Here is a 115,343-nt window from a genome sequence, read left to right as displayed (position 1 = left end):
AAACGATTTGTTTTCCTGCTGATTACATACATTGTCGTGATTGTTTTAGCGGGATCACTACTGGTAAAGGGGTGATTGGGTGTTTCGTCTATTGGTGCTGATGGGATTTACGTTTTTCTTTTATCATCTGCATGCCTCAGGAAATCTAACAAAATATATCAATATGAAATATTCCTATCTGTCCTTTATTGCGATCTTCCTGCTGGCTATTCTGACCGCCGTCCAAGCGTATCTATTTATCAAGTCGCCTGAAAAAAGCGGGCATCACCATGACCATGATTGCGGATGCGGCCATGATCACGAGCATGACCATGAACAAAACAAGCCATTTTATCAGCGTTATTTGATTTATGTTGTTTTTCTTTTTCCTTTGGTGTCAGGCATCTTCTTCCCGATTGCAACGCTTGACTCATCCATTGTCAAAACAAAAGGGTTCTCGTTTAAGGCGATGGAGAGCGGAGATCACTACTCCCAAACACAGTATTTGCGGCCTGATGCCAGCCTTTATTACGCGCAAGACAGCTATGACAAACAAATGAAACAGCTGTTTAATAAGTATTCCAGCAAAAAAGAGATTTCTCTGACCGATGACGATTTCCTAAAAGGAATGGAAACCATCTATAACTATCCGGGTGAATTTCTCGGACGGACGATAGAATTTCATGGATTTGCTTACAAAGGAAACGCAATTAACAAAAATCAGCTGTTCGTATTAAGGTTTGGCATCATTCACTGTATCGCTGATTCCGGCGTGTACGGGATGCTTGTGGAATTTCCGAAGGACATGGACATCAAGGATGATGAATGGATTCACATTAAGGGCACTCTGGCCTCAGAATATTACCAGCCATTCAAGTCAACTCTCCCTGTCGTCAAAGTAACTGACTGGAATACCATTAAAAAACCTGATGATCCGTATGTTTACAGAGGATTTTAAGTGAAGACGAAACCAGTACAAGTACTGGTTTCTTTTTTATTTCTTTTTCATCAGCATCAAATCGAGATAGAGCTGGCACCGCGTTCTGAAATCGCTTAAATCGATCGACGTCATCTCAGTAATCTGTTTGATGCGGTAATTCAATGTATTTTGGTGAATAAACAGCTGTTCTGCCGCTGGTTTTGTTTTGCAGTTGTTGAGGAGATAGATTTCCAAGGTTTTGAGCAGCTCAGTGCTGCTTTCTTCGTCTTTTGCTTTTAATAAAGCTAAATCTTTATTCTCGTATTCTAAAAATTCATTTTTCTGTTCGATGCTTTCTAAATAGCGGTAAATGCCGAGTTTGGCATATTCATATGGAATGTTTTCCTGATTGCCGGTGATTTCTGCGGCTTTGATGACTTCAAGTGCTTCTGTGTAGCTCTTGCCAAGTTTTAATAGGTGATTATATTCGTTTCCGATACCGATATAAATAGGGGTAGGTATTTTTTGAAAGTGAAAATGTGTTAACAGCTTGTTAATAAACTCAGAAGCTGCTGAGGAGACGGAGCTTTTTTGGGAAAAACTCGCTACGACGATGACAATGTTTGATTCGATCGTTAAGACATGACTGACCTTATCCCGTAAATTCAGGTACGACCTGATATTTTCCTTTAAATCCTCAACCGCTTCCCCATCCCCATTTGCGGCGTGCAGGATAACAACTGAAAACATGGAAGGCAGCACGGTGTTGATCCTTTCAGCTTCCCGTCTGAGTTCCTTCTCAGAGGTAAATTGCTGATAGATCGCCCGTTTGATGAGATCCTCTGCTTTTTCTTCCTTTTCCTGTTTCAATTTATTCGTTTTATAAATGATTTTCCCGACATGGAAGGAGGTCTCGTACAAAAAGTCGAGCTCTTCATCCGTCAGATTTTGGTCCAGCTCCTGAATCCAGATGTAGCCCATGACTTCCCCTTTGTGCTTTGCACTCACGACCACCCTCTGGTTTAACCCAATGCTTTCAATTTTATTGACGCGAAAAGGCTCAGGCTCTGTTTTCAATTTTTCAATAATTCCGTCCTTCAGAAACCTCTCAAAAATCTGGACCGGACACTTTTTCGAAAAAATAGTCTGCTGGTTGGCAGAATCAAAATGGTTAATATAGTAAGAATTATAGGCTAACAAAAAGAAATCCGCGCTTTCCAGTATCACTGGCTTTTGCAGTTCATAGCTAATAAAATCAATTAGCTTATCAACATCTGAAAATGAAAAAACTCTCTCTAAAAGCTCTTCCATACCTTTTTCTCCTATACTTTTTTTACTTTAATCATATCCATACGGGGTCTTTTTGTATAGAAAAAAATACGTTTGTTTCCAAAAGAAAAAAATGGCCGCTTAAAAGGAGAAAAGAGGAAAAAGGGACAGCCCCTTCCTCCTCCTTTCGATCTTTATTGCGACATTGTATCTTGGTAGTCGTTGAACTGGTCTGTGACAGCTTGTGACGGAGCCTGCGTCAATATGCTGACAAAAAAGACAGATAATAGACTCGCAGCAAAACCAGGTATCATTTCATACAGAAAGTCCGAAAGACCGGCATTCGCCCAAATGATTACAGTCGCTGCTCCCACAATCATGCCGGCGAGTGCCCCCCATTTGGTCATTCGTTTCCAAAACAGACTGAGCAGTACAACCGGCCCGAATGATGCACCGAAGCCCGCCCACGCGTAGCTGACCAATCCAAGGATGGTGTTATTTTTCTCCCAAGCCAGAACCAACGCGACAATTGAAACAGCCAGAACAGCCAGTCGGCCTAAAAACACCAGTTCTTTATCTGAAGCTGAGCGTCTGAACATCGACTTATACAAATCTTCTACCAGTGAGCTTGATGTCACAAGCAGCTGGGAAGAAATTGTACTCATAATCGCGGCCAAAATCGCTGAAATCAGAAAACCCGTGATAATCGGATGGAACAAGATATTCCCTAATTGAATAAAAATCGTCTCTGGGTCCTTCAGTGTCATGCCGCGCTGATGGTAATAAGCGATTCCGCCCAAACCGGTCAGCACTGCGCCTACTGCAGACAAAATCATCCAGCCCATCCCAATTCTGCGCGCTCTTTTGATCTCTTTTACGGACGTTATCGCCATAAAACGCACAATAATATGCGGCTGGCCAAAGTATCCCAGCCCCCAGGCAAACAAAGAAATAATGCCAAGGACGCTCGTTCCTTTGAAAATATTAAACATATCAGGATCTACAGAGCGGATTTCAGCAACTGTATCACCTGCTCCTCCCGTGTGGAAAAACGTAACGATCGGCACAAGAATGAGTGCGGCAAACATAATGATCCCCTGAACAAAATCTGTCCAGCTGACTGCCAAAAAGCCGCCAAACAGGGTATATGCCACAACAACACCCGTCACAATCCACAGGCCGGTGTGATAATCCATCCCCAAGATGCTGTTGAATAAGACGCCGCCGGACACCATTCCGGACGATACATAAAACGTGAAAAAGACTAAAATGACAATTCCCGAAAACAGTCTGAGAAGCTTTGTTTGATCTCCGAAGCGATTTTCCAGGAATCCGGGAATTGTAATAGAATTCCCCGCTTTTTCAGTATAGGTTCTCAGCCGCGGTGCGACGTAAAGCCAGTTCGCCCACGCTCCAAGGCAAAGTCCGATGACGATCCAAGCGCCGCTCAGACCAGTAGAAAACATGGCGCCCGGAAGCCCCATTAGCAGCCAGCCGCTCATATCGGCAGCGCCGGCACTGAGAGCGGTTACTGCCGGACCCAAAGAGCGTCCTCCCAGCATATAATCCGTCAGATTCGACGTACGCTTGTAAGCAAAGTAGCCGATTAGCAGCATTCCCGCCATATAAATACAAATCGAAATAATCAGCTGTGTGTTTTCTATGGCACTTCCTCCTCTTTTTTATAGTATATGGATGAAATGGACACCCCCGCAGGGAGGATGCCCATTTAGTCCCGCTTAGAACATTTCACTGATTGTTTTTGCTTGCATATGCAGAGCCAAGTAATCCGGCCCGCCTGCTTTTGAATCCGTTCCCGACATTTTGAAGCCGCCAAACGGATGGTAGCCGACGATAGCACCTGTACAGTTGCGGTTGAAGTATAGGTTTCCGACATGGAATTCCTGTTTCGCACGCTCGATGTGCTTGCGGTTGTTTGTGATAACCGCGCCTGTCAAACCATATTCAGTATTGTTTGCCACTTCTAAAGCTTCATCAAAGTCTGACACTTTACAAAATGCAACGACAGGTCCGAAAATTTCTTCCTGCATGAGTCTTGCTTTCGGATCAAGGTCAGCGAAGATCGTCGGTTTGATGAAGTATCCTTTCGAATCATCACCAGTACCGCCGCTTACTAAACGCCCTTCCTGTTTTCCGATCTCAATATAGCTCATAATTTTATCATAAGAACCTTGGTCAATGACAGGTCCCATATAAACATCTGCACTGTCAGGTTTAGCTGTTACTTTTGATTCCGTAATTTCAATGACACGCTCTAATACTTGATCATACACTTTTTCATGAACTACTGCACGTGAACCTGCAGAGCATTTTTGACCCGCAAAGCCGAATGCTGAAGTAAAGATCGATTGAGCCGCTAATTCAATGTCCGCATCCTCATCAACAACAACCGTATCTTTACCGCCCATTTCAGCGATGACACGCTTTAAATGCTGCTGGCCCGGCTGAACCTTCGCCGCGCGTTCGAAAATTCTCGTACCAACTTCTCTTGATCCCGTAAATGTGATAAGGCTTGTTTTCGGATGGTCAACAAGATAGTCGCCTACTTCCGCTCCGCTTCCCGGAACAAAGTTGACTACGCCTTTTGGCAATCCGGACTCTTCAAGCACCTCAACAAATTTTGCTGCAATAACAGGTGTAGCACTCGCAGGTTTCAGAACCACTGTGTTTCCAGTAACGATCGGCGCCACTGTTGTGCCTGCCATGATCGCAAACAAGAAGTTCCAAGGCGGGATAACGACTGTCACTCCAGTCGGCGTGTATACATATTGGTTTTTCTCGCCTTCACGGCTGTTGACCGGTTTGCCTTTTGCCAGTTCGATCATTTGGCGTGCATAATACTCCATGAAGTCAATCGCTTCAGCCGTATCGGCATCCGCCTCGTTCCAAGGCTTTCCTGCTTCTTTCACAAGCAAAGCTGAGAATTCATGTTTTCTTCTGCGGACTTTGGCAGCAGCGCGGAACAGGACAGCCGCTCTCTCTTCAGGAGACGTATATCTCCACTCTTCAAATGCTTTTGCAGCCGCTTGAATCGCTTGCTCAGCGTGCTCTTGAGACGCTTTTGACACTCGGCCGACGACTTCTTCTTTATCAGCCGGGTTGATTGAAACGATTTTCGCTTCCGTTTCCACTCTCTCGCCGTTAATGACAAGCGGATAGTCTTTTCCTAAATATTCGCTTACTGTCGCAAGCGCTTTTTTAAACGCTTCCACGTTGTTTTGATCTTGGAAATTTGTGAATGGCTCGTGTTTGTAAGGTGTTGTCATGATAATCTCTCCTTTTTTACTTCTTTGTCATTCCTTTGAAAGCAAATGCAATGTTTGACGGACGTTCTGCAAGGCGTCTCATAAAATAGCCGTACCAATCCTCGCCGTATGGCAGGTAGACTCTCATGTTATAACCTTCTTTTACGAGGCTGAGCTGGGTTTGCGACCGCATGCCGTACAGCATCTGAAATTCAAACTTGTCATTGGCAATGCCATGTTCCTTGGCAAGCTGCTTTGTAAAGTCGATCATTTTGTCGTCATGTGTGGCAATCGCTGTATAGTGACCGTTTAAGAGCTGCTTTCGGATGATTTTTTTGTAATTTTCATCGACATCGCTTTTCTCAGGGAAAGCTACTTTTTCTGATTCTTTATAAGCTCCTTTTACAAGGCGAAGGAACGGGTTTAAAGAATCCAAATCGTCAATGTCTTTTTCCGTCCGGTACAGATAGGCTTGCAGCACTGTGCTCACATGCTCGTATTTCTTTCTGAAATCTTTGAAAATATCAAGCGTTTTCTGGCATCTGACTTCGTCCTCCATGTCAATGGTGACCATGATTTTATGTTTCTCGGCCGTCTGAAGGATTTTTGTCATATTTTCATACACCAAATCCATATCTATATCCAAACCTAAAGACGTCATTTTTAAAGAAACGTGTGAGTTCAGCTCCTGATCCGCGATGGTCGCAATGGTTTGAATGCACTCTTCCGTACGCTCCCGTGCGACCTCGGCGCTGTTCACAAACTCGCCTAAATGATCGACAGTAACTGACAAGCCTTGGCTGTTAAGCTGTCGAATGGTCGGGATTGAACTGTTAAAGTCATTCCCGCCGATAATTTTACCCGCTGCTACCCGGCTTCCCCAGTTTCTTGCCATTTTATTGAGAAAGCCGCTTTTGGATAAAAATAAGAAAAAATCTCTTGTGATCACTTCCAACCTCAACACCCCGCAATCTAAGAAGTATTTGTATGAGTTTATTGTAAATGGACAAAACCGACGTTCACAATATTCTCAAAATACAAAGATTCTGATTATTTTTGTGGGTTTGCCACAATCAGATAGTTAGAAAGTCGGGGGGGATTCTGTCGAATAAAGGAGAAAAGGAAGCGACAAAAAACATCAGCTTCCTCCATCCTTCCACACTTCTTCAACCGTATTCAAAAGCAAACGGTTCAATTCAGATGTCATATCTTTTTTCTCTGCCTTCAGTTCTTTTGCCGCTTCCATGATTCTTTCAATTTCCGTTTCAATGAATTGGTGAATAACATCGATTCTTGCTTCGAGGTCAAGCTCTTCCCCTCTTCTTTTCCGTTCAAGCAAGGTTTCCATTTCAGCCTTCAGCTCGGGTTCAGCAACAAGTTCATTCATCAAAACAGTAAAGTCCATTGGCGGTATGGTTCCGTGCTTTTCAATCCATTGGCAGGCCAAAATAGGCCGAAGAACGTAGAAGTACTTTTTAATTTTGACCTCTTGTCCTTGTAGATAATCCTTGACGTTCCTTCTCGCCATATTGATATAGTGATACACGCTTGCTTCAGGCTTAAATGCCTCCGTGCGCAGTTTTCTTAACTGCTCTGCGGTCGTAAATGCTTCATAATACACAATGTCTGAGGACAGCCATTCGAGGAGCGGAGGGTTTGATTTTTTGAAAAGCCGAAGCGTTTTTCTCAGCTCCCAGCCGCTGATATCCAGCAAATCGTGAATCGGTTCCTCAATGACATCACGCTCCTGCTCAATTGAAAAATACCACTCCTTTTTCGGCACATAAATAAAGCGGACGTCGTAATCACTATCCTGCGAGGGAAATCCCCATGCGCGGCTTCCTGACTCGACGGCATACACGATTTTGACTCCGTATGACTGCTCGATCCGTTTTAATTCATCAATGATTCTTTGTTTCATATCTATTCGTCTCCAGTCTGTTCTCATTCCGGCAGTTTGCAGAAAAAAACCGCCTGATGATATGCGGCGGCTTTTCACATTTATCAGCCTTTAAGATGCTGCTTAAAAAAAGCAAGTTTTTCCGTTTGAAAAGCAGGGATATACTCATGTCCGAAGTAGCGGTACACCTTCAGCTCTTTCTCTGTTTCCAAATGATTGTAGGCGGCAAACACGGTGGACGGCGGCGTGACCTTGTCTATCAGGCCGATTGACATCAGGACAGGCACCTTCACTCGGTCAGCGAGATTCATAATATCGAAATATGAAAGTGTCTTCATCGCCTGCACTTCTGTTTCCGGACTGCCATTTCTTCTGAAGAAGGAATTGATTTCAAGATACGGCTGTTCAAGCGCCACATCAATGGCCCGTTCGAAGTTGCTTAAATAAGGATAATCGGCAACCGCGGCTTTTGGAATGTCTGACAGCGCCGCTGCGGCAATGGTTAAACCTCCGCCTTGGCTTCCTCCTGTCACACCGATCCTTGTTTCGTCAACCTCGTCAAAGCTGCTGATAACCTCAAGCGCGCGGACGGCGTCCAAATAAACACCGCGGTAATAGTATGTATCTTTATCAAGAATTCCTTTCGTCATCCAGCCCAAAGCGTGACCGTGCGGTGAAATACTCGTATCCTCGCTGCTCTGCTGGCCGCGGACAAGCATGCCGAATGCGGCGTAGCCATGGAGTGCCCAGTTTACCATTTCATGAATCTCACCATCATAGCTTGCATTGTAGCCATGATATTTCACGATCGCCGGATGCGGGCCTTCCTTGTCAGGCACCGCGTACCATCCGGTAATGCGGGCGTTTTCGAAGCTTTTATATGTGAGACGGTACACTTTTACTCCGTCAGCAGGATAGTCAACCGGCTGTAAATCAGGTTCTGCTTGGACTTTTGCAAGTTCCTCCAAAGATAATTTCCAAAACTCAGAAAAATCTTTCGGTGCTGTTTTTTCAGGCTTATATGTTTGCAATTGGTCGAGCGGCAGATCGAATAGTTGCATTTCCGATTATTCCCCTTTGTTTTATAAGATTTAGTTTGTATTCCTATACTACCACGTTTCGTCTTTGTTTTCTAAATATTTTCATCTTTGTTTCCCAGACAGCCTTCATCAAACGTTTGTTTAAGACTTTCCCGGCTTAGTTCCATAAAGGCCTGGGCCGTCAGACTGACATAGCGGTTCTTTAAAAAGACAAAGACGAGGGTTCGTGATGGCGCGGATTGAATCGATAAATAGATCACACCTGGATCTTTATCCCTTCTGACCATATTCGGTGCCATAGTCACACCTAATCCATTAGCCACAAGAGATTGGGCGGTTTCAATATGGCTCGTCTTAAAGGCAGCATTCGGCTTAAAGCCGCTTTCCGCGCAGAGATCGAGAACTGTCCTGCGAAAGCCGAAGCCTTCTTTTAACAGAATAAAGGGCACGTTCCTTACCATGTCAATCGGCACACACGGCTGGTGTCCCTCCTTACCTTCCAGCGCTTTCTCAATCAGCGCGACCATTTCCGGCGGCATCCACCTTTGTTTTTCCTTCGGCATCGCGAGAACAACCGGTTCCGTGAGCAAGGGTGTAATGGAGAGCCGTTCATCCTCGATGGGCAAGGATAAAACAGAAAGGTCAACTTCTCCCTTTGCCGTCATCTCCTCTAATGAAACCGGATCTTTTTCAACAAGCTGAACCTCCACATGAGGATAGCGCGCCAAAAACTGCTTCAGCAGCGGGGGAAAGAGATATCTCCCTGTTACAGCAGGAATCCCGATGGATAATTTATGACCGATTCCCTGTGATCGCTCCTGCATTTCCCGAAGCAAATCATCTCTGGAACGAATGATGTCCTCGGCTTTTTCAATGAAACGCCTGCCGTGAGGTGTCAGTGTAACAGAGCCATGGGATCTGTGAAAAAGGGTAAGCCCCAGCTCAGCCTCAAGCTTTTTGATTTGCTGGCTGAGAGACGGCTGTGCGATATGAAGATGTTCCGCCGCCTTTGTAAAGCTTTGGCGCCGGGCAATTTCCGCTGCATATTCCATCACTTTAATATCCATTTCAGCCTCCATAGGTTGAACCTATCATTTTCATCATTTTTATATCTTGGACGAATCATAACAAAAATTGCTAACATAATCCATATCATCATTTACGAAAAGAAGGAGCTGGTTCAAATGACAAATGAAACACCGTTTTCTAAAAACGCCGAGATGTATCGGGATGAAAAGGTATTTGCCGAGGGGGAAGATTTGGGGTTGATGATCAAAACAGCGGAATGCCGGGCAGAGCATCGGGTGCTGGATATCGGAGCGGGCGCCGGCCATACGGCCCTGGCATTTTCTCCTTATGTACAGGAGTGCATCGGTGTTGATGCGACGAAAGAGATGGTTGAGGTTGCGTCCTCCTTCGCGCAAGAAAAAGGAGTTGAAAACGTACGCTTTCAGCAAGGAACGGCAGAGTCACTCCCCTTCCCCGACGATTCATTTGACATCATCACCTGCCGATACGCAGCCCACCATTTTTCAGATGTCCGCAAAGCTGTCAGCGAGGTTGCACGCGTACTAAAACAGGACGGACGTTTTCTCTTAGTTGATCATTACGCGCCTGAAGATCCCATTCTTGATGAGTTTGTCAATCATTTGAACCGGCTTCGAGACCCTTCCCATGTTCGAGAAAGCTCATTATCAGAATGGCAGTCGATGTTCAGCGCCAATCAACTGGCCTATCAAGACATCCAAAAGTGGAACTTGCCGATTCAATACGATAGCTGGATCAAACGAGGCGGAACCCCCGCTGACCGAGAAAAACAAATCATTGCCCACTTGAACCACGCATCAGACGAAGCACGCGACACGTTCTGTATTACATTGAACCAAAACGGACAGCCCATCTCCTTTTGTTTAAAAGCGATTTTGATACAAGGGATAAAACGATAAAAAAAGCCGTGCGCTGCGCACGGCTTTTTACATCGGCTGATAAAGATCCCAGCCAATTTTTAATGTCTCAACAATGTAATCGGCAACCTCTTCCGGGGAAAGGTTGTCTGTTGCCACTTTTGAATTGTGCTTGTCATAAATGACTTTTCTTTCGTTAAACAGCTGTTCCATTTCATCCATTGAACGGTTATGCAGTACAGGGCGGCTTTCGATCAATAAATCCGCGCGCTGCTTCCAGTTCTCCCATGACAGGTCCAGATGAAGCACGAGACAGTTTTCCAGACAGCAATTCCTGATTTCTTCTTGTTTAAAAGATCCCCCGCCCAGAGATACGATTTTGAATCGTTTATGATGGCAGATGTCTAAAATATATTCCTTCTCCGTTTTCCGGAAAAAGTCTTCTCCCTTTTTCTCAAATATCTCAGGAATTGTCATATTGAAATCCTTTTCGATCTCTTGGTCAATATCAATAAAATCTCTATATAATTTTTTAGCGACCAATTGGCCGATTGTTGTTTTTCCTACACCCATGAATCCGATCAGGACGATATTTCTTTCTCTTACTGGGATGGCTCGTTTAGCGTTCATCTTCGGCGAAATCCTCCTAAGGAATGAAATTTTATATTCATTATATGATTATTTAGCGAATATTTATATAGATACCGGCTTTACCGGTCAAGCTTATAGTGCGCTTTGTTGTTTAGCCATTTTTGCCTGAATGACATTCATTGTACAACATTTCTGCAGGTATTTTAATACTTCGACGCAAAAAAGCATTAAAACCTTCTGCCTTTATTGTTTTTCCAGCTGACTCTTCGATGGAAGGGTCTTTTTCTGTATGATAAATAGGAAGGGAGAAATGGCGATGATCATTTGGATAAACGGGGCATTCGGTTCGGGAAAAACACAAACAGCCTTCGAACTGCACAGAAGGCTGAACCCATCTTACGTGTATGATCCCGAGAAAATGGGTTTTGCGCTGCGCTCCATGGTGCCGCAGGAGATCGCAAAGGACGATTTTCAAAGCTATCCTTTATGGCGGGCGTTCAATTACAGTTTGCTAGCTTCTCTGACAGATACATACCGCGGCATCATTATTGTGCCTATGACGATTGTACACCCTGAATACTTCAATGAGATCATCGGCAGGCTCAGACAGGAAGGCAGGATCGTTCACCACTTTACACTAATGGCTTCAAAGGAAACCTTGTTAAAAAGGCTGCGCACCAGAGCAGAAGGAAAAAACTCATGGGCCGCCAAACAAATCAACCGCTGTGTTGAAGGATTATCATCACCCATTTTTGAGGACCACATTCAAACAGACAACCTGTCGATTCAGGATGTGGCAGAGAACATTGCCGCGAGAGCCGAACTCCCATTAGATCCTGATACGAGAGGCAGCCTCCGAAGGTTCACCGACAGATTAATGGTCAAGCTGAATCATATCCGCATCAAATAAAGCTCCTGTACACGACAAAAGCCCGCTCCGAGAGCGGGCTTTCTTCAACTTATTTCCACCAGTCATCAAACATAGACGCCGGAACCTGGCGTTTATGTTCAGTCATGCTGTAGCGTTTTTCCAGCGCTTCTGATACTTTCGCTGATACTTCTTTTCCTTCGAGATAATCGTCAATCTCGTCGTAGGAAATGCCAAGCTCTGTTTCATCCGACTGCTGCGGTTTTTCGTCCAGCAGATCGGCAGTCGGCTCTTTTAAGTATAAGCGTTCCGGTGCACCCAGCTCTTTCAGCAGGGTTCTTCCCTGGCGCTTCGTCAAGCCTGTCAGCGGCAGGAGGTCTGCTCCGCCGTCACCGTACTTCGTAAAGAAACCAGTCACTGCTTCAGCAGCATGGTCTGTTCCTAACACAAGCAGGCCTTCCTGGCCGCCGATCGCGTATTGCGCGATCATTCTTGTTCTTGCTTTTACGTTTCCTTTATTAAAGTCCGTCAGCTGATCGCCTGTTTCCTGCTGATACTGTTCAGAAAAAGCGCTGACTGTCGATTTAATATCAAACTTCCATGATTTATCCGGCTTAATAAACTTCAAAGCAAGCTGGGCATCGTCTTCATCCTGCTGTGTGCCATGCGGAAGACGGACAGCGATAAATTGAGCGTCTCCGCCCTCCTCGCGAATGCTCTCCACCGCAAGCTGAGCGAGTCTTCCCGCAAGTGTTGAATCCTGGCCGCCGCTGATTCCCAATACAAAGCCTTTAGCACCGGTTTTCTTTACATATTGTTTTAAAAAATTGACTCGGTCCTCAATTTCTTGCTTTGGATCAATTGAGGGCTTCACATGTAACTCACGCATAATCTTTTCCTGCATGCTCATCCCAATCATTCCTCCTGTACATTTTCCCTTGTTACTGATCATTTCCCCAAATCAATGAAAATGAATCATGACTGTTATGTATCCCTATTAAATATAGCACAGGTCTTCATTCACAGTGAACAAGAGAGATCAGCTGACTTCAACCCGTATGGATGTCACACTGTCGCCATTGCATTTCCCTTTTTCAATCGGGCAGGAAGAAAACGCGACAATTAAATCCATCTCCGCCCTGAGCCTTACATAATCTCCGGCATTCGAAAGCGGCGTTTCCACAGACAGATTCCCTTTCTCATCAAGGACAGTATTCATAAAAATCGCAAATGGGTAATGCATGTGGGGCTTCGGTACGCCAAACTGCTCAAGCGCACGGTTCATATTGTCATAGCACGTATCCTGAAACTCATCCTTTTGCTTCCCATATAAGAGCCTGTTCATATCAGGACGGCAGGCGGGCAACAGCAGATCATGCTTGCCGACCGTATCTTCAATCAGGGTTAACATCGGCTTATACAGGTTGGAGTAGAGATGGTCGTTGACCTTCACATGAATGGAGTGATTGGCGTCTATCGTCGCTCCCTGATCAAGGTGTTCATAAAAATCCTTGGCATGGTATGCGACAAAATCAGCCACCTGCTGCCCTTCTACATCAACCACCTTTAAAATCTGCCCCTTTTTCAGCTTCAGCCCAAGCCCTTTTTTCGGCTCCACAATATATTGCTGTGTCATTGGTTTGCTCCTTTTTTCATTAGTATGAGCGTCTGCTTCCTTCTCCATGTAAAAAGAGGCAAAAATCCGATGTATATAAGCTTTGGACAGATCACAATCTAACCTTAGATAAAAGGGGTTGAATAAATAATGAGCCAAACAAAAAAAGACCAGCCAAAAGGGAATCTGGCTTGGTGGCAGCTGTCACTGATCGGAGTCGGCTGCACGATTGGAACAGGCTTCTTTCTCGGTTCCAGCATCGCAATTGTAAAAAGCGGTTTTTCCGTTCTCCTTTCATTTCTGATCGCAGGGATCGGTACGTATTTTGTCTTTGAACAGCTCGCCAAGCTATCGGCGAAGCAGCCGGAAAAGGGCTCGTTTTGTGCGTATGCCCGAAAAGCATTCGGCAAATGGGCAGGCTTCAGCAACGGCTGGGTGTACTGGACATCAGAAATGCTGATTACCGGAAGCCAGCTGACAGCCATTTCGCTCTTTACGAAGCATTGGTTTCCTCAAGTGCCGCTATGGGTGTTTGCCTCAATCTACGCAGTACTTGGGCTCCTTATTATTTTCACCGGCCTGTCCGTCTTTGAAAAAACAGAAAACGTGCTGGCAGTGATTAAAACAGCTGCTATTTTTATGTTTATTGTCATTGCCATCCTGGCTTTATGCGGTATCCTGTCCGGCGGAAATCATGGCATACATGTTCCAAATAAGACGATTGAGTTTTTCCCATACGGCGCCATGGGGCTGTGGACAGGTTTAATCTACGCGTTTTACGCTTTTGGCGGAATTGAGGTCATGGGGCTGATGGCGGTTCACTTAAAAAAACCTGAGGAAGCGTCTAAATCAGGGAAACTGATGCTGGCAACGCTGGCGATTATTTATATTATTTCAATCGGGCTGGCTCTGCTTTTGGTTCCGTTACACGCGTTTACTGAACAGGACAGTCCGTTCATTACATCATTAAAAGGATATAACCTTGAGATCATCCTTGATATATTTAACGGGATTTTCATCATCGCCGGGTTCTCGACCCTTGTCGCTTCGCTTTTTGCCGTTACGACATTGCTTTGTACAATGGCTGATGACGGCGACGCGCCGAAATGCTTTACTCTAAAGGAAGGCAAAAAAATATGCTGGCCGGCACTTGGGCTGACGTTTGCGGGGCTTGTTCTCTCCATTATTCTGTCGTTAGTGCTGCCTAAAAACATTTATGAGCATATGACAACAGCTGCGGGGCTTATGCTTTTATACACTTGGCTGTTTATCCTGTTCTCCAGCAAAAAGCTGACTGATCCCGAGGGCATGGGAAAAACGCAAATTTATTTAGCGATGGTTCTGATTGCTGCGGCTGTGTCCGGTACATTGTTTGAAAAATCAAGCCGGCCCGGTTTTTTCGTCAGCATAGGTTTTCTCGTGATCATCGCCATCGTGACCATGATCTATCAAAAAAAGCAGGGTCATAAAGATCGCCCTGCCAGTCCTTGATTTATTTCATTTTGTTGAACATGTTCTTTAAATAAGAAAACGGGCACTTCGATACCTGTTTTTCGTCATCACGGAGGAAATACTGCTTCCATTCACGATTATCCTTTCCTCCGTACCAGCCTAATTGCGGGTGAATCGGAGCCTGATCATAGGCCTCTAAACGAGATCGGATCAGCCTGCTCATGTTACGGCCAAATGCAGTTGATCCATTTAGGTCATCAAACACCCACCTTGGCTGAAACGTGACCATAAAAAAAGGAAAGCTCCGGCTTCTTCTTGCCTCGTGCCCCGGTGTAGCGCACAGAATGAAATACGGCTCGCCGTCAAAACAAAACTCCCATTTATAATGCTCGGGATCGGCCGGAATGTCTTCCGGCCATTCTTTTTCGTCTTGATGACTCAGTCTATTTAAAAAGCGCCAAAACAGCTCTTCATACGCTTCAATCGAATAATGCTCCGCCAAATCTTCCGGTGTATCAAACAACACAACGAGGGATGCATATTTTCCCGTGTCCCGCGATATCTTGCCGTACTCCGCAAGCAACGGAGCCAGTTCCTCCGCTGTACGGTTTTCCCGCGGATCTCCGGCAAAAGCAATCCGAAGTTGATCAGTCAGAAACGCCTGGCGTCCGGGAATGCACGGAAACGTATCCGCGTCGTCCCCCAGAGTTTCTGCCAGCAGCTCAAAAGCGATTCTTTGCCATTCAGGAAGCTCTTCCTGAATACGTTCCAGAAAACTTTTGGTGTAAATCCCATTCACCATTGATCCACCTCCAGTATCATCTGGATACTATATTAAAACTGGAAGCGGCAGGTGACTGTCCTTCATGAATCAGCCCAATAACTGTTTGATGCCCTGATAACCAAAGTAAAAGCCAAACACAAGGAGGGATACACCGGCGATTCCGGTCAATCCTCTCAATAGCTTTTCATGAAGCAGGTTTCTGAACGTACTGGCTGTGATAGCCATGCAGAAATCCCAGATTAAAATGCCGATCATGATGCCGGAGCTATAGATTAGAAGCTGATTCATATTGTAGGCCTCTGCTGTTTTCGCAAGAATGCTTCCGTAAATTCCAAGCCAAAAAAGGATGCTCAATGGGTTTGACAATGAAATGAGAAAACCCGATGCGAATGTTTTCCTGTATGACGGTTTCCCCCGCGAGCTTCGCACATCCATCGGTTCTCTGACGTTTTTAAGCGTTTCAATTCCGGTATAGGTCAGGACAAAAAAGCCGAAGAGCCACAAAAACGTTTTCACAAATGGAGCGGTCAAAAACTGTGACAGCCCGAAATAGATAAAAAGCATGTACAGCCCATCCGCTGTCATGGCGCCTAAACCGAAAATCCATGCATGCCAAAAACCGTTTTTAATTCCTTTGTCTATTTGCGCCGCATTCACTGGCCCCACAGGCGCAGACAAGGACAGTCCCAGCACAATATAGCTCAAAAAAATGTTCACCGGCCCGTACTCCCTTCTCTTATGTAACTTGTACAATTTATTCGGGAACGGGCCAAGCTATGCACAAATTCACTTACTGTTTCAGACGTTCAAGCTCTTCCTCCATAATATCGGCGGCTTTGCCTACAAAACTGAAAATGAGTTCCAGCTCCTCTTCCGTATATTCGCGGCACAAATCCATCGTCGACTCAGACAGAGGACGGAACAAATCCTTTATATGTTTTTTCGAAGCAGTCAAAGGGACGATTACGACTCTCCTGCGATCGTTCGGGTCCTTTTCACGAGCCACATACCCCGCTTTTTCCAGCCGGTCAACAAGCGCCGTGACGGAACCCGTGCTGAGGCCGGTTTTTTTCCCCAACTCTCCGGCCGTCATCGGCCCTGCTTCATTTAAAATGTCAGCTGATTTCAAATCGGTGGGAAACAGACCGAGAGCTTGAGCGGCTGCCTGATGAAACAGAACCGTTCTTGTGCCCAGTTTTCGAAAAAGCTGAACAGCAGTCTTTTCCAACTCACTTCTAGAATTTCTTGTTGACAACTGACAGTCCTCCCTATAAAATCGAGTTTATCTTGATAATCGAGATATTCAACAATCAAACTATTATCATGATATCAGAACTTACATAGAAAAGTAAGAGGAGGTAGAACAAATGGACACAACAACAGCAAAACAGGCTTCCACCAAATTTGTGGTCCTCGGTCTCCTGCTGGGCATCTTGATGTCTGCAATGGACAATACGATTGTTGCCACCGCGATGGGCAATATCGTAGCCGATCTTGGAAGCTTCGATAAATTTGCCTGGGTGACGGCATCCTATATGGTGGCGGTTATGGCTGGCATGCCGATTTACGGCAAGCTTTCCGATATGTACGGCCGAAAACGTTTTTTCCTGTTTGGACTTATTTTTTTCTTAATCGGTTCTGCTTTATGCGGGATTGCCCAGACGATGAATCAGCTGATCATCTTCCGGGCCATTCAAGGGATCGGAGGCGGCGCGCTCCTGCCGATTGCCTTTACCATTATCTTCGATTTGTTTCCGCCGGAAAAACGCGGAAAAATGTCCGGCATGTTCGGTGCTGTATTTGGATTATCCAGTGTTCTTGGTCCGCTCTTAGGCGCGATCATTACAGATTCGATCAGCTGGCACTGGGTGTTTTACATCAATGTGCCGATCGGCGCATTGTCATTGTTTTTCATTATTCGCTACTACAAAGAATCTCTGGAGCACAGAAAGCAGAAAATAGACTGGGGCGGCGCGATTACCTTAGTCGTATCCATTGTATGCCTGATGTTCGCCCTTGAGCTTGGCGGCAAAACATACGATTGGAATTCCATTCAGATCATCGGGCTGTTTATTGTATTCGCCGTTTTCTTCATTGCCTTTTTTATTGTGGAGAGAAAAGCAGAAGAGCCGATTATTTCTTTCTGGATGTTTAAGAACCGCTTGTTTGCCACAGCGCAGATTCTCGCTTTCCTGTATGGCGGAACATTTATTATTTTAGCGGTATTTATTCCGATTTTCGTTCAGGCGGTCTACGGCAGCTCGGCGACAAGCGCGGGCTTCATTCTGACGCCGATGATGATTGGATCAGTCATCGGAAGCATGATCGGCGGGATCTTCCAAACGAAGGCAAGCTTCCGCAATTTGATGCTGATATCTGTTATAGCTTTCTTTATCGGCATGCTGCTTCTTTCCAATATGACGCCTGACACAGCACGGGTATGGCTGACAGTCTTTATGATGATTTCAGGCTTTGGTGTAGGCTTTAACTTCTCCCTGCTGCCGGCGGCATCGATGAATGATCTTGAACCTCGCTTTCGGGGAACGGCAAACTCTACAAATTCATTTTTGCGATCATTTGGCATGACCTTAGGCGTCACCATTTTCGGAACGGTGCAAACAAACGTATTCACGAACAAGCTGAGCGACGCCTTCAGCGGGATGAAAGGCTCAGCGGGATCAGGTGCTGCGCAAAATATTGGCGACCCGCAGGAGATATTCCAAGCGGGAACACGTTCCCAGATTCCTGATGCGATCCTGAATCGCATTATTGACGCGATGTCATCAAGTATTACGTATGTGTTTTTGCTCGCTTTGATTCCAATTGTCCTCGCGGCGGTTACCATTTTATTTATGGGGAAAGCCAGAGTGAAAACAACAGCCGAAATGACAAAGAAAGCAAATTAACATAAAAAAGCAGTACATGCTGGGCATGTACTGCTTTTTTCTATTACACTCCTAATCTTGCAAGAATAAACGTCCATATACAAATGATCAATAACAGAATCAGGCTGTACGCCACTGTCCTTTTAAACAGTTTAGATTCCTTGCCTGTTTGGCCGACCGCTGCGGCAGCGATGGCGATAGATTGAGGAGAAACAAGTTTCGCCATGACACCGCCCGCCGTATTTGCGGCTAACAGCAAATCTGAACCCGCACCGATCTGCGCTCCCGTGACAACCTGCAAATGGCCGAACAAAGCATTATTGCTGACAACAGAACCGGTGATGAACACGCCAATCCAGCCGAGAACAGGACTGACAAACGGGAACAGGTCTCCTGTTTTCGCCAATGCTAACCCAATTGAAGAGCTGAGCCCTGCGAAGTTGGCCAGATTGGCAAACCCCATCACGAAGCAGATCGTGATAATCGGCACCCACAGCTCTTTTCCCGTCTCCTTCAAGGAAGCAAAGGCATCCCGATAAGAGAAATTTTTGCTGAACAGCCCTGTCACGATGACCGCCGCTAAAATCGCTGTTCCAGTCGCTGACAGCAGATCAACTTTAAAGACTGCATCTAACGGCATGGCAGATGGCGCAATCGGCGGCATTTTCATAATTTGCTGATGCAGAAAAGGCATTTTGAACAGGAGCGTTGATTGATATAACAGCCCGCCTTCTTGGAAAAGCGCTTTGAAGGCAGGAAGGCTCCAAATGGTGATCGCCGCAGTTAAAATGTAGAAAGGAGACCACGCTTTCGCAATGTCAGCGGCACGGTATGCCTTTTTCTCACCAGCATCGCCGGCCCCTTCCTCGCGGTAAATCTCTTTCGGCTGCCATTTGCGGAGGAAGAGGGCAAGCCCGCCCATGCTGAATAAGGCCGCCAAAATGTTTGCTAATTCCGGCCCGAGCACCGCCATTGTCAGTGTCTGAACCGCTGTATACCCACCGCTCACAACCAGAAGAGCGGGCCATGTCTGTCTGATTCCTTTCATTCGGTCTAATAAGAATACAAGCAGGAATGGTATTAAAAATGAGATCATCGGCAGTGTCCACATTAATGTCCGAGATAGCTCAAGAGCAGACAAATCACCAATCTGCGCCCCTGTGATGACAGGAATCCCAATCGCCCCAAAGGCTCCGGAGGCGGCGTTTGCAATCAAGCAGAGCGCCGCCGCTTTTAACGGTTTAAAACCAAGTTCGACGAGCAGCGCCGCACTAATCGCAATCGGAACACCAAAACCGGCCGCGCCTTCTAAAAACGCGTTAAAACAAAAACCAATTAATAATAGCTGTAATCGTTGGTCAGGCGAAATGCCGGCAATGCTGGACCGAATAATGGTAAATTTCCCGGTTTTCACTGCAATTTTATACAGCCACACCGCCATCAGGACGATGTAGCCAATAGGCCACAGCCCGCTCCCGATTCCTAACAAAACAGAAGAAATCGCTTTTTCAACCGGCATATGAAATGCCAAAACGGAGACGAAGAAACTGACGGCTAGGGTAAGAAATGCCGCAAGAATGCCTTTCATTTTCAAAACAGTTAAAGCCAAAAGAAAAAAGAGAATCGGAGTGAGCGCCACAAGTGCGCTCACATACTCGTTTCCAAACGGATCATACAACTGCTCCCACATTGACAATCAGCCCTTTACTCTAAAGTTGCGGTTAGTTGACTTTTTGTTCTGCAAAATGAGGTTTTAAAATGTTTTTAAGGACGCCGGCGCTGTGAAGGAACTGTTCTTTTTCTTTCTCATTTAAGTTCAGCTCAGTGATACCTGCGATCCCTCCGCGGTTCACGACAGCCGGCACACCGATGTACACGTCATCTGCACCGTATTGCCCGTCCAAATATGTGCTGACAGTTAATATGCTGTTTTCATTATGAAGAATGGCTTTTGTAATGCGAGCAAGACTCATCGCAACCCCATAATAAGTCGCGCCTTTTTTCTCAATGATATGGTAAGCTGCGTTTTTCACATCATCTACAATTTGGTCCAGCTCCTCTTGTTTGTACGCATCGTTTTTCTCAACGAGTTCACTGACCGGCACACCGCCGACATTCGCGTGGCTCCAAACAGGAAGCTCTGTGTCGCCGTGCTCTCCGATAATATGCGCGTGCACGTTTTGAGGCGCTGCGCCAAAGTATTCGCTCAGCATGAAACGGAATCTCGCAGAATCTAGTGTTGTGCCGCTTCCGATCACCCGCTCTTTTGGCAGGCCGCTGAATTTCCATGTTGCGTAAGTCAGGATATCAACCGGATTTGTCGCGATTAAGAAAATGCCGTCAAATCCGCTCGCCATGACTTCACTAACGATGCCTTTGAAAATCTTCAAGTTCTTTTCTACTAATTCAAGGCGTGTCTCACCAGGTTTTTGGTTTGCTCCGGCGCAAATGCAGACAATATCAGCATCCTTGCAGTCTTCATATGTTCCGTAAGATGTTTTGACCGGTTGTGGCGCAAACGCCTTTCCGTGGTTTAAATCCATCACATCGCCCATTGCTTTTTCTTTATTTACATCAATGACCACAAGCTCATCTGTGATCCCTTGGTTAATTAACGCAAATGCATAACTGCTTCCAACAAAACCCGCTCCGATTAAAGCTACTTTATTTACATGTTTGTTCATCATTAATCATCCTTCCAGGGTATGTTTCTCTTTGATGTCTTTTTGTTTGTGAAGTATTTCACATTTATATTGTGCAACACTTCACAAACTTTTGCAAGGGAAAAGTTTTGTCTGATTTATGAACAAAAAAGAAACCATCTATGATGGTTTCTTTCGGTAAGTCCAGTCTAGCCTTGTCTTCAATAAGGAAGAGAACCGCTTAAGCCCGAGTCATTATATAAACCATTTTGCACGTAATCAAAGCCAGGCTGATTCTGGCCGGGCACTTGGGCGCTGCCATTATTAAAAATCACTTTGGCGTTGGTTGTATCCGTGTCCGCAGGCAGCGTCAGCGTGTAAATTCCATCTGCATTTTTAGTCATTGGTTTTCCAGGCCAAGATCCGGTCAATTCAATTGCCTGGCCCCCATCATGTTTATAGATATAAGCATTTACCTGGCTCCAATGATTCGGATTTTGATAGCCGATGGTTTTAGCCGAAGCTGGATCTCTTTTAACAAAACTGTATTCCTCGGTCCTCGTTACACCATCACTGTTCGTTCCTTTTAACATGATGGTGTATGTTTTGCCAAATGGATCTCCTTTTCCGATTGTGAATTGATCTCCATCCTTAAACGCCGTCTCTGGTCCATTATTGATTTGATAAACGGCTTTTGTTGTATTCGCATTTGCACGCAAGGTAATCGTCAGTTGATCATTGAAAGAATGTGTTACACCTGTTTTGTAATTCTCAAGGAAAACATGAGGCGCTTTTGCAATATCATCAGGATAAAGCACAGCCACAGACCTGGCATTGATCGTGCCTGTCAGTTTACCATCATTCACTTGAAATGAACCTGCCCCAGCTTTATTGTCATACCTGCCATCAGGCAATTTTGTTGGCGTATTGATAGAAACAGAGGATGAACCTGCATTTGCCAGCACAACGCCATGTGAGCCGCGCTGATTCATAAATATCTGGTTGTTTCCATTTGGGTTCGAGAGTTCCTCAGGCTGTCCTGCCATCACATTGTGAAATCTATTGACCGCAGTGATAGCCTGATCTTCAAATAAAGCACTCCCGCGATCGCCTATTTGGCTTTTCCCCGGGAATCTCACACCATTTCCGCCTCCCTCAGGTCTGGAAAAGAAAAGAGGCGTACTGCCTGAACGAGAAGCTATCACCGCCCAGCCTAAACGGATATCATCATCGCTCATCCATGTCGACTCTTCATCATCATTGGCATACGTATCATGCGACTCCACCCATGTCACTAGCTTGTCCGCAGACACATCAGATGCATAGTGGGAGATATTCGACACGCCCAGATTGCGATTCTTTAAAGCGGACCTTATGGAATGCCCATAGTTAGACGCTGTCACATTCATATAATTCGCATATGAAGCATCTCTGGAAGCACTATCCTGCAGGATTTCTCCGTATTGAAACTCTGCAGATGTGTTTGTGATATTCGGCCAAAACTGGCTGCCGTAACTCCCATCATCCGGAAGCTCTATATGTTTGGCGGCATCAAAGCGAAAACCGTCTGCCCCGTCATTCAACGCTCTTTCTAAGAACCGTTTCAAATAGGACTGTACTTGTGTATTTTGTGTATTCCAGTCATACAGCCCGAGCAATGAATTCTGCGTGACATCCCATCGATCAGACCAGTTTTTAATTTGTGTGTTTCCATGTGTCCAGTTTGGAATACTCTTAATTTCATTGGAAATCGCGGCATAGTCACTGGTGGTATGATTGATGACCGCGTCAACAATGACCTTTATGCCATATTCTTCAGCGGCTGCACACATTTCTTTAAATTCTTGTTCAGTACCTAAGTAACGGTTGCCAATTTGGTACGATGTCGGCTGATAGAGCCAGTACCAGTTCGACATGCTTTTATTTCCTTGGTTCCCTTCCTTTACTTGGTTAATCGGAGATGTCTGAATGGCTGTATATCCTGCATCATGAATATCCTTCATATTATGTTTTAACGTATTGAACGACCAATTCCATGCATGAAGAATGGTTCCGCTTTTGATCGACGGTGCTGTAAGCTCATTCGATTTGTTCGCCGTTTCAGCACTCGCAGCCGCCGGTCCTGCCAGAACCAAATGAAACAGCAATAAAAATCCAGCGAATAACGGCAGTAAAGAGGTTTTGAATCGTTTTGCAAACATTCTTGACACTCCTTATTTGATTTTTTGAAGACTTACTTCGGAGTCAAAAATCGCTCTTACTTCAATCTTCCGCTTCCTCCTTTCAACCTGATGTGAAGACTGGATAATTTTGTTAACGCTTACATTTTAAATTATCACAATCACTCTATCAAAACAACTTGGCAGAGTGAATACAAATCAATGTTCCTATAAAAAAAGCTGCCCGAAACTGTGAACGCTTCCCTCGCTTTCCAAACAAAAAAAGAAACCATCTATTTTTCAAGATGATTTCTTTTTTATTTCTTCTTTTACCGCTCTTCTGTAAGCCAGCTTCACAATCACATACCGAAGCTGAAACAGAACACCGCCGCAGACGATAAAAAGAAGAATCATTTTCAGCCAAGCGAAGAATGTATGGGGAATCCCCCTGTCGTACATCGTAAGCACCACTACCGCAAAGGCGACCGCAATTGATTCTATTCGCTGCTGCTTCACCCGTTTTTGCAGTTCTTCTTTGGTGTCTATTCTCGGCATGAGCATTCCGGATGCCGCAGCCCTGATGCAGTAATATAAGATAATGATGAACAAAAACACAAGGCTTGCAGCCCATTCTTTAAACGGAAATTCAAACATAATGCCGCGGATGATCACATCAAGCAGCGCAAATGCTCCCGCTATCATCCCAATCTCCGACCAGATTTTTTGTTCTTTTTCTTTTACTCTCTTATTTTTCCCATTCACGCCTGAAAGTCTATTACGCAGATTATTCATGACCTTCCTCCCGCACTTTTACGAATGGCTTATGGCTTACATGTTACAATAACAGCCTGCGCTTCTGCAATGAATAACTCAAAAGCCCGCCGTACAAGCCGGCGGGCAGCAATCGTTAAAACGGCCCCCAATTGATCATGACGCCGATCACGATAAAGACAAGCCCGATCAAGAACCAAATCAGAGCAAGCGGCACCATAAACCGCAGCCACTTGACATACGGAATACCGCTGGCGGCAAGCACCGCCATGAGAACGCCGGATGTCGGGTTCACACAGTTGACGACCCCTTCTCCAAGCATAACTGCCTCCACCGCAACCTGTCTCGTGATTCCCATCAAATCAGCGAGCGGCGCCAGGATTGGAATAAATACAACGGCTTCGCCAGACCCTGAAGAGATGAGAAAATGAAGCAGCGCACTGGCGATATACATGCCGATTGCACCAGCAATCGGGCTGAATCCATCCAAAAGTGAAGCCAAAGCATTGACGACAGTATCGAGAAGCTTTCCATTTTCAAGGATAACCGAAATGCTTCGTGCCATCCCGACAATCAGCGCCCCGTATACAAGACTTTGGCAGCCCGTAATGAAGGTTTTGGCAATATCGTTCGCCGCAAGCCCGCCTATTAAACCGGCAAGGACAGAAATAAAAATAAATGTCGCAGCCATTTGGGAATCTGACCAGCCAAGCTTCAAAGCGCCGTATAAAAATCCGACAAGTGAGAGTCCCGCCACAGCCAAAATCAGCTTATGGCGAACGGTAAACGGCACTGACTGATCTTCTTCTTTACCGGCTTCGGCCATTCCTGCCGCAGGGAACCAATCTGTTCCTAACACACTGGCATCTTTTGATTTTTTTAATTTTCTCGTATACAAATAGATATAAATAATAGAAGACAGCAAAAAGCATATGTATATCACAACTCGCAGGCCGATTCCAGAAAAAAGAGGGAGCTCCGCGATTGATTGTGATAAACCGAGCGGTGACGGTGATAATATGGTGGAGTTAAATCCAGCGTAGCAGCCGATGTAAATAACAGCGGCTCCCGCGACTGCGTCCCATTTTAAGGATCGTGCCACAATGAGGCCGATGGGGATAAAACCGATAACTGAATTCACGACAATCCCGGTTGTTCCGAGAATGGAGAACAATGCGCCGACAATACAAATAAATAATAATTGCTTTGTGCGGAATTTGCTGATGACATTGTAAATCAGGCCATTGATGGCACCCGTTTTTTCTAGAATAGCAATGGTGCCGCCTGTGAATAGAATCAGAAAGATGATGGGTGCTGATCCAACCATTCCATCCTGTAGAGAAGTAAAAAAGCTGATCAAGCTGACCGGAGACTGTTCAATTGAATGATAGCTTCCCGGAACAGCGGTCGTGACATCCCCCTTTGTCACGCGGTCAAATTCACCTGCCGGCACAATATATGAAGCGATTGCGCAAATGAAAGCAATCATAAATAAGAGGACATAGGCGTCAGGCATTTTAAATGTCATTCGTTTTTTCTTAGGCTGTGTTTCGGCTGCTGGCATACTCATATTTCGATCCATCCCCTCTGTTTGAAAATATTAATTATTCTGAATAGTAGCAATATGTGCTATATTATATACAGCCTATCTTCCTGTTTCAATATAAATAAAGTAAAGAAGGTAAAAATTCATTCTGATAGAAGGAGGTATTTCTTACCATGCAAAAGCTTTCAGAAGACATGAAACAAACCATTATGGACATCTTCGAGCATCTGCACGCGAACCCTGAAGTCAGCTGGAAGGAATATGAGACAACTTCATTTTTGAAACAAAAGCTTGAGGATTTAGGGTGCCGGACGCGCACGTTTTCAGACTGCACCGGGGTTGTCGGCGAAATCGGCTCAGGCTCACCTGTTGTAGCGGTACGCGCTGATATTGACGCGCTGTGGCAGGAGGTTAACGGCACATTTCGCGCCAACCATTCCTGCGGACACGATTCACATATGACAATGGCATTGGGCACGTTAATGCTGCTAAAAAAACAACCTGAGCTTCCGAAGGGCACAATCCGTTTTATCTTTCAGCCGGCAGAAGAAAAAGGCGGCGGCGCCTTGAAAATGATAGAAGAAGGCGTGCTTGATGACATCGACTATTTGTATGGCGTTCACGTCCGTCCGATCCAGGAAACACAGAACGGCCGCTGCGCTCCGTCTATTCTGCACGGATCAAGCCAGCACATTGAGGGAACAATTACCGGAGAGGAAGCCCATGGCGCCCGCCCGCACCTCGGGAAAAACAGCATTGAAATTGCGGCATTTCTTGTACATAAGCTCGGACTCATTCATATTGACCCGCAAATCCCGCATACCGTCAAAATGACAAAACTTCAAGCCGGCGGTGAAAGCTCTAACATCATTCCAGGAAAAGCATCGTTCAGCCTTGATTTGCGCGCACAGACCAATGAAGCCATGGAGGCGTTAATCGCCGAGACAGAAAGAGCCTGTGAAGCGGCCGCCGCTGCATTCGGCGCAAAAATCGAGCTGCAAAAAGAACACAGCCTTCCTGCGGCAACACAAAACAAAGAAGCTGAAGCGATCATGGCAGAAGCCATTACAGATATCATCGGGGCTGAGCGGCTTGATGACCCGCTTGTCACCACCGGCGGAGAGGATTTCCATTTTTACGCCGTGAAGGTGCCGAATCTGAAAACAACAATGCTCGGACTAGGCTGCGGGCTCCAGCCGGGGCTCCATCATCCGCACATGACCTTTGACAGAAATGCGATGTTCAACGGCATTCACATTTTAGCGAATGCCGTGCTCAAAACATTTCAGAAGGCGGAATCACTTGCTGCCGCTAACGCTTCTTAACGCAAAAAAAGCAGCCTGGGTACAGGCTGCTTTCTTCATTACTTCTTCAAATCTTCAATTGAGTTGACGTTTTTCATATATTGAGGAACAACAAGCCCCATCTTCACACCAGTCATACTGGTGCCAATATCGTCATATTTGCCTTTATATTTAGCGGCGTATGCTTTATGGGTATTCGGCAGCCATGCGGAAAGGGATGCATCCGCACTTCCCGTCGCAATTGCAGTCCACATCGGCCCAGCCTCTACCTGAGTAAGTGTTACCTCATAGCCCAAGTCTTCTAAGACTTTGCCTATGACGTTTGTACTTGCAATCTCACTGTCCCACGCCACATAGGCAAGGTTGATTTTGTCTCCCTTCACCTTTTGAACGCCTTTTGTCCATTCGGCAATCTGATCCTTGTGTTTATTGACGTACTCAGCAGCAACTTTGGCTGGTTTCTCGCCTTCTTCCACCTTGATCATGATTTCGCCCATTTCGTCTTGCGTCCATTTAAACTGGCTCAGAAGCTTTGCGGCATTCGGCTGCTCTTTGCTGAAGCCTTTGCGTGTGATCGTATGGATTTCCTCTGCGCTGCCATAAGATTGTTTCGGATCATCGAGATATTTCAGCTTATATCTGGAGAACATCCAGTGCGGTGTCCATCCTGTAATGATAATCGGTTTCTTACGGTCGTATGACTTTTTAAGCGTAGCAGTCATCGCAGCACTTGACGCTGAAATCAATGTCCAGTCATTCAGGTCATAATCCTTCATCGCTTTGTCAGTCAGGGACATAATCCCTGAACCGGGGTCAATCCCGATGATGGTCTTATTCACCTGTTCTGCTGCGGATGCATTTTCATCGTTTTCTGAACCGCAAGCCGCAAGTGAGAGCGCCAGCATGGCGGAAACGCCGATGCCGATGATTTTTTTAAGCATCAGGCATTCCCCCTGCTTTTCTTCTTCACTTTAATATTTTGAGTAATACGGTCCAGGGTAATGGCAACGATAACGATGGCGATACCAGCCTCTACTCCGACCCCGGTTTTCAGCTGTGTAACGGCACTGTATACTTCAGAACCAAGTCCCGGTGCACCGACCATTGCGGCGATAACAACCATTGATAACGCAAGCATGATGCTCTGGTTAATTCCGGCCAAAATCGTTTTTGTCGCAAGCGGAAGCTGAACTTTAAACAAACGCTGAGCTGTTGTAGAACCGAATGCCTCAGTCGCTTCAATCAGATCCGCCGGCACTTGTTTAATACCGAGAACAGTCATGCGGATTGTCGGCGGCATCGCGAAGATAACAGACGCAACAACACCCGGCACAACACCGATGTTAAAGAAGAAAATCGCCGGCAATAGATATACGAAAGCAGGCATTGTCTGCATTAAATCAAGAATTGGCGTTACAATACGGCGAACCGTTTCTTTCTGAGACGCCCAAATTCCGATCGGAACCCCGACCACAATCGAAATAATCACAGATGTCAACACAAGCGCCAATGTTTGCAGCATTGGGTCCCAATATCCTAAATAATCGATCAGGAGGAATCCAATCAACGTAAATAACGCAATTCCCCTTGTACTGATCCACCACGCAAGTGCGGCGAAAATAATCGTTAACAAAATAGATGGAATAAATCCAAGACCGGTGACAATTCCATTTACAAAAGCAGCCAAACCGTTAGCGATTCCGTCGAAGAATCCGCCAAACGTCATCGTAATCCAGTCAACAAAACGGTCAATGATATCTGCTAAAGGTATTCTAGGCAGTCTATCCATCTTATTTCACCTCCTGTGCAGAAGGATCTTGTGTTTGTTCGCCAGTGCCTTCAGCATTGATATACTCGTTATTGCCGGCAAGTGCGCCAATCAGCGCGCCTCTTACGACAATTCCTTTCATTCTTTGCTTCTCATCCACAACCGCAATTGGAATATTCGCATCGGACACAACGTCAAAAATCTCAGTCAGATACGTATTCTCTGGTACAGTCGTAAATTCTGTATTCAAGATGTCTTGAAGTGACAAATCAGACTCAGCCGCTTTTTTCGCATCAGACGCATAGATAACACCTAACAATTTCTTTTGTTTATCCACTGCATAAATTGAAGAAATTCCAAGGTTTTTCATCAGTGTCAATGCTACGCGAGGCCCTTTATCAATCCGCACTGTTTCAGCGCGTTTCATAATGTGGCCTGCTGTGAGGACTTTAGACAAATCAACATCTTCGACGAATTTCTCAACATATTCGTTAGATGGATTCATCAGGATTTCTTCAGGCGTGCCGATTTGAACGATGTTGCCGTCCTTCATTAGGACAATTCTGTCGCCGATCCGCAACGCTTCGTCCAAGTCATGCGTAATAAAGATAATTGTTTTTCCGACATTATCGTGAAGATCAAGAAGTTCATCCTGCATATCTTTACGAATCAGTGGATCGAGCGCACTGAACGCTTCGTCCATCAGAAGGATGTCCGGATCATTTGTCAACGCGCGGGCAAGGCCGACACGCTGCTGCATCCCGCCGGAAAGCTGGTCGGGATATTGGTGTTCAAATCCTTCCAGTCCAACGAGCTTAAGAGACTCAAGCGCTTTTTGCTGCCGCTCTTGTTTGTCTACACCTTGAAGCTCCAGTCCGTATTCTGTGTTTTCAAGTATCGTTCTGTGCGGAAACAGAGCGAACTTTTGGAAGACCATGCTGATTTTTTTCCGGCGGACTTCCCGGAGCTGGTCTTTTGACATATTTGTTATCATGTCACCATCAATGTAAATATTTCCGGCAGTCGGTTCAATAAGCCGGTTTAACATCCGTACTAAAGTTGATTTACCGCTCCCTGATAGACCCATGATGACAAATATCTCACCATCATATACTTCAAAATCTGCCTGATTAACCCCAACGGTTGATCCGGTTGCTTTCAGGATCTCTTTTTTTGTCTTTCCGTTGGCAAGCATTTGAACTGCCTTCTTTGTTTGTTTCCCAAAAATCTTAGAGACTTTCTCGACTTTTATCTTAATTGGTTTCTCATCTACACTCATATTTTCCCTCCATATTAAGCAATCTTTATTACCGTAACATTTATGTAACTTCCCACACAAACAGCATATTCTCTTTTATTCTGTACCATTTCTTTATAAACATCCATGTGACCACATGATCTTATTTATGCTTCTAAATGCTCTGTAATCCTCCTATATGATTGTATTTTACGGGTGATTTTTCTCCTCTCTTTAGTTGAAAACGCTTTTATTGGAATTGAATTCCTCCTTCCTCTTATGACTTCCTGCTCCTTTACTGGAAAAATAAGTTGCTTTTTCAACACCCATTATGTATTATAGTTTCATGACTATGAAACAATCAGATGATCAAATCAGAGCGCAAATTTTTAAAGCACTGTCTGATGAATCAAGGCTTGCCATTATTCGTACGCTTTATGTCAGCGGAAAAGAACTCAGCTGCGGTGAAGTAGGTGAAAAGTGCAATATTGTCAAAACCACGGCATCTTATCATTTTAAAACGCTGCGTGAAGCGGGATTGACGGCAACCCGGAAAGATTCGCGGACAAAATACGTCAGTCTGCGTGAAGACACATTTCACACATACCTGCCTGGCTTTTTGGAAACCCTCTAACAAAGGGTTTTCTCTATACATATCTGTTTCATAGTTTCAAAGTTATAAAACAATAGGAGTGATAAAATTTGAATCGCATTTGGCTTTTCTTCAGTGTCATGTTTGTCATTGGCACGGATACCTTTTTGCTTTCGCCGCTTCTCCCCCTTTTACAGAATCAGTTTCATGTCTCTACTGATTTGTCAGGCTGGATGGTCAGTGCTTATGCACTCGGTTATGCGCTCTTCGCTTTCATTGCAGGCCCAATCTCAGACCGGCTGAACAGGAAAACAGTCATGCTGTGGGGACTTGCAGGCTTTATCGTATCCACGTTTTTATGCGGCATCGCTCCCTCTTTTGCCGCCATGTGCCTGTTCCGTTTTGCCGCAGGCGTTAGCGCTGCGTTTGTGACGCCTCAAATTTGGGCGTCCATCCCAGTCATTGTCCGGCCTTCTCAGATCATAAAAGGCATGGGGATTGCGACAGCAGGTTTGGCCGCTTCACAAATGCTCGGACTTCCTATTGGAGGGTTTCTCGCTTCCTTTACATGGCATACGCCATTTTTCGTTTTGTCAGCGTGCTCGCTTATTCTTCTATTGATCCTGGCGACGGTCATGCCTGGCATCCGGCCTTCTGAACCATTGGCGCGCCCATCAATTTTCAACCCCTATCGGGAGCTTTTTTCATTGCCGAAAACATCGGTTATTCTGCTTGCCTATTTTCTGTTTCAAACCGGAAACTTCGCATCGTTCAGCTTTCTGGGTACTTGGCTTTCCACGGATTATCATTTAACCGTGTCACAAATTGGCGCAGCTATGCTTGTACTCGGACTGGGAAATATGCTCGGGAGCCTTATCGGCAGCCGGGTTTCAGAAAAGCTGGGCATGTTTAAAACACTGATCAGCGGGATGCTGCTAATGGGCGCTCTCTATTTCGCTCTTCCGTTCTTTCCAAACTTGTTTTTAGTAGAAGCCAGCTTTTTTCTCACGTTCTTTACAGCTGGCATCATCTTTCCGTTAATGATGGGTGTCTTTCAATCCATTGCACCAAATGCGCGAGGAACCATCGCTTCCCTTTCCAATGCCGCTATGTATGCCGGAACTACTGTCGGTACAAGTATTGCAGGTTTTTTATATCAAAGCACACAGCATTTCGGAGCTGTCACAGGATTTACTGCCATTCTGTTCATACTTTCTATGACGCTCTACCAGACAATTAGTAAAACCGGGAAACGCCAATCCGCAGCCCGGGCGCAAATGTAAAAATAGCACCTCATTCAAGAGGTGCCTCAGATTGTTGACAAAATCTTTTCAGCGTGATTGAAAACCCTTGAAGTCTAGGAAGGACGAGCATAGGAGCGGACATTCACAGGATGTGATGACGACGGCGTTTAGACAGGACGCCTGAGAATTTAGCCGTTGATCCACTTCGCATTGAGCACCGAAGCGCAGTCCTAACAACGAATGCGAGGGTTTGTCGACACGCGAAAGCACCTCATTCAAGAGGTGCTTTTCCTATTCTAGCTCAGTTTGTTTCGTTTCTTTCCCCATAATCAAAATACAAGCAACCGCGAGTAAGATTGCAATGCAAAAGATTGAAAAGATGACCGAAAACGAAATATGACGGGCTGCGAGCGTTCCGACGAGCAAAGGCCCGAAGATGCCGCCGATTCTTCCAAACGCTGCTGTCGTTCCTGAACCTGTTGCTCGAATCGCAGTCGGGTATTGCTCCGGGGTATAAGCATACAGCACGCCCCACGCACCGAGATTGAAAAACGATAACAGCATTCCAGCCGTAAGGAGAAGACTTAAGGAATCCGCCGTTCCGAAGAAATAGGCGCTTCCTGCTGTGCCAATCAAGTAAATGACGAGTATCCACTTCCGGCCCGCTTTTTCAATCAGCCATGCGGCAGAGAAATAGCCAGGTAGCTGAGCAAGCGTCATCAGCAGGACATATTCAAAGCTTTGAATCATGCTGAAGCCTTTCAGCAGCATAACACTCGGGAGCCATAGGAACATGCCGTAATAAGAAAACACCACACAGAACCAAACGATCGACAGCATCACGGTCGGCCGTATATACTGTCTTGCCCAGACGCTTTTTACATTCTCCCACACCGACCTCTTTTTGGCAGAAAGCGATTCATATTTCGGCGAATCAGGCAAACTCGTCCGCAGGTACAGCGCATAAAAAGCAGTCAGCGCAGTTAACAGCAGGGCAGCCTGCCAGCCAAAGCTTGGTATCACAAAGTAAGAAATCAAGGCCGCTGCGAGCCAGCCCACGGCCCAAAAGCTTTCCAAAAGCACAATCACTCTGCCTCGCTTTTCAGGCACAACCGCTTCCGAAACGAGTGTTGAAGCGACTGGAAGCTCTCCGCCAAGTCCCATACCAATCACGAAACGAAGGATTAGAAATGCCGATAAGCTCGTCACAAAAGCGGAAATGCCGCTTCCGATGGAAAAGCATAAAAGGGTGATGATAAACACTTGTTTGCGGCCGATTCGATCAGCCAGCAAACCAAACAAAAACGCACCCGCAGCCATGCCGATGGAATTGACGCTTCCGATCCATTTCATTTCCTCGGGCGACAGATTCCACTCTACATGGAGCGCGGCGATAATAAACGATAATATTCCGACATCCATTGCATCAAACAGCCACCCCAAACCGGCGACGCCCAGCAGTTTACGCTGGGATATAGGCTGTTGTTTTCCCATTGCCAACACCTCTGATATGCAAAATGATTACCGTTTAAGTTTACACCTGTCTTTACACATTGTCATTAACTAAATGATGTAATTGAAAAACCCCGCTTATGTTCCACAAGCGGGGTTTTTATTATTGCTGCAATGCTGCTTTTTTAATATTATCCTGAAGCTGTGCAATTCGTCTCGCGCCGTCTTCGCGGAGGCGCTTGTTTTCTTCTTCGATTTGTTTTGTTTCCTGCATGCCGCTGACAATCGTGTTCCAAGACGATTCGATCGTTTCAATATCTATGCTCGGTCTGCCGGCCATTCTGGCAATTTCAACACTTTGGCTCGAGATGTTTTCAGCATTTCGTTTCAGCATCTCGTTTGTCCGGCGGTCAAGCTCGCTCATGGAATCAGCCACAAGCTTTTGCCGCTTTACCGTAACAGCCTGAATAATGCCGTTTTTGAAAATCGGAATGGTAATGATAAACGCCGAGTTGATTTTCCCGATCAGCTTTGCATTTCCTCGCTGCAGGAGACGGATTTGAGGAGCAGTTTGAAGCGCCACCATCCGTGCCATATCCAGATCATACACCCGTTCCTCAAGCGCCTGAATGCCGTTGCGCAACGTATCGAGCTGCATTTGCGCCAGCTGGTTCCCGCTTGCCGCTTTTTCCTCATATGAAGGAAGGATCGACTGCATCTCTTCCAGTTTCATCTGCCCGGCAACGACGTATTTTTCAAGCTCCATATAGTATTTGATATTGTTTTCATACATTTCATCGAGCGTGTAGTTCGTCTTCGTCATCTCATCTTTGTATTTTGAAATCTCAACGTGGATTTTTTCAATCTCTCCGCCAAGCGTCTGATACTTTTTAAAGATTTTTTCAATCATGCTGCCGCCGCGTTTGAAAATTTTCGCCATTAATCCCTTTGGCTCATCAAAATCATTTTTGTCGAAGCGGTCCATGATTTTCCCAAGCTGAGTCAGCATTGTGCCGGAGTCTGTCACGCTTGTTGTTTTCATCATCCCTAAGATGCGGTCAGAGAACTTGGATATTTCAACGGCCGGCTCCTTGCCGTACTCAAGCAGCTCCATTTGGTTTTTGACGTCAATTTGTTGAGCAAGCCGCTTCACTTCTGGTTCCTGACGAAGCTGAAGACGGATATCGTCAGCTTTTTGCTGGGAAATCTCTTCATTTTTATCGAGAACAAGCGGATTTTGATTTTCTGTTGTCATGCTTTTCTTCTCTCCTTATTTTTGGGTAATGGTTCTGAAGAGCCTTTTCACAAGCGAAGGCTCTTTGTAGTCCTGCTGAAACACCATGTCATCCAGCCAGTGGATATCATACTGGTCATCTTCAATAAACTGCTCAATATCTTGGTGTCCGGGCGGATTATAAATGATGATATCGATTCCAATTTCATTCAGGAACAGCAGGGCAGCAGCATCCGAACGCGTGAGTCCGCCGCTCATTTCCGTATGATATAAAACGAGTTTCGGAACGGTTTGCGCATAGTCGAACATTTGAATCAATTTCAGCAGATTAGCAGGCAGATTTGTTGTTTGTTTAAACAAATAGATTTGAACATCCTTGACTTGTTCCTGATGCAAGGCTTTAAGCCGCGGGTGCCTGCACATTCTCGAAATCGTTTTGGCAATGGCAGTCTGAACGCCCGCCGGCAGCTGTTTGTACTGCCACACATTGCTTGCCATCAGCTTGTCCGGATCAATGTTCCCTTCTTGATCAAGTGCGTGGCTGTAGTGAAATTGATAGTTCGACTTTATTTCTTCTGTAAATGGAAAGCTTCTGACCATTTCTGTTTCCTGATAATCCGCTAGAGTATGAAGCCTGTTCCAATATTCCTTATTGTCTTTCGACACGCCCATAATTTTGGCGAATACATTCGGAATCTCAATGGAATGTTTATCAGCTTTGAAATTCGGCCGAATAAAGGCGCGTTCTTTCGTGATTAAAAACAATTCATCATAGGTCGTTTTCAGCGTAACGGACACCGGTGTGTGATCTCTGAACTGCCACGGCTTATACAGCATGGATTCCTCGTGATTCAGCACATGTTCAATTTCCTTTGTTGAGCGGTAAGCCACTGTTGATTTCCGGTCTGGTTTTTCTTTCGGAAACGGCTGAAGCTCCGAAACATCCGGGAGCTTTTCCGTAAAACCGAGCTCCTGCTTCGGGTCGACAAGCGCCAGCTGATCCGTTCCCGCCGGATGGAACAGCAGTACATCACAGCCGACCAGCATCAGATAATATAAGAAATAGAGCTGGCTTTTCGTCGCATCTCCATACCAAACAACCTTCGGCATCTCCCGCTCTATATCGGTTTTTTCCAGCCAAGGGTTCAGATGGTTTAAGGAAAACTTCGAGACATCAAGCAGCACTCTGCGAAAATCAGGATGATTCAGCCCCTTTTCATGACTGTCCGCAAAGGTATGTAAAAGCGTCATCAGCGCTTTTCTTAAATGGCGGTGCATCAGGGGATTTGAGTGCTTCGCAATCAGCTTTTCCCCGTCCAGAAAGGCAACAAAGCGGCTGACTGACAGCCCTTTTTCTTTCTGATTGATGGAATGAATATGCTGAAGCTTTTGAAATGTTTCCGGTTCGATTGTTTTATCAAGCGTTTCACTCAAAATCGTTATGCGGTCGTTTACAGACAGCTCATACAGCTCGTTATAGTAATCCGTCTCATCAATAGGCGTGCCCAATATCTGACCGGCAAGACGAGAAAAAGAAAGGCCTTGTGCAGTTTCATAGTGATCCCGCTCCGGCAATGGCTGAAACAGCAGGCTTTTCCAATCGCCATCAGCCGGAAGTGCTTTATGAATGGTTAGTTCTTCTTGTCTCATCATATCCTCCTTTCCGGTTTGTCATTGAACGATATTTCGGTAACAAAAAAGGAAGGACATTGAACCTCCCTCCTTGTTTTGTTTTATTCTTCTTTTGAAGCGGCTGTTTGTTCGCGCACCTGCTTTTGTTTATTGATGTAGTGAATGATCAATGTTACCGCAAATGCAGCGATAATGATAATGAAGAATACAGAGTGCGGCATTTCGTAATGGAAAGCGCTCCCCGCCATTTTCAGCGCGATAATGCCGATTAAGACGAATGCTGTGTTTTCCAGCTCAGGAATTTTATCAATCAGCACAAGGAATACTTTTGCCACTGTACGCATCATTAAAATACCAAGCATACCGCCAATCAGAAGCACCCATACTTTTTCAGATACTGCAAACGCGGCCAGGATGCTGTCCACAGAGAAGGCAAGATCCATTAATTCTACTGAAATGACAGTCGCCCAGAAGATCCCAAACGTGCGGACCATCCAAGAGTTTTTCTTGATGCCGTCCGCTTCCTCTTCTTTTTCGCCAATCCAGAAGTGCTTAATGACGAGCCAAGCCAGGTAAAGCGCGCCAAGCACCTTGATCCACCAGAATTTAATGAGAAGCATACCGAGCCCGATGAAAATAAACCTGAAAATATAAGCTCCAAACAAACCATACGTTAACGCTTTTTTCCGCTGTTTTTCCGGCAGGTGTTTAACCATGACCGCAAGAACAAGCGCGTTATCGGCCGATAAAAGGCCTTCCAGAACAACAAGGGAACCGATCAAACCCCAGGAAACAGGATCAGTCAGAACTTCCCCCCACATTTTCCAATCGAAAAATGAAGCATACGTAGACAAAATATGATGTAAAAAGTCCAAGTTTTTTCCTCCTATTAATTTGAAACGGTGACTTCTCTATTTGTCACTCGCTTACACTTGCAAACCGTAATTCCGGCACAATGCAGCCAGCCCGCCGGAAAATCCGCTGCCGATTGCATTGAATTTCCACTCGCCGCCGTGTCTGTAAAGCTCACAAACGACAACAGCTGTTTCAATGGAGAAGTCTTCTCCCAAATCGAAGCGAAGAAGCTCATTCTGCGTTTCTTCATCCACAACGCGGACAAATGCATTGGAAACTTGTCCAAAGTTTTGGCTGCGTGCTTCAGCGTCGTGAATGGTCACTGTGATGCCGATTTTCTCAATGTGAGCAGGGATTTTTGAGAAATCAACGATAATCTGCTCATCATCTCCGTCGCCCTCACCCGTGCGGTTGTCACCCGTATGGATGACACCGCCGCTCGGATGTTCAAGGTTATTATAGAAGACGAAATCGAGATCATTTACGCAGTTATCATGCGCATCAACTAAAAAGGCCGAAGCATCCAGGTCAAAATCGTGTCCGCCGGAGTACCTGTTTGTATCCCAGCCTAAGCCGATCACCGCTTTAGTCAGTCCCGGATTTGTTTTTGTTAAATCAATGCGCTGTCCTTTTGATAATTGAATGGCCATACTGCCTCTCTCCTTTCTGCTCTTCGTATTTGTCTTAACCGACTTGCAAACCGTAGTCTGTTGCAATGCGGGCAAGGCCGCCTTGGTAGCCTGAGCCGATTGCTGAGAATTTCCACTCGCCGTTATGTCTGTAAAGCTCCCCTGCAATGATTGCCGTTTCAATAGAGAAATCTTCTGCAAGATCGTAACGGATGAGCTCTTCATTTGTTTCTTCATTTACGATGCGGACAAACGCGTTTGATACTTGTCCAAAGTTTTGGCTGCGCGCTTCTGCATCGTGAATGGTAATAACAAATGAGATTTTATCAATGTTTGCCGGTACAGCGCTGAGATTTACTTTTACATTCTCATCGTCGCCTTCGCCAGCACCAGTCAGGTTGTCGCCTGAATGAACGACTGAACCGTTGCCGCCTTCAAGCTGGTTGTAGAAAATAAAGTCGTTTGGTGACGCGCATTTGCCTGCGGCGTCTAACAGAAACACACTTGAGTCAAGATCAAAGTCGTGTCCGCCGTCATACTTGTTCGTATCCCAGCCTAAACCGACAACAACCTTTGAAAGACCAGGATTTGTTTTTGTTAAATCTACTTTTTGTCCTTTTGCCAATGAGATTGTCATGTTTCATCCACTCCTTTTCTTTTATACGTATCGGCTGATAATATCTTCTAATCTCGTATCGTTTGTGCCTTCACCGATCGCCGCAAACTTCCACTCACTGCCGCTGCGGTAGATTTCTGCTGTAATCAGGCTTGTTCTGCCGGCGTAATTGTCTCTCAAATTGTACTTGAGCATTTCCTCGTGATTAGATTGATCAACTACGCGGATAAACGCATTTTGAATCATGCCAAAATCTTGTTTTCTTCTGACACAATCGTAAATGTTTACTACAAATACAAGCTTATCGATGTTTCCAGGCACTTTATCTAAATCTATCATAATTTGCTCGTCATCGCCTGCACCGTCACCCGTCAGGTTGTCGCCTGTATGCTGTACACCGCCGCAGCGGCTTTTCAGGTTGCCGAAATAAATCAGGTTTTTCTTATCGGTGAATTTTCCGTTTTCCAGCATCAGCACTGAAGCGTCACAGTCGATATTCGGACCGCCTCCGCCAAGCAGTTTGCTGAAGAATCCTCCGCCTGAGGACACTGGGTCCCAGCCGAGACCGACCATCAATTTTGACAGACCGGCTTTTCCTTTTGTTAAATCAATTCGTTGACCTTTTTCTAAAGAAATTGCCACACGATTCACTCCTACTCATCGAAATGTGAAGATAGTCACATTTATTTTTACGCTCACAAGGAAAATAAGCCGTAAATTACTAATATATACGTTTGTTATTATATCAAAGTTTCGTAAAAGTTAAGAATAATTGACGAAAAACCTCGAAAAAAAACTTCCATATTTGATATATGATTTGCAAATGCTATAAAGTGCGCTTCTTAAACAAACCATTTGACGCGGGCAAGTCATTTTGCCTATTCTGGTGTCACCATCTAAAAACAGACAGAAAGGAAGCGGCCTTTTGATTCATTTAAGCATACTTGATCAGGCACCTGTTTCTAAAGGAGAAAGCCCTGTGACAACTCTCCAGCATTCGGTTGAGCTTGCCCAATTAAGCGAAGAGTGGGGCTATAAGCGTTATTGGTTTGCCGAGCATCACAGCACGAAAGGACTGGCAAGCACAGCGCCTGAAATCTTGATCGCCCGCATCGCAGCACAGACAAACACCATTCGTGTCGGATCAGGCGGCGTGCTTCTGCCCCAATACAGCCCATTTAAAGTGGCTGAAACCTTTCGCCAGCTTGAGGCCCTGTATCCAAACCGGATTGACCTCGGCGTCGGCCGTTCCCCCGGCGGCACGACAAAAACCAGGCTTGCATTAACGGACGGGGTGAAAAAAAGCTTAACCGAATTTAACAGACAGCTGCAGGATGTCTCTTATTTTCTAACAGATTCCCTTCCTCCCGACCATCCGTATGCCGGAATCAAAGCGGCGCCCCTTATTGACACGGCACCCGAGCTATGGGTGCTCGGTCTTGGTGAAAACAGCGCAAGACGCGCGGCGCAACAGGGGATTGGATATGTATTTGGGCATTTCATTAATCCCGAGCGAGGAGAAAATGCATTCCGCATCTACCGGGAAAGCTTTCGGCCCTCAGCCCATTTTTCGAATCCATCCGCACTGTTTACGATTTTTGTCATTTGCGCAAAAACAGATGAAGAGGCAGAAGAACTCGCATTAAGCCAGGATTTGTGGCTTCTTCGCGTCGGAAAAGGCTTGGACAGCCGCGTGCCAAGCATCGAGGAAGCGAAAGCTCATCCCTATACAGCGTCCGATAAAAAACTCATAGAAGAAAACAGAAAGCGGATGGTGATCGGTTCTCCCACCACTGTCAAACAACAGCTGTTAGACCTCACAGGCTGCTACGAAACAAATGAAATCATGGTTCTGTGCAATGTGTTTGATTTTGAGGCGAAAAAAGAATCTTATGAGCGCCTTGCCGGATTGTTTCTATAAAAAAAGCAGTTTTCCCTAGGGAAAACTGCTTTTCATGTTATCGGCTTCTTTTTTTGCGCTGAGCTTCTTTTTTGATAAACGTCCAAACTCCCTGAACTGCAAATCCGATTAATAGCAAAACGATCAATAGCAGGGTAATAGACGGACCTGGCGGCGTCCCGAGCTGATAGGATGATGTCAGTCCCGTAAATACGCTGAATAATGAAATGAGTATGGCTGTAATGAAAACCATGTTAAAGCCTTTTGCAATTCTGATGGCGAAGGCTGCCGGCAATACGAGCAGGGCCGATACAAGAAGAACCCCGATGATCGGAATAATGACTGAAATCGCAAGGCCTGTGACAATACTGAATGACAACGAGAGAACGTTTGTATTGATTCCCGATGTTTTGGCTGTTGCTTCATCAAACGTCAGCAGGTAGAGCGGCCTTCTCAGTACGATAAAATAAAGCAGGATCAGCAGTGTGATAATACTGATAATATAGACCTGCTGCTGGTTAACTGTCACAAGCGATCCAAATAGGTATTGATCGATGCTCATATTGGCTGTGCCTTTGGAAAGGCTGATTAAAAACATCGCGAAGGACAAACCAGCTGCCATTAAGATGGCAATGGACACTTCTGAATAAGTCCGATACGCCCGCCGCATGTATTCAATTCCGATCGCGCCGATGGTCACGACGACTATGCTTGCTGCGGTTATATTGGTGCTGAGAAAAAAGCCGATGGCAACACCTGACAATGAGATATGTGAAAGTGTGTCAGCCATTAAGGCCTGTCTTCTGAGAACGAGATACACTCCTAGTATCGGAGCCATGACGGCGATCATGCCGCCTGCTAGAAAAGCTCGTCGCATGAATTCCAAGTCAAACATTTCCATCCGCCTTTTTCTCCTCTCTCTAATCGAATCACTTTATCTAAAAATTGCTGTACTTCGTTTTGTTCGTGAGTAACCATCACAACTGTGCGGTTGTGATTTTTCACAAGGTGATGCATAAATTCGTAAAATCCTTTTCTGCTGTCGTAATCAACAGCTGTCGTCGGTTCGTCCAGCATCAGCAGATCCGGGTTGCTGGCGAGCATTCTGGCGATACAGATTTTCTGTTTCTGTCCGCCTGATAAATCACCGATTTTACGATGGCGGAGGTCCCACATTTCCACCATTTTCAATGCTTTTTCTACTTCAAGATGATCTTCTTCATTTAAACGTTTAAACCATTTCCCTTTTGTATAGCGGCCTGACTGAACAAGCTCCAGCACCGTGCTCGGAAATCCGGCATTAAATGAAGAAATTTGCTGCGGGACGTACCCTATGGTCAGGCGTTTCCCTTCTGTATTCCTTTTACTGATCGTCACTGTGCCTTCCCACGGTTTCAGCATGCCGAGCATTACCTTTATGAGCGTCGATTTAGAGGCGCCGTTTGGTCCAGTGATGCCGACGAACTCACCGCTTTCAATATCAAGTGATACTTTATCTAAAACAGGCGTATGGGAATAGCCGAAAACGATATCTTTCAATGAGACGAGATTCATGTTAATCTTCCTTTCTCACAAAGAAATAGTGTGCACCCCTCCGGCGCACACTATCTTATGATTTAACCAATAGTGAATCTTTCAGGGCATCGAGGTTTTGTTTCATAATGTCGATATACCCTAAACCTTTATCCTGTTCTTCTTTGCTCAAGCCTTCCAGTGTATTCAGCACTTCTGTCTTCGCGCCGATTTCACTGGCGAGCGTATCTGCGACCTTTGAGGATGCAATTTCTTCAAAGTAAATAACTTTTACATTATGTTCTTTGGCATATGTTTTCAGCTTTGCCAAGCTGGCTGCGCTCGGTTCTTGGTCAGGTGAAAGCCCTGCAATCGGAACCTGCTTCAAGCCGTATTCTTTTGCCAGATAGCCAAAAGCTGTATGCTGCGTGATAAATTCTTTTTTCTCCGCTTTTTTTGCGGTTGTACGATATAGTTTATCAAGATCCTGCAGTTTTGCAATATATTCTTTACTATTTTTCTCATAGTATTCTTTGTTATCCGGGTCCTGCTTCACGATTTGAGCCGTAATATTTTTAACTTCCTTCTGTGCCAGAACAGGGCTAAGCCATACGTGAGGGTCCATTGCATGACTGTGCTCATGCTCCCCATGATCATGCTCTTCGTGTTCTTCTTCAGAGCCTTCCATTAAATCAATGCCTTTGCTTGCATTAACGAAAACGGCATGGCCTTGGCCCATGCTTTTTTCAGCTGACGGAACCCATGTCTCCATGTATTCACTATTATAAACGAACAAATCAGCATCCTGAATGTTGGCAATGTCTTTCGGCGTCGGTTCCCAATCATGCGGTTCAACGGAAGATGGGATTAACAGATCCACATCGCCTTTGTCTTTTACAATTTGTTTTGTGAATTCATACATCGGGTAGAACGTTGTGACAACGTGCAGTTTATCACCCTTTGAATCCGCCGACCCTTTTGTTGATGAGTTGCCGCATGCTGCAACTAATAAAAAGCACGCTGCAATCACAAACAAACCGCTCCATTTTTTAAACATATCGTATATCCCCTCTTTTTCAGTAACTTTAAATCAAAATGATAACGATTTTGTAATCCTATATCATAATAAACCGAAGTCATTACGTTTTGCAAGAATAAATTTCATTTTCATTTATTCTTCCCGCCTGCAGAGCGAATATATGTACTAAAAAAACCCGGCTAAAAATGCCGGGCTACTTCAATCATTAGTTTGTTTTGTCCAGAAGATAGACCCTGCTCTCATAAGGCCGGAACACCATTTCGTCATCAAGATCATCGTTGTTATAATTGCTGAGAAGCAGTGAGGCCTGAGCTTTGCCGCAGTTCTTAGGCCACTGAAAAACAGCCTGCTCTTTTGAAAAATTATTGACCGACAAAAGCTGTTGTTTACTGTTTTCTCTCATGTATACAAACAACTGCGGATCGTCCGGAAGCAAAAGATCAAAGCTCCCTTTCATGAGGTCAGCGTACTGCTTTCTCAGGCTGATCAGCTTTTTGTAATAGTTTAAGACAGAATCAGGATCTCCCTGCGCTTCCTCCACATTGATTGCGGTGAAGTTCGGATTGACCTTCAGCCAAGGCGTGCCGTCAGTAAATCCGGCATTTTTGCCGCTGTTCCACTGCATCGGGGTCCGGGCGTGATCCCGGCTTTTGGCTAAGATCGATCTCATCACATCATTTGGATCATAGCCTTTTTCAAACACCCGTTTATGATACATATTGATCGTTTGGATATCTTTGTAGTCTTCAATCCGGGTGAACGGCGCGTTTGTCATCCCGATTTCTTCTCCCTGATAAATATACGGCGTGCCCTTCATAAAATAAATTACGGCTGCCAGCATTTTCGCTGATGCTTTGCGGTATTCCCCATCGTCTCCGAATCTGGACACAATCCGGGGCTGGTCGTGGTTGCACCAAAACAATGTATTCCAGCCTTGATGTTCAAGCTTCTTTTGCCATTTTGTCAAAACCGATTTTAAATCAGAAAGCTCAAGGGGCTTCAAATCCCAATGTTCTTTTCCGGGCTGCTGATCAAGCTCCATATGCTGAAAGTGAAAAATCATATTCAGCTCATGCTTATCTGTTCCCGTATATTTCAGGCCTTCTTCCGGTGTGACACTGCCGACCTCTCCGACAGACATGACATCATAATGAGAAAACACTTCATCTGTGATTTCTTTTAAATAGTCATGGATTCGTTCGCCATTTGGCTGAAAGGGCTTCGGCTCTGCCTGCTGATTGATATAGTCCTCATACGAAGGAAGATATTCTTTCTTAGAAATGAGATGGAGCTGATCAATTCGCAAACCGTCGACCCCTTTATCGAGCCAAAATTTCATCATGTCATACACCGCCTGGCGAACTTCGGGATTTTCCCAGTTTAAATCAGCTTGTTTGACGGCATTCATATGGAGATAGTATTCTCCGGTGTGCTCTTCGTATTGCCAGACCGGGCATCCATAGTTTGAGAGCCAGTCCGTCGGCGGGCCGTTCTTTGTGCCGGGACGCCAATAATAATAGCTACGGTATTTGCTGTTTTTGTCCAGCTCCGCTTCTTTAAACCACGGATGCTCGACCGAGGTGTGATTTAACACAAAGTCCATCACCAGCTTTAATCCCCGCTGATGCACCTGGTCCAGCAGCTCGTGAAAATCGTCCATTGTTCCGTAAGAATCCATAATCGCCTTATGGTTTGTCACATCATAGCCGTAATCAACATTCGGAGAAGGATAGATCGGGCAAATCCAAATCACATCTGCCCCGAGCTCCTTTATGTAGTCAAGACGGGAAATAATCCCCCGCAAGTCCCCAATTCCGTCTCCATTGCTGTCCTGAAAGCTTCTCGGGTAAATTTGGTACACCACTGCATCCTTCCACCAGTCTGTTTTCATCCCGCAATCCCCCTGTTTTGTCTTCTATTCAAGCTGAGATGGATAAAGTGTCATTCCGCCGTCGACGAAAAGTGTTGCGCCGGTCACATAGCTTGCTTCCTCAGATACGAGCCAAGCTGCTGCTGCCGCCACTTCTTCAGGCTTTCCGAAGGCTTTCATCGGGATTTTTTTCAATTGTTTTTGCCTGCTCTCTTCCTTTTTCGTATCAACATTTGATTCTGTGGCAATGGTGCCGGGCGCTATCGCATTGACGCGGATTCCCTTATCCGCATAATTGAGCGCCAGCGTTTCCGTCATCATCTTGATGCCGCCTTTGGATGTGGAATACTGAACGTTTACAGGGCGCGGAATCTGCTGATGAACACTTGAGATATTCAGCACATTGCCCTTGATATTGTTTTTCATCATGTGGTTAAGTGCTGCTTTCGCTCCCAGAAAGGTTCCGGTAACATTGACATCAATCACTCTCTGCCAATCTTCAAGACTCATCTCATGCGGCATCGCCTCAACGCCGTTAAAACCGGAGTTGTTTACCATCACATCGAGCGTGCCGAAATGCTCTAAAGCTGTGTCCAAGAGCGCCTGAATCCCCTCTTCTTTTGACACGTCCGCCTCAACTGAGACGGCTTTCCCTCCGTTCTGCTTAATGATTTCCAGAGTTTCATCTGCTCCAGACGGGTCGCTGTGGTAATTTACAACAACATTCATTTTCTCCTGTCCGAACCGTTCCGCAATGGCTTTCCCGATTCCTTTTGAAGACCCTGTCACAATCGCTGTTTTTCCGGTTAAATCTTTGTACATACTTGATATCCTCCTCTGTTTCTCACTATGCAGTGGAAAATACCCTGTTTTTCCGAGTTGAAAACAGCACAAAAAAAGCAGAGAACCTGTAGTTCTCTGCCATTTCCTATTGAAAACGCTGCTCGGCAAGCTTCTTTTTAATATTCATCAGCCTGCGGTAAAAGAAAGCGGCGGACTCGTAATGTTCCAACTGATTGAAACGTTCCGCTGTATCATGCAGCAGATCTTCGGCGTCAGCAAGAAGCTGCCTGGATTCCAGCAGGTCAAAGCATTCTGTAAGCACGTTCAGGTCGCCGCTTCCAAGATACAGCTCATGAATGAGGCGGAATTTCGTCAAGTACATGTCATCCTCCCATTCAGCCGCGCTCTTTATCCCGCGGTCATAAGCCTCTACTGCCTTGTCGTATTTTCCCTCTTTACAGTAGATATGGGTCAGTGAAAATACAGCTTGAACAGCTTGCTGAAAGTTGTGCTCCTCAAAAATGGCGGCGGCTGTTTTGAAATAGCCCTCCGCTTCTTTGTAATCACCCAGACTGTACTTACAGTGTCCGACATTATAATAGGCAGCAGCGATCATGTACGCTTCTTCAAGCTGCCTGGCATGTTCTAAAGCGCTGCACAAGTGGGTCAGTGCTTTTTCATGATGATACACATCGGTCAAATTTCCGGCGATGATAAATTCACACTGAACCCGGCGGCGACCGTACAGTTCATATTTCGTATAGATATCAAGCGCCTGGCTCGCATAATTCATGGAAAAATACGTTTGTTTGATGTGATAATACACTTCTGCGACTTTAAAAAGAAACTCAGCTTTTTCGATCTCATCCTCGACATACTCGAGCTTTTCCTCGGCATGTTTATAATGGTCAATCGCTAATATGAAATTTTTCTGCTTGAATTCGTACATTCCTCTGAAATAATAAAAGTAGTATTCCAGTAAGCCCGTGAGTTTTTGCTGATTGCTTTCAATTTCGTTCAGCATATCAGAGAACGGAGGCTTGGTGTCGCTGTCTTTCACCGGCATCAGCTTATCAAGCATGATTCGATGCCGGAATTCCATCAAAGAAAAATATAAAAGCAAGTCCTGATTCTCTTCCATATCTTCTAAATCATATTCAATCTCCTGCTTTAACGCTTCTGCTTGATCTGCTTCAAATGCGCGAATGAGCTTGTACCATTCATTCAGCTTTACTGCTACTTCTTCTGATGGAATCTTTGCTCTCATCGGTCTGCCTCCTTCCTCCTGCTACTATTTATGTTATATTTTATCATAGCTGTTCGCTTTTAGAGAGAGTCAATCACTTAAAAGCGTTAACATTCAGCACATCTTGAGAAAGTGAGACCGATATGAACTTACCCGCAAAAACATTTGTTATCTTATGTATTCTATTTCTTCTAGATCTTTGTTTTAGTTATATTCGGCATGAATGGCATTCTCAAAACGCCTTGCAGGACATGCCTGTCCCCTCGGATCTTCATCCGATTGTGAAGCAGAATGCCGATGCACTCAAAGCCGCTGCAGCGAATAAAGGCATTGACGTCGTCATTACTGAAGGATTCAGGTCCTTTAAGGAACAAGATGAATTATATAAACAGGGACGTACAAAAAAAGGGAATATTGTCACCTATGCAAGAGGAGGGGAATCGTATCATAACTATGGTTTAGCGATTGATTTCGCCCTTCAAAAAAAGGATGGCAGCATCATATGGGATATGGAATATGACGGCAATCAAAACGGAAAATCAGATTGGCTGGAGGTTGTCGAGATCGCTAAGACACTCGGTTTCGAATGGGGCGGGGATTGGAAACGATTCAAGGACTACCCCCACTTGGAGATGATTCCTAACTAGACACCCCTCACAGCCTTTTCTTTTTCCTTATGTGCGCATCAATATAGGAAGGGTAAACCGGCTTATAGACAAGTTTGCAGTGCTGGTCACTGCCTGCTGTAAAATCAGGCTGCCATTCCAGTTTCACATCAAAAGCGGCTAAAAATGCTTCTTTCGCTTCTTCAGCGGAAACATCCGGCCTGTGATTTATCGCTTCCAATTGTTCAGGTTCAATATCAGGCGCCATAAAAGCGTCAATCAACCCAGTTTCCGGATTGACAATGATGCGGGCAGCGCCGAACCGCAGCGGCACTCCTTTATACCAGACAGAAAAATGGTTGCGGACTCTCCCTCTTTCATCAATTCGGACGGGATTCACCCTGAAAAACTCAGCCGCTCTCGGATAGAGGGCATACAAAAATTGAAGCGCTATCTCTTGGCATTCTTCCGTGGAGCATTGGAGGTTGTTCCGCCAGTCCATAAAAGAAAGCGCTGCTTTTAATTTTCCGGTTCTTTTATCCGTCTTCATTTTGATTGTATTTTTATTTCTCGTTTCAAAATAGCTTCCTATGCTTAAATCCTTACGCTCCGGCGCAGCGCCCCTGCGCCACGTGCTTCCAATTTGTTCTCCAAAGTCTCTTTCACTGACTTTCTGCATATCAGAGGTAAAACCCAGCAAGGCAAATATATCAACTTCTTCCTTGTTCTGAAGCGGCGGCAGTGGCGCCGTGTTTTCTATTCTTTCATCTGCGATATGCTGGTCGGGCACAATTTCGTCTACATCTGCGGGATAGCTGTATCCCGGTAGAATCGGTTCATATACAAGCCTTGGTTCCTGTTCGCCATCAATGACATCGTACATCAGCTCAAAAGACATTGTGTTTAAGTAATGGGATACAACCTTCTCTTTTGCTACAAATTCCGTCGGAACTTCGGCTTTATGCCCTTCCCCGTAATATAGAAAGTGGACAATCTGACCGCTTCGTGTCATATCAATTAAAAAGCCTGAATTGGGAATCGGAAGCCCCAGCTCCATTTTGGTATAGACAAACCGGATGTGCTGCCCCCTTTCTTCCTTGCCTTGAAAATGAAAATTCATAAATGTGCCGGGATGATTGGCAGCGGCAAACTGAAGAGCCGTCAGCTTCAGCTCGGCATCTGGAAGTTTTTTGTCTGTCTCGGAGTGGACAGTTGTTGAAAAGGTGAGCAAGGCGCCGTCATTTCTAAGTTCAACTGTAATGTGCTTTTCCGGATCTTTAGGGTCCTTCCAGATAAAATATGCCTGCCCGTACTTCTTTTGCTTTTGGTCGTAATCTTCTATCTCAAGCTCATAATGCGTCGGTACATTTCCGATCTCCTGCGCCTTCTTTTTCAGCTGTTTATTAACCAATGAAGTCATCCCTTTCAAAGAGTCTACGACAAAGAGAATCCTGTTTATTATATAAAAAGACCTTTCTTCATTTAAAGTGAAGAAAGGTCCTTTTCTATTATTGTCATTGTTTTTTGAGATTCTTTCTGTTACTTTCATCACATACTCTCTTCTATATCTGAGGCAATTGCGTGACTTTTGGCTGTTTCACCATATGCTGAAGACAGGCTCCCCTGTATGTGCATCGATAAAATGCGGATACACCGGCTTATAGACGAGCCGGTAGCTGTGTTCTTCATCATCCCCGTACTCTCTTTCCCAGCCAAGCTCAACTTTAAAATGCTGCCAAAAGATAGACTTGGCTTGTTCAACTGAAATAGCCGGCACAGGATCAATGGTTGCCAGCTTATTTGGGTCAATATCCGGTCCCATATAAACGGTGATATACCCTGTCTGGCGGCTGACACAAATTCTGATCTGCCCAAATCGGAGCGGAACTCCGTGACAATGCGCTTCAAACGTAAAACCAGCGACTGCGTTTTCTTCTTCATCTTTTTCGTCGTATCTGATCCTAAAATATTGATCGGCATTCGGAAATAAAGCAAATAGAAAGCGAAGCGCGATTTTTTCACACTCTGCCAAGGTTACTGTCAGCGGCCCTTTTTTCTCCATAAATGACATGACGCCTTCGAGTTTTCCGGTTTCTTTGTTATAGATGGTTTTCAGCACTTGATGAGTCCGTCCCTTAAACCAGCTGTCCATGCTTTTATCCGCCGGCTGATACACAGGGTCATCCGGATTCCGCCAAACGATTCCAATTCTCCCATCTCCCAAATCCGCTTCCCGCTCTTTGACAAACCCATTTTCAATACCAATCATGCTGTCAGGATCGGCCTTTTCGCGGATGCCCTCGAATAAAGGGAGAGGAAAGCTCTCCGGCTCCCTGTAATCATCGTCATCATCAACTGCTTGTTCTTCTTGAACCAAATCCGCAGGTACGGTAATCGCCCTACCTTCAGGCTCGTACACCAAATGCGGCTGATCATCTCCGTTTTTGTAAACAGAACGATGGAGAACCTCAAACAAAAGGTCGAACTCCACGTCCTTCTTGATAAAGGCAAGTGCCTCTTCAACATCCGCGACCCGCTTTGGCTTGATGATGCTGCCCGCTTCGCCGTAATAACGGAAGTAAACAATCTCACCTGATAAGGAAACATCAGCCATAAATCCGCTCATGGGGAGAGGAAGCCCAGCCTCCATTTGAACATATGAAAATCTCACTTTATCGCCGTATGCACGGTCATTTTCTTCACGAACAAAGGCAGAGAGTGCCCCCGGATGATGAGTCTCGACAAATTGGCGCATGATATCCTCTAGTTTCTCCTCAGACAGCCTTTCTCCGCTTTCAGGCTCAATATCACGGGAAAGGGATTCCAGCTCTCCGTCCGGTCCAAGCTCCACGATAATGCCGGTATTCTCATCCTGAGGATCTGCCCAACAAAAATGAGCTCTTTTATCATCACCGCCATAATCTTCAATTTCCAGTTTTAAGTGTGTCGGCACCCGGCCGATTTCCAGTGCTTTTTGTTTCAGTCCCTCTTTCTTCACAAAGGCGGCCCCTTTCATCCTTCTTAAGTTCCCTCCAACTAATCAAAAAGTAATAGTCTAAAATACACAGTTTTCTGAGTTTACCAGTTTTACCAGAACATTTTTCACCAAAAATAGGATGATGAACCTATTCAATATAAAAGCTAATAATCTTAAAATTAATTCCGTTGTAACTTTTTATAGGTCCATTCATGACAAAGGAGGGCGGAGTTTCCAGAAAATCCGGTGAAAACCGTGAGAAAAGAACTGATTTTTTTGGTTATATGAGTCTAATCCATTCAAAAAGATCCATTTCTCAAAGACAAAAGACTCCCCTTTCCTAAACCATTTGAGGAGGAAAAATGAATGTTTCAGAAAAAAACGTACGCTGTTTTCCTAATTCTTCTGCTGATGATGTTTACAGCTGCTTGTTCCGGCAGCAAAACAAGCGCGGAGAAGAAAGAATCAGAAACAGAAAAAAGCTCAGATATAGCTCAAGTCAAAATCAAGGATGTCTCTTATACGCTTCCGTCTAAATATGATAAGTCCACTTCAGATGACCAGCTTGTGTTAAAAGTCAATGTCGCGGTGAAAAACACAGGAAAAGACCCGCTGAATGTAGACAGTATGGATTTCACATTGTATCAAGGTGATACCAAAATGTCTGACACAGACCCTGAAGACTATAGCGAAAAGCTTCAGGGCAGCACGATTAACGCTGACAAATCCGTTGAAGGAAATCTTTTCTTCGTTGTAGATAAAGGCAAGCAATACGAGCTTAACTATACGCCGGAATCTTACGGTGATAAAAAGCCAAAATCAGTTACTTTTAAAATTGACGGAAAAGACAAAAAAATCCTGGCGACGGCAGATAAGCTCCAAGATTCTGCAAAAGCGTTATCAGCTTATGTTGATGTCCTTCTTTTCGGCAAAGATAACGCCGATTTCGAAAAAATCACCGGCGCTAACAAAAATGAAATTGTAAATGATTTTAATGAATCAGCCAAAGACGGTTATCTCTCAGCTTCCGGCCTTTCCAGCACATATGCGGACAGCAAAGCGCTTGATAATATCGTGAACGGCATTAAAGAGGGATTAAGCAAAAACTCTTCCATTCAAGCAAAAACGACTTCAATCTCTAAAGACGAAGCAATTGTTGAAGCCACAGTTAAACCTGTAGATGCATCTTCTCTTTCAGACCGCATCGAAGACAAAGTGAAAGACTACTACAGTAAAAACTCTAGTGCCAGCTATGAAGAGGCAGTGAAATACGCGCTTCAAGTCTATCCTGAGGAATTCAAAAAGCTTGGACCTGCTTCATCTGAAAAAACAGTTGAAGTGAAAATGAAGAAAAATGACATCGACCAATGGCAGCTTGATATGGATGATTACAGAGCAGCAGAATTAGTCGAAGCATTCATCAAAGAATAAAACACCAAAAGGAAATAGCCATGACGGCTATTTCCTTTTTTATTTGAAAATGTCGCTGATGAAATTCACTTCATCTTCGGTCAGTTCAATGTTCAAGGTTTTCAGGTTATCCTGTAATTGCTCAGGTCGTTTAGCTCCTGGAATAATGGCATCAATCGCCGGTCTCGTTAACAGCCACGCCAAGGCGACATGTGCCGTATCCGCTTGTTTTTCCTCCGCTACTGCTTTCAGCTTATCTACTTTTTTGAGATTGTGGATAAACGTTTCACCCTGAAATTGAGGTTTATCCTTTCTGAAATCATCAAAGACTGTGTCTTGCGTGAATTTTCCTGTCAGCAGTCCGGACGCAAGCGGAAAGTAAGGAATAAAGGAGATGCCTTGTTTTTCACAGTATGGAAGAAGCTCTTTCTCGGCATCACGCTGTATGAGAGAATATTCGGCCTGGAAGACCTCCAAATAGCCATCAGCATTAAAATCCTGCAATTGCTGATAATCGAGGTTCGAAGCGCCGATTGCTTTGATTTTCCCCTCATCCTTCAGCTCTTTCAAAGTGCCCGCCACTTCAGCGAGAGGTGTATTTCCATCCGGAAAGTGAACATAATACAAATCAATGTAATCTGTTTTCAGCCGCTTCAGGCTCTTCTCGACCTCGCTGCGAAGAAACTCCCGGCTATTGTCTAATTCAATGCTGCCGTCCACTTCTTTATGAGCTCCTTTGGTGGCGATGATGAGCTCATTCCGCACGCCGCGTTCCTGTACGACTTCGCCGATTAATTCTTCAGATCTCCCCAATCCATATATAAAGGCGGTATCGATAAAATTGACGCCGCCATCCAATGCCGTGCGCACTAAATCCTTCCCTGTTTCATCATTTAGATTTGGAAATAGATTATGCCCGCCGACCGCATTCGCGCCGAATCCGATCCGCTTCACCTTCAGCTTCGTTTTGCCGAGTGTACGTGTTTGATCCATTGTTCCTTCTCCTTTGAAACCAATTTTGATGAAAAATAGTGCAGGGTCACTTTTTGTATTAGATATCCTTTTTCTATTTTCCTTCTTTTTTCAGGATATACAAAAAGGAGAAAGTGTATTTCTCCTTTCGCAAGTTTATTTTGGAAGAACCCATTTGTCTTTCAGGAAGCAGGCTCTGGCTAGTAAAAAGAAGATGGCGATGAGCACGGCGATGGTTCCTGACGTAGACAAAATGGTAGCCGGGTCAACCATCCCGAATAAAAGCTGTTTAAATAACGCATGCAGGTTCAGAAACGGGATGAGAAAGTATGATAAGTCAAATTGGTTCGGTGCCTTGCTGAAGATGAAAAACATCGGGAACACAGGCAGAAAGACGACGAGAGACATATAACTTTGCGCTTCTTTTACCGAGCTGGACATGATGCTGATGAAAAGCTCCATCGCAGATATCAGCAATGCAGAGAGCACAATGATTAAGGCTGAAGCGCCGATTACACTCCACATATGATCTCCCAGCTGGAAGGCCGTTTTTAAATTTTCGGTAAATAACACGGTGGACAAAATCAAAAACACCAAAGCAAATACACCTGAAGCCACGCCAAAAGTGGAAACCGCAAGCCACTTGCCGACCAGCACTTTGTTTCTGCTGACTGGCGTTAATAGCAGCGCCTCGATTGACTTTCGGTCCTTTTCACCGGCCATGATATCAAGAGCGATCGGCATTGCGCCGGAAACAATGGAAGTCAGAATCAGCATGGGCAGAATGGCGGAAAGCATAATAGCGGAAGTCCCTTTCTCCTCATCCGCTTCCTTTTGCTGAATTGTAAACGGCTGGATCACCGATTGATCAATATGCTTATTTGTTAAACGTTGCTGCACAATTTCATTTTTGTACTGATCTAAGGCAGACTGCACAAGCTGCATGGCATTTGACGACCCTTGATCGATTGAATTGCCGTAAACATCAACCTTAAAAGGTGTCATGCTGTTGACATATGAGTCGAACTCTTTCGGGACGTTCAGATAGGCATCTGCTTTTCCTTCATCAACTGCCTCTTCAGGCTTTGCAAATGTTTTTACGCTGATTTCGTCAATCTCATTAAGCTTGCTTTCCAGTGCGGGCGGAAGCGAATGGCCGACAGCCAGCGTGTACTGCTCCCCTTTGTCGGACAGCATGCTTTCATAAAAAAAGACAAGTCCAAGCATCATAATCATCGGCACTAAGATTGTGAGTAATATCGTTTTTCTGTCGCGTAAAGCGTCGATCATTTCTTTTTTATAAATATGGCTCAGCATTTAAGAAATCCCCCTGACAAGCTTAGACATAAAGATGTAATTCAAATCCTCACTGCGCTCGCTCTCGTATAGTGATTCAAGCGCCCCTCGGTAAATCACCTCTCCGCTGTGAATCATGATGACACTGTCACAGAGCGCCTGCACTTCCTCCATAATGTGGCTGGAGAAAAGAATCGTTTTTTGTTCTCTTTTCAGCTGCTGTATAAATTCGCGGAAGATGTTGCTTGACGTAATATCAAGCCCAGTTGTCGGCTCATCAAATAAAATGATGTCCGGATCGTGAATCAGCGCTCTGGCAATGGCGACTTTCTGCCTCATGCCTTTCGAAAACCCGCCCACTCTCCGGTTCATATAATCGCGCATGCCGAACCGTTTCGATAAATCTTCTATTCTTGCTTTGATCTCGTGGCGGTTCAGCCCATACAGCCTGCCGAAGTATTGGAGATTTTCTTTAGCGGTCATCCTGTCGTAAAGCCCGGTTTCTCCTCCGAATAAGACACCGATTCTTTGTTTGACCTCAGCCGGCTGCTTGACCGTGTCAAAGCCGTCTACTGTGATTACACCCTGTGATGGTTCAAGCAAGGAAGCAATCATTCTCAGCATCGTCGTTTTGCCGGCACCGTTTTCTCCGAGAATGCCGACGACTTCTCCTTTTTCAATTGTTAAGCTTACATCTCGCACCGCTTTGACTACTTTTTTCTTATCCTGAAACCTGCGGCTGCAATCGGTCAGTGTAATCATGTCACAATCTCCCTTATCTTTATTTCTAGTAATGACTATATACGAAAAGCTGGATTAGTTGGATAAAGTTGTCGCGAAGAGTTCTTTTTATGTCGTGAAATGGGATAGAATAAAGATGATTCTATGTAACTAGGGGAATGATAATGGTAAAAGTCGGACTTGTAGATGATTATCGAGTAGATTTAGAGAAGTTAGAAGCGATCGTGTCCAGAATGCAGGACGTCGAAATTGTCTTTTCCACCGATTCAGCGAAGGAAGCCTACAGGCGGGTAAAGAACGGAGACATTGATCTGCTGCTTGCCGATATCGAGATGCCCCATATGTCTGGCTACGAGCTTGCTGATTTGATCAAATCCCATTCACTTGATGTGGATGTGATTTTTGTTACCGGCCACGGCGGTTATGCGGTTCACGCCTTTGACCTGAACGTCCATGATTATATTATGAAGCCGTACTATGCCGACCGTCTGGCCGCTTCCTTCGACCGGTACTTGAAAAAGAAAACGGAAACGAGTTTGAATGGGCGTATATTGATAAAGCAAAAGTCTGAAATGCACGTCCTGCAAAAGAAGGATATTATTTTCGCAGAACGGACGGGACGTTCGACGACGATTGTGACAACCGCCGAAGAGGTGCAAACGTATCAAACATTAAATGATATTAAAGGCGACCTGCCCGAAAAAGATTTTCTTCGTTCGCATCGTTCCTTTATTATCAACATTCATTACATAAAGCATTTTTCCGCTTATACCAAGCATTCATTCACAGTTTCCTTTGAGGGAACGTCTAAAAAAGCGATGATCACTAAGCAGCAGCTTGATTATTTTCAAAACTACTATTTTTGAGGAGTTTAGTACGTGATTACCCTTTTTCAATGTCTTTATCTGATTTTATTTAGTTTCATATGTTATCAGGGAGCTGCTGCTTTTTCACACAGCACAGCCGCCTCTTGGCTCGCCGCTGCTTTAGGCGCAGCTGCTGCAGGATTGTACATTTGGAATACGAAGCGGGTGTGGAAACACTGTTCCTCAGGGCTTTGTGCGTGGATTGCGGTGATTCAAGTGATGTCGGTGGGAGTGGTGTTGATTGGCACAGACATCATGCCGGTATTATGTGTAATCGCGATATTTGCAGGGTGTGAAGGGCTCCGTATCGGACAGTCTGCTTTGCAGGCAAGGCTTTCTGATCAAATTGATAAGCTGACTCAAGCTGAACAGCACGCCAATCAAATGCTGATTGATGTCAGAAGCCGGAATCATGACACAATGAAACATATCACTGCAATCAAATCAGCTCAGCCCAAGGCAGATACACAAGCATATATTCAAAACTGGGCGGATCAATACAGCCAATATGACCGTTTTTTGAAAGGAGAGAACGCGTACGTTGCAGGGGTGCTTTATGATTTTTTAGAAAAAGCCCGCGCCTCGAATGTGAGTGTTTCGCTGCATATGCATACACCGCTTTCTTCCCTTCCGTTTTCGCCTGCTGATCAGGTCAGCTTGGTCGGCAACATATTAGAAAATGCGCTCGACAGCGCGGCGGAGGCCCGAGAAAAAGCAGAGATTAAACTGGAGACTTCACTGCGCAGCGGGCTTTATGTACTGACTTGTGAAAACAGCACTCCCGGGATGGACCCAAAAGTGCTCGATACAATTTATCAATCGTTTGGCCGCTCAACGAAAAACGGCGCTCATGAAGGCATGGGCACATATATCATTCAAAAACTGGTGAAGGGCGCTTTTGGCAGGCTGGATTTTACCTACCGCCACCCCATCTTCCGGTTAGAAATCAAAATTCCGTTTCAGAAATAAAAAAACCTTGAAAAGCCTGGCTTTTCAAGGTTTTTTCCATTATGAGGATAACGCTTGTGCAAAACGATCTGCTTCATCTTGCAGCGTGCTTTCAATTTCTTTGTAACGGCTGGAAATCGTTGATGCGCTAACGCCGTATTTTTTCGCCAGTTTAGCCTGGGAAACGGACGCGCCGTTAAGAGAAATTGCGTTTACATAATATTCAACTGCCGCCGCAAAAGCTTCCGGCTTTCTGATGACAGGTGATTTTTTCTCGCAGAATGTTTTCCAGATGTCAATAACAGCTGGGATCAATTCAGTCGGATACTCTTCCCCGCTCATGCCTTCTTCAATAGCCGCAGCGGTTTCTTTCTCCAAGTCGTTTGCCCACTCAACAGTGCTTACTTCCGCTTTCTCTGCTTGTGGCTCTTCATCTTTCTCAGCTAACAACGCGAACAGAACGTTGTTGAATTCCTGCTTCATGAAGTCCTCCGGCGTTTTGCCGTCCTTCACAGCGGCATCCGCATATTTCTTCACCTTGCTGATCAGCGCTTCTGTTCTCTTCACCGGGAAGATCGTGAACTGCATGAAGAATTCTGCTTTTTCCGCTTCGTGGATTGGGTATCCAAGAATCAGGCTTCCCACTGGAGGAAGGTCTTGATTGCTGGCGTCCATTTCCACTTCGAATTGTTTTGCCGTAATGACATCTTCAAAGTGAATGATGCCTTCCTTCAGGTCCTTCAGCAGCAATAAAGCAGGCGTCATGCTCTGCCATGATTCTACGATCTCACGCGTTTTCGGACGAGTGATCGAATCGCCTTTTTTCTGAAGGTACTCTTCGAAGATTGTCTTCTCACCAGCAAGCGGGTGGAAGAAGATTCCCCAGATTCCTAAGTTAAATACGCTGATGTCTTTCGTCTGTCTGTCCATAGCAGAAAGAAAATCATGCTGGTTGATAAAGCCTGAAATGCTTTCTCTATGTACTGTGAAGGCATACTCCACTAAGTCTTCCTGAATTTGTTTCGCTTCTTTTGCCGCTAGTTCCGCCGGGAAGTCGACAACTTTACTTCCGCAGCATTTTTTATATTTCTTGCCGCTGCCGCATGGGCAAGGGGCATTTCGTTTCACTTTTCCCACAATAAACCCTCCGAATTCTGTTGTAACTTTTCTATTTTAACAAAAATAACTTCTGAGGGCTTGGTTTCGGGCTAAAAAAGAATTTGGTAATGTGATAAGCTGGCTGATTATGCCAATTTACCTATGACATTTTCACCAACTTTTGTGATTTAAGGCTTATCACCTATTCCCACTTTAGGCCCTTCTTTTTTACAATCATTAGGTGTTTATTTAACATTTTAAGGAGTGTTTCTATTGGAACTAGCTGGTTTCATGCTGCGCGCCTGCGCTCTTTTACTTGATGTAATCATTGCCGCAGCAGTGATTTTGGCAGCCGGATTTACGTTTGGCGATGGGTCCGCCGGTGTCATTATTGTCGCCATATTGATGCTGATTGTGTACCCTTTGCTGATGCCGCTGACAAATTGGAAGGGCACACTGGGCAAAAAAATCATCGGGCTGCAAATCGTGAGGGACGAAACATATAAAAAAATATCCTTCCCGCAAGCCATTGTCCGTTACCTGATAGCGTGGGTGCATGTGTTCTCCCGCCTGATCTATTTGACTGCCGCATTTACGAAGAAAAAACAAACCGTTCATGATATGGCTGCGAAAACCATTGTGCTGAAAGCAGAATAACCTTGAAGAATAGCATTCTTCAAGGTTTTGTTTTTCATTAATTCGTATTCTGGCCCCCGCCGTTCAGCCCTTCTTTAATCAGGCTGTTGACTTGGCTGCTGTACAGAAGGCCGATGTGTCCAACGCCATGGATTTGAACGTTTCTAGCACCATCTAATCTTGATAAGTAATTCATGACAATCATATCGGCACTGCTGTAAATGGATGTGTATAAAATCTTTTGATTTGGATCTGTTCCCGGAAGCGCCTTGCCTGTCGTCAAACGGTTCGCGCCGCCAAGCGTCACGACGTTTGCAACTTTATTTCCGCCGTCCAGATTTTTTATGTAGTAAAGTGTGTTCGCGCCCCCCATACTGTGAGCGACAATATCCACTTTTTTCGCACCCGTTTCATCTAAAACCTTTTGCACAAATCGTGATAATACCGGTCCATTGTTATAATTTGTGCCTGTCTTGTCCCAAAAATCAACTGCATACAGCTTGTCCCGCGACCAGCCCTGAGATACGAGATAGCTCTTAATTCCCGCAAAATTGAATGATGCCCCTCCAATACCGTGAACCATAACGACTGGATTGTGTTCAGCGGCTTTTGCTGACGGCTGCAACGCAAACAGCGATGTAACAGACAGCATCAAAATTGTTACAAGTGCAATGATCCTTCTTTTTACAAATTTCATAATATCCTCCTTTTTTGTAACAAATTCTCCAAATATATTACGTTACCAAATTAATTAAGTAAAGGGTAATTTTGGCTTATTTTTAAAGAAATTTTAAGATTCATAGGTCATTATTGGTCCTAAAAAGCCAAAAAAAGAAGGCTTATTCGCCTTCTTTTCTTCAATACTCATTGAAATAAGCTTGGATTTTTTGAGGATCATTTGTTTTGGTAAGCGCAAGCATCAGCAACATCCGTGCTTTTTGGGGGTTTAAAGAGTTCGATGCCAGCAAGTCCTTTTCCGCATAGTCTTGGTTTGGTGTGACGACACCATTTCCCGTGCGGGTAGAGCGCACCACTGTGACGCCTTTTTTGACTGCGCTGTCCGCCCCTTTTTCGGCTGCGTCAGATAAAGACCCGTTCCCAGAACCGGCAAATACAATCCCCTTTGCTCCGGCTTTTACAGCAGCGTCAAACAGGTAGCTTCCGTCATTTTGGTATCCATAGATAATGTCAACCTGAGGCAGCTCATCAAGATTAGAAACCGAGAAATCCGTGTCCTTCGTATGCTTACGGGTAATCTCATTATTAAAATAGATATCATCGGCAATTGTTCCGACAAAGCCCATTTCATCTGATTTAAATGTATCTGTTGTGGTTGTGTTTGTTTTGGTGACATATCGGGCTGAGGCAATCCGGTCGTTAAGAACAACAAGCGTCCCTTTCCCTTTTGCCTCAGGGGCACCTGCCACTTTCACTGCATTGTACAGGTTAGAAGGCCCATCAGCGCTGATGGCTGTGGAAGGTCTCATCGAACCGACAATAACAACCGGTTTATCACTTTTCACGGTGAGATTCAAAAAATAAGCGGTTTCCTCCAATGTATCTGTTCCATGAGTCACGACGATTCCGTCTACATCATCTGAAGCGAGCAAGTGGTTGATGCGTTTCGCCAGCTTCAGCAATATTTTATTATCAATATTTGTGCTGCCGACGTTAACAATCTGCTCGCCGCTGACGTTTGCAATGTCCTTCATTTCTGGAACTGCCTCGATCAGTGATTCAACGCCGACAACACCTGCTTTATATTCAGTTGTTGAGGTTTTCGATTGATCGGCACCAGCTATCGTGCCTCCTGTCGCTAAAATTCTAATGTTTGGCAGATCCTTTTTTTCAGAGGCAGAAGCCGAAGAGACTTTTTGTGTCTGCGTTTTTTCTTTCGGGGATTCTTTTGTTTCAGGAGAATGTGAACATCCGGTAAAAACAAACAATAGTGCGGTAAAAAGTACGAGCATTCGTTGTTTTTTCATCTATTTCTCTCCTTACATCCATATGATGATTAATCATTGTACATTTTATCTATTCAGTCAAAAGATCAGTCAGCTTTTCTCTCAGTATTTTTTGTTGTCATATCCTTCTTTTTTTGTCTTTTCATACAATGAATTTTTCTTGACAATTGATGATTGAATCAAGATAATAGACCAGTCACTATATTTTTGATTGCAATTCAGTAAGGTGGGAATGTTATGAGTTATGGAGATTCCCGTGAGAAAATCCTTTCGGCAGCTACCCGGCTTTTTCAGCTGCAAGGGTATTACGGCACGGGGCTGAACCAGATTATAAAGGAAAGCGGCGCGCCTAAAGGCTCTCTTTACTACCACTTTCCCGGGGGTAAAGAACAGCTTGCGATCGAAGCCGTGAATGAGATGAAGGAGTATATCCGTCAGAAAATCGCGGACTGCATGGAATCCTACACCGATCCAGCGGAAGGCATTCAAGCCTTTTTGAAGGAGCTCTCCTGCCAGTTTTCATGTACAGAAGACATTGAAGGCTTGCCTGTGGGCTTGCTAGCGGCTGAGACGTCATTGAAAAGCGAACCGTTGCGCGAAGCCTGTCATGAAGCCTACAAAGAATGGGCCTCTGTGTATGAGGAAAAACTGCGGCAGACTGGCTGCAGCGAGAGCCGTGCAAAAGAAGCCAGCACTGTGGTTAACGCGATGATTGAAGGCGGCATCCTTTTATCTTTGACGGCAAAAAACAGTACGCCGCTCCTTCATATCTCCAGCTGCATTCCTGACCTGCTGAAGAGATAAAAAAACGACATACTACATGCAGTTGATAGAGAGGGGAAATGATTTTGGAAACAACAGCTAAAGCATCTCAGCAATACAAAGTGATGCCGATTATGATTTCCTTGCTGTTGGCCGGTTTTATCGGCATGTTCAGTGAAACAGCGCTGAATATTGCGTTAACCGACCTTATGAAGGAATTGAACATTACAGCGGCAACCGTCCAATGGTTAACGACGGGCTACCTGCTTGTACTCGGTATCCTTGTTCCTGTTTCAGGACTGCTGTTGCAGTGGTTCACAACAAGACAGCTTTTTACCGTGTCACTTATCTTTTCAATTTTAGGTACATTCATTGCGGCGCTTGCGCCGAGCTTCTCGTTTTTATTAGCGGCAAGGATCGTTCAGGCACTTGGAACCGGTCTTTTACTGCCCCTAATGTTTAACACAATCTTGGTGATTTTCCCGCCTCATAAACGGGGTGCCGCAATGGGAACGATCGGGCTTGTCATTATGTTCGCGCCCGCCATCGGCCCAACTTTCTCAGGATTGGTTCTGGAGCATCTCAACTGGCACTGGATTTTCTGGATCTCTCTTCCGTTCCTTGTGCTGGCGCTTGTTTTCGGTATCGCATATATGCAGAATGTATCTGAAACGACAAAGCCGAAAATCGATGTATTGTCTATCATCCTGTCGACGATTGGCTTCGGCGGCATTGTGTTCGGATTCAGCAACGCGGGTGAAGGCTCCGGGGGATGGTCCAGCCCGACTGTTATCGTGTCGCTGATTGTCGGCGTTGTCGGCCTTATCCTATTTTCAATCCGCCAGCTGACAATGAAGCAGCCGATGATGAACCTCCGTGCGTTCAAATACCCAATGTTTATTTTGGGTGTGATCATGGTGTTCATTTGTATGATGGTCATTCTGTCATCTATGCTGCTTCTGCCGATGTATCTGCAAGGCGGCTTAGTCCTGACTGCATTTGCATCTGGTCTTGTTCTCTTGCCGGGCGGTATTTTAAATGGATTTATGTCCCCTGTTACAGGCCGCTTGTTCGATAAATACGGGCCGAAATGGCTTGTCATTCCGGGATTTGTGATTGTCACCGTTGTACTATGGTTCTTCTCAAATGTCACGACCACTTCAACAGCTGTGCTGATTATCATCCTGCACACCTGCTTGATGATCGGGATTTCTATGATCATGATGCCTGCACAGACAAACGGTTTAAACCAACTGCCGCGCGAATTTTATCCAGACGGCACCGCCATTATGAACACGCTGCAGCAAATGGCTGGCGCTATCGGAACAGCGGTTGCGGTCAGCATTATGGCTGCAGGCCAGCATGATTATATGAGTACAGTTAAAAACCCTGCCGATCCGGCAGTCATCCCGCAAGCTTTGACAGCGGGTGTACAGCACGCATTTGTGTTTGCAATGATTGTTGCCATTATCGGTTTAATTGGCGCTTTCTTTATGAAGCGCGTGAAGGTAGATCATTAATATGAAAAGCCCCTGACTAATGTTCAGGGGCTTTTTTTATGTTTACTTGTGGATCATTTTCGCCGCGATTTCATCAATCGCGCGCCGCATTTCCTCCTTCGTATTATAAAAATGGGGAGCGAGACGGATCACATTTTCCCGCGGCGCGCAAATCACTTTTTTCTTCTTCAGCAACGCCACCGTTTCCGATGCCCGCTCATCCCGGATCGCAACCATGCCCGGCTGACCCCCACCTTGTGCCGCCAGCTGCAGGCCTTTTTCAGCGGCATATTGAACTGCATCGGCACAGATCGTTTTCACATGATCCCTGATATGAGAAACCCCAATATGATTCAGCAGCGATAAAGCTGCTGCAGCTGCGTATACGCTGATAAAAGCTGGGGTGCCCGTTTGAAAACGACGCGCGCCTTTCGCATAAGCCCCATCAAATCCGTTCTCTCTGCCGAACCAAGCTGATGCTTTCGGTTTCAGTGCGTCAGCCAGCTCCTTTCTCACATAAAGAAACGCCACACCCGGTATGCCGAGCAAATACTTCCGGGTGCCTGCTGCCAGCATATCTACGCCCCATTCCTTCACATCAATGGGAATATGCCCGGCTGATTGATAAGCATCTACAAACAATAAAGAGCCCTTTCTCTGAGAAATCTCGGCAATCGCTTTTATATCCTGAACATAGCCGTCACGATAATGAACGTGAGGAACACACGTCAGTACTGTTTCATCCGAAATATGCGTTTCATATTGTTCAAGCGGCAGCACGCCGTCTATTGATGGAATGACGGATACGGTATAATCGGAGTGTGCCTGCCAAACATGAGGCACCGCCGGAAAATCCATATCTGTATATACAACGTGCTTCTTTCCAAATGCAGTTAAGGACGATGCTACAGAAACCAGCGCATCAGAAACTGACGGCACAATCGCCACTTCATCCGGTTCAGCCCCGATCAGCTTTGCAAACTCGTTTCTCGCAAACTCTGTTTTTTCGATCGCTTCTTTCCAGTTCGTCCCCATATACAACAGGCTATCATGATAATCCTGGATCGCCCTTGATACAGGCTCTGCCAAAGCGCTCTGAGAACAGCTGGCAAGCATCGTATGCGTCTGCAAGGTTGGGAATAAATGACGATACTGCTGCGGTAAATGCTCCATTATGATTCACTCCTTTACATTATTTTGATGAAAAACCCATAAATAAACAATAGAATAAAAGAAAAAGGAGATGAGAAGATGAGAAAAAAAGTGCTGATCACTGGCTTTGACCCTTTTGACAAAGAAACCGTCAATCCATCATGGGAAGCGGCGAAACGGCTTAATGGCTTCGAGACGGAAGAAGCCATTATTACAGCGGAACAAATTCCAACCGTCTTTAGATCCGCTCTGGGCACTCTGCGCCAAGCCATTCAAACACATCAGCCAGATATCGTGATTTGTGTCGGCCAAGCAGGAGGACGGATGCAGATTACACCGGAACGGGTGGCGATCAACCTTGCAGATGCGCGAATCCCCGATAACGAAGGACATCAGCCGATTGATGAAGAGATTTCTCCAGATGGGCCCGCCGCTTACTGGACAAGGCTTCCCGTGAAACGAATGACTGCTAAGATGAAGGAACACGGCATTCCAGCTGCGGTTTCCTACACAGCGGGGACCTTTGTATGCAACTATTTGTTCTACGGGTTAATGGATCACATTAGCCGGACATCCCCGCACATTCGCGGCGGTTTTATTCATATTCCTTACATTCCGCAGCAAACAATCGACAAAACAGCGCCGAGCCTCAGCCTGGACACGATTGTCCGGGCATTGAGAATCGCCGCTGTTACGGCCGCACAATATGATGAGGATGTGAAGTCACCGGGCGGTACGCTGCACTAAGCGGCCGCCGCTGTTTCTTCCCTCAGCCTCTTTTTGTAGACAAACGCCGATAGGGTGACACTCACTTCAAACAGGACAAGAAGCGGGATCATCACGAGAAAATCAGAAATAAAATCAGGCGGTGTAATCAATATAGATACGACAATCAGCAGAAAATAGGACAGCTTTCTCGCTTTGGCCAGTCTGTAAGGATTTAAGATGCCCAGCCTTGTTAAAAACATCACCACCAAGGGCATCTCAAACAAGAAGCCGAACGGCAGGCTCAAATTCACCATAAACCGAAAGTAGCGGTCAGCCGTAAACATCGTTTCAAAGTGGCCGGAGGATAAATGAGTCAAAAAGCTGAGCACGATCGGAAACAAGACAAAGTATCCGAAGGAGATGCCCGCCAAAAACAACGCAAATAAACCTGGTATGTACATGAGCGTCACCTTGCGCTCCGTTTTCGTCAGCGCCGGTGCAACGAAACGCCACAGCTGGTACGCGGCAACAGGGATAGAAGCCGCAATGGCACAAATGCCGGAAAGCATCATATACACCCAGAGGATTTCACTCGGCCCAAGCACAGCCAGCTTTCCATCCAAATCCCTGATCAGCCAGTCATAAATGTCCTGTACGAACAAAAAAGCCGTGATGAGAAATAGAAAAAATGCCGCAAGGGTGACGATAATCCTGCGGCGAAGCTCTTCTAAATGCCCGATCAGATGGGTTTCTTTTTTATCCATTCAAAAAAGCCCTCCCTTTCATAAAAAAAGAGGCAGACCCGGTGTCTGCCTCATCAGCATTCAGCCCGCGTTTTTGTCCTGCTTTACCGCTGTCAGCTCAGCTGATTTCTCTTCTTTTTCATCACCAGACACAAGTGATTTTGTGGCGCTTTTAAATTCCAGCAGTGTCCGTCCGGCGGCACGCCCGATTTCCGGCAGCTTGGAAGGGCCAAAAATAATGAGGGCGATGACGAAGATGAGAATCAAGCCCGGTATTCCAATGTTTGAAAACATAATTTCCACTCCTTAATTCGTGATTTTTGCACGCTTCTTAATCATTTGTTTTTCGTGGGCTTTGTTGTGCGAAAAGAAACGATCCTCTTCGACCTCATCGGATTGCTTCACCCCGCCTTGGATTGTTGTGGATGATACCTTTCTCAACCCGGTTTGGTCTTTCTGGTAAACGAATGAAGCCCGCGTGGAAATGGCTGCGCCCGGCTCGGTCACAAATGGCATCACCCGATAATCGGCTTTCCACTGGTGAGGCGTCACTGTACAGCGGACATATCCGCGATAGTCGTTAAAGAACTTGATGTGCGGATTTTCTTTTAAAATTTGGTCCGTATCCGCTCGCTTATCCGCTCCGTTCCCTCCGGAAGTGATCGAGGTTCCAACAAATTCGGCTCCGAATATTTTTGAACTTGTCTTCTCGAAATCGACATGCAAATTCGATGCCCAGCTTGCGTGTACATCACCTGTCAGTACGACAACATTATTCAGATTTTTGCTTTTAATGAAATTGATAACCCGTTCGCGCTGAGCCGGGTAGCCGTCCCACGAATCCATGCTGTAGATCGGGCTTGCGCTTGTCCCGAAATTCCACTTGGCAAAGAAAATCTGCTGCGCCAGCACATTCCAGTGGGCTGTCGAGCTGCCCAAATTGTTGAAGAGCCACTGCTCCTGTTCTTTTCCAAGCAGAGTCCGATTCGGATTGCGCGATTCATCAGAAGGCGGCTTATTGCCGTCGTTATTGGCTTGGTCGTCCCTGTACTGGCGGGTATCAAGCACATTGAAGGACGCCAGGTTTCCGTACGTAAAGTGCCGGTACAGCTGCATATCTGGGCCATTCGGCAAAGAGGAAATGCGGAGCGGCATATGTTCATAGTATGCCTGGTATGCTGCCGCGCGGCGGAGCACGAATGCTTCAACCGACTGTCCTTTTTCAGGTATTTTATTGGCATAGTTGTTTTCAACTTCATGGTCATCCCAAGTTACAACCCAAGGGAATGCCGCATGTGCAGCTTTAAGATTGGCGTCAGAACGGTATTGAGCGTGACGGTTCCGATAGTCTTGCAGCGTAATGATTTCCGCGCTGTTGTGCGTGCGGACATTGCCTGTTTTTGATACATATTCATTTGGGCCGTATTCATATATGTAATCACCGAGATGGAAGACAAGATCAAGCTTTTCCTTTGCCATATGCTTGTAGGCCGTATAATATCCGTGCTCATATTGCTGGCAGGAAGCAAATGCAAAGGTCATTTGCGGCACATTGGCGCCAGGGGCAGGCAGTGTTTTTGTTTTTCCGACAGGGCTTAGTTCATGGCCGGTTTTGAAACGGTAATAGTACACTTTGTTTGGCTCAAGCCCGTCCGCTTCCACATGAACGGAATGGGCAAGACTTGGTTTAGCCATTTCAGTGCCTTTTCTTACGATTTTGCGGAAATGCTCATCCTTTGCGACCTCCCATTTGACAGGCACTGCTTGCTTCGGCATTCCCCCGCCATTCAGCGGATCTGGTGCCAGACGTGTCCAAAGCACGACACTGTCAGAAAGCGGATCACCTGACGCTACCCCTAATGTAAACGGATAGCTTGAGAATTTAGGCGCAGCATTTACTTCAAAGGCCCCAACCGACTGGGCAATCGTTAATCCAAGAGAAAGTCCTGCAATCTTCCCCGCTCCTTGAATAAATTTGCGGCGGTCAAACGTATTGTTTTGAAAGCTTTCCTCTTTCAGTTTCTGTACCCATTCATCAAAACGACTGTCGTATGCCATTCAAGATCCCCTCTCTCCTCATTGATCGTCTCCATTATAGGAAATCATTGTTAAACGACTGTGAAGAAGTGTGAACTGATTGTAAGCGCTGAACATTAAAAACAGGTCTTCCCTCACAAGCCTGCTGCTGAAACATGCCGAAAGCTGGCTGAATGACGCGTTTTCTGCATATCCTGTCGTCTGCAAGCCGCCCATTCGGCCTATTTTTCTTCACATGATCTTAAAAAAACAAAAACACCGAGCCATTTCGCAGAATGACTCAGTGCTCTTTATCAGTTATTTCGAAAACAATCTGCTGAAAAAGCCCTTCTTTTTCGGCTTTTCAGCAGGAGGCTCTTGTTCTCTTACAATCCCTTTTTCCTTCGCTTCTTTCAGCCAAAATGGAAATTCAGCAAGCAGAGCATCATAAAGCTCATCATCAGAAATGCGGTCAATCTCTTCGATATGCAGGAAGTTCGTGTTATCAATGACACGCCCTTCTAACGTATCCAGTTTATTGAGAAAATCAAAGTTTCCGTTTCCGATGCCGACAAACTGCCAGAACACCGGTTTATCAGAAGAAGCTTCAATTATCGGTTTGATTGACTTTTTACAGCCCCCGTCATTGATAAAAACAATGAAAGCAGGATACGAGCTCGGTTCCTCCGTAACATATTTGCGCAGCACGTCCTTCATGACTGGCGGCTCATCATTTCTGCCGAATTTATGCAAGCGGTCATTATTTAAAATTTCACGATCGACATAGCCCGAAAAATCCTTTTCTGAAACTGGCTTTAATCGGGAAAATTCATTATCATACACCCATACATCCAGCAAACCGTTATCATCAAACTGATCAGCCACTGCCAAAATCCGCTCCACCACATTTTGAACCGTCCCGTTTTTGTAGAGCGGTCTCATCGATCCCGTAATATCAAGAACCAGTCCAACACGAGCCGTCACCTTCGTTAACTGCTTTTTCTCCAGTACGATCTTTACACTTTTCTTTTGCAGGTCAATTGTTGCCATTCTGTCATCTCCGTCAGCTCTTTTTTCTTTGATTATCTCACAGGAATATTTTGCATTGCATCTTTTCAAAGAAAAACACCGTTCAATTTGAACGGTGTCCTGTCTCTAAAATGTGTTATATACATTTTCACACGTCTCCGCCGTCGGCTGATAAAAGCAGTGTGACTTAAATCTGGCCACAAACGGCTGGTTATACCACTGGGCTGGACAGTCCCCCTGCGGCCTGAAGTACCATAAACTAAATTTTGCAGGCCAGCGCCTTTCACCATTAATCGACCGGCGTGCAAGGGCACGCTCGCTATCTCGCGCCCTTTGATAAAAATATCCATGAGTCACAGCCTCAAACGCGTGTGGCTGATAAATCATCTGCCTGATGGTGCGGAGGCCTTTAAAATCTGAGCAATTCGCCCGCAGCCGATTAATTCCAACGTTGCCGACAAGCAGCATCCCCTGCTTGCCTTCGCCTTCCGCTTCCGCTCTGAGCAGCCTTGCCATCAAATCGACATCCGCACTCGTTGCTCTCACGACCGCCATCACGTCACCTCCCCTTGATCTCTTTTCATCATATTTCATTACTTCAGAAGTGATGACGGAGGGACAGGAGAAGTTTTTAAATTTATTCATCTAAAAACAGCAAACATAATGGGCTGTTGGGCATCAAAGCAGCGTCCGGTGCAGTACAAGCTTCACGTTTCCGCTGTCGAAGCGCCGCAGCCTCAATTCCTGGATTCACATCATTGACCCCTCCCCAGCAGATTTGCACCCGCCTCCGAAAAGAAATAAGGTTTAACTTTTTACATTTGAGGAATTATACATAACAAATCAAATGACAAAAGGAGGAATTGTAATGACACATGTGAAAGCGCTCGCTATTAAAGGTATTATGACGATTATTGTGTTGTATCTGGTGCTTGGTCTGGGCTTTGGGTTCACGTTTGGTGATACGCTGCTAATGACGATTGTGTTAGGGGTTATTTCTTATTTGCTGGGCGATCTTTATGTATTGCCGAAATGGAATAATATGATTGCAACTTTGGCTGATTTTGGGTTGGCCTTTCTCGTGATCTGGCTGATGGGCATGCCGCTTTCTATGGGGATGACTGGCGGTGAAGTTGCATTGGCGGCTTTATTCGGCGCGATCGTCATGGCAATCGGTGAATATTGCTTCCATTTCTATATGATGAGCAAAGAGATTGGCAAGAAGCATTATCTTGAAACAAGAACAGACTCATAATGGAAAGGCCGGTGCTGACAGCATCGGCCTTTTATACATATTGGGCGCCTTTGTTTACGCATCCTGCTTGTCCGCATTCCTGATCGCCATGTAGGAAAAGAACAAACCGAATGCCGCTAACGATAACGGGATATACACAACAGATGAAATCGAGAAGCCCGGACTTGTTGAGCTGATGAGCATCACAATTACTACAGATGAAATGATGGTCGCCGGAACCGAGTGTCTACGCATCCCAAAAAAGATGGGAACTAAACTGGTTCCAGCGGCGCCAAAAGCGAAAACCGCCATTTTGACCGCCTGTTGAGAAATGATCTCGGAAGTAAGCTCTCCCGGTATGAAATGGCAGATCGAGTTCAGCCAAAAGAAACCGGCGGCTATGAGTATATTTGAAAGTAAAATCGTGATAAACGTCAGTCCGCCCGCGATCATGAGCTTAGCGGTGAGCAGCTTTTTACGGCTGATCGGGTACGTGAACATCACAAGAATGGTTTTGTTTTTATATTCCGAAATCACCAATTTTACGATCAGCACAGCGCCAAATACGATAAATACCGCTCTGACGAAGGTGCCGATGATGAGGAATGCTTCATCCGTACTTTGGAACGAAACCCCGCCATCGGCTTTTTCGGAATAACTGATCAGCCACATAAAACCCATAATGATCACGTTGGCAATGAGGGCACCTCTGATATACCAGCCCATTTTCATTTTTCTTAATTCGATTCTGATCAAATTCATCAACGTGTCTCTCCTCCTTTACGCACTGATGCTATTGCCGTTGATCAATTTGATAAAATAATCCTCCAGCGACGTATACTTTTTGTTCATTGATTCAATGTCTACATCATTTAAAATCAATGCTTTGGATATGGCAGCCTGAGAGGCTTCAGCCTCGTAAATTCGAATCGTTTTCTCATTTAATATTTTAAAGTTGGTTAATTGCAGCTCTTTCTCCAGCACAAAGCAGGCCCTTGTCTGATTCGGCGTGACAAGCTCGATGTATTCAGTGTTCTGGCCCCTGACATCCTCCATTGATACCTCTTCAAGCAGCCTGCCGTCCCGAATGACGCCGATTGTGTCCGCGATTTGTTCGATTTCACCCAGCAGGTGGCTTGAGATCAGCAGCGTCATCCCGTACTCTTTGCTCAGCACTTGAAACAATTGCCTGATCTTTTTAATGCCGAGAGGGTCAAGACCATTCACCGGCTCATCCAGAATAAGCAGGTCCGGCTTCGTGAGGATGGCACGCGCAATTCCAAGGCGCTGCTTCATCCCGAGGGAAAAGGTTTTGACGGGTTTTTTGTCGATTTGTTTTAAATTCACCATATCCAGCACTTCTTGTATGGCTTTTTTATTGTGGTATCCCATATATTCACAATGCAGATCTAAATTTTCTTCAGCTGTCAGGTTTTCATAAAAAATCGGATATTCAATCATGCTGCCGATGTTCCCCAGCACCTCATATGACGTGTGGGTGAACTTGTTCCCAAGGATGATGATTTCACCGCTTGTCGGTTTGACAAGGCTCGTCAGCATTTTCATAATGGTTGTTTTCCCCGCGCCGTTCGGGCCGAGAAAGCCATAGATTTCACCTTTTTTAATATGCATGCTGACATTGGATACGACCTCTTTGCCCTGATATGTTTTGGTCAGCCCGTTTGTTTGTACGATATAAGTCAACTTTGTTTCTCCTTCCCTCTCTTTTCCTGTTTTCTATTGTAGCGGCGAGCCCTGTCATTTTTATTTCTCAAACCTTAAGAAATTCTTACGATTAATATGTCATGCGTTTCAATGTGATCGTAAATGCAGTCCGTTCGTACGGCTTGCTTTGGACGGATATGATGCCTCCCATTTTTTCTGTAAGCCGTTTTGTGATGGTTAAACCCAAGCCGCTTCCTTGAAATGCTTTATTTCTGGATTCTTCCAGTGTGTACAGCCTCTCAAACACCCGCTGCTGATCGGTTTCACTAATCCCTTTTCCGCGATCCCATACGGTGATGGCGATGTTCCTCTCATCATAAGACAGCGTCAGCCCGATTAACTTGCCGGCCGCGCCATATTGAATCGCATTGGACAATAGGTTTTGCAGGATTCTGTCCAGAGCCTCTTCATTCGCCTGCGCATACACCGGCGTATCCGGTATATCGATGGCTGCTTGAAAGCCTTTTGACTGAACAACGTCATAATAGTGCAGGATATTTCGTTTGCATATGTCGTTCATATGTACTTTGGTGATCGGGATCTCTTTATCTTCAGATTCTAATTTCGCTAAATCAAAAAAGGAATTGATCATCTGAATAAGTTCATTTGTTTTCTGGCGGAGCTTCCCCAACAATCTTTCCCGCTCTTCTTCCGGCATGTTCGGGTCACTTTGAATGGCTTCGATATAACCGAGAATGACCGTTAACGGCGTTTTCAGGTCGTGCGACATATTGGTCAGCATCCGCTTCATGGATTGCTCTGTTTTGGCAAATTGGGCGCTGATCTGCTGACGATTCTCAACGAAAAGATTAATGTTAACAAGCAAGTCTTTGAGCGCATGATCGTCTGTAGGAAGCAAAATTTGTCCTGCCGAATCCCGGCTGAGCATGTAGCTAAGCTGGTCAGCCGTGTAAGCCAGATTCCCGTCCCGCTTCTTTTTCATTATGAATTGAATCACATTCAGACACGCCAGCGCGATGACAGCGGCCACCCATAGCACTGTCATTCTAAAACTCTCCTAATTTATAACCGATGCCCCATAACGTTTTAATATATTGAGGGGAGGAGGGGTCATCCTCAATCTTTTCTCTGAGCCGCCGCATATGTACGTTAATGATGTTCTGATCATCAAAGTACTCTTCATTCCAGACGGAACGGTAGATTTGTTCTTTCGTAAACACTTTTTTAGGATTTGATGCAAATAAGCACAGCAGCTGCCATTCTGTTGACGTCAGCTGGAGCGGCTCTCCGTTTTTCAAAACGGAAACATTGTCTATATCTATCGCAAGCTGGTGAATCCGGATCACCTTATTCACAGCCGGCTCCTCTGCCGAATATTGCGTCGCCCGCCGTATCGCGGCTTTTACTCTGGCTGTCAGCTCAATCATCGAAAACGGTTTGGCGATATAATCATCCGCCCCAAAGCCCAGTCCCAATGCCTTGTCCACATCTCCATCTTTTGCCGAAATCATTAAGACCGGAACGTTGCTTTTTTCCCGGATGATTTTCAGAAAATCCATGCCGTTCAGCTTCGGGAGCATGATATCAAGGAGGACCAAATCGTATGAACCCTGCTGAAACAGCCGGATGCCCTCTTCTCCGTCGAAAGCATGCACAATTCCAAAGCCTTCTTTTGTTAAATAATGATCCACCATTTCACTGATTGAGTGGTCGTCTTCTACAAGCAATATGCGCTGCATCTCCTCACCTAACCTTTACAAAATCAAAAAACACACACGTAATTACACTTATTGTAATTGAAAAACGTGTGTGTTTTATAAAAATTATTCTTTTTTTCCTGTTTTCAGCTTCCTGTATTCCATGCCCGTAATGACAAAAAATACGCCACCGCATCCAATGACTTGAATGAGCCCGAGCCGTTCACCGAGAAATAAAGCTCCATAGAAAATCGTCAGGATAGGCCCTGCCATTGAAATGGCGGCGGCTCGCTGTGCCCCGATTCGTTTTATGCCCTCAAGCATTAGCACAAATGGAATCACTGTGGTAACGACTGCAATTACTGCGAACAAACCATACATAGAAAGCGGATATGCTGCCATTGGCGTATTCATGCCAGCCGCCGATTTTATCCCTGTGTAAAGCATCATGGCAGCTCCAGCAGCTGTCATCCCGTATGCATTGAGACGGATCCCTCCGATTTGATGGACGAGATGCCCGGAAAGGACAAGATAACCAGCATAGACGGCCGAAGATAACAAAATGAATACAGCTCCAATCATATTCGCCTGGAAAAGCTCAGCATTCCAGCCGCCCAGCGCCAAGAAAAGCCCAAACATGACCGCCAGAACTGCGAAAAGGTCCTGAATTGAGGACATTTTCCGGTCACGACACGCGGTGAATCCAAACACAAACAACGGATAGCTCATCAGCAATATACGTTCAACCATTGCGGATACATGGTTCAGCCCGATAAAATCAAGCAAGGGAGACAGAAAAAAACAAAACACTCCCGCGCCACAAGCCTTCCATAGGTCTCCTTTTTTCTTACCGTCTGGCATTGGAGGACGGTATATTAAAAAAATCAGCCAAAACAGCGGAACAGCCAGCAGCTGCCTGTATAGCAGCACGGCATCTGGCTCAGCACCCATTTGGTATGCCCATTTTATCCAAATCGATTTAGACGCAAAACAAACTGTTCCGATCAGCAAAAAAATCGTACCTGCTGCGGCCTCACGAATCTTACTCTGCTCTTCTGCTCTCATCTCAGCTCAGCTTTTCTCCTTTACTTATTCAAATGCTTTTGGATAAAATCGAGAAGCGTATATCCTTGAGCAGTCAGAATAACACCTTTTCCGCTGCAGGCCGGGCAAGGTGTTCCTTCGATTTCTCCCGCTCTTTCACATTTAGGACATGCGACCTCAAGATCATCAGTTGCAATGACCATTTGATATCCTCCTTTCTAACTCATCTGCTATGCCACCACCAGCCATCGTCCATTGGCCGTCACCTCCTTTAAGAAACACAAAAAACCCCCGTCCTATGCAAAGGACGAGGGTCTCGCGGTACCACCTTTATTAACAGCTATACAGCCGTTCACTCTAAGTACAGAAAACCTATGTTTCGATACTCCTCTCTTGGTAACGGGGAGAGAAACCCGGCATCGCCTACTATCCGTTCAGCAAAGCAATTCAGAAGCCCATTCGGCATCAGGGGAGGATCGGTTCACACCTGCCACCGACTCTCTGAACCTCCATTCTGATGCGTACTTGCTCTTCCTCACGATTGTTAATCCGTTCTATTATTTGTAGAGTTTATAATACTCGGTTCATGAAACGAAGTCAATTCTTAATCCGATGTTACACCAAGTGCTTCCAGCGCCATATTGATGTGTTCCTCCTGCTGTGTTTGCAGAGCTAGCTTGGCGATTTCCACCGGATACGCCGCCTGCATCTCTGAGATGTGTTCCTGCATTTTTGCCCATATTCGGCCGCCTGCTTGATCATAGTATTCAAGCAAACGGGCAGTTTCTTTTTCTCCGAAAATGGTTTGATAAAGAACAAAATCCTTGGCTGGGTCAGCAACCTTCGCTTCTGTCCAATCCAGAAGTCCTGTGACACGTCCATTTTGATCGATAAGGATATGCGGCGGGTGGAGATCGCCGTGTATCAAAGAAGAGAAACCCGGCCAGTATGCATCATCATCTACCCACTTTTGCCATCTTTCCCAAAGCGTCGTAGATACGCCAAGCTTATTCTTCACATCAACCATAGAGTCTGCTGTCATTTGCCTGAAATCTTCTGGCCTTATCACTTCTATTCCGGATTGCCCAGCAGATATTTGATCCGTGCCATGTAATTCAGCCAGTATGTCGGCAAGTGTGCGGACAAAGTCGTCTGACGGCGGCTGATGATCCATATTCCATACATATTGCTTTTGTTCCAGGTCAATTCCAGCAGCCGGCGTTCCTTTTAACATGGGGTAAGCGATCAATTCCGGTGTATGAATTCTCCAATCCGGCACATCAGCAGTCAGATTCGCGCGGAGAAAGGCAAGCGTTATGCCTTCTGCAGATGCTCTTTCCACAACATCACTTCGCCGCGGTTTTCGCAGCACCCATGGCATACCTGTGTCGTCCTTGGCAAATACAACTTGAAAGTCCATTCCGGTTTCATTCAATTGCGCGTTCTCAGAATGAACCGTCAAACCTTGGCTGCGTGCAAGCCCGACAATCTCAGTGATAAGCTGTTTTTCGTTAAGGTTTGTCATCCCATTTCCCCTTTCTCATGCTCCGGCCTGCAGTAGAGAGAAGGGATGCTTGAAGGCACAAAAAAGGGCAGGCACGCCACCCTCTTTTTTGATAACCATATAAGGGCTCATACATAGGCGGATTCATCCCGATTCTCTCGCATTCAGGCGAGAGTTGTTCACTATTGAATTCGTGTCACTCGGAATCTAATGAATGCCATGCTGTAACCCCTCCGTTTCCTATACGCTGATTTTCATTTTACAGCATATTCCATCTTTCCGCTATAAAAACATGAATCAAGTCACTGGAGCAGGATTAAACAAGCACAAATCATTATGAAGACCCCAACGGTCTGCCCACGTTTGTTTGCGGCCGCTTGCCACATCCAAAATCGTCCTGAAGATTTCCCAGCCTACGTCTTCGATACTGGCCTCTCCTGTCGCGATTCGGCCGGCATTGATATCGATTAAATCAGCCCAATGCTCTGATAAGGAATGCCGCGTCGATACTTTCAGAACCGGCGCAGCAGCCAGGCCATATGGTGTTCCTCTCCCTGTCGTAAACACCTGCAAATTCATGCCCGCAGCCAGCTGCAGGGTGCCGCACACAAAATCGCTTGCCGGTGTCGCCGCGAACAGCAGGCCTTTTTGCTTTGCTCTTCCACCAGGGCCGAGCACGCCGGAGATGGGGCTTGTGCCTGATTTCGCTACCGAACCTAACGCTTTTTCCACCACATTGGATAATCCGCCTTTTTTATTGCCTGGTGACGGGTTTGCGCTACGGTCTGCGTCTCCCCGCCGAAGATAGCTGTCATACCACTTCATCTCTTTGATCAGCGATTGTCCGACCTCTTCACTGACAGCCCGCGGCGTTAATAAATGAATGGCATCCCGCACCTCTGTCACTTCAGAAAACAAAACCGTTGCACCTGCGCGAACCAATAAATCAGCCGCATACCCCACGGCAGGGTTCGCCGTCACGCCGGAAAACGCATCACTGCCGCCGCATTGCAGGCCGATAACCAGATCCGAAACAGGGCATGACACCCGGGTTCTGCTGTTCAGCCTGATTAACCGTTCCTCCGCCATTTCCAAAATGGATTGGATCATCGCCGCAAAACCTCGGTGATCCTGGAGCGATAGAATGTCATCATCATTTTCGGAGGCAATTCTTTCCGGGAGGAGCTTTTCACATCCCAATCCGATTACCATTACTTCACCGCCGAAGTTCGGATGCTTCGCAAGATTTTGAATCGTGCGGATCGGAATGACAGCGTCGGGCGCATTGATCGCCACGCCGCATCCGTATTGATGATGCAGCGGCACAACGTCATCGACATTTGGGTATTTCGGCAGCAGCTCTTCTTTTATTCGTTTGACTGCATAATCCAAAACGCCAACAACACATTGAACACTTGTCGTGATGCCGAGGATATTTTTTGTCCCCGCACTGCCATCCGCATTTCGGTATCCTTCAAATGTATATCCTTCAAGTGGGGGCCGCGGCTGCGGCACCCTGTTTGCGAGAGGAAGATCGTCTAACGCCGGAGGAGCGGGCATTCTCACGAGGGCTTCCCGTATCCAGCTCCCGCGTTTGATCGTCTCATCAGCAAATCCGATCACCTCTCCGTAACGCACGATCTCGTCCCCTTGATTGAGATCGGTGAGGGCCACCTTATGGCCTTGAGGAACATCCTCTTCAAGTACGAGCCCGCATGAGAAAACAGTGCCCTTTGGCAGCCCTCCATCATTTACAATAATCGCGGTGTTATCTATTTCATGCACTTTGATGTAAAGGGGGGCTTGGTTCTTCCTGAGGTTCATCGCCATATGAAAATCACTCCTCATATTTTAGTAAGCGTTTTCTAAATTGGTTTAAAAAAACCGCAGCTCTTACGTTTCAACTGCGGTTGCTCACCATTATTTTTCATCCATTCCTTTTAGAATTTTGTCACGGACAAATTTCAGATGCTCATACATGTGGTAATGTGCTTTGTACGGATCTCTTTTGGCAAGGGCGTCGTAGATTTTTTTGTGATATTCGACCGTTACATCTCTCTCCCTGTACGGAATTTGGCTGTCAATTTTCGCATGGGTGATCAGCAGGGACTGAATCATCCCTTCAACGACGGGGTTATTGGCGCTTAACGCAATAATTCGATGGAACTCTTTATCCGCTTCACCATAATGATTGTCAGTGCTGTTGGCAATATCGTCGATCGTCTTCTGCAAACGCTGAAGCTCTTCCTCATTGATTTTTTCCGCGGCAATTGTCACGAGCCCGAGTTCTAGCGCCATCCGCGCTTCAATGATAGCCGGAAGATTATCAGTGGCCAAAGCAAGCATGACGGAAAATGGCTGCATGCCGATTTTATCGTTGAAATATGTGCCCCCTCGTGTTTTTCTCGTAATGACGCCCAGCGTTTCAAGTGAACTGAGTGCTTCCCGTAGCACCGGCCTGCTGACATGCAAAATGTCCATCAGTTCCATTTCTGTCGGCAATTTGTCTCCGGCCCTCAACTGTCCGCTCGATAATAAATGGACAATCCGTTCGATGACCTGCTTGGCTAATGTTTTCCGATTGACTGTATCGACTTTCAAATCCTCTAAACCTTCGTACACGAACAACTCTCCCTTCAGTTGTTCAATTGTAAGACAAAATAGCGGATATGACAATATTTACAATCAAACTTATCGCACAAGACACGGGCGCTTCCGGTCAAATTCCCAGTTGCTGATCAGGAACTGCATTGGGATCGCATCATTCCGTGCGCCTAAATTCATTTTCCGATAGATCTCATGCGCTTTTTCCACTTGTTCCATATCAATATCGACGCCTAGTCCAGGCTTATCCGGCACCTTGACACAGCCAGAAGAAATCTCAAAAGGCTGTTTCGTTAATCGCTGCCCGTCCTGCCAGATCCAATGGGTATCAATCGCCGTGATCCGCCCCGGAGCCGCTGCTGCCACATGGGTAAACATCGCAAGGGAAATATCAAAGTGGTTGTTGGAGTGCGAGCCCCATGTCAAACCCCAATCATGGCACATTTGCGCAACCCGCACCGACCCTTGCATCGTCCAAAAATGCGGATCAGCCAGCGGTATATCGACCGCGTGGAGCTGAATCGCGTGACCCATTTCCCGCCAGTCAGTCGCAATCATATTTGTCGCAGTCGGAAGCCCTGTCGCGCGGCGGAATTCAGCCATTACTTCACGAGCGGAGTAGCCATTCTCATCCCCGCATGGATCTTCCGCATACGCGAGCACATCTTGCTTTCCTTTGCATAATGCAATAGCTTCCTCTAATGACCATGCCCCGTTCGGATCAAGAGTGATCCTTGCCTCTGGAAAACGTTTCGATAATGCGGTAACAGCTTCGATTTCCTCTTCTCCCCGCAGCACCCCGCCTTTCAATTTGAAATCCTGAAAGCCATAGCGCTCCTGTGCGGATTCGGCAAGACGCACAATGGCCTCCGGCGTCAGCGCTTCCTCATGGCGCAGACGGAACCACGCACAATCTGACTGCTCATCGCTTTGATACGGCAAGGTCGTCCGATTTCGGTCGCCGATGTAAAAGAGGTAACCGAGCATTTTTACTTCATCACGCTGCTTCCCTTCGCCCAGCAAAGCCGCGACCGGTTCCTGAAGAAACTTTCCAAGCAAATCCAACAAAGCCGCTTCCAGTGCGGTGACGGCGTGCACAGTGGTGCGCAAATCAAACGTCTGGTTTCCTCGCCCTCCCCTGTCCTGATCGCCAAACTGCTTTCTGACCGTTTGCAATATCGCCTGGTACGCACCGATAGATTTTCCGACAACAAGCGGCTCTGACAGCTCCAGTGTGCGGCGAATATGCTCTCCGCCAGGCACCTCGCCGACTCCCTGATTTCCGCTGCTGTCTGTTAAGATTACGATATTCCGGGTAAAAAACGGGCTGTGTGCTCCGCTTAGATTCAGCAGCATGCTGTCATGTCCCGCAACAGGAATCACCTTCATTTCAGAAATTGAGGGAATATTCGATCTTTTTTCTTTTTGAACCTGCTCTTGTATCGGTGAACTCATGCATTTTCCTCCCTTTATAAAGCGCTTTCATAAATATTAGACAGGCAACGATTGATCGGGGTCTTGTTCTTGTTTCTTTAACACGACCCGTTTGATCGGCCCGACCAGCAGCAAATAGCTGAGGATCGCCGCAATCGCGTTAGCGCCGACAAACACAAGCGCGCCATTGAAAGATCCAGTGGCATTGACAATGTATCCGATAATAATCGGTGTTGTAATTGAGGCAATATTCCCGAAAGTGTTGAACAAACCGCCGCTTAATCCTGCACATTCTTTCGGAGACGTGTCCGACACGACAGCCCAACCCAATGCGCCGAAGCCTTTTCCGAAAAACGCGAGCGACATAATGACAACGACGAGCCATGCTGAATCTGTGTAGTTACAGACAATCATACTGCAAGACAGCAGCATGCCGGCAATGATTGGCACTTTTCTTGCAAAGGTCAGTGAACGGCCTTTTTTGAGTAAGATGTCTGACACAATGCCCCCAAGGACGCCGCCGGCAAATCCGCACAGCGCCGGCAGGGAAGCGACAAACCCAGCTTCAAGAATAGACATGCCGCGGGCCTGAACCAAATATACCGGAAACCATGTGAGAAAGAAATAGGTGAGAGTCGTAATACAGTATTGCGCGATGTACACGCCAATCAGCATGCGGTTCGTTAACAGCTGTTTGATATACGGCCATTTCGATTCTGTTTCTTGTTTGCTTTTACTGTCATCCATGGAAATCAGCCCGCCGCCCTGTTCGATGTACGCAAGCTCAGCTTCATTAACCTTTGGGTGTTTTTTCGGTTCATACACCGTTTTTAGCCAGATGACAGCCAGAAGAATGCCCGCAATACCCATGACAACGAAGACGGAATGCCAGCCGAAAGAGTGGGTAAGCCAGCCCATTAAAGGAGAAAAAATGACGATTGCGAAGTATTGTGCTGAATTAAAAAAGGCTGAAGCTGTCCCGCGCTCGGAGCTTGGAAACCATGAAGCAACAACTCTGCCGTTTCCGGGAAATGAAGGCGCTTCTGATAAACCAACCAGAAAACGCAGTGCAAACAGCAGGATAATCGCTGTGCCGGCGGAGAAAAAGCCAATCGCCCCTTGCAGCAGCGTAAAAAACGACCAGAAAAAGATGCTTAACGCAATGATAGTCTTTGAACCAAAACGGTCCAGCAGCCAGCCGCCCGGAAGCTGTCCGATGACATAGGCCCAGCCAAAGGCAGAAAAGACATATCCCATGGCGACCGAGTCCAATCCCAAATCGTGCTGGACGGAATCGCCGGTGATGGAAAGCGTCGCTCGATCCGCGTAGTTAATAGAGGTCACAAGAAACAGCATAAACACGATAAACCAGCGCACGGACGTTTTTTTGCCCGCCGGAGTAACACTCGCAAAGTCTTTTTTCATAGTATCTTCTCCTTTTCAAAGTAGAGAATCATATGCTGGCTGTGATAAAGCCGGGAAAGAGACGCACGCCTCTTTCCAGCACCATTACGGCTTCATAAAAACAGTTTTGATCGCTGTGAAAAAGTCCTTCGCTGCCTCACCCTGTTCTCGGGAGTGGGAGCTCGACTGCTTCATGCCGCCAAAAGGCGCCTGCAGCTCAACACCTGCGCTTTCTGCATTGATCCGAACCAGCCCGGCATCGATTTCATCAATGAAAGAAAGCATTCGGCCGATGTTTTCCGTGAAGATGGATGCACTTAAACCGAACTTCACATCATTGGCGATGTTCAGCGCCTCCTCCATCGAGTCCACCTTGATCAAGGCGATCACCGGACCGAAAATTTCCTCCTGGGCAATTGTCATCTCAGATGTCACATTGTCAAAGATGGCAGGCTGAACATAATAGCCGTTTTGATACTTTCCGTTCTCCAGCTTTTCTCCTCCTATTAAAAAGGAAGCCCCCTCCTGTTTGCCTTTCTCAATGTATGACAGGCAGTTATCAAGCTGATTCTTGCTGGCAATCGGCCCCATCCAGACATCCTCTTTTAAGCTGTCTCCGATTGTAATATCTTTTGTGCGCTGGAGCAGTTTTTCTTTAAAGCGCTCATAAATTCCGCTTTGTACAATGACACGGCTTGTCGCGGTACATTTCTGGCCGGTTGAACGAAAGGCCCCCGTTATGACAGCTTCGGCCGCAGCTTCAAGGTCAGCGTCATCAACTACGATGACAGGGTTTTTGCCGCCCATCTCAAGCTGGTACTTGGCTCCCCTCGCTAAAGCGGCTTGCCCGATGATTTTTCCGACTTGATTTGAACCGGTAAACGTAACGGCGTTTACACCCTCATGCTCAGCAAGCCCCTGCCCGACAACAGAACCCGGGCCTGTCACCAAATTGATGACCCCTGCCGGGAGCCCCGCTTCCTCAAAGCAGGCAATGATCTTCGCGCATGTCACAGCTGTTTCTGTCGCCGGTTTGATGACAACGGTATTGCCGTATACCAATGCCGGCGCCATTTTCCAAATCGGGATCGCCACCGGGAAGTTCCACGGAGAAATCACGCCGACCACACCGAGCGGAACACGGGTGGTAAACATGAGCGCGTCTTTGTCAGTAGACGGAATGACGTCACCCGTTTTTCGCATGCCCTCTCCGGCGTAATAGCGCAGAATGGCAATCCCCCGGGCTGTTTCTCCCTTCGCTTCCGGCAGTGTTTTACCCATTTCACGCGTTGCACAGGCGGCGATTTCCTCCAAGCGCTGCTCCATGATATCCGCTGTTTTGTATAAGTATTGGCCGCGCTCGGCACCCGTCAGCTTTCTCCAAGCCGTTTTGGCTTCATTGGCGGCGGCGACGGCACGTTCCACATCTTCAGCTGTTGAATTCTGTACATATCCGACAATATCATTCACATCGGCAGGGTTTTCGACCTTGACCATATCGCCTGATTGAGACTTAACCCACTCTCCGTTAATAAAGTTGAGGTACGTGTTTTGTTCTGTGATCACAGACATGCCCATTGCCCCTTTCGTGTTTTTTCTGGTCAAACCGTCGCGGCTTTTTTCGGAAAACGGTCAGCCGCCTGCTTCAAAATTGCTTCCAATTGCTGATAATGATCTTTTTCAACCGGGCCGACAGGCGGTCTGGCTGTATTCCTTACATTCAAACCCATGATTTCCATACCGGCTTTAATCAAGGATACGGCGTAGCCTTTTCGTTGTTTGCGAATGTCGTTGATCGGAAGAATCACATGCCGATAGAGTTCCTTCACAAGCTCGTCATTTCCGTTTTTCAATGCATCATAGAACATTCGCGAAATATGCGGGATATAATTTGAAATCGCTGAAGAGTAAGAGTGGAACCCGATCGGCAGATAAGCCGGCATCGTCACTTCAGCCATCGGCATTCCGTTGAGCCATCCTAAGCGGTCGCCGATCGTATAGACGAGGTTGATATTCAAATCCATATTTCCTACCCCGTCTTTGACACCGACAAGCTGTTCACATTCGGTCAGACGTTTGATCTGTTCAACAGAGAGAACGGCGTTATCGCGCTGATAAAGAATCGCGTTCAAGTCAGTGCTTTCAATAATCGTTTTCGCATACTGGTACAGCCCCTCCTGTTCGCCATGCACCAAATACGGAGGCAGGATCAAGTAGCCGTCGGCGCCTTTTTTCTCCGACAGCTGCGCCCAATCAAGCGCTGTGCTGAGGTTGCCGCCCACCCCCGTGTAGACCGGCACCTTTCCTCCGGCTGCCGAGACTGCGACTTCCACCATTTGCTCATATTCCTTCTGGCTGAGAGATTGGAATTCACCAGACCCGCAAGCGATAAATATCGCTTCCAAGCCCTCATTCAGCAAAAACTCAATGTTTTGAAAAAGAGCTTCTTCCTCCAGTTTTCCTTGTGTGTTAAAAGGAGCAACCGGAAAACCTAAAATTCCAGCGGGTGCTTTTCTGATACGGCTCATCAACATAACCTCCTGTTATTTGTGTATACAGCCTCTATCTGTAAGCGCTTTTATTAATTTTTCTTTCACATCCGCTCCTTCCCCATATATCCTTTTGTTTAATTGTAAGACAAATAAACAATAAGTCAATATCTTTATTTTCTGATATTTTATAAAAAAGCGGTGAATCACTGTCCGGCCGGGATTCTGCGCAGCAAAAAAACAGCCTGGTCAGCCGGCTGTTTGGTTTATATCCTTCTTTGTTTCATCGTCTCATGCAAAAGCTTTGCTTCCAAAAAAAACACGTGGATGAATTTTTTCATATTTATTCTAGCAGGTGCAAGGGGTTTTGCATCCTTGGATTGGAGTTCTTTCATTTTCTGGCTGACAACCGGAAAATCAAAGAATTTGGATGCATAGGTTTCAAATTTTGGATTCGAAAAATCAGTTGTGCCCAGTGAAGCAAAATGGTGCAGCGAATGAATAATCGCTCTGCGGATACGCTGCTCCGAGGCTTTCATTTCGCGATTGACTTCCGTCTGTGAGGCCCCTGTCCCCAGCTTCCGTACCGCTACTTGGGTGAATATTTGTTTTAGCGAAGGGCTTTGTTTTTCGTGCGGCTCGGATTGCTCGTGTTCTGCTAAATACTGCAGGACCGCCATGAGATCATGTGCGCCGCCTTCTCCCATCATGCCCAGCTCGGACAACAGGAATGTTCCTGCCTCTTTTAAACCGCTGTCACTCTTCTGCTGGGGACGCGCTTTCCGTTCAGTCCGATTGACAAGCCGGCTTAGAGAATGCTGAATGGCTCCAATCGAGTGTTCAAGCTCGATCCGCTCCTTCACCTTTTGGAGAACCGTGACAATTTCAATGCGGTTAATCGGCTTATGGATAAAATATTCGATGCCGAGCGAGTACGCTTCCCCGACCATTTCCTTCGCCTCCACTTGAGAGATCATTACGATTTTGCCGGAGTACGTATTCTGGATCTGACGAATCGTCTCAATGCCGTCTCTTCCGGGCATTAACAGATCGATTAATAAAATATCAATCTGCTTAAATTGCAGCATATGCCCTTCCACTTGGCTTCCGTCGTCTGCTTCACCAGCAGCTTCCCCGAGATCTTCGTCCTCAATGATCTGCCTTAAAATTGACCGCACCGCACGGTCATCATCTGCAATAAAAAAACGCATAGCTTTTGGTTCACCCTTTCTGAATCAAATGCCGGACAGGCAGCCTGATGGCAAACACCACTCCCCGCTGCTGATTATCAAACGTGATATCCCCTTCTAGCTCAGTCACGATTTCCTTTACGTAGGAAAGTCCGATACCCGTAGAAGGCGTGCCAAATTCGTCATATTTTGAAGTAAAGCCCGGGTCAAACACAATGTCTCCGATTTTCTCGGAAATCCCTGGGCCATTGTCTTCCACCTGGAATTCTACCATACTCTCATTTGGCTTACGGAGCCTCAGGCTGACCATTCCCTCTTCATCCATAGCCTCTACCGCATTTGCTGCTAGATTATTAATGATCGAAAGCACGATAAATACGTGATATTCGTCATGCTCTCCCTCGATCGAGCAGTAAAAATCAATCTGCTTCCCTAGTGCTTCAGCGTACTTTTCATTCATTCGAATCACGAGCTGCAGCAAATCAGAAGCCCTCATATAATCTCTCAAACTCTCATTCGAAATCAGTTTTGAAAGCCCTGCGAATATCCGCTGGTTGTCCTTTTTCACTTCATGAATCTCTCCGGCCAGTCTCAGGATTCTGCCGCTCAGCTGAACATCCTTGCCCTTCATTTCCCGATAGAGCTGATACGAATCGTTTGTCACTTTCTCTGTCGTTTTCAATGTCTTTTTTAGGTGCACCGTTTCTTCATATAAATTGGAAACGATCATCAGCATGTGCTCGTGCTGCTGCCTTGTCTGTTTTTCTCTCGATTGTGTTTCATACAGCTTCAGCACACTATAAAAGCTCATCACAATAAATGTGTGAGAAATCGCAATCACCGCAATGTCAGTGATTTTCTCAGGCGTGACAACCGTATGAAAAATGAGAAATTGCACAGCCAGCTCGACACAATCTGACACAACTTCAATCATAAACCCAATGAAACCGAGCATAATCGGCCGTTCACGGAAACGATTGGCCTTTAATATGGAAAACAGACAGGCGTAAGTCATATAAAAGAAAAAGCCAGACGCTTGATCATACAGAATCGGAGTCAGCCCATTGTGTCCTCCGCCCCATAATTCCAGAAAGACGCGAAAGATGAAAACAGCCGCTCCAGTCAGAAAACCCGGCAGCACAGCGGGCACATGCCGCAACAATGATAAAAAGAAGAAAAAAACCGGTGCCCCAAAGCTGACCCGGAATTCTTCATTGAGGGGATAAAATTTCAGTTCACCGGCCAGCGGCACCGTAATCAGCATGAGGGCCAGTATATATCCGTCTTTTTCAATAAACCGTTCCAGTTTTATGTTGATCACATCCTCGCTTTTTATTTTGGGGAATCGGGAGAAAACCTGCAAATTGCTTTTGACCCAGAACATGAGGTTTTTATAAATCTTACTGCTTATTTTCAAAATGTTTTTGTCGTATTTTGTATGATTCTGTAGTCTCCATTATACAGTAATTATACCTTCCGCTATTATGAAAGCGTTTAACGCCCCTTTAGCCTTCGTTTTGATACACCTCAGTCCTTTAAGAAAAAAATCAGTGAGGAGGAATTCGATGAAAGAATTGATAAAAGAGCACCAGAAAGACATAAACCCGGCGTTACAGCTTCATGATTGGGTTGAATACTATCGCCCTTTTGCCGCCAATGGACAAAGCGCAAACTATATCCCCGCTTTAGGAAAAGTCAATGATTCACAGCTCGGCATCTGTGTATTGGAGCCTGATGGAACGATGATACACGCCGGCGACTGGAACGTCTCTTTTACCCTGCAAAGCATTTCAAAAGTGATTAGCTTTATTGCCGCCTGCATGAGCCGCGGCATTCCCTATGTGCTTGACCGCGTAGATGTCGAGCCGACAGGTGACGCCTTTAATTCAATTATTCGGCTCGAAATCAACAAGCCGGGAAAGCCCTTCAATCCCATGATCAACGCGGGTGCCCTCACCATCGCTTCGATCCTTCCCGGAGAATCGGCATACGAAAAGCTCGAGTTTCTTTACTCGGTGATGGAAACTTTGATAGGAAAACGGCCGAGAATTCATGAGGAAGTATTCCGTTCTGAATGGGAAACCGCCCACCGCAACAGAGCGCTGGCCTACTATTTAAAAGAAACAAACTTTTTAGAAGCTGAAGTAGAAGAAACACTTGAGGTGTACTTGAAGCAATGCGCTATGGAGAGCACCACAGAAGATATTGCGTTGATCGGCCTGATCCTTGCTCATGATGGGTATCATCCGATTCGACGCGAGCAGGTGATTCCAAAAGATGTGGCAAAATTAGCCAAGGCATTAATGCTGACGTGCGGCATGTACAACGCTTCAGGCAAATATGCGGCGTTTGTCGGCGTGCCGGCCAAAAGCGGCGTCTCCGGTGGCATCATGGCGCTGGTGCCTCCAAGCGCCAGAAGAGAACAGCCTTTTCAATCCGGATGCGGCATCGGCATTTACGGGCCTGCCATTGATGAATACGGCAACAGCCTCACTGGCGGTATGCTGCTGAAGCATATGGCGCAGGAATGGGAGCTCAGCATTTTTTAAATATGAAAAAAGAGGTGATTGTATGCAGCAAATCCTAGAACATATCGTCGGTATTGCAAATGATCTTTTGTGGTCAAAGCTATTAATTGTTTTGCTCCTTTCTCTGGGAATCTATTTTACGTTCAGGCTTAAGTTTTTACAGGTTCGCATGCTGAAAGAAATGGTCAGGGTATTAAGAGAAGGTGCTGCTTCCCGGTCAAAAAACAGCATTTCTCCGTTTCAAGCCTTTTGCATCAGCATGGCGGCCCGTGTCGGAACGGGAAATATTACGGGCATTGCCATCGCCATTGCACTCGGCGGGCCCGGTGCAATCTTCTGGATGTGGATTATCGCCATTATCGGATCAGCATCTAGCTTTGTGGAAAGCACACTGGCTCAGATTTATAAAGTAAAAGATGTAAACGGCTTCCGCGGCGGGCCGGCGTATTACATGGAAAAAGGGCTGAACAAAAGGTGGATGGGCGCGCTGTTCGCTGTGTTAATCACCTTATCGTTCGGTATCGTCTTCAACTCGGTTCAATCCAATACAGTCAGCCTTGCCTTTGAAAACGCGTTTGGCACAAACCGCCTGACATTGGGACTCATTTTAATTGCTGTATTCGGCACGATTATTTTTGGCGGAGTCAAGCGCATTGCAAAGCTGGCTGAATCCATTGTCGTCGTATTGGCTGTCCTGTATATCGGAGTTGCGTTTTTCGTCATTTTCACCAACATTACGCAGCTGCCAGGTGTGCTTGCGCTAATCGTGAAAAATGCTTTTGGTTTTGACCAGGCCGCCGGCGGGGCTTTGGGCGCGGCACTCATGCAAGGCGTCAGACGGGGAATCTTTTCAAACGAAGCGGGAATGGGAAGTGCACCGAATGCCGCTGCCACCGCCACAACAAGCCATCCCGTCAAACAGGGGCTGATCCAAGCTTTTGGTGTACTGACAGATACACTGGTCATTTGTACAAGCACCGCCTTTATCATCCTGTTTTCGGATGCCTATCATACTCCGGGTCTGAGCGGAATCGCCTTGACACAAGCCTCTCTCAGCTCCCATGTCGGATCATGGGCATCAGGCTTTCTCGCCATTCTGATTTTGTTATTCGGATTCTGTGCTTTAATCGGAAACTATTATTATGGCGAAACCAATATCGGCTTTTTGAACAAAAGCAAAAAACTGATTTTTGTCTACCGTATCGGCGTGCTGGCAATGATCGTGTTTGGCTGTGTTGCCAAAGTCCAGCTCGTCTGGGATCTTGCTGATTTGTTCATGGGTTTGATGGTCGTCGTGAATTTAATCGCTATTTTCTTACTATCAAAGGTTGTTTTTACGGCGCTGAAAGACTATACACGCCAGAAAAAAGCAGGCAAAGATCCTGTCTTTTATAAAGATGTGCTCAAAAACCACAATGGCATTGAGTGCTGGCCGGTTTCAGACACAAAGACTGACACGCACAACAAACAAATATCATAAGAAAAGGGTGTTCAGACATATGGGCTGAACACCTTTCTCTTTTTGCGTTTATTGACAAACACGTAAGCCTCCATTACGATTTTCATATCTTTTTCAAAAAAATCTGAAAGAAGGCATCGGTACATTCTATGAATCCTATCCAACACATATTAGATACATACCCGCTTATTGTGCTAGACGGCGCCATGGCGACCGAGCTTGAACGCAAGGGCTGTGATTTGAACGACAGTCTGTGGTCAGCAAAAATCCTGATGGAAGAGCCGGAGCTGATTAAACAAGTTCATACTGATTATTTTGCGGCAGGTGCCGATTGTGCAATCACCGCCAGCTATCAGTCTACATTTGAAGGCTTTGCCGCACGCGGGCTGAGCGAAGCGGAAGCACGCCGGCTCATCGAGTTGTCCGTCAGCATCGCAGCTGAAGCACGTGATGAATTTTGGTCGCTTAAAGAGAACCGTTTGAATCGGCCAAAACCGATCATTGCGGCTTCTATAGGCCCTTATGGCGCTTATCTTGCAGACGGGTCTGAGTATCGCGGCAACTACGCAATATCAGAAGATGAACTGATTGAATTTCATCGCCCCCGGATGAAGGCGCTGATTGAAGCCGGAGCTGATGTTTTGGCATGCGAAACGATTCCGTGTCTGACTGAAGCCAAAGCGATTGTTCGGCTGTTGAAGGAATTTCCTGAAACGTATGCATGGATCAGCTTCAGTGCTAAAGACGGCTTGCATATCAGTGACGGAACACCTGCAGCTGACTGCGCATCGTGGCTTGATGAACACCGCCAAATTGCAGCACTCGGCATCAACTGCACGCCGCTTCAGCATATCCCTTCCTTGATAGAGGAGTTAAAAAAGAACACGTCAAAACCGATCATTGTCTACCCGAATTCAGGTGAGCAATATGATCCGGAAACAAAAACGTGGAACGGCGCAGCATGCGCAGAATCTTACGGGGCGAGCGCCCGCACCTGGCATGAAAAAGGAGCGAGGCTGATTGGCGGCTGCTGCCGGACAAAACCCGAAAATATTCAAGAAATTGCGGCGTGGGCCCGCTCTTTAAAAACAACTTGACTTATCGGAATAGTTTGTATATTCTAACTTAAAGCCGGTTCGCCGGAGTCTCGTGTCACTTTCTGACATGAGATTTTTTATTAGGAGGAAATAAATCGCTGATAGAAAGTTGGAAAAAGATGAACTCTGCCCACAACAAGAATGAGACAACCTTTCAGAGAAGTATGAAAAGCCGGCACCTCTTTATGCTTTCCTTGGGAGGTGTCATCGGAACCGGGCTGTTTTTAAGCTCAGGTTATACCATTCAGCAAGCAGGCCCGGCCGGAACCATACTCGCCTACCTAGTCGGGGCCGGCATCGTTTATTTGGTCATGCTATGCCTCGGTGAGCTGTCAGTCGCCATGCCTGTGACCGGCGCCTTTCACACCTATGCAGCCAAATACATAGGGCCGGGCACCGGATTTACGGTCGCTTGGCTGTACTGGCTGACATGGACCGTGGCATTGGGATCAGAATTCACAGCAGCCGGCCTGTTAATGCAGCGCTGGTTCCCCCATACATCGGTTTGGATGTGGAGTGCCGTCTTTGCGCTGTTCATTTTCTTGCTTAACGCATTTTCGGTCAAGTTTTTCGCTGAATCAGAATTTTGGTTTTCCAGCATCAAAGTATTAGCCATTGTATTATTTATTCTTTTAGGCGGCTGTGCCATGTTCGGCATCATCCCGATCAAAGGCGGAGAAGCCGCTCCGATGCTGTCCAACTTCATGGCGGAAGGCGGGCTTTTTCCAAATGGATTTGTCCCGATTTTGATGACGATGCTGTCCGTTAATTTTGCCTTTTCGGGAACGGAACTAATCGGAATCGCAGCCGGTGAAAGCGTTGATCCTGACAAGACAATACCAAAAGCGATTAAAACAACGGTCTGGCGTCTCTCACTCTTCTTTGTCGGAACAATTTTTGTGCTGTCAGGGCTGATTCCGATTCAAGATGCAGGTGTCATCAAAAGCCCGTTTGTCGCTGTTTTTGATAGAGTTGGTGTACCATACGCAGCCGATATCATGAACTTTGTTATCCTGACAGCGATCCTGTCAGCGGCTAATTCCGGACTCTACGCTTCTTCCCGGATGCTGTGGTCTTTATCAAAAGAAAAAACGCTTCATCCCACATTTGCAAAGCTGACGTCAAAAGGAACCCCTTTTAACGCGCTGGTGTTCAGCATGATCGGCGGCATTCTGTCATTGCTGTCCAGCGTATTTGCGCCAGACACTGTATACGTTGTGCTCGTGTCGATTTCCGGTTTTGCCGTCGTTGTCGTGTGGATGGGAATCGCTGCTTCTCAATTCATGTTCAGAAAACGTTATATCGAAGCGGGAAACAAGGTTACTGATTTGAAATACAGAACCCCTTTGTATCCGTTCGTGCCGATTGCCGCGTTCCTGTTATGCCTGGCTTCCGTCGTTGGCATTGCCTTTGATCCGAATCAAAGAATCGCACTCTATTGCGGTGTTCCATTTATGGCCATTTGCTATGCAGCATATTATGCGAAAAACCGCAAAAGCCAGCCGGCTGCTGATATGACTCATTCAAAATAAAAAGAACCTGCCTCCGGGCAGGTTCTTTTTCAGTTTTCACACTTCCACTGTCCAGTTAAACGGGCCCTTCACCTTGCCAAGCTGAATATCTGTTATCGTTTCATACAGCTTTTTCGAGAGGTCCCCGATTTGCCCGTCGCCTACAATCACCGTTTTTCCATGAATATTGAGTTCACCGACAGGCGTAACGACTGCTGCCGTGCCTGTGCCGAAGACCTCTGTCAATTCTCCGCGTGCAGAGGCCGCATACACCTCATCAATCGATATTCTCTCTTCACGAACCGGAATGCCCCAGCTTCGAATCAATTCAATCGCAGACGCACGTGTAACCCCGCTTAAAATGCTTCCGCTTAAAGCAGGTGTGACAGCTTCCCCGTTTATGACGAAAAAGATGTTCATGCTCCCTACTTCTTCCACATATTTCTTTTCGATGGCGTCCAGCCACAGTACCTGGTCATAGCCCAGTTCATTCGCTTTCCGCTGTGCCTGAAGACTGGCGGCATAGTTTCCAGCCGTTTTTGCAAACCCGACTCCTCCGTTGACCGCCCTCACATACTCATCTTCGACATAGATTCTAACCGGCTTCAGCTGATCGTCGCCATAATAGGAGCCGACAGGCGAAAGCACGATCATAAATGTATAGCTCCTGGATGCCTTCACACCGAGACTCGGTTCTGTGGCAATGACAAAAGGACGAATATACAGTGACGTTCCTTTTTTCTTTGGAACCCAATCTTTCTCCAGTTCAACTAATTGTGTCAATGCCTCAAGCACCAGCTCTTCGTCTAAAGGGGGCATGCTCATGCGCTCACACGATCTGTTCAGCCGTTTAATATTTTGATCCGGACGGAACAGGAGCACCCTGCCATCCTCTGTTCTGTATGCTTTTAATCCTTCAAAAACAGCCTGGCCGTAATGAAAAACAGATGCAGACGGATCAAGCGTAAGCGGTGCGTACGGCGCAATTCTCGGATGATGCCATCCAATCCCCTCTTCGTAGTCCATCACAAACATATAATCTGTAAAATATTGACCAAATCCCAAGGATGACGGGTCGGGCTTTTCTTTATGAAATACAGTTTTTTCTCTTTCAATAAGCTTATTCAATCTAATCAGCACACCTTTCACATAATTGTTTAAATATTCAGTCTTTTTAAAGCTGCAAAAAGTATACAGCCTTTCCTTTAATCATACGCCGCTTCACGCCTATAAATTTCAGAATATTCTTTAGGATCATCAGCTATTATACACCACATTCATTGTCAGATGAAGCTGAAATTAAAGAAAACAGCCAGTTTTATTCTGGCTGTTTGATTTAGAGCGCTAAACAAAGGACGACAATGTGGCAAATCAGCAAAATATACACTGCGAATACAAATTGCCAATTGATCTTCCGCGCCCATGCAAACACCACCATCAAAACAGGCAGCATCAAAGTCCCCGCCAGCTTGTTAACCGTCAGATCCGGACTGTTCGCAACATCATAATGAATCGGCATCTGCGTCGGCAGAAAAGGGTAAAATACAATTGAAAGGATGAATGCAGCAATCACTGCTCCCCACAGCACTTTTCCATTCGTAAATAAAAACATAGAACCACCATTCCCTTCTTAAAACACATTGCTTTATGAATGATATGACTGTTCTACGGTGAATTTCGTTCGGTCTCCCCGGGTAATAATTTGCGCATATTCCACCACTTCTTCATTTTTATCATAGGTAAGGGATTCTGATAAAAACGCAGGCGCTCCGACATTGGTTAATAAGTGGCCGCTGATCGTTTCATCCGTTAAAATCGGTTCGATCGATTCCGTGCCCCTGCTGATTTCAATATTGTATTTTGTCCTTAACAATTCAAACAGCGAGCCGGTGCATTCCTCCTGTGCCAGCCCCGGTGCCGCCTTCCAGGGAATATATGAGGTATGATACTGCAAAGGTTCCCCCTCGGCGTATCTGACTCTGACAAGCTTGTTGACAGGTTCATTCTCTTTCATTTTCAAAAGCTCGGCAATGGAGTGATCGGCAGGAATCACCACAAGCTCAAGCACTTTTGATTCAGAACGAAGGCCTCTCATTTGTTCTGCAAAGCTCGTAATCTTATGCGGAATCGGCGTTTGTATTTTTGCCGCCGATACAAATGTCCCTTTTCCTTGAATTCTTTTAATATATCCCTCAAGCTCTAGCTGCTGCAGAGCCAGCCTCACAGTTGTTCTGCTGACATCATATTGTTCGCAAAACTCACTCTCCGTCGGCAGCTGATCATTCGCCTGATATTTGCCCGATTTAATTAACTCAATGATTTTAAACTTGATAACAGAATATAAAGCTGTCATTTCATTCTCCCCATTCTGTATGCATTCCGTTCTTTTTAATTGAGACCATAATACCATTTGCCATCCCAATATGAAAGATTTGTATCATTCTTTTATAACAAATTTTCAGAAATTAATATTGACAGTTTGATAAGGGCGGTGCTAAATTCGTAATGACAAGTATCATAAATTGGTCATAACAAATAAGGTGCTTGTCTATCTCTTTGAGGGGGTGTCACATGAAGATTCTGATCGCCGAGCACTACGAAGAACTCTGTAAGTTAAGCGCTGCCATTATTAAAAAACAAATACAAGCTAAGAAAGATGCCGTTCTCGGCCTGGCAACAGGAAGCACACCGGTCGGCTTGTATAAGCAGTTGATTTCAGACTATCAGGCAGGCGAAATTGATTTTTCAAAGGTTACTACATTTAATTTGGATGAATACGCTGGTCTCTCTCCATCTCATCCGCAAAGTTATAACCATTTTATGCATGAGCATCTTTTTCAGCATATCAATATGCAGCCTGATCATATTCATATCCCGCAAGGAGACAATCCGCAGCTTGAGGCGGCATGCAAAGTATACGAGGATCTCATCCGCCAGGCGGGAGGCATTGATGTCCAAATTCTTGGCATCGGCGCCAATGGCCATATCGGTTTCAATGAACCGGGATCTGATTTTGAAGACCGGACACGTGTTGTGAAGCTCTCGGAAAGCACGATACAGGCAAATGCCAGATTCTTCGGCAGTGATCCGGTGCTGGTGCCGAGACTCGCGATTTCAATGGGCATTAAAACCATCATGGAATTCAGCAAACATATTGTGCTTTTAGCAAGCGGCGAGGAAAAAGCAGACGCCATTCAAAAGATGGCTGAAGGTCCTGTCACGACAGAAGTACCAGCCTCCATTCTTCAAAAACACAATCATGTAACCGTTATCGCCGATTATAAAGCAGCTCAAAAATTAAAGAGTGCACCATGCTCATAAAACAATAAAAGGAGACTGTCATGTTTAAAAAGGCATTTCAAATTCTGCAGCAGCTTGGCCGCGCGTTGATGACTCCGGTTGCCGTCCTGCCGGCAGCCGGTCTTTTGCTCCGTTTCGGAGACAAGGATTTACTGAACATTCCTATTATAAAGGATGCGGGCGGCGTTGTATTCGATAATCTCCCGCTGATTTTCGCCGTGGGGGTCGCGATCGGATTAGCCGGCGGAGAAGGTGTAGCCGGACTTGCAGCTGTCATCGGATACTTAATTTTAACCGTCACCCTCGACAATATGGGAAAATTACTCGGCCTTCAGCCTCCGTATGAAGGAGCCGAGCACCTGATTGATATGGGGGTTTTCGGAGGAATCATTATCGGGCTTCTCGCCGCCTATTTATATAAGCGATTTTCATCAATCGAGCTGCATCCGGTCCTTGGATTTTTCTCTGGAAAACGCTTTGTCCCGATTATTACTTCCGTCAGTTCATTGGTGATCGGCGTCATTTTCTCATTCGTTTGGCCGCTAATACAAAACGGAATTAACGCAGCCAGCAGTTTAATTGCCGATTCAACAGTCGGCCTGTTCTTTTATGCAACGATCTATCGTTTGCTGATTCCTTTTGGCCTGCATCATATTTTTTATACGCCTTTCTATTTTATGATGGGAGAATACACAGACCCATCAACAGGCAACACCGTAACCGGAGACCTGACAAGGTTTTTCGCGGGAGACCCGACAGCCGGGCGCTTTATGATGGGGGATTTCCCTTACATGATTTTCTGTCTGCCGGCAGTTGCTCTTGCCATTATCCATACCGCGCGTCCGGAAAAGAAAAAAATGATCTCCGGCGTGATGATTTCTGCGGCGCTCACATCTATGCTGACCGGAATTACAGAGCCGGTTGAGTTTTCTTTCTTGTTCGTTGCGCCCGTGCTCTATTTGATTAACTCTATTCTTGCCGGCGTCATCTTTGTCGTTTGTGATTTATTCCATGTCCGCCACGGCTATACGTTCTCAGGCGGCGGAATTGACTACGTCTTGAACTACGGACTGTCTACAAACGGCTGGGTTGTCATTCCTGTCGGGATCGTGTTTGCTTTCATTTATTATTATTTGTTCCGATTTGCGATTCTGAAATGGAATTTGAAAACGCCCGGCCGTGAGACAGATGAAGACGGTCAGAATGAGGAGAAAGCTCCAGTTGCAAAAGACCAACTTGCCTTTCACGTGTTGCAGGCCTTGGGCGGACAGCAAAATATCGCTAACCTGGATGCGTGTATCACAAGGCTTCGTGTGACCGTTCATCAGCCAAGTCAAGTCAGAAAGGATGAATTAAAACGGCTTGGTGCAGTAGGCGTGCTGGAGGTCAACAACAACTTCCAGGCAATATTCGGAACCAAGTCCGATGCCTTAAAAGACGACATCAAAACAATCATGGCCGGAGGCGTCCCTGCCACCGCCGCCACGCTGGACACGGTAACTGACAAACCGCAGAAGCCCGATTCCGGTGAGACCTTTTTTTATCCGATTAAAGGAGAAACAGTCTCTTTAGGGGATGTGCCTGATCAAGTCTTTTCAGAAAAAATGATGGGCGAGGGATTTGCGATTATACCATCAGAAGGAAAAGTCGTTGCACCTGCGGACGGCGAGATCGTCTCGATTTTTCCGACAAAACACGCCATCGGCTTTATGAGCGCCGGCGGCACTGAAATCCTGATTCATGTCGGCATCGATACCGTCAAACTGAATGGGGAAGGCTTTGAAGCACATGTCACAAGCGGACAAGCCGTCAAACAAGGCGAACTGCTTCTCACCTTTGATCTCAATTACATCAAGCAGCATGCCGCTTCAGCCATAACACCGGTTATTTTCACAAATACCTCTGAAGAAGATCTAAAGCACATTCAAATGAAGTAAAAAAGTCCCCCCTGCTGCGGGGGACTTTTTCGCCAACATAATGAAAGCGCTGTCAAAATAAAATAACTTGAAAAAAGGTGTTTGCATTTGAATCACGAATGATATGAATATGCCTACATTCTATCGTTCTAAAGGGGGATTCATTTGAAAAAATTAATCGCGTTTCAAATTTTAATCGCTTTGGCTGTCGGCGCGGTGATCGGCCACTTTTTTCCTGATTTCGGGATGGCACTGAGGCCTGTCGGAGATGGATTTATCCGCCTGATTAAAATGATTGTTGTGCCGATTGTATTTTCTACCATTGTCATTGGAGCAGCAGGAAGCGGAAGCATGAAAAAAATGGGCAGTCTCGGCATCAAGACGATCATTTGGTTCGAAGTGATTACAACGTTGGTATTAGGGCTTGGACTTTTATTAGCGAATGTCTTAAAACCAGGTGTCGGGCTTGACCTCTCCCATTTGGCAAAAAAAGATATCCATGAACTTTCCGGCTACACAGACAAAGTTGTTGATTTCAAGCAAATGATCCTGGATATTATCCCTACAAACATTATTGATGTCATGGCCAGAAATGATTTGCTTGCCGTTATTTTCTTCGCCATTTTATTTGGTGTCGCCGCCGCTGGTATCGGCAAAGCTTCTGAACCAGTGATGAAGTTCTTTGAATCTACCGCTCAGATTATGTTCAAGCTCACACAAATCGTCATGGTCACTGCTCCTATCGGCGTGTTAGCCCTGATGGCAGCTTCTGTAGGCCAATACGGCATTGAACTCCTCCTCCCTATGTTTAAGCTGGTTGGCACCGTATTCCTTGGCCTGTTCCTGATCCTCTTTGTCCTCTTTCCGCTTGTCGGTCTCATCTTTCAGATTAAGTATTTCGAAGTATTGAAAATGATATGGGATCTGTTTTTAATTGCATTTTCCACCACCAGCACTGAAACCATTCTCCCTCAGCTGATGGATAGAATGGAGAAATACGGCTGTCCCAAACGAGTGGTATCATTTGTCGTTCCCTCCGGCTTGTCATTGAACTGTGACGGCTCCAGCTTATATTTATCAGTTTCTTGTATCTTTCTCGCACAGGCCTTTCAAGTAGACATGACATTGTCCCAGCAGCTGCTCATGATGCTTGTGCTTGTGATGACCAGTAAAGGCATTGCAGCTGTACCCTCAGGATCGCTTGTAGTTCTTCTGGCGACTGCCAATGCTGTAGGACTGCCGGCTGAAGGCGTTGCCATTATCGCGGGTGTTGACCGCGTCATGGACATGGCGAGAACAGGCGTGAACGTACCGGGACATGCGATCGCCTGTATCGTGGTATCAAAATGGGAAAAGGCCTTCCGCCAAAAAGAATGGGTTTCCGCAAACAGCCAAACTGAAAGCATATAGAAAAAAAGAACACCTCAATACGAGGTGTTCTTTTTTTATTCAGCAGCAGCGTGATCTTCTGTTTCAATCGCTGCCAGTCTTGCGTTTACTTCTTCTTCTGTCATATTATGCTCTTTCACATACAGGTTTCTTGGGTTCGTGCGGCATTCGTGGCTGCAGCTGCGCATATATTTATACTCATTTTCCGGTGTGCATATCATTTTTTTATTGCAAGATGGATTTGCGCAGTTCACATAACGCTCACACGGTTCTCCTGTAAAGTAGTCCTTACCGACAATCACATGCTCAACACGGTTGACAGGCACGCTGATTCTTTCATCAAATACGTAGCACTGGCCGTCCCAAAGCTTGCCTTGCACCTCTGGGTCTTTTCCGTATGTCACGATTCCGCCGTCAAGCTGTGCTACATCTTCAAAGCCTTGCTTCACCAGCCATCCTGAGAACTTTTCACAGCGTACGCCGCCTGTACAGTACGTTAAAATCTTTTTGCCTTCAAGCATATCTTTGTGTTCTTCGATCCATTCAGGTAATTCGCGGAAGGCTTCGATGTCAGGACGGACCGCACCTCTGAAATGGCCAAGGTCATACTCGTAATCGTTACGCGCGTCGATGACAATTGTGTTTGGATCCTGCATCTTCTCATAAAATTCTGCAGGCTTCAAATGCTGGCCTGTTGTTTCGTTCGGATCGACATCATCTTCAAGACGAAGCGTTACAAGCTCTTTTTTATGGCGGACGAAGATTTTTTTGAAGGCATGGCCTTCTGCTTCATCAATTTTAAATACCATGTCCGCAAAACGAGGATCAGCTTTCATTGTTTCCATATATTTTTCAGTCTGTTCAACCGTACCTGATACCGTACCGTTAATTCCTTCAGAAGAAACAAGGATACGGCCTAACAAACCAAGCTCCTTACAAAAAGCCAGATGCTGCTCTCTAAACGCCTCTGGATCTTCAATCGGAACATATTTATAGTAAAGTAATACTCTGTATTGTTTTTCCATGTTTAAACACCCTGTTCAATTATAGTTAGTTGCTATGCACACTCTTACTATATCATACAGGAAAATGCCGCAAAGATGAACAGATCCGCCCAGACTGATAAAAATAACCAAGCTCTTACAAACCTAAGCAGCACAAGGGTTTATTAATAACAAATAGTATTTTCCAATAACTCACTAATAAAAATAGTTGTCTGAAAACTATTTTTGTAGTTCCTCTTCAAAAGATAAATTTACCGGTTCATCTAAAAGTTCTCCCGGCATTTCAAGGTTTGTTGAAGGAACGCTCTCATCTACCTCTTCAAAAACAACATGATCCATCCACACCTGACCCGGCCCAGATAATTGAACGCCAAAAGATATCACAGCGCTATTTTCTGGGACATCTAAAACGATAGCATAATGATTCCAATTGGTTGTTCCGGTAATAGGTCTGTTGCTCATATTATCAAATTGGAGAACATCATCAGCAGCACTGTCAACCCGCATCCAAAGTGAGGCAAAATGCTGCACCCCCTTTGTTTTGATAAAACTTGATAGACGAAGCCTTTTTCCTAGATAGCGATCTGCTTTGAATTGCTGCATCATCGTCGCAAATTCACCGATATCCTGAACCATCGTTGACTTTAAATACCCTGAAGCTTTTCCCTGATGTACATTTTCCCGGTCAATCCCCATTTCGAATTGGAACGGATGGCTCCCGCTCAATACCCAGCCTTTCATTTTTTTCTCCATGTAAGATTCCTCCTTTTTTGAAGTAAAGCGTTTCATAAATGTTCGGTATGCTCCTGGCGGCATGTGATACATCTTTTTGAACGTCCTCGTAAATGCTTCTTGAGATTCAAACTGATAATACAAAGCAATATCGATAATACGATGATCTGTATAAAGCAAAGCTGCCGCCGCATTCGCAAGACGTCTTAACCGAATATAAGAAGCAACCGACATGCCGACTTCTTTTTGAAAAATCCGATGAAAATGGAATTTTGAAAAGCTTGAAACGTTAACAATATCCTCGTTTGATATTTGCTCATGTAAATGTGATTCAATCCAATTGATTGTTTTCTGGACAGCTTTTTCATAATACATTGCACGCTCCAATCTCCTTTCTGTTTTAGAATAATGGATCACGGATTATATGTTTTGATTATTTTTGCGATATGTAAAAATCCCCTGTTTACCACAGGGGACACCGCTCACTTGATAATGACAGATGGTGTGATATGCTCCAGCCAAATGACACCGTCATATTGTTCCTTAAGGATCAGCTGCTCTTCTGTGAATCCCCAATAGAGTGCTGTGCGGGGGGTATACATCCACGAAGTGCCTTTCTTGTTTTTTGTATGGAGAAAATCAACAAAAACAGCCGGTCGGTCCGCCGCTTTCAGCAAAGCTTCAAGGCTCCCAGACGGCGGCGGGCTTGTAACCGGCTTAACAGTCTTATTATCGGAGCTATCAAGACTCGCACCTGAGTAAGCATAAATGCCAATCGTATATGTTTGTTTTTTCAGCCGCTCCGGCAAATAATCACCCATGTTAGGGCCATTTAGCTGTACCCAGTCCTTTATCATCTTCGTATTCTGTTTGCGTAGATGGTAATTGTGGCCCCAGACAATGATTTTCTTTTTCGGATAAAGGGTGTCAGCTACCCACTGAAATTGTTCAGCCATCATGCGGTCTCTCATAAAGAATGAAAAATCCTCAATATTCTCCGGATACTCCTCTAGTTTTTCTTTCATTTCTTCCAGCATATACGTTTCCATTACGTCAATTCTCAGCTGAAGAGAATGCATAAACATCTCATAAGCTTTCGGCTCTTTTGGAAGGTTTTCTTTTAGCTCTGAAGCATGTGTTTTAGTGAACTTGATCAGCTTCTGATAGTTTTTCACAAGCTTTTCCTTCTTTTGCGAAAATTCATCAAACGTATTGCTGTCTGTCACTAATGTTGAAAAATCATTTTCTGATTGGGAGAGCAACTCTGCTTTCTCAGGGTCCACCGCTTTTACCCAATGAGTCGCAGCATCATTGAATGAATTCTTCATGCTTTGAATATCAAAACCGGTAAGGATCAGCGGATCGCCTTTCTCTTTTTGCTCTTTCATGTAATCAAACAATTCAACGACATCTTCTGTGTGCCATACAGCGTAAATGGAGTTTTTCATCGTGCTTTTAGGGGTTAATTGGTCCATATTAAGGTAGGATGCATTTGTATCAGGGAAGCCAGACTCAAAGGCCAATACATCGTATCCCAGCTCTTCGTGGAGGTATTTGATCATTCTGACCTTTGTGGCATTGATTTCGCCAGCGCCATGTGTCGTTTCTCCTAACTGAACGATTCGTTTTCCTTTCAGCACCTTCTTCAGAAAGTGAAGGTCTTTGTTTGAAGCATTGGAAGCATCCAGTGGCTGTGCATGTCGTTCAATCCATGAATCCCAATATTTTTCTTCAGAAGCAGCACGTGCCGAGACTGAAAAAGAAGAAAACGCCAGACAGACAATCAGCAGCGGCAGAGTCATTCTCACTATCATTCGTTTCAATTCTATCTCTCCTTTTCTGCTAGGTTCTCTAGTCATTACGAGATAGATATAGAAAAAGATTCCTTTTTTCACCAACAAAAAAAGCTTCTCTGTTGAAAGAAGCTTTAGCTGGATTCTCTCATCACCTGATGAAAGTAAAACCGATACGTATTTCGTAAAAATGTCTCAACCGGAAGCTGCACATCCGCTTGGTATTTGCTGATGATGAATGGAAACCGCTCGATTCCTTTTTCGCGCAAATTGTTCGCTTGTTCATCATCTATTGCCTTCTCTTGCAAAACCGCTTCAATGATCGGCCAGCACACTTCTCGCACTTGCCGCAGGACGGCTTCATCTCCGGTGTTCTGATAATCTGTAATCCAGCTGATGATTTGTTTCTCCATAAGTCTCACCTTTCTTCAAAAAAAGAGGCGCTGCGTTTATGCAAGCTCCTCTTTTTACTCTTCATAACCTATCAGTTCTCCGACTTGAACTTCTTGGCCTTCTGCTAAATGGGCGGACGGCTGGAACGCGTCTTTTTCAAAAATCAAAATGACGGTTGAGCCAAATGAAAAGTATCCCAGCTCTTCGCCGATCTCCAATTCAGTACGGGTATTCGTCTGCACGATAGAATTAATATTCATCGCGCCGACAGGAATCATCAGGACATTTCGGCTGCCACTATTCAGCTCGTACACAAATCGGTAATTTTTCGACAGCACATCTTTCCCGTATTTTAAGCCTAATTGATTTACCGGGTATGAGCGATTTCCGAGCTCGGCCAGCTTTTGATACCTGCAGCTAATCGGAGAATGGAAACGGTGATAATGCCTCGGGCTTAAATACAGCACGACGAAGTATCCGCCGTTGTATTGATGGTCTGCGCTTTTACAGCCGGTCAGTTCAGCGAATGAGTAATCTTTTCCCTTCACCGTAAAGGTTTGATTCGGGTTGATGATTCCTACCGTCTGAACCACACCGTCAACAGGGCTGACCACCGCATGCGCCTCTTTTGACACAGGGCGCCGCTCCAGATTTATTTGTCGAATAAACAATTCAGACAGCGATCCGTAATCAGCAGCCGTACCGTCCACATCATCCCAATTCAGCCGAAAATGTTTTGAGAAAAGCGGAATGACCGGTTTGCTGATTTTTGACTCGCAAAATCCTTTAATCAGATAGGATGACAGACGATGATTCGTCAGCTCTATCAATGATCGATACAGAATCTTTACAGCCGTATTAAACATGAATAATCCCTATAACCCTTCCGATTGTAATAAAAACAAAGCACCATAAAAAGGCGCCGATTGCCGCAAACGCAACATACGTTTTCAGATCCATTTTGCCGATCCCCGAAAAGTAGCACGTCACATGTCTGACGCCGGGAATAAAATAACCTAAAATAAGAGAATATGGACCGTATTTCTTCATCCATTTTTCCACTTTCATCATTCTTTTTTCTTTTAAGCCGACCCACTTGCCGTACTTGTCGATAAACGGGCGTCCGGCTTTTCTGCCAATCATGTAGCTGATCAGCATACCTAACAAAGCCCCGACAAAACTAATCAATATCGAAAGCTCATAATTCAACACATCGGTATGCGTGAAATAGCCAACAACGGTCATCATTACTTCATCTGGAATCGGCAATCCTACAATCCCTAATACCAACATCAAAAAAATAGCGAGATAACCGTAATCCGCTATGAGCTGCTGAACTAATTCCATCTCCCGGACTCCAGGTTTTCTGCCGCATGTTTTTTAAAATGAGGGAATTTTATTTTACTCACCATTAAATATGAAAGTCCGCAAGTGCCGATTGCCAGAAGGATCGGGTTATAGGTGAAGCTTAGAATAACGAGACACATGCCCGCAAACGGAATCGGCATACCGATAAATGTCGGGAGCTTGCTTTGTTCAATGTTAAATTTAGAGAGGCGAAGCATTCCGCAAATGCTGTACGTCAATGCGCATAAGATCCCGATAAATGGCAGGGTATACAACGCGACACTGTAAGCAAGCATAGAAGGAGCCACCCCAAACGTAACCAGATCGGCAAACGAATCCAGTTCTTTCCCCATATCAGAAACGGCATTCAGCTTACGAGCAGCCATCCCGTCAAAGAAATCAAGGAACATGCCTGTAAAAATAAAAAGCACTGCTGAATGAATGTTGTGATATAGCAAGGAATGAATCGCCAGCAATCCGCAAATGAAGTTTCCTATCGTAATCATACAGGGGATGTAATTCACAGTGTAACCAAACCTCCAATTGTAAAACCATCTATATTATTTGACGATAGTGATCGAATAGCGTTACAGGAAAAATTTTTCTCCAATAAGCATGATAACATAGAATGCTCCCAAAAAAGCAGCATTCAAATTCTATTATTATACAACATTTGTTACCTTTTGAAAAACGAATGCCAATCTTTTCATGTTCCTTACTATTTTATCCCCCCGCATAAAAAGGACAAGACGCGTTGATTGACGTACTCTGGCTGCTCCAGAGATAACAGATGTCCGGCGTTCTTTACGATTTCAGCCTGAATTCCCGGCACCAATACCGAAGCCCGCTCAAAGGCCATTTGCTGATGGTACATGGCCTCGTGCTCACCGAACATCAGCAGTACCGGGACTTGTATCGATTTCAATTCCTGGTCTGTGAACACGTACGGAAAGCCGTTTTCTGTCGGCTTCAGGCTCCTTTGCTCATCCTGCCATTCCACGCCCGCCACAATTTGTCTTTGCAGTAAAGGATGCAGATCATAACTGTTGCCTGTGATCCACTTGATATATGATTCAGCTCCTCTTGCCCCTGTAAGCTCTGCAGCGTATTTATAGACATCCGGATGAAATGAAATAAACGCTTCAGCGGGACTCATAACAACCGCCCGCTCTACTCTTTCAGGCGCGCGGAGTAAGAAATTCACGATATGGGACCCGCCAAGCGAAAGGCCGGCCAGGTGTGCCGTCTCAAGTCCAAGAGAATCAAAGACATCTTTCATCCATTCTGCAAAATCAGCTCTCGTTTCCATGGCTGCTGATGGTATACTTTTATTTTTGTCTCCTATTATATCGACCGCATATGTACGAAATTGACTGCTCCACGCTGCGATATTCGGATACCACATCGCAGAGCTGAAAAGGCCTCCGTGAAGCAAAATGAGCGAAGGTGCGTCCTTTGGCCCACTTGCAATGATATGTGTTTTTCCAAAACGAGTAGAAACATAGAATGCTTCCGACTCAATCGGCCACAAAGAAAGGCTTTGATCATATGCCTGGTAAAAGCGCAGACCACTTTCAACCGCGGCAAACTGCATTGAATCTTGTATCATCTTCTTCTTTTTCCTCCGGGTTTGATTGATATAAAGGATAACGCCCCTTTTGTCTCGTAAGAAAAAATACCTATTTCTTATTATCTCACATAATAAATTTCCAGTATATAGTTTGGTTTCCTGCAATAAATAAAAAAGGCAGTTCCCTTAAAATCAAGGAAACTGCTATTCTTTGAAGACTAATGGAATGGCATGATCTTTTTTATCCTCTGTTAACGAGATGTGATGGGTTACTGATGTTTCACCCTTCGTCAACGCGACTGAGTAATCGCCTTTTCTGCCGGTATCCCATTTGATATCTCCGTTTTTGTCTGTTTTACCGAGTATCTCGCCAATCTCTGTACTCGGCTCCTCATCTGAAGAGGGCGCTTTGACAATCGTCACTTGAACCCCTTCGACCGGCAGCCCCTTAGCATCCTCCACATGAAGAGTGACAGGAATAGTCGTTTCTTTTTGAGAAGAATGCGTCTGCGAACTGCATCCGCATAAAAACAAAATAGACATGAATATGGCTAGTTTGCTGTATTTATTGATTTGCCCAATATTGAATATTGTTGAATACATCGTTCGTCACCCTTGTTCCCAAGTTATATGACGATCCTCCGTTCGTGTGAATGGCAATCGCTGTCTGCCCTGTATCACTGTAGTTTCGATAAACAGGCGAGCCGCTTTGGCAGCCGTACGTATCGGTTGTATAGGTCAGCTTATACGTTTCAGCGGAGCGAATCGGCTTTGTATCAGACCACATCGTGCCAAAGGTTTTGTCACACGGGAATCCTGTCACTGACGAGGAAAGACCCACGGGACTGCTGCTGTTTGTAGTCCGGTAGCCGTACCAGCCAACCGTGTTTCCAGGAGAACCGTTTAATTTAATAGCTCCGTAATCATAGTTGGTGTCTTTGCTTTCCGTCCATCCTTTGACGGAGTAAAACATCGTGCCTGAATAAGTACCGTACGGATATGACGAACCATTGCGGCCCGGCGCGGCGGTTATCGTCGAAGCCCATCCATGATCCTGGCTGTACACACAATGTCCAGCCGTGACGACTGTATTTGGATTGACTAAAAATCCGGTACATCCATAAGTGCTTGAAGTGTTGGGATACTTGATTGACAGTTGAACGGTTGCTCTATATGGAAAAGATGTAGTGCTGGAGATTCTGGTGCGTTCATCAGTTCCGATAATGCTCGAAGGCTGTAAGGTTTGAATGTTTTTTTCCAGTTCCGTTTGGCCGCCGTATAACGATTTACTTGTTTTTCCGGTTCCCTCATAAGGGGCGGAAACCTGATCTGCTTTTGACGTTTGGTTTTTCGTAGCATCAGCTTCTTTACCGGTATTCGATACAGAAGTTTGCGGGTTCTCTGCCGCTTTTGCCGGTACGCCAAAAGAAACCACTGCTGCCAAAGCCAAACACAAAACCGTTAAGTAAGCGAACCATTGTTTTCTGAATCTTGGAACTAATTTCATTTTGTCATCTCCCTCCTTTAGTGTCAACCACCCGCATTGATGGAAGACTTTTACATTATAATCAGGTTTCTGATTCTTATGATAAAACTTTTATGGAGGAAGAAAAAAACAGGCCTTGTCCCATGACAAGACCTGTTCAAACTCTATTTTAAAATTAGCTGGTCCAACGCTTTCTTTGCATTCTCTCTTGCCGTTTCAACTGAATCAGCAGCAGAAAGCGCAACTGCCATACGACGTCCGGCTTTCGTTATCGGCTTTCCAAAGACGCGCACTTGAGTCTTTGGGACTGCCAGTGCGTTTTCCAATCCTTCAACAGTGTAATCCGCTAATTCTTCCGGCGCTTTGAGGGGCCTGCTGGCGCCAGGAGAAAGCTGTGTGATTTCTGTAATCGGAAAGCCGAGAATCGCCCGGACATGCAGTGCGAATTCTGACAAATTTTGCGTCACCAGCGTGACAAGACCCGTATCATGCGGACGAGGAGATACCTCACTGAAATATACCCTATCTTTCGCAAGGAACAGCTCAACACCAAACAGACCGTATCCGCCAAGCTCATCCGTGATCGTTTTCGCAATATGCTTCGCTTCTTCTATTTGCTGCTCTGTCATATCATGCGGCTGCCATGATTCGATATAATCCCCGTCCTTTTGCACATGACCGATCGGCTCGCAAAATGCCGTACCGTTAACCGCACGTACGGTTAAGAGTGTGATTTCTGATTCGAATGGGATAAACTCCTCAACGATCACGCGGCCGTTTTTCACCCGTCCGCCTTCCATCGCCGTCTCCCAGCAGCTCTCTAAATCCGCTTCAGAGCGGCAGATACTTTGGCCTTTTCCAGAAGAACTCATCAATGGTTTAACGACACAAGGAAAACCGATCTGTGCTGCCGCTTGTATAAATTCAGCATATGTATTCGCAAATTCATAGCCAGCCGTCGCAAGTCCAAGCGTTTCCGCCGCAAGCCGTCTGATGCCTTCCCGATCCATCGTCAGCTTGGCCGCACGGGCATTCGGGATGACGTGAAATCCTTCCTCTTCAAGCTTCAGCAATTCATCCGTCGCGATCGCCTCCACCTCAGGCACAATCAAATCCGGCTTTTCTTTCTCAATAATGGTTCTGATCTGCTCTGGGTCCAGCATATCAACGACATAACTGTTATGCGCGACCTGCATCGCCGGAGCATGCTCGTAACTGTCAACTGCCACCGTCTGTACCCCAAGACGCTGGGCTTCAATCACTACCTCTTTACCTAATTCACCTGAACCTAACAATAAAACCTTCTTTGATTGATACATCTTTGCCCCTCCTATCTGTTCCAAACCATTATAACTGAAATATTTGAAAAATAAATTTTTATTAAAAAAGATAAACTTATTATTGGGGGTAAAATCTTTTAAATTCTTAAACGAAAGCAGACCAATAACGGTCTGCTTTCTCTATTCCTAAACAGCAACATCATACAAGAAATCCCCCTAAATCATGCTACACTTAATTCAAGACCACCACACCGACAGGAGGCATCCCATGCAAAACGAAACCCGCACACTGCAGCTTGACCCGCACCTTCATATAGAAGCCTACCACTTCAAGGGAATTATGCAAAAATTCCCGAACCACTTTCACGATTATTATGTGATTGGATTTATTGAAAAAGGGCAGCGATATCTGGCCTGTCAGGATCAAGAATATATCATCAATCCAGGTGATCTTCTCCTCTTTAACCCCCGTGACACGCATAGCTGTGAACAGATTGACGGCCGGACGCTTGATTATCGGTGTATCAATGTCATGCCGGATATCATGGAGAAGGTGGTGAAAGAGATTACTGGCGCCGGGCATCTCCCTTATTTCTCCCAGCATGTGTTATTCCGCCATGAGCTGACAGCCAGCCTGCAGGAATTGCATATTTTGATATCCGAGGAAAAACAAGCTTTGCGTAAGGAGGAGCTGTTTCTTCATCTATTAGAGGAGCTGATCCGCCATTATTCAGATGTCACGTTCCTTAGCAGCGTTCCAGAACCATCAGACGAAGTCAAAATGGTTTGTGAATTTTTAGAAGAGCATTATGCCGAAAATGTTACACTCAATGATTTGAGTGAATTAACAGGCTGGAGCAAGTATCATTTATTGCGTTCATTTACAAAACAAAAAGGCATTACCCCTAATAGCTACATGGAAACAATCCGGATTAATCAAGCCAAAAAACTCCTTGAACAAGGGGTAAGGCCGATTGATGCGGCATTTCAGACAGGATTCAGCGATCAGAGTCATATGACGAAGTTTTTTAAACGGCAGGTGGGGCTGACGCCGAAGCAATACATGAAGATTTTTGAAAAGGAGCTTCACAGATGAACATACAAAGAGAAACTTCGGGGCATATCGCAGCCATTGTGACCATTCTGATTTGGGGGACGACCTTTATTTCGACAAAAGTTCTGCTGGCTGACTTCTCTCCAATGGAAATATTATTTTATCGGTTTTTGATGGGCTTTATCGCTCTTATCCTCGTCCGTCCCAACATGATTCCGTTCAGAAATTGGCGGCAGGAGCTGTTGTTTGCCGGAGCTGGTTTATTTGGCGTAACCTTATACTTTCTATTAGAAAATATAGCTCTCACCTATACATACGCCTCCAATGTCGGCATGATCGTGTCCATTATACCGATGATCACTGCGGTTTTGGCCCATTTTCTGCTCGAAGGCGAAAAATTGCGTCTGACTTTTTTGATTGGATTTATCTCGGCACTGATCGGGCTTTTATTGATTACGTTTAACGGCAATGTGGTACTGCGTCTAAATCCGCTCGGAGACATCATGGCAGCCGGGGCTGCTCTCGTGTTTGGCGGATACTCGATATTCATGAAAAAATTAAGCGCCTACGAATACCACATCATCGAGCTGACACAGAGAGTATTTTTGTATGGTTTATTGTTTATGGTTCCCGCTTTATTTTTGTTCGACTTCCATTTTGACCTAAGCCGATTTTCATCTGCTTCAAATATACTCAACATGCTTTTCTTAGGGATTGGCGCTTCTGCCCTGTGCTTCGCCACTTGGAATTATTCAGTTGGAGTGCTCGGAGCCGTCAAATCCAGTGCGTATATTTACATGGTCCCGGTTATCACGATCGCCGCTTCTGTCCTGATTCTGCACGAAAACATGACATGGATCGCTCTTCTAGGAGGCGCGCTTACACTTTTAGGCCTCTACATTTCAGAGCTGAAACCGAAAGCGAAGCTGTTGGAGAACGGATGTAAAATGGATGCTTAACGGCATCCATTTTTTTATTTTGTCCTACGTTTGCCACCTATAAATGAACGCAATCTAACAAAGGAGGAATCGAAATGGTTGATGAAATGGTCTTAATCACACAGCAATGGCTGAACGATACGTACAGCGGCAAACATGGGTATAACCCAGTTGAAGAAAGCGGGAAAACTGGGTGGGATACGATCTACGGTCTGACTCGGGCGCTTCAAATTGAATTGGGTATCTCAGAGCCAGCCGATAACTTCGGGCCGACAACACAGCGCTTATTTAAGCCTCTTAAACGCCAAGCTCCAGATTCAAAACCAAGCAACATGAATTTTATTTTACAAGGGGCTTTATGGTGTAAAGGCTTTAATCCCGGCGGTTTTACAGGCGTCTTTTACGAAAAAACAGAAAATGCGGTAAAAGAATTTCAAAAAGCTGCCGGACTGACAACACAGGATGGGATTGTCACCACGTTAATTATGAAAGCCTTATTAGACATGAGCGCTTTTAAGCTGGTGTCTGGGGGTGATTCAAGAATTCGCCAGATTCAACAAAACTTAAATCGGGACTACAATGACTATATCGGGTTAATGCCTTGTGACGGACTGTATGGCCGCGATACAAATAAAGCTCTTATTTATGCCCTGCAAAAAGAAGAAGGCATGAGCACAAGTGTTGCCAATGGATTTTTCGGAAACGGCACCACAAGTTTGTGTCCTACTTTAACTCCCGGCGATTCAAGAACAGGATTTGTCTTAATTGTTCAGTACGCCCTCTATTGTAACGGAAAATCGTTCGATCCTGGTGAGTTTGACGGCAAATATGGTGTGGGTGTTGTTTCAGCTGTTAAAGCATTTCAAGAGTTCATGTGCCTGCCGCAAACAGGTTATGCAGATATGCCAACCATTAAAGCTTTATTATCAAGCTCAGGAGACACAACTCGCGCCGCTTCTGCTTGTGACACTGCTACAATTATAACCGCAGAAAAAGCTCAAACACTGCGGAATAACGGTTATAAAACGGTTGGCAGATATTTGACCGGAAATGTGCGGACAAGCAGCGGCCTCACATCAAAAGCCCTGACATCTAAAGAGCTTGCAGTTATTCTCGATGCCGGATTGAAGGTTTTCCCAATTTATCAAGATGGCGGCTATGAATCTTCTTATTTTGTCAAAGACCAAGGCACAAGAGATGCATATAGTGCCGCTTCTGCTGCTAGAAGATTAGGTTTTCCGTCAGGCACGACCATTTATTTCGCTGTCGATTTTGATGCATACGATTATGAAGTGACCGATAAAATCATTCCTTATTTCCAAGAGATTAAGTCAGCATTTACAAAAATGCAGACATTTTCAACCGCACCTAAGTATGAAATAGGGGTTTACGGACCAAGAAACATTTGTATCCGTACATCAGAAGCAGGAATGACAAAGTATAGTTTTGTGGCAAATATGTCAACAGGATTTAGCGGCAATCTCGGCTATCCGATGCCAAACAATTGGGCCTTTGATCAATTTTATGAAGGAACCATCGGAAGCGGCTCTGGAAGCATCGGGATTGATAAAGACGGGTATTCAGGAAGAGACTCAGGTGCAAGCAATGTAAATCCGCCGTCTGATCCGGTATATGATGCAAGACTGCGTACACTGACAGACATTTTATCTACCATTCCAGCTTTAGAAAATCTAACAAGTCTGGCAAACGCGATGTTTGAATTTGATACGACAGAAACCATTTTCACATCACCTGAGTTGGATATTATTCTATCAACTTCACTTCTGGCAACCATACCAAGTGAAGGTTCACCAAACACAATTACCATTACAAATGGTAAACCAGGTGCCTATATCACGGGTTTATTGGGCGACACTCAAACGTCTCTCACTGCGTCACAAATCGACTCTTATCAAAACCTTTTAAATAGTCTGAGCTTATCAGTACGCAACGGTTATTTGGAGGTTTATGTAAATCCAACAGCTGAATCTTTAAACATTCAAATTAAAATCTATACACCTGATATTCCAGTCGGTGACAATGTCACAACTGGACTAACGACTACGATTACGTTTAAAATAAAGACGTACAAGGGAGTACCAGTTACGTCTCCCGAGAGTGAATTAGCGTTAGATTGGCCGTCTTATGATCAATATTTATTCCCTGTTGTAGGTGTTGCTGCACTTTTACTAATTGGGAATATGGGCAGTGATTTAACGAACAATAAAGGAGTCAAAGTCGCTACCGCATTATCTGCTATGTTACTGGCCATTTTTGCTTATTATACTAGCTAACTTTAATACAAAACTGCATGAACATAAGTTAAAATATGCTCATGCAGTTTTTTTAGTTTATCTATCGTCTTTTGGAGGTTTATCAAAAATGAAAAATGATCAAATAGTTTTTGAAAAAACAAAAAACATCGCTCATGATATCAATCAGATGCAAAATCAGCAGGAGATAATAGATTATCTTTTTCGCCAAGATTCTCTGACACTCAACCAGTTGAAGCACTATTATTCGGAACCTTCTCTTCCGCTTCAGTTTCTTGTGAAAGTAGCAGTTTTATGCATGTTTATATCTATGACTTTAGCTTCTTTCCTTTTCATCCAAGCAAAAGAAGTCTTCACCAATACTATTCTTTCAGATATTTCACCTGCAGTGTTTTCTATTTTTACAGTCATTTGTATTTTTATGACTTATACTAAAATCATAAAAAAAGGAAATAAAAACAAAGGAAAAGCATCCCTTAATCAACGATCTGAATTCTATGAGAAAAACAAGTTAATTAATACAATACTTTATAAAAAATATAAAATGGATCAACAAAACATACAGGCTAATAAACATACTGCCTCTGATAATGAAGATTCAATGAATTTTAGTGCTGTATTGAATCATGTTCTTACAATTAGTAAAAATGATAAAGAGCTTTTGGGCTACTTAGATACAAGAGATAATGCTATGCTAAGCCAATTAAAAGCATATTTTTCAACTCGTCCATTTTCCCTTCCACATTATATGAGTTTGATGTTTTGCGGAAGTATTATTGTTGTCTATGCAACTTCTTTATTTTCAGGACAAATCAATTACATTGACATACCACACATTTTTATCTTTCTATTATTAATTATTTTCTTGAAAATCCTTATTGATTTGATAAAGCTTTTAAATATATCTAGAAAAGGACAATTACATACTGTTCTGCACTTTGCACAGAGAGCCGAATATTTGCGAATGAGAGGAGTTATAGATTTTATTCTAACTGAAAGATATAACAAAAAAATCATGTAATTTTGTTTCATCCTTACTAAGAAATACTCAATTTTTATACTTTAAGAGATGTATATATTGAATGTAGACCACCATACATATAAAGAAACAGAAACAGCAACTTTATTTTAGAACATAAAAAAGATGATAAAGAACTTCTTATTTTCCTAAACAAATATGATTCAATCATGCTGAATCAATTAAAGGTATTCTTTAGTGAACCATTGCTTACATTCAAACACACTTGCCAAAATCGTATGTACTGTGACATTAATAACGTTATACTTCTATTTTTTCAGCACTCGTTTTAATGAATTAATAGAATTAGCTGTACAAATGTTTTTTGCCTTGATCGGCCTTTTTTGGGTTTTTATTGTTTCCCCATTTTCAAGAAAAGTTCAAATTTCTGAACGCTTCAAACAAAAATCCGAAAACGCCCGCATAGTCGGTATGATCGACTTCGTATTAGAACAAAAATACAAAAAAAGCATCTCTGAATAATCTCGAAATCAGAGATGCTTTCCCTTTGTCCTCATCACTTGTCTACCACAGCCGCACTGTCACGCGTAACCGCAGCTGGCTCCCTCAGCATCACATTCATTACGCTCGCAAGCACGAGCATTCCAATCGACAAATAAAAAGCCAGTGTATACTCACCCGTTACCGTGTAGATGACGCCGGGCACATACGCACCTAGTGCCGATCCGATCTGATGGGCGAGTGACAGCCAGCCAATCATGAGGCCGATCGAGTAGTTTTGAAAGTACTGGGTGGCGAGCATTTGAGTCGGTGCTACCGTTGCAAAGTCCACTAATCCAAACAGAATCGCAAAGGCTAAAAGCAAGTAGGGCTCGTGGCTGTAAATAAGAATCACGATCGACAGCGCCCGCACCGCATATAAAATGCACAGGATTTTCCGGCTGCTCCACCGGTCCGCTACAATTCCGGACAGCAAGATCCCAGCAATATTAAAGCCTGCTAGCAGACTGACAGCAGCACTCGTGACTGTCGTTGAAAAGCCATGATCATGAGAAAACGGAATCAAATGGGTATCCATCAGCCCCACGGTCGTAAATCCACAGATCAAAAACGGAAAAATCAAGAACCAGAATTGCCTCATACGAAACATCCCGGCCACTGAAAGAGCTGTTGTTTTGGGTGCTGTTTCTTTTTCTGATGCAGCCAGTCCGCCTATCGGCTCTGTATTCTTTTCTGAAGGATTGTTCCGCAGCATCAGCAGCGCAGCCGGAAAGACAATCACGATTAACAGCAGTCCCAACACCACAACCGTCAGCTTCCAGCTAAACCAATGGATCAACATGAGTGAGCCGGGAACGAGAAGCATTTGCCCCGCGCCAAAGCCTGCTTCCATGATCCCAAAGGCTAGTCCCCGCTTTTTGCTGAACCAATTGACGACCAATACACTTGCCGCCACATTCGATGCTCCGCCCACTCCAAGCGAGACACCCAGCCCGTAAAGCAAAAACAGCTGCCAAGGCGAAGTCACAAGGTATGTTAAGAAAATGCTGACTCCTGTCAGTAACGCACTCCATGCCAAAACAGCCCGGGCACCCCATTTGTCCACAAGCCGACCGATCACAGGCTGTGATATGCCATAAACAATAAAACTCACCGTCGAAATCAGCGAGATGGTGCTTCTATCGATTGAAAACTGCCGTTCCCACGGCTCCACAAACGCACCAAACGACAGCCGCACCCCCTGAACCGCCAATAAGATCAAAAAGGTGACGGAGACGATGATCCACGCATAATGCAGTCTTTTCATGACAGCTCCAAATCCCACCGTTCTTCTGTCAGCTGCTGTCCCCATAATGGCGCTTCTTGTTTTACTTCACTTATCCTGAATCCAAATTTTTTATAGAGCGGACGAGCCTCAGCCATCGTGCTCACCGTCCAAAGGAAAATGCGGTCAAACTTCATGTCTTGGCAGTATGCAACCAGATGCTCCAGCAATTGCGTGCCAAGCCCCCTGCCCCGAAAATCCGCATCAACCAGAAACCATCTGAGCTGGACTGTCTTTTCATCGTGCTTGACCAACCCGACAGAGCCGGCAAATTTCCCGCCGCTTTCCGCAATCCATATTTTTTCGATGTCAGCGTCAAATGTCTCCTGAAGATAAGCTAAAAACGTGTCATCCCAACCGTGAGCCTCCGCGTAAAATTGTCTTTGTTTCTCAATAAGGAGTTGAAGATCCTCCGAAAGAAAATAATCTCTAATCGATATCTCTGATGCTCTGGCAGAAAGCGACTGTGAAAGGATCGCTTCAATCTCTGCCATCGCCTCGGCAAGCTTGTGCTGCTCCTTTTGGTTGATTACCTTCAGCATCAGTTCTACTTGTTCGTTGGCTTTCTCCTCCAGCTTTTTATAAATCGTTTTTCCTGTTTCTGTGACAAAAATGTAATGGTGGCGGGCGTCATCTTTGCTCCTCTGTTTATAAATCAAATCTTCTTTTTCAAACTGCTTCACAATCCTGCTGACATATCCCCGGTCAAGCCCCAGCTTATCCTGAAGAGCTTTTGCCGTACAATTAGGCGTATTATAAATCTCAAATAAAATCCGTGTTTCTGTTAAGGAAAACGGGCTGTCGTAAATGTGCTCATTAAGGAAACCAAGGACGTTTGTATAAAATCGATTGAACTTTCTGAATTTTAACCCGACAGATGATTCTCTTGTTTTCAAATCAATCCCCACTTTCTAATATCGTTGACTAAAGCAATTATAATCACATATAGTTGCTTTAGTCAACGATATGTTAGAAAGTGAGGTCTTTTTAATTTCCTGATTCCTTCCTTTTCCTTACCACAATCAATGTGATATAGGATAAAGCCAGAGAAACCAAGCTATAGACAACAGCCCATCCCAAAAATGATTGATTAAAAATGGTAAAGGTGAGCACAAGAGAAATCACCAAACTAAGCATTGGCATCAGATACGGGTTTTTACAAATACAGGTCCCGACAATCGATAGCAGCATAATTCCTAACGGTAAAATAAAGAATGCGATATCTAATTCATCCATCTTTAAACAGCCTCCCTCCAGA

At 45.4% G+C, this 115,343-nt stretch carries 112 protein-coding genes, 1 pseudogene and 1 other annotated feature (1 of these 114 cut by a window edge); of the genes and pseudogenes, 32 read left to right on the top strand and 81 right to left on the bottom strand.

Features of this window, described 5'->3' with window-relative positions:
* Both MHB62_RS01885 and MHB62_RS01880 read left to right on the top strand, forming a co-directional pair.
* A protein-coding gene (locus tag MHB62_RS01885; RefSeq protein WP_080015519.1) for a permease crosses the window boundary here: on the top strand, positions 1–75 show its final stretch. It extends 810 nt beyond the left edge of the window; only the last 75 of its 885 coding nucleotides appear in the window; its start codon lies off the left edge, out of view; the stop codon is at positions 73–75.
* 4 nt (positions 76–79) lie between these two features.
* Positions 80–937, top strand: coding sequence for a TIGR03943 family putative permease subunit (locus MHB62_RS01880; protein ID WP_015252860.1), 858 nt, complete (start codon positions 80–82; stop codon positions 935–937).
* 36 nt (positions 938–973) lie between these two features.
* On the opposite strand, the gene putR is transcribed toward MHB62_RS01880, so the two are convergent.
* From putR to MHB62_RS01845, 7 genes are all read right to left on the bottom strand, one after another.
* A complete protein-coding gene (putR, locus tag MHB62_RS01875; RefSeq protein WP_003234651.1) occupies positions 974–2,209 on the bottom strand; it encodes a proline utilization transcriptional regulator PutR in 1,236 nt (411 codons plus the stop codon).
* A gap of 152 nt (positions 2,210–2,361) precedes the next feature.
* Positions 2,362–3,816 carry a sodium/proline symporter PutP gene (gene putP, locus MHB62_RS01870; RefSeq protein ID WP_072175235.1) on the bottom strand — a complete coding sequence of 485 codons (1,455 nt, stop codon included), beginning with the start codon at positions 3,814–3,816 and terminating at the stop codon, positions 2,362–2,364.
* 90 nt (positions 3,817–3,906) lie between these two features.
* Complete coding sequence (gene pruA / locus MHB62_RS01865) at positions 3,907–5,454, bottom strand: L-glutamate gamma-semialdehyde dehydrogenase (protein ID WP_003234655.1); 1,548 nt, start codon at positions 5,452–5,454, stop codon at positions 3,907–3,909.
* A gap of 16 nt (positions 5,455–5,470) precedes the next feature.
* Complete coding sequence (putB, locus tag MHB62_RS01860; protein WP_003246421.1) at positions 5,471–6,382, bottom strand: proline dehydrogenase PutB; 912 nt, start codon at positions 6,380–6,382, stop codon at positions 5,471–5,473.
* A gap of 189 nt (positions 6,383–6,571) precedes the next feature.
* Complete coding sequence (locus MHB62_RS01855) at positions 6,572–7,354, bottom strand: nucleotidyltransferase domain-containing protein (protein WP_003246492.1); 783 nt, start codon at positions 7,352–7,354, stop codon at positions 6,572–6,574.
* 83 nt (positions 7,355–7,437) lie between these two features.
* On the bottom strand, positions 7,438–8,394 hold the full coding sequence (gene cah / locus MHB62_RS01850; RefSeq protein ID WP_015382711.1) for a cephalosporin C deacetylase: 957 nt from the start codon (positions 8,392–8,394) through the stop codon (positions 7,438–7,440).
* A 71-nt stretch (positions 8,395–8,465) separates the two neighbouring features.
* The gene (locus MHB62_RS01845) at positions 8,466–9,440 is read right to left on the bottom strand and encodes a LysR family transcriptional regulator (RefSeq protein WP_019712413.1); all 975 of its coding nucleotides are present in this window, start codon (positions 9,438–9,440) and stop codon (positions 8,466–8,468) included.
* Between the two features lie 75 nt (positions 9,441–9,515).
* On the opposite strand from MHB62_RS01845, the gene MHB62_RS01840 reads away from it, so the two are divergent.
* Entirely contained in the window at positions 9,516–10,319 is an 804-nt protein-coding gene (locus MHB62_RS01840) for a class I SAM-dependent methyltransferase (RefSeq protein WP_258185527.1), read from the top strand.
* Positions 10,320–10,346: 27 nt separating this feature from the next.
* Here the strand turns inward: MHB62_RS01840 and MHB62_RS01835 are convergent, their stop codons facing one another.
* A complete protein-coding gene (locus MHB62_RS01835) occupies positions 10,347–10,907 on the bottom strand; it encodes a shikimate kinase (protein WP_019712415.1) in 561 nt (186 codons plus the stop codon).
* 277 nt (positions 10,908–11,184) lie between these two features.
* On the opposite strand from MHB62_RS01835, the gene tmrB reads away from it, so the two are divergent.
* Positions 11,185–11,778 (top strand): tunicamycin resistance ATP-binding TmrB, encoded by a 594-nt coding sequence (gene tmrB, locus MHB62_RS01830; RefSeq protein WP_026009830.1) that lies wholly within the window; start codon positions 11,185–11,187, stop codon positions 11,776–11,778.
* A gap of 49 nt (positions 11,779–11,827) precedes the next feature.
* Here tmrB and nadE read toward each other — a convergent pair whose 3' ends face one another.
* Positions 11,828–12,646 (bottom strand): ammonia-dependent NAD(+) synthetase, encoded by an 819-nt coding sequence (gene nadE, locus MHB62_RS01825; protein ID WP_019712417.1) that lies wholly within the window; start codon positions 12,644–12,646, stop codon positions 11,828–11,830.
* Between the two features lie 129 nt (positions 12,647–12,775).
* Positions 12,776–13,372, bottom strand: coding sequence for a DUF1989 domain-containing protein (locus tag MHB62_RS01820; RefSeq protein WP_003246345.1), 597 nt, complete (start codon positions 13,370–13,372; stop codon positions 12,776–12,778).
* A gap of 129 nt (positions 13,373–13,501) precedes the next feature.
* Between MHB62_RS01820 and MHB62_RS01815 the strand changes: the two genes are divergently transcribed.
* On the top strand, positions 13,502–14,842 hold the full coding sequence (locus tag MHB62_RS01815; protein WP_003234675.1) for an amino acid permease: 1,341 nt from the start codon (positions 13,502–13,504) through the stop codon (positions 14,840–14,842).
* Between the two features lies 1 nt (position 14,843).
* Here the strand turns inward: MHB62_RS01815 and MHB62_RS01810 are convergent, their stop codons facing one another.
* From MHB62_RS01810 to MHB62_RS01800, 3 genes are all read right to left on the bottom strand, one after another.
* Entirely contained in the window at positions 14,844–15,605 is a 762-nt protein-coding gene (locus tag MHB62_RS01810; protein WP_003246374.1) for a YqcI/YcgG family protein, read from the bottom strand.
* A 69-nt stretch (positions 15,606–15,674) separates the two neighbouring features.
* Positions 15,675–16,304 (bottom strand): LysE family translocator, encoded by a 630-nt coding sequence (locus tag MHB62_RS01805; RefSeq protein ID WP_003246469.1) that lies wholly within the window; start codon positions 16,302–16,304, stop codon positions 15,675–15,677.
* A gap of 73 nt (positions 16,305–16,377) precedes the next feature.
* Positions 16,378–16,842 (bottom strand): MarR family transcriptional regulator, encoded by a 465-nt coding sequence (locus tag MHB62_RS01800; RefSeq protein WP_003246360.1) that lies wholly within the window; start codon positions 16,840–16,842, stop codon positions 16,378–16,380.
* 112 nt (positions 16,843–16,954) lie between these two features.
* Here MHB62_RS01800 and bmr3 point away from each other — a divergent pair, with 112 nt between their 5' ends.
* Positions 16,955–18,493: a multidrug efflux MFS transporter Bmr3 gene (gene bmr3 / locus MHB62_RS01795; RefSeq protein WP_003234681.1), complete on the top strand. Its 1,539-nt coding sequence runs from the start codon at positions 16,955–16,957 to the stop codon at positions 18,491–18,493.
* 43 nt (positions 18,494–18,536) lie between these two features.
* On the opposite strand, the gene MHB62_RS01790 is transcribed toward bmr3, so the two are convergent.
* From MHB62_RS01790 to MHB62_RS01770, 5 genes and pseudogenes are all read right to left on the bottom strand, one after another.
* The gene (locus MHB62_RS01790) at positions 18,537–20,162 is read right to left on the bottom strand and encodes an L-lactate permease (protein ID WP_032722894.1); all 1,626 of its coding nucleotides are present in this window, start codon (positions 20,160–20,162) and stop codon (positions 18,537–18,539) included.
* A gap of 31 nt (positions 20,163–20,193) precedes the next feature.
* Entirely contained in the window at positions 20,194–21,159 is a 966-nt protein-coding gene (locus MHB62_RS01785) for an L-lactate dehydrogenase (RefSeq protein ID WP_014478761.1), read from the bottom strand.
* Positions 21,160–21,335: 176 nt separating this feature from the next.
* Positions 21,336–23,315 (bottom strand): alpha-amylase, encoded by a 1,980-nt coding sequence (gene amyE / locus MHB62_RS01780; protein WP_032722893.1) that lies wholly within the window; start codon positions 23,313–23,315, stop codon positions 21,336–21,338.
* Positions 23,316–23,463: 148 nt separating this feature from the next.
* Positions 23,464–24,065: pseudogene (locus MHB62_RS01775) on the bottom strand (DUF6773 family protein).
* Positions 24,066–24,180: 115 nt separating this feature from the next.
* A complete protein-coding gene (locus MHB62_RS01770; protein ID WP_029727054.1) occupies positions 24,181–25,614 on the bottom strand; it encodes a YfcC family protein in 1,434 nt (477 codons plus the stop codon).
* Positions 25,615–25,763: 149 nt separating this feature from the next.
* Here MHB62_RS01770 and MHB62_RS01765 point away from each other — a divergent pair, with 149 nt between their 5' ends.
* The gene (locus MHB62_RS01765; RefSeq protein WP_032722891.1) at positions 25,764–26,915 is read left to right on the top strand and encodes a M20 peptidase aminoacylase family protein; all 1,152 of its coding nucleotides are present in this window, start codon (positions 25,764–25,766) and stop codon (positions 26,913–26,915) included.
* Positions 26,916–26,953: 38 nt separating this feature from the next.
* On the opposite strand, the gene opuAC is transcribed toward MHB62_RS01765, so the two are convergent.
* From opuAC to opuAA, 3 genes are read right to left on the bottom strand one after another with little or no spacing between them, the layout of a single operon-like run.
* Positions 26,954–27,835, bottom strand: coding sequence for a glycine/proline betaine ABC transporter substrate-binding protein OpuAC (opuAC, locus tag MHB62_RS01760; protein WP_003246462.1), 882 nt, complete (start codon positions 27,833–27,835; stop codon positions 26,954–26,956).
* Positions 27,835–28,683, bottom strand: coding sequence for a glycine/proline betaine ABC transporter permease subunit OpuAB (opuAB, locus tag MHB62_RS01755; RefSeq protein WP_003234703.1), 849 nt, complete (start codon positions 28,681–28,683; stop codon positions 27,835–27,837). Before opuAB ends, opuAC begins: the two co-directional genes overlap by 1 nt.
* 1 nt (position 28,684) lies before the next feature.
* Complete coding sequence (opuAA, locus tag MHB62_RS01750) at positions 28,685–29,941, bottom strand: glycine/proline betaine ABC transporter ATP-binding protein OpuAA (RefSeq protein ID WP_032722890.1); 1,257 nt, start codon at positions 29,939–29,941, stop codon at positions 28,685–28,687.
* Positions 29,942–30,230: 289 nt separating this feature from the next.
* On the opposite strand from opuAA, the gene MHB62_RS01745 reads away from it, so the two are divergent.
* Together MHB62_RS01745 and MHB62_RS01740 are read left to right on the top strand one after the other, a co-directional pair.
* Positions 30,231–30,533, top strand: a complete 303-nt coding sequence (locus MHB62_RS01745) for a helix-turn-helix transcriptional regulator (protein WP_076458377.1) — start codon at positions 30,231–30,233, stop codon at positions 30,531–30,533.
* Between the two features lie 68 nt (positions 30,534–30,601).
* Positions 30,602–31,774 carry an MFS transporter gene (locus MHB62_RS01740; protein WP_032722889.1) on the top strand — a complete coding sequence of 391 codons (1,173 nt, stop codon included), beginning with the start codon at positions 30,602–30,604 and terminating at the stop codon, positions 31,772–31,774.
* 252 nt (positions 31,775–32,026) lie between these two features.
* Here the strand turns inward: MHB62_RS01740 and niaP are convergent, their stop codons facing one another.
* The 7 genes from niaP to MHB62_RS01705 all read right to left on the bottom strand — a co-directional run bounded on the left by niaP (position 32,027) and on the right by MHB62_RS01705 (position 38,795).
* Positions 32,027–33,229 carry a niacin permease NiaP gene (gene niaP, locus MHB62_RS01735; protein ID WP_032722887.1) on the bottom strand — a complete coding sequence of 401 codons (1,203 nt, stop codon included), beginning with the start codon at positions 33,227–33,229 and terminating at the stop codon, positions 32,027–32,029.
* Between the two features lie 121 nt (positions 33,230–33,350).
* Positions 33,351–34,442 (bottom strand): toxic anion resistance protein, encoded by a 1,092-nt coding sequence (locus MHB62_RS01730; RefSeq protein WP_003234715.1) that lies wholly within the window; start codon positions 34,440–34,442, stop codon positions 33,351–33,353.
* A 15-nt stretch (positions 34,443–34,457) separates the two neighbouring features.
* Entirely contained in the window at positions 34,458–36,071 is a 1,614-nt protein-coding gene (locus tag MHB62_RS01725) for a YceG family protein (RefSeq protein WP_032677553.1), read from the bottom strand.
* A gap of 83 nt (positions 36,072–36,154) precedes the next feature.
* On the bottom strand, positions 36,155–36,928 hold the full coding sequence (locus tag MHB62_RS01720) for a TerC family protein (protein WP_003234719.1): 774 nt from the start codon (positions 36,926–36,928) through the stop codon (positions 36,155–36,157).
* Positions 36,929–36,979: 51 nt separating this feature from the next.
* Entirely contained in the window at positions 36,980–37,558 is a 579-nt protein-coding gene (locus MHB62_RS01715) for a TerD family protein (RefSeq protein WP_003234720.1), read from the bottom strand.
* 34 nt (positions 37,559–37,592) lie between these two features.
* On the bottom strand, positions 37,593–38,174 hold the full coding sequence (locus MHB62_RS01710) for a TerD family protein (protein WP_003234723.1): 582 nt from the start codon (positions 38,172–38,174) through the stop codon (positions 37,593–37,595).
* Positions 38,175–38,195: 21 nt separating this feature from the next.
* Positions 38,196–38,795 carry a TerD family protein gene (locus MHB62_RS01705; RefSeq protein ID WP_003234725.1) on the bottom strand — a complete coding sequence of 200 codons (600 nt, stop codon included), beginning with the start codon at positions 38,793–38,795 and terminating at the stop codon, positions 38,196–38,198.
* A 283-nt stretch (positions 38,796–39,078) separates the two neighbouring features.
* Between MHB62_RS01705 and MHB62_RS01700 the strand changes: the two genes are divergently transcribed.
* Positions 39,079–40,074 (top strand): LLM class flavin-dependent oxidoreductase, encoded by a 996-nt coding sequence (locus MHB62_RS01700; RefSeq protein WP_032722885.1) that lies wholly within the window; start codon positions 39,079–39,081, stop codon positions 40,072–40,074.
* A 37-nt stretch (positions 40,075–40,111) separates the two neighbouring features.
* On the opposite strand, the gene znuB is transcribed toward MHB62_RS01700, so the two are convergent.
* The 6 genes from znuB to rapJ all read right to left on the bottom strand — a co-directional run bounded on the left by znuB (position 40,112) and on the right by rapJ (position 46,524).
* The gene (gene znuB / locus MHB62_RS01695; RefSeq protein ID WP_003246340.1) at positions 40,112–40,954 is read right to left on the bottom strand and encodes a zinc ABC transporter permease ZnuB; all 843 of its coding nucleotides are present in this window, start codon (positions 40,952–40,954) and stop codon (positions 40,112–40,114) included.
* Positions 40,912–41,607: a zinc ABC transporter ATP-binding protein ZnuC gene (gene znuC, locus MHB62_RS01690; protein ID WP_003234730.1), complete on the bottom strand. Its 696-nt coding sequence runs from the start codon at positions 41,605–41,607 to the stop codon at positions 40,912–40,914. Before znuC ends, znuB begins: the two co-directional genes overlap by 43 nt.
* A gap of 55 nt (positions 41,608–41,662) precedes the next feature.
* On the bottom strand, positions 41,663–42,622 hold the full coding sequence (locus MHB62_RS01685) for a metal ABC transporter substrate-binding protein (protein WP_003234733.1): 960 nt from the start codon (positions 42,620–42,622) through the stop codon (positions 41,663–41,665).
* A gap of 187 nt (positions 42,623–42,809) precedes the next feature.
* The gene (locus MHB62_RS01680) at positions 42,810–44,495 is read right to left on the bottom strand and encodes an alpha-glucosidase (RefSeq protein WP_003234736.1); all 1,686 of its coding nucleotides are present in this window, start codon (positions 44,493–44,495) and stop codon (positions 42,810–42,812) included.
* Positions 44,496–44,519: 24 nt separating this feature from the next.
* The gene (locus tag MHB62_RS01675) at positions 44,520–45,296 is read right to left on the bottom strand and encodes an SDR family oxidoreductase (protein ID WP_019712418.1); all 777 of its coding nucleotides are present in this window, start codon (positions 45,294–45,296) and stop codon (positions 44,520–44,522) included.
* Positions 45,297–45,402: 106 nt separating this feature from the next.
* The gene (rapJ, locus tag MHB62_RS01670; protein ID WP_003246478.1) at positions 45,403–46,524 is read right to left on the bottom strand and encodes a response regulator aspartate phosphatase RapJ; all 1,122 of its coding nucleotides are present in this window, start codon (positions 46,522–46,524) and stop codon (positions 45,403–45,405) included.
* Positions 46,525–46,646: 122 nt separating this feature from the next.
* Here rapJ and cwlK point away from each other — a divergent pair, with 122 nt between their 5' ends.
* On the top strand, positions 46,647–47,150 hold the full coding sequence (gene cwlK / locus MHB62_RS01665) for a peptidoglycan L-alanyl-D-glutamate endopeptidase CwlK (protein WP_009966473.1): 504 nt from the start codon (positions 46,647–46,649) through the stop codon (positions 47,148–47,150).
* 7 nt (positions 47,151–47,157) lie between these two features.
* On the opposite strand, the gene MHB62_RS01660 is transcribed toward cwlK, so the two are convergent.
* Both MHB62_RS01660 and MHB62_RS01655 read right to left on the bottom strand, forming a co-directional pair.
* Positions 47,158–48,519, bottom strand: a complete 1,362-nt coding sequence (locus MHB62_RS01660) for a YcdB/YcdC domain-containing protein (protein WP_010886397.1) — start codon at positions 48,517–48,519, stop codon at positions 47,158–47,160.
* A 186-nt stretch (positions 48,520–48,705) separates the two neighbouring features.
* Positions 48,706–50,124, bottom strand: coding sequence for a YcdB/YcdC domain-containing protein (locus MHB62_RS01655; RefSeq protein ID WP_003246352.1), 1,419 nt, complete (start codon positions 50,122–50,124; stop codon positions 48,706–48,708).
* Between the two features lie 173 nt (positions 50,125–50,297).
* On the opposite strand from MHB62_RS01655, the gene MHB62_RS01650 reads away from it, so the two are divergent.
* Positions 50,298–50,429, top strand: a complete 132-nt coding sequence (locus MHB62_RS01650) for a hypothetical protein (protein WP_120363245.1) — start codon at positions 50,298–50,300, stop codon at positions 50,427–50,429.
* 22 nt (positions 50,430–50,451) lie between these two features.
* Complete coding sequence (locus tag MHB62_RS01645; protein ID WP_003234750.1) at positions 50,452–51,516, top strand: DUF4352 domain-containing protein; 1,065 nt, start codon at positions 50,452–50,454, stop codon at positions 51,514–51,516.
* Between the two features lie 39 nt (positions 51,517–51,555).
* Here the strand turns inward: MHB62_RS01645 and MHB62_RS01640 are convergent, their stop codons facing one another.
* The 3 genes from MHB62_RS01640 to natA form a co-directional block, all read right to left on the bottom strand.
* A complete protein-coding gene (locus tag MHB62_RS01640) occupies positions 51,556–52,488 on the bottom strand; it encodes an aldo/keto reductase (RefSeq protein ID WP_032722883.1) in 933 nt (310 codons plus the stop codon).
* Positions 52,489–52,623: 135 nt separating this feature from the next.
* The gene (natB, locus tag MHB62_RS01635; RefSeq protein WP_003246346.1) at positions 52,624–53,784 is read right to left on the bottom strand and encodes a sodium ABC transporter permease NatB; all 1,161 of its coding nucleotides are present in this window, start codon (positions 53,782–53,784) and stop codon (positions 52,624–52,626) included.
* On the bottom strand, positions 53,785–54,525 hold the full coding sequence (gene natA / locus MHB62_RS01630) for a sodium ABC transporter ATP-binding protein NatA (protein ID WP_003234757.1): 741 nt from the start codon (positions 54,523–54,525) through the stop codon (positions 53,785–53,787).
* Positions 54,526–54,668: 143 nt separating this feature from the next.
* On the opposite strand from natA, the gene natR reads away from it, so the two are divergent.
* The gene (gene natR / locus MHB62_RS01625; RefSeq protein ID WP_003234759.1) at positions 54,669–55,370 is read left to right on the top strand and encodes a two-component system response regulator NatR; all 702 of its coding nucleotides are present in this window, start codon (positions 54,669–54,671) and stop codon (positions 55,368–55,370) included.
* A gap of 12 nt (positions 55,371–55,382) precedes the next feature.
* A complete protein-coding gene (gene natK, locus MHB62_RS01620; protein WP_003246454.1) occupies positions 55,383–56,339 on the top strand; it encodes a two-component system sensor histidine kinase NatK in 957 nt (318 codons plus the stop codon).
* Between the two features lie 39 nt (positions 56,340–56,378).
* Here natK and MHB62_RS01615 read toward each other — a convergent pair whose 3' ends face one another.
* Positions 56,379–57,455: a helix-turn-helix domain-containing protein gene (locus MHB62_RS01615; RefSeq protein ID WP_003246276.1), complete on the bottom strand. Its 1,077-nt coding sequence runs from the start codon at positions 57,453–57,455 to the stop codon at positions 56,379–56,381.
* Positions 57,456–57,689: 234 nt separating this feature from the next.
* Between MHB62_RS01615 and MHB62_RS01610 the strand changes: the two genes are divergently transcribed.
* Positions 57,690–58,073, top strand: a complete 384-nt coding sequence (locus tag MHB62_RS01610) for an RDD family protein (protein ID WP_009966469.1) — start codon at positions 57,690–57,692, stop codon at positions 58,071–58,073.
* Between the two features lie 37 nt (positions 58,074–58,110).
* On the opposite strand, the gene lipA is transcribed toward MHB62_RS01610, so the two are convergent.
* Both lipA and ansZ read right to left on the bottom strand, forming a co-directional pair.
* Positions 58,111–58,749, bottom strand: a complete 639-nt coding sequence (lipA, locus tag MHB62_RS01605) for a lipase LipA (protein WP_003246250.1) — start codon at positions 58,747–58,749, stop codon at positions 58,111–58,113.
* A 160-nt stretch (positions 58,750–58,909) separates the two neighbouring features.
* Positions 58,910–60,037, bottom strand: coding sequence for an asparaginase AnsZ (gene ansZ / locus MHB62_RS01600; protein WP_015252898.1), 1,128 nt, complete (start codon positions 60,035–60,037; stop codon positions 58,910–58,912).
* Between the two features lie 216 nt (positions 60,038–60,253).
* On the opposite strand from ansZ, the gene lmrA reads away from it, so the two are divergent.
* Both lmrA and lmr(B) read left to right on the top strand, forming a co-directional pair.
* The gene (lmrA, locus tag MHB62_RS01595; protein WP_014478725.1) at positions 60,254–60,820 is read left to right on the top strand and encodes a transcriptional regulator LmrA; all 567 of its coding nucleotides are present in this window, start codon (positions 60,254–60,256) and stop codon (positions 60,818–60,820) included.
* Positions 60,821–60,858: 38 nt separating this feature from the next.
* A complete protein-coding gene (gene lmr(B), locus MHB62_RS01590) occupies positions 60,859–62,298 on the top strand; it encodes a lincomycin efflux MFS transporter Lmr(B) (RefSeq protein WP_010886396.1) in 1,440 nt (479 codons plus the stop codon).
* Between the two features lie 42 nt (positions 62,299–62,340).
* Here lmr(B) and MHB62_RS01585 read toward each other — a convergent pair whose 3' ends face one another.
* Complete coding sequence (locus MHB62_RS01585; protein WP_032722882.1) at positions 62,341–63,450, bottom strand: aminotransferase class V-fold PLP-dependent enzyme; 1,110 nt, start codon at positions 63,448–63,450, stop codon at positions 62,341–62,343.
* A 78-nt stretch (positions 63,451–63,528) separates the two neighbouring features.
* On the opposite strand from MHB62_RS01585, the gene pcp reads away from it, so the two are divergent.
* Positions 63,529–64,176 carry a pyroglutamyl-peptidase I gene (gene pcp / locus MHB62_RS01580; RefSeq protein WP_015252900.1) on the top strand — a complete coding sequence of 216 codons (648 nt, stop codon included), beginning with the start codon at positions 63,529–63,531 and terminating at the stop codon, positions 64,174–64,176.
* On the opposite strand, the gene tatC is transcribed toward pcp, so the two are convergent.
* From tatC to cwlJ, 6 genes are all read right to left on the bottom strand, one after another.
* A complete protein-coding gene (tatC, locus tag MHB62_RS01575) occupies positions 64,173–64,901 on the bottom strand; it encodes a twin-arginine translocase subunit TatC (protein ID WP_014475692.1) in 729 nt (242 codons plus the stop codon). The two genes, pcp and tatC, sit on opposite strands and share 4 nt — an antisense overlap.
* A 60-nt stretch (positions 64,902–64,961) precedes the next feature.
* Positions 64,962–65,174, bottom strand: a complete 213-nt coding sequence (gene tatAD, locus MHB62_RS01570; protein WP_003223835.1) for a sec-independent protein translocase protein TatAD — start codon at positions 65,172–65,174, stop codon at positions 64,962–64,964.
* 12 nt (positions 65,175–65,186) lie between these two features.
* On the bottom strand, positions 65,187–66,938 hold the full coding sequence (phoD, locus tag MHB62_RS01565) for an alkaline phosphatase PhoD (RefSeq protein ID WP_032722881.1): 1,752 nt from the start codon (positions 66,936–66,938) through the stop codon (positions 65,187–65,189).
* Positions 66,939–66,956: 18 nt separating this feature from the next.
* Positions 66,957–67,133 carry a hypothetical protein gene (locus tag MHB62_RS01560; RefSeq protein WP_003246278.1) on the bottom strand — a complete coding sequence of 59 codons (177 nt, stop codon included), beginning with the start codon at positions 67,131–67,133 and terminating at the stop codon, positions 66,957–66,959.
* Between the two features lie 81 nt (positions 67,134–67,214).
* Positions 67,215–67,946, bottom strand: a complete 732-nt coding sequence (locus tag MHB62_RS01555) for a VWA domain-containing protein (RefSeq protein WP_003246379.1) — start codon at positions 67,944–67,946, stop codon at positions 67,215–67,217.
* Between the two features lie 105 nt (positions 67,947–68,051).
* A complete protein-coding gene (gene cwlJ, locus MHB62_RS01550; RefSeq protein ID WP_003246500.1) occupies positions 68,052–68,480 on the bottom strand; it encodes a cell wall hydrolase CwlJ in 429 nt (142 codons plus the stop codon).
* Positions 68,481–68,793: 313 nt separating this feature from the next.
* Between cwlJ and MHB62_RS01545 the strand changes: the two genes are divergently transcribed.
* Positions 68,794–69,180, top strand: a complete 387-nt coding sequence (locus tag MHB62_RS01545) for a YndM family protein (protein WP_003246313.1) — start codon at positions 68,794–68,796, stop codon at positions 69,178–69,180.
* On the top strand, positions 69,140–69,274 hold the full coding sequence (locus MHB62_RS01540; protein ID WP_119122840.1) for a hypothetical protein: 135 nt from the start codon (positions 69,140–69,142) through the stop codon (positions 69,272–69,274). Before MHB62_RS01545 ends, MHB62_RS01540 begins: the two co-directional genes overlap by 41 nt.
* Here MHB62_RS01540 and MHB62_RS01535 read toward each other — a convergent pair.
* The 15 genes from MHB62_RS01535 to glnK form a co-directional block, all read right to left on the bottom strand.
* Complete coding sequence (locus tag MHB62_RS01535; RefSeq protein ID WP_010886395.1) at positions 69,235–69,921, bottom strand: ABC transporter permease; 687 nt, start codon at positions 69,919–69,921, stop codon at positions 69,235–69,237. The two genes, MHB62_RS01540 and MHB62_RS01535, sit on opposite strands and share 40 nt — an antisense overlap.
* Before the next feature lie 18 nt (positions 69,922–69,939).
* Positions 69,940–70,863: an ABC transporter ATP-binding protein gene (locus MHB62_RS01530; RefSeq protein ID WP_003246292.1), complete on the bottom strand. Its 924-nt coding sequence runs from the start codon at positions 70,861–70,863 to the stop codon at positions 69,940–69,942.
* 91 nt (positions 70,864–70,954) lie between these two features.
* Entirely contained in the window at positions 70,955–71,890 is a 936-nt protein-coding gene (gene ycbM, locus MHB62_RS01525) for a two-component system sensor histidine kinase YcbM (protein WP_032722880.1), read from the bottom strand.
* A gap of 1 nt (position 71,891) precedes the next feature.
* Entirely contained in the window at positions 71,892–72,572 is a 681-nt protein-coding gene (ycbL, locus tag MHB62_RS01520; RefSeq protein WP_076458515.1) for a two-component system response regulator YcbL, read from the bottom strand.
* 96 nt (positions 72,573–72,668) lie between these two features.
* Positions 72,669–73,607: a DMT family transporter gene (locus tag MHB62_RS01515; protein ID WP_003246325.1), complete on the bottom strand. Its 939-nt coding sequence runs from the start codon at positions 73,605–73,607 to the stop codon at positions 72,669–72,671.
* A gap of 20 nt (positions 73,608–73,627) precedes the next feature.
* Positions 73,628–73,789, bottom strand: a complete 162-nt coding sequence (gene rtpA / locus MHB62_RS01510; protein ID WP_003234807.1) for an anti-TRAP regulator — start codon at positions 73,787–73,789, stop codon at positions 73,628–73,630.
* Between the two features lie 97 nt (positions 73,790–73,886).
* Positions 73,887–74,134, bottom strand: a binding site (T-box leader).
* Positions 74,135–74,190: 56 nt separating this feature from the next.
* Entirely contained in the window at positions 74,191–75,111 is a 921-nt protein-coding gene (mphK, locus tag MHB62_RS01505; RefSeq protein ID WP_003246254.1) for a macrolide 2'-phosphotransferase MphK, read from the bottom strand.
* Between the two features lie 276 nt (positions 75,112–75,387).
* A complete protein-coding gene (gene garD / locus MHB62_RS01500; protein WP_032722879.1) occupies positions 75,388–76,920 on the bottom strand; it encodes a galactarate dehydratase in 1,533 nt (510 codons plus the stop codon).
* 90 nt (positions 76,921–77,010) lie between these two features.
* On the bottom strand, positions 77,011–77,712 hold the full coding sequence (locus MHB62_RS01495) for a FadR/GntR family transcriptional regulator (RefSeq protein WP_003246338.1): 702 nt from the start codon (positions 77,710–77,712) through the stop codon (positions 77,011–77,013).
* Positions 77,713–77,781: 69 nt separating this feature from the next.
* On the bottom strand, positions 77,782–79,149 hold the full coding sequence (gudD, locus tag MHB62_RS01490) for a glucarate dehydratase (protein ID WP_003234816.1): 1,368 nt from the start codon (positions 79,147–79,149) through the stop codon (positions 77,782–77,784).
* A gap of 36 nt (positions 79,150–79,185) precedes the next feature.
* Entirely contained in the window at positions 79,186–80,553 is a 1,368-nt protein-coding gene (gene gudP / locus MHB62_RS01485) for a glucarate transporter GudP (RefSeq protein WP_003234818.1), read from the bottom strand.
* Positions 80,554–80,637: 84 nt separating this feature from the next.
* Positions 80,638–82,104, bottom strand: coding sequence for an alpha-ketoglutaric semialdehyde dehydrogenase GucD (gucD, locus tag MHB62_RS01480; RefSeq protein ID WP_032722878.1), 1,467 nt, complete (start codon positions 82,102–82,104; stop codon positions 80,638–80,640).
* A gap of 29 nt (positions 82,105–82,133) precedes the next feature.
* Positions 82,134–83,060 carry a 5-dehydro-4-deoxyglucarate dehydratase gene (gene kdgD, locus MHB62_RS01475; RefSeq protein ID WP_003246372.1) on the bottom strand — a complete coding sequence of 309 codons (927 nt, stop codon included), beginning with the start codon at positions 83,058–83,060 and terminating at the stop codon, positions 82,134–82,136.
* A gap of 227 nt (positions 83,061–83,287) precedes the next feature.
* Positions 83,288–84,232, bottom strand: coding sequence for a glutamine utilization two-component system response regulator GlnL (glnL, locus tag MHB62_RS01470; RefSeq protein ID WP_003234824.1), 945 nt, complete (start codon positions 84,230–84,232; stop codon positions 83,288–83,290).
* 10 nt (positions 84,233–84,242) lie between these two features.
* The gene (gene glnK / locus MHB62_RS01465) at positions 84,243–85,475 is read right to left on the bottom strand and encodes a two-component system sensor histidine kinase GlnK (protein WP_080276614.1); all 1,233 of its coding nucleotides are present in this window, start codon (positions 85,473–85,475) and stop codon (positions 84,243–84,245) included.
* 301 nt (positions 85,476–85,776) lie between these two features.
* On the opposite strand from glnK, the gene MHB62_RS01460 reads away from it, so the two are divergent.
* The 4 genes from MHB62_RS01460 to mmuP all read left to right on the top strand — a co-directional run bounded on the left by MHB62_RS01460 (position 85,777) and on the right by mmuP (position 90,827).
* Positions 85,777–86,760 (top strand): glutaminase, encoded by a 984-nt coding sequence (locus tag MHB62_RS01460; RefSeq protein WP_014475676.1) that lies wholly within the window; start codon positions 85,777–85,779, stop codon positions 86,758–86,760.
* Positions 86,761–86,782: 22 nt separating this feature from the next.
* Positions 86,783–88,219: a sodium:alanine symporter family protein gene (locus MHB62_RS01455; RefSeq protein WP_032722877.1), complete on the top strand. Its 1,437-nt coding sequence runs from the start codon at positions 86,783–86,785 to the stop codon at positions 88,217–88,219.
* 128 nt (positions 88,220–88,347) lie between these two features.
* Positions 88,348–89,295: a homocysteine S-methyltransferase gene (gene mmuM / locus MHB62_RS01450; RefSeq protein ID WP_032722876.1), complete on the top strand. Its 948-nt coding sequence runs from the start codon at positions 88,348–88,350 to the stop codon at positions 89,293–89,295.
* Between the two features lie 119 nt (positions 89,296–89,414).
* Positions 89,415–90,827, top strand: a complete 1,413-nt coding sequence (gene mmuP / locus MHB62_RS01445) for an S-methylmethionine permease (RefSeq protein ID WP_032722875.1) — start codon at positions 89,415–89,417, stop codon at positions 90,825–90,827.
* Between the two features lie 36 nt (positions 90,828–90,863).
* Here mmuP and MHB62_RS01440 read toward each other — a convergent pair whose 3' ends face one another.
* The 3 genes from MHB62_RS01440 to gamR all read right to left on the bottom strand — a co-directional run bounded on the left by MHB62_RS01440 (position 90,864) and on the right by gamR (position 93,159).
* A complete protein-coding gene (locus MHB62_RS01440; RefSeq protein ID WP_032722874.1) occupies positions 90,864–91,934 on the bottom strand; it encodes a branched-chain amino acid aminotransferase in 1,071 nt (356 codons plus the stop codon).
* A 208-nt stretch (positions 91,935–92,142) separates the two neighbouring features.
* On the bottom strand, positions 92,143–92,418 hold the full coding sequence (locus MHB62_RS01435) for a DUF1648 domain-containing protein (RefSeq protein WP_032722873.1): 276 nt from the start codon (positions 92,416–92,418) through the stop codon (positions 92,143–92,145).
* Positions 92,419–92,451: 33 nt separating this feature from the next.
* Entirely contained in the window at positions 92,452–93,159 is a 708-nt protein-coding gene (gene gamR, locus MHB62_RS01430) for a transcriptional regulator GamR (RefSeq protein ID WP_003234841.1), read from the bottom strand.
* Positions 93,160–93,377: 218 nt separating this feature from the next.
* On the opposite strand from gamR, the gene nagB reads away from it, so the two are divergent.
* The 3 genes from nagB to gltP all read left to right on the top strand — a co-directional run bounded on the left by nagB (position 93,378) and on the right by gltP (position 97,432).
* Complete coding sequence (nagB, locus tag MHB62_RS01425) at positions 93,378–94,127, top strand: glucosamine-6-phosphate deaminase (protein ID WP_032722871.1); 750 nt, start codon at positions 93,378–93,380, stop codon at positions 94,125–94,127.
* Positions 94,128–94,147: 20 nt separating this feature from the next.
* Complete coding sequence (gene ptsG / locus MHB62_RS01420; protein ID WP_015252925.1) at positions 94,148–96,043, top strand: glucose-specific PTS transporter subunit IIBC; 1,896 nt, start codon at positions 94,148–94,150, stop codon at positions 96,041–96,043.
* Between the two features lie 144 nt (positions 96,044–96,187).
* Positions 96,188–97,432 carry a glutamate-aspartate/proton symporter GltP gene (gene gltP / locus MHB62_RS01415; RefSeq protein WP_003234847.1) on the top strand — a complete coding sequence of 415 codons (1,245 nt, stop codon included), beginning with the start codon at positions 96,188–96,190 and terminating at the stop codon, positions 97,430–97,432.
* 35 nt (positions 97,433–97,467) lie between these two features.
* Here the strand turns inward: gltP and MHB62_RS01410 are convergent, their stop codons facing one another.
* From MHB62_RS01410 to purT, 11 genes are all read right to left on the bottom strand, one after another.
* On the bottom strand, positions 97,468–98,436 hold the full coding sequence (locus tag MHB62_RS01410; protein ID WP_003246287.1) for a rhodanese-related sulfurtransferase: 969 nt from the start codon (positions 98,434–98,436) through the stop codon (positions 97,468–97,470).
* Positions 98,437–98,634: 198 nt separating this feature from the next.
* Entirely contained in the window at positions 98,635–99,522 is an 888-nt protein-coding gene (locus tag MHB62_RS01405) for a helix-turn-helix transcriptional regulator (protein ID WP_003246240.1), read from the bottom strand.
* A 107-nt stretch (positions 99,523–99,629) separates the two neighbouring features.
* The gene (locus MHB62_RS01400; protein ID WP_032722869.1) at positions 99,630–100,970 is read right to left on the bottom strand and encodes an erythromycin esterase family protein; all 1,341 of its coding nucleotides are present in this window, start codon (positions 100,968–100,970) and stop codon (positions 99,630–99,632) included.
* A 104-nt stretch (positions 100,971–101,074) separates the two neighbouring features.
* The gene (locus MHB62_RS01395; RefSeq protein ID WP_014478692.1) at positions 101,075–101,353 is read right to left on the bottom strand and encodes a hypothetical protein; all 279 of its coding nucleotides are present in this window, start codon (positions 101,351–101,353) and stop codon (positions 101,075–101,077) included.
* A 54-nt stretch (positions 101,354–101,407) separates the two neighbouring features.
* The gene (locus MHB62_RS01390; protein WP_014478691.1) at positions 101,408–102,199 is read right to left on the bottom strand and encodes a phosphatidylserine decarboxylase; all 792 of its coding nucleotides are present in this window, start codon (positions 102,197–102,199) and stop codon (positions 101,408–101,410) included.
* Positions 102,192–102,680 carry a DedA family protein gene (locus tag MHB62_RS01385; protein WP_003234861.1) on the bottom strand — a complete coding sequence of 163 codons (489 nt, stop codon included), beginning with the start codon at positions 102,678–102,680 and terminating at the stop codon, positions 102,192–102,194. Before MHB62_RS01385 ends, MHB62_RS01390 begins: the two co-directional genes overlap by 8 nt.
* Entirely contained in the window at positions 102,671–103,204 is a 534-nt protein-coding gene (gene pssA, locus MHB62_RS01380; protein WP_014475661.1) for a CDP-diacylglycerol--serine O-phosphatidyltransferase, read from the bottom strand. Before pssA ends, MHB62_RS01385 begins: the two co-directional genes overlap by 10 nt.
* A gap of 194 nt (positions 103,205–103,398) precedes the next feature.
* Positions 103,399–104,289, bottom strand: coding sequence for an enantioselective carboxylesterase CesB (cesB, locus tag MHB62_RS01375; RefSeq protein WP_019712564.1), 891 nt, complete (start codon positions 104,287–104,289; stop codon positions 103,399–103,401).
* Positions 104,290–104,454: 165 nt separating this feature from the next.
* A complete protein-coding gene (locus MHB62_RS01370; protein ID WP_003246434.1) occupies positions 104,455–104,853 on the bottom strand; it encodes a YbfJ family protein in 399 nt (132 codons plus the stop codon).
* Positions 104,816–105,757 (bottom strand): extracellular metalloprotease Mpr, encoded by a 942-nt coding sequence (gene mpr, locus MHB62_RS01365; RefSeq protein WP_003234870.1) that lies wholly within the window; start codon positions 105,755–105,757, stop codon positions 104,816–104,818. Before mpr ends, MHB62_RS01370 begins: the two co-directional genes overlap by 38 nt.
* Before the next feature lie 143 nt (positions 105,758–105,900).
* A complete protein-coding gene (gene purT, locus MHB62_RS01360) occupies positions 105,901–107,070 on the bottom strand; it encodes a phosphoribosylglycinamide formyltransferase 2 (RefSeq protein WP_257785166.1) in 1,170 nt (389 codons plus the stop codon).
* A 214-nt stretch (positions 107,071–107,284) separates the two neighbouring features.
* Here purT and MHB62_RS01355 point away from each other — a divergent pair, with 214 nt between their 5' ends.
* The 4 genes from MHB62_RS01355 (at position 107,285) to MHB62_RS01340 (ending at position 112,302) form a co-directional block, all read left to right on the top strand.
* Positions 107,285–108,112: an AraC family transcriptional regulator gene (locus tag MHB62_RS01355; protein WP_003234872.1), complete on the top strand. Its 828-nt coding sequence runs from the start codon at positions 107,285–107,287 to the stop codon at positions 108,110–108,112.
* Positions 108,109–109,029 carry a DMT family transporter gene (locus tag MHB62_RS01350; RefSeq protein WP_003234873.1) on the top strand — a complete coding sequence of 307 codons (921 nt, stop codon included), beginning with the start codon at positions 108,109–108,111 and terminating at the stop codon, positions 109,027–109,029. Before MHB62_RS01355 ends, MHB62_RS01350 begins: the two co-directional genes overlap by 4 nt.
* 74 nt (positions 109,030–109,103) lie before the next feature.
* Complete coding sequence (locus tag MHB62_RS01345; protein WP_019712560.1) at positions 109,104–111,302, top strand: glycoside hydrolase domain-containing protein; 2,199 nt, start codon at positions 109,104–109,106, stop codon at positions 111,300–111,302.
* Positions 111,303–111,390: 88 nt separating this feature from the next.
* Positions 111,391–112,302: a hypothetical protein gene (locus MHB62_RS01340; RefSeq protein WP_003246251.1), complete on the top strand. Its 912-nt coding sequence runs from the start codon at positions 111,391–111,393 to the stop codon at positions 112,300–112,302.
* Between the two features lie 514 nt (positions 112,303–112,816).
* Here the strand turns inward: MHB62_RS01340 and MHB62_RS01335 are convergent.
* From MHB62_RS01335 to MHB62_RS01325, 3 genes are all read right to left on the bottom strand, one after another.
* Positions 112,817–114,067: an MFS transporter gene (locus MHB62_RS01335; protein ID WP_003246425.1), complete on the bottom strand. Its 1,251-nt coding sequence runs from the start codon at positions 114,065–114,067 to the stop codon at positions 112,817–112,819.
* Complete coding sequence (locus MHB62_RS01330; RefSeq protein ID WP_003246419.1) at positions 114,064–114,981, bottom strand: helix-turn-helix domain-containing GNAT family N-acetyltransferase; 918 nt, start codon at positions 114,979–114,981, stop codon at positions 114,064–114,066. Before MHB62_RS01330 ends, MHB62_RS01335 begins: the two co-directional genes overlap by 4 nt.
* Before the next feature lie 91 nt (positions 114,982–115,072).
* On the bottom strand, positions 115,073–115,321 hold the full coding sequence (locus MHB62_RS01325; RefSeq protein WP_003234879.1) for a YbeF family protein: 249 nt from the start codon (positions 115,319–115,321) through the stop codon (positions 115,073–115,075).
* Positions 115,322–115,343 lie beyond the last annotated feature (22 nt).

The organism is Bacillus sp. FSL K6-0255, assembly GCF_045040725.1.
Taxonomy (GTDB): Bacteria; Bacillota; Bacilli; order Bacillales; family Bacillaceae; genus Bacillus; species Bacillus subtilis.
The sequence above is the reverse complement of the archived record's forward strand: the minus strand, read 5'-3'. Positions and strand labels throughout refer to the sequence as shown.

Bases quoted from the DNA above. Each gene is read 5' to 3' on its own strand.
- MHB62_RS01355 (WP_003234872.1), top strand. From the start codon at position 107,285: ATGCAAAACGAAACCCGCACACTGCAGCTTGACCCGCACCTTCATATA.
- MHB62_RS01545 (WP_003246313.1), top strand. From the start codon at position 68,794: ATGACACATGTGAAAGCGCTCGCTATTAAAGGTATTATGACGATTATT.
- ycbM (WP_032722880.1), bottom strand. From the start codon at position 71,890: ATGACAGTGCTATGGGTGGCCGCTGTCATCGCGCTGGCGTGTCTGAAT.
- MHB62_RS01585 (WP_032722882.1), bottom strand. From the start codon at position 63,450: ATGGAGCATTTACCGCAGCAGTATCGTCATTTATTCCCAACCTTGCAG.
- MHB62_RS01515 (WP_003246325.1), bottom strand. From the start codon at position 73,607: ATGAGAGCAGAAGAGCAGAGTAAGATTCGTGAGGCCGCAGCAGGTACG.
- mmuM (WP_032722876.1), top strand. From the start codon at position 88,348: ATGAATCCTATCCAACACATATTAGATACATACCCGCTTATTGTGCTA.
- cwlJ (WP_003246500.1), bottom strand. From the start codon at position 68,480: ATGGCGGTCGTGAGAGCAACGAGTGCGGATGTCGATTTGATGGCAAGG.
- MHB62_RS01345 (WP_019712560.1), top strand. From the start codon at position 109,104: ATGGTTGATGAAATGGTCTTAATCACACAGCAATGGCTGAACGATACG.
- natR (WP_003234759.1), top strand. From the start codon at position 54,669: ATGGTAAAAGTCGGACTTGTAGATGATTATCGAGTAGATTTAGAGAAG.
- ansZ (WP_015252898.1), bottom strand. From the start codon at position 60,037: ATGAAAAAACAACGAATGCTCGTACTTTTTACCGCACTATTGTTTGTT.
- MHB62_RS01835 (WP_019712415.1), bottom strand. From the start codon at position 10,907: ATGAACGCTAAACGAGCCATCCCAGTAAGAGAAAGAAATATCGTCCTG.
- opuAA (WP_032722890.1), bottom strand. From the start codon at position 29,941: ATGAGTGTAGATGAGAAACCAATTAAGATAAAAGTCGAGAAAGTCTCT.
- natA (WP_003234757.1), bottom strand. From the start codon at position 54,525: ATGATTACACTGACCGATTGCAGCCGCAGGTTTCAGGATAAGAAAAAA.
- MHB62_RS01555 (WP_003246379.1), bottom strand. From the start codon at position 67,946: ATGGCAACAATTGACCTGCAAAAGAAAAGTGTAAAGATCGTACTGGAG.
- rapJ (WP_003246478.1), bottom strand. From the start codon at position 46,524: ATGAGAGCAAAGATTCCATCAGAAGAAGTAGCAGTAAAGCTGAATGAA.
- ptsG (WP_015252925.1), top strand. From the start codon at position 94,148: ATGTTTAAAAAGGCATTTCAAATTCTGCAGCAGCTTGGCCGCGCGTTG.
- opuAB (WP_003234703.1), bottom strand. From the start codon at position 28,683: ATGGATAGACTGCCTAGAATACCTTTAGCAGATATCATTGACCGTTTT.
- MHB62_RS01790 (WP_032722894.1), bottom strand. From the start codon at position 20,162: ATGTGGGAGCAGTTGTATGATCCGTTTGGAAACGAGTATGTGAGCGCA.
- MHB62_RS01455 (WP_032722877.1), top strand. From the start codon at position 86,783: ATGCAGCAAATCCTAGAACATATCGTCGGTATTGCAAATGATCTTTTG.
- MHB62_RS01685 (WP_003234733.1), bottom strand. From the start codon at position 42,622: ATGTTTAAAAAATGGAGCGGTTTGTTTGTGATTGCAGCGTGCTTTTTA.
- mpr (WP_003234870.1), bottom strand. From the start codon at position 105,757: ATGAAATTAGTTCCAAGATTCAGAAAACAATGGTTCGCTTACTTAACG.
- MHB62_RS01725 (WP_032677553.1), bottom strand. From the start codon at position 36,071: ATGAGACAAGAAGAACTAACCATTCATAAAGCACTTCCGGCTGATGGC.
- MHB62_RS01370 (WP_003246434.1), bottom strand. From the start codon at position 104,853: ATGTATTCAACAATATTCAATATTGGGCAAATCAATAAATACAGCAAA.
- MHB62_RS01405 (WP_003246240.1), bottom strand. From the start codon at position 99,522: ATGTATTATGAAAAAGCTGTCCAGAAAACAATCAATTGGATTGAATCA.
- MHB62_RS01640 (WP_032722883.1), bottom strand. From the start codon at position 52,488: ATGGATCAAACACGTACACTCGGCAAAACGAAGCTGAAGGTGAAGCGG.
- glnL (WP_003234824.1), bottom strand. From the start codon at position 84,232: ATGCGTTTTTTTATTGCAGATGATGACCGTGCGGTGCGGTCAATTTTA.
- MHB62_RS01820 (WP_003246345.1), bottom strand. From the start codon at position 13,372: ATGACACAGCAATATATTGTGGAGCCGAAAAAAGGGCTTGGGCTGAAG.
- gudP (WP_003234818.1), bottom strand. From the start codon at position 80,553: ATGAAAAAAGACTTTGCGAGTGTTACTCCGGCGGGCAAAAAAACGTCC.
- MHB62_RS01395 (WP_014478692.1), bottom strand. From the start codon at position 101,353: ATGGAGAAACAAATCATCAGCTGGATTACAGATTATCAGAACACCGGA.
- lmrA (WP_014478725.1), top strand. From the start codon at position 60,254: ATGAGTTATGGAGATTCCCGTGAGAAAATCCTTTCGGCAGCTACCCGG.
- MHB62_RS01335 (WP_003246425.1), bottom strand. From the start codon at position 114,067: ATGAAAAGACTGCATTATGCGTGGATCATCGTCTCCGTCACCTTTTTG.
- niaP (WP_032722887.1), bottom strand. From the start codon at position 33,229: ATGGGAAAACAACAGCCTATATCCCAGCGTAAACTGCTGGGCGTCGCC.
- MHB62_RS01410 (WP_003246287.1), bottom strand. From the start codon at position 98,436: ATGGAAAAACAATACAGAGTATTACTTTACTATAAATATGTTCCGATT.
- MHB62_RS01715 (WP_003234720.1), bottom strand. From the start codon at position 37,558: ATGGCCATTCAATTATCAAAAGGACAGCGCATTGATTTAACAAAAACA.
- pcp (WP_015252900.1), top strand. From the start codon at position 63,529: ATGAGAAAAAAAGTGCTGATCACTGGCTTTGACCCTTTTGACAAAGAA.
- gudD (WP_003234816.1), bottom strand. From the start codon at position 79,149: ATGAGTTCACCGATACAAGAGCAGGTTCAAAAAGAAAAAAGATCGAAT.
- MHB62_RS01435 (WP_032722873.1), bottom strand. From the start codon at position 92,418: ATGTTTTTATTTACGAATGGAAAAGTGCTGTGGGGAGCAGTGATTGCT.
- MHB62_RS01710 (WP_003234723.1), bottom strand. From the start codon at position 38,174: ATGACAATCTCATTGGCAAAAGGACAAAAAGTAGATTTAACAAAAACA.
- nagB (WP_032722871.1), top strand. From the start codon at position 93,378: ATGAAGATTCTGATCGCCGAGCACTACGAAGAACTCTGTAAGTTAAGC.
- MHB62_RS01350 (WP_003234873.1), top strand. From the start codon at position 108,109: ATGAACATACAAAGAGAAACTTCGGGGCATATCGCAGCCATTGTGACC.
- znuB (WP_003246340.1), bottom strand. From the start codon at position 40,954: ATGGAAATGTTTGACTTGGAATTCATGCGACGAGCTTTTCTAGCAGGC.
- MHB62_RS01325 (WP_003234879.1), bottom strand. From the start codon at position 115,321: ATGGATGAATTAGATATCGCATTCTTTATTTTACCGTTAGGAATTATG.
- MHB62_RS01855 (WP_003246492.1), bottom strand. From the start codon at position 7,354: ATGAAACAAAGAATCATTGATGAATTAAAACGGATCGAGCAGTCATAC.
- gucD (WP_032722878.1), bottom strand. From the start codon at position 82,104: ATGTCTGTGATCACAGAACAAAACACGTACCTCAACTTTATTAACGGA.
- MHB62_RS01460 (WP_014475676.1), top strand. From the start codon at position 85,777: ATGAAAGAATTGATAAAAGAGCACCAGAAAGACATAAACCCGGCGTTA.
- MHB62_RS01845 (WP_019712413.1), bottom strand. From the start codon at position 9,440: ATGGATATTAAAGTGATGGAATATGCAGCGGAAATTGCCCGGCGCCAA.
- MHB62_RS01560 (WP_003246278.1), bottom strand. From the start codon at position 67,133: ATGGGCGGCTTGCAGACGACAGGATATGCAGAAAACGCGTCATTCAGC.
- MHB62_RS01645 (WP_003234750.1), top strand. From the start codon at position 50,452: ATGTTTCAGAAAAAAACGTACGCTGTTTTCCTAATTCTTCTGCTGATG.
- rtpA (WP_003234807.1), bottom strand. From the start codon at position 73,789: ATGGTCATTGCAACTGATGATCTTGAGGTCGCATGTCCTAAATGTGAA.
- gamR (WP_003234841.1), bottom strand. From the start codon at position 93,159: ATGACAGCTTTATATTCTGTTATCAAGTTTAAAATCATTGAGTTAATT.
- MHB62_RS01655 (WP_003246352.1), bottom strand. From the start codon at position 50,124: ATGAAAGGGGCCGCCTTTGTGAAGAAAGAGGGACTGAAACAAAAAGCA.
- putR (WP_003234651.1), bottom strand. From the start codon at position 2,209: ATGGAAGAGCTTTTAGAGAGAGTTTTTTCATTTTCAGATGTTGATAAG.
- MHB62_RS01650 (WP_120363245.1), top strand. From the start codon at position 50,298: ATGACAAAGGAGGGCGGAGTTTCCAGAAAATCCGGTGAAAACCGTGAG.
- bmr3 (WP_003234681.1), top strand. From the start codon at position 16,955: ATGGACACAACAACAGCAAAACAGGCTTCCACCAAATTTGTGGTCCTC.
- MHB62_RS01785 (WP_014478761.1), bottom strand. From the start codon at position 21,159: ATGATGAACAAACATGTAAATAAAGTAGCTTTAATCGGAGCGGGTTTT.
- mmuP (WP_032722875.1), top strand. From the start codon at position 89,415: ATGAACTCTGCCCACAACAAGAATGAGACAACCTTTCAGAGAAGTATG.
- cwlK (WP_009966473.1), top strand. From the start codon at position 46,647: ATGAACTTACCCGCAAAAACATTTGTTATCTTATGTATTCTATTTCTT.
- MHB62_RS01810 (WP_003246374.1), bottom strand. From the start codon at position 15,605: ATGGTGAATGGGATTTACACCAAAAGTTTTCTGGAACGTATTCAGGAA.
- MHB62_RS01680 (WP_003234736.1), bottom strand. From the start codon at position 44,495: ATGAAAACAGACTGGTGGAAGGATGCAGTGGTGTACCAAATTTACCCG.
- znuC (WP_003234730.1), bottom strand. From the start codon at position 41,607: ATGAATCTCGTCTCATTGAAAGATATCGTTTTCGGCTATTCCCATACG.
- amyE (WP_032722893.1), bottom strand. From the start codon at position 23,315: ATGTTTGCAAAACGATTCAAAACCTCTTTACTGCCGTTATTCGCTGGA.
- MHB62_RS01815 (WP_003234675.1), top strand. From the start codon at position 13,502: ATGAGCCAAACAAAAAAAGACCAGCCAAAAGGGAATCTGGCTTGGTGG.
- MHB62_RS01390 (WP_014478691.1), bottom strand. From the start codon at position 102,199: ATGTTTAATACGGCTGTAAAGATTCTGTATCGATCATTGATAGAGCTG.
- natB (WP_003246346.1), bottom strand. From the start codon at position 53,784: ATGCTGAGCCATATTTATAAAAAAGAAATGATCGACGCTTTACGCGAC.
- MHB62_RS01340 (WP_003246251.1), top strand. From the start codon at position 111,391: ATGAAAAATGATCAAATAGTTTTTGAAAAAACAAAAAACATCGCTCAT.
- tatC (WP_014475692.1), bottom strand. From the start codon at position 64,901: ATGGATAAAAAAGAAACCCATCTGATCGGGCATTTAGAAGAGCTTCGC.
- opuAC (WP_003246462.1), bottom strand. From the start codon at position 27,835: ATGCTTAAAAAAATCATCGGCATCGGCGTTTCCGCCATGCTGGCGCTC.
- cesB (WP_019712564.1), bottom strand. From the start codon at position 104,289: ATGATACAAGATTCAATGCAGTTTGCCGCGGTTGAAAGTGGTCTGCGC.
- MHB62_RS01535 (WP_010886395.1), bottom strand. From the start codon at position 69,921: ATGAATTTGATCAGAATCGAATTAAGAAAAATGAAAATGGGCTGGTAT.
- MHB62_RS01730 (WP_003234715.1), bottom strand. From the start codon at position 34,442: ATGACAACAGAAAATCAAAATCCGCTTGTTCTCGATAAAAATGAAGAG.
- MHB62_RS01675 (WP_019712418.1), bottom strand. From the start codon at position 45,296: ATGTACAAAGATTTAACCGGAAAAACAGCGATTGTGACAGGGTCTTCA.
- kdgD (WP_003246372.1), bottom strand. From the start codon at position 83,060: ATGAGCCGTATCAGAAAAGCACCCGCTGGAATTTTAGGTTTTCCGGTT.
- cah (WP_015382711.1), bottom strand. From the start codon at position 8,394: ATGCAACTATTCGATCTGCCGCTCGACCAATTGCAAACATATAAGCCT.
- MHB62_RS01770 (WP_029727054.1), bottom strand. From the start codon at position 25,614: ATGAGTATGCCAGCAGCCGAAACACAGCCTAAGAAAAAACGAATGACA.
- MHB62_RS01745 (WP_076458377.1), top strand. From the start codon at position 30,231: ATGTATTATAGTTTCATGACTATGAAACAATCAGATGATCAAATCAGA.
- phoD (WP_032722881.1), bottom strand. From the start codon at position 66,938: ATGGCATACGACAGTCGTTTTGATGAATGGGTACAGAAACTGAAAGAG.
- tmrB (WP_026009830.1), top strand. From the start codon at position 11,185: ATGATCATTTGGATAAACGGGGCATTCGGTTCGGGAAAAACACAAACA.
- glnK (WP_080276614.1), bottom strand. From the start codon at position 85,475: ATGCTGATTACGGTGCCGCTGGCCGGTGAACTGAAATTTTATCCCCTC.
- garD (WP_032722879.1), bottom strand. From the start codon at position 76,920: ATGGCGATGAACCTCAGGAAGAACCAAGCCCCCCTTTACATCAAAGTG.
- mphK (WP_003246254.1), bottom strand. From the start codon at position 75,111: ATGACAAACCTTAACGAAAAACAGCTTATCACTGAGATTGTCGGGCTT.
- MHB62_RS01765 (WP_032722891.1), top strand. From the start codon at position 25,764: ATGCAAAAGCTTTCAGAAGACATGAAACAAACCATTATGGACATCTTC.
- lipA (WP_003246250.1), bottom strand. From the start codon at position 58,749: ATGAAATTTGTAAAAAGAAGGATCATTGCACTTGTAACAATTTTGATG.
- nadE (WP_019712417.1), bottom strand. From the start codon at position 12,646: ATGAGCATGCAGGAAAAGATTATGCGTGAGTTACATGTGAAGCCCTCA.
- pruA (WP_003234655.1), bottom strand. From the start codon at position 5,454: ATGACAACACCTTACAAACACGAGCCATTCACAAATTTCCAAGATCAA.
- tatAD (WP_003223835.1), bottom strand. From the start codon at position 65,174: ATGTTTTCAAACATTGGAATACCGGGCTTGATTCTCATCTTCGTCATC.
- MHB62_RS01385 (WP_003234861.1), bottom strand. From the start codon at position 102,680: ATGGAATTAGTTCAGCAGCTCATAGCGGATTACGGTTATCTCGCTATT.